The organism is Oceanobacillus sp. FSL K6-3682 (genome assembly GCF_037976165.1).
Lineage (GTDB): Bacteria > Bacillota > Bacilli > Bacillales > Amphibacillaceae > Oceanobacillus > Oceanobacillus sojae.
Genome location: NZ_CP150263.1, coordinates 3,976,868 through 4,092,210 on the forward strand (window position 1 = coordinate 3,976,868; position 115,343 = coordinate 4,092,210).

Consider the following 115,343-nt stretch of genomic DNA (forward strand, 5'->3'; position numbering starts at 1 on the left):
ATCTGCTATGGTCATAATGAAACGCAAGCTTTTTATTCAAAAGATACGGGCGCAGGTAAGCAACCGTACTGCATAACGGTAAAACATTTTCGCTTAGATTGATTCCAAGTATCTCTTTTATATACTTTTGCCTTTTAATGATTCTTTCCCAAAGTGCTGGATATTCGTCTCTAATCTCCTGCTTTAACGACTCATCAGCTAGAGCTACGGTGCTTTCAACCGAGACCCCGTCATATCCCGCAACACGAGGGATAATATCTGTCTGAAAAATCATTCCGCTTTTGATTAATTCATCTGAATTCTTATATATAGGTGATGATAGCCATTCTTCATCTGCTGTCAAATGCCCCGGGCATAATCCCCAATGATATTCTTCCTGCGGCAATACCTGATTAACCAAATTATACAATTCTCCACCTGTCATCCCAACTTGAATATTCTCCAGCCAGGCTGTAATTGCGGTATAATATGGCGCTGCCAAATCTTCCACATAATCTTTTTTGCTATCTGGCAATTCAGAGCTATCCATTACAGCATATCCAGATCTGCTCGATAATCCGCCTTTGTATCCTACTGTTAAAGAGATTGCATCTCCTAACTTTACCTTTTCTGGAGTTGGATATAGATTACCGTTTTCGAATCTTTCACCTGTTGATGCGATCGTTACGACATTATTTCTTTGACCGTAAGCATGGAGCTCATTTCCTAATTGCATCTCAGAAATACCAAGCTCCAGTTTGTCCATTGTTCGTAAAACACAATCTGAGGCCAGCGATGCTCCAAATTCATAATGCGCAATTTCATTAGCACTATTCACCCTTCGCACGCCACGTTCCCCGGCAATGAATATATCTGTTTTATTAGTAATGGAACCTTCCTTTTCAATAATTTCCCTTACAGCATCTACGATAAAAGAAGGTATATCAAATAGAGTTTGGTTATCCTCGACGCTGCTGGTAAAATGCTTCCAGCCTGCCATTCCAATTTTCATTGCCTTCTTCATTCCAGCTTCCTGAAGAGCACTTGAAATGGTATTGTGAGGTTCCATAGGCTGGTTAGGCAAGGAAAAGTGTGGACAGTGAATTCCCTGCGCCGAAATTCTTGAATATTGTACTTTATTATAATTTTCATTTCCCAAAATCAGAAAAGCATCTCCGTTAGAATGAAGGACCAGTAAAGCCTCTTCAAATCTGGGAATAAAACCAACTAAATATTCAAAATTTCCGCCATGTTCCACATCTGCATAAATCAGTAATGCATCCAAATCATTCCGCTGCATCTCTTGTAAAACCTTTTCTCTTCGCAGTTGCATCGTTTTATCATCTATCATTATCGGTGTTTCTGTGCAATCAGGAGCGGGGGCATCCATTTCTATCAATTGCGCATTTTTATAATTATATTGCTGTGTCATATTCCTTCCCTCCAATTTATATGTGTTTCCAATTATTCTACTTGATAATTGGAGAAATAGACACTTATTCTGTTAATCTTTTAAAAACGGTGATTATCTTATTCCTTAACAACATATTCAGTTTTTCCTAAATATTATATAGGACGCATCACATACACCTGAAACAAGTAGAGTTTTCAAAACAATGAACTTCAACAATACCCTCCCTCCATAGTTTCAGTCATTACTTTTACCGAGTATTTATAACCTTTGTCATTCATTTACTTTTGTTGAATGACAAATCAGCTAATAATCGTTATCTTCCCAATAACATGACAGCCCATTGTTCTATTAATTTAAGAAAATTTTACAAAAACATTACTAATATGTTACATTATTTATAATAGTTACTATTTAATAAAAAATTTTATAAAGTAAGTATTGCTTTATAAACGAATGCTTTTTTAATACATATTAAAAAGAGAGGAAGTGAAAAGAAAGCGTTTAACATACAACTGTTGCTTTGTTCCTTTTATTTTGGTAAAACTCTATTGATTTTACCGCAGATGCCCTGAAAGAAATAACATATCATGCTACATCTATTTTTGGATTAGTGCGTAAGCAACAGCTGCACTTACAAGTATAAATTAATCGATAAATACTGTTGCGCCGTAAACTAATTGCTGATTGTCATAATATTACATATTAAATACACTGGACTTTTAATGGAGGTATAACTATGGATACTCTACTCGTATTATCAATGATTTTTATATTATCAAGCTTAGCCATCTATACTTTATCGCATCCATCATCCAAAGGGAAAATGAAGAAAAAGCTTCTCCCCGTATTAGCGTTTGCTATGCTTCTCACTGTTTTAAGCGGGTGCGGTACTGAAGGTACTGATAATGCTGCGGACTTAGATAAAGAAATAGAAAAGAATGAGGAATTAACTGCTGAAATTGAAGAATTAGAAAATGCTAATTCCACCCTTCAAGAAGAATATGATGATTTACAAAGTCAGGTTGGCGAATTAAAAGAGGAAAATGAAAAGTTAGAAGATTATGAGGAAATTAAAGAAGAAAATGAATCGCTGTCTGAGGAAATTACTGCACTCAAAGAAGAAAACGAAAAATTAGAAGATTATGAGGCAATTAAGGAAGAAAATGAATCACTATCTGAGGAAATCGCTGCATTAAAAGAAAGCAATAGTGAATTACAACAGCAGCTGGAAGCAAGCCAAGAAGCTGGCAGTTCCAGTAATTCCACTGCAGACGCTTCAGAGACCTCTGAAGAAGACTCTGCTGATGACAGTACATCGCAGGCAGTTGAAGGTGATTGTAACATTAAAGGAAGTAAATCCGGAATCTACCATACGCCTGGCAGCACCTACTATGATCGAACAACAAATGTCGTTGAATGGTTTTGTTCAGAATCAGAAGCTCAAGATGCTGGATATAGAGCGCCAAAAAATTAAATTGAATAAGAAAAACCTGCAATATAAGAACATCTAAATAATTGATTTAATGGTCACATCAGGTAAAAAGACACCTCTCCTATTTGGTATAAATGATTTATCTGGAGTCAAAACCAAAACAGAAGAGGTGTCTTTTTATGGAAGCGGGTGATGGTTTAAATATAAATAATCACTATCTACATTCTTACACCATCAATTCAATACATATCCCGCATCCACATATAAATTCTGCCCTGTAACATTTTTTGCATAATCGGAACAAAAAAATATGCAGGATTTTGCCACATCATCGTCTATTGGAAAGCGGCGGAGAGCCATTTTATCTTTCACTGGTTTTGTTACTTCCTCCAGAGTGAGATCATATTGATCTGCCTGTGCCTGAAAGGCCGATTCCAATACTGGACCCCATTTAAATCCCAGTGCAACATTATTTACTCTTATCCCTAAAGGCCCCAGCTCTTTAGATAAATAATGCGTTGCTGTTTTCAATGCTCCTTTTCCAATACCATAACTCAGTTGTAAAAAATCCTCGCTTGGGATGGCAGCAGAAGCAGAACCGATAAACACTACTGCCCCACCCTCATCTTTTTTCAAATAAGGAACAGCTTCCTGTACTAAATGTAATGTACCTTTGATATTTATTTCCGATACTTTATCCCAATCCTCTAAATTGTTATCCAATAATCCGCCCATTGTATTATCATAAGCAGCAACCTAGATTACTCCATCAAGGCGGTTAAATTTTTCATAACCAGCTTTTATTAAATCTGCGTTACTCTGCTTATCTGCTAAATTAAGATGCTGTGCAAAGGTTCGCTTTCCTGATGGATCAATTGCTGTATTTCCAGCAATTGATCCTCTATTAAATCTCCCATAATAACAGATCCGCCCTCATCAAGAATATTTCTGGCGACATCCCTCCCCAATCCACGGCCCCACACCAGCAACTAAAATTACTTTATTATTTAGCAGTCCCATTACTATCCCACTTTTTTAAATGTATTATTATAGATTCGTTTATACATCAATCTATAAATGATAATGTTTCATAGCAATTTCACTCAGCCCCGCATCTTCAAGTGCTGACAGCGGTGCTAAAAATGTAACTGTCACAACCCCAGGATTGCGCCCAATATCAATAGACCCTGTAACAGTCGCGCGGTTCATAACTTCTGGAACACTCATCCCAAGTACGGAAGCTGCGCGCGTTAAACCATTATCCGTCGCTTCATTTAAATCTGCGCCAGTTCCAATAAATGATACAGGAGCAGTCTCCTCAATTTCTTCAAAACCATATGCTTTAGCAACCTTTAAAGCTTCAGACTTTTCCCGTTCAGATAACGGCTTTGCATTATATGGAAGATCCTCCTCAACCGGCAGTAAAATAGGCCCGTCAATCTTAATTCCTTTTAGCAATTTTATCTTTAACGTAGCAATTCCAGAAACATCCGTTGTATGCCCGGCAATTTCACCATTTCCCTGCATCGCATGCATATCTCCAAGATAAATACCGCCGCCTTCCGTTTTTACAGGACAAATTAAAACTGCCCCTTCCCGAACCCGATTAATATCCATGTGTCCATCTGTACGCTCTTCCAGCTGTTCCTTCGTTATACCGTAATCATGGGGAGCATCCAGTAAAAATTGACCAAAGTCTCCTGCATTATGAGAATCCGGCATAGCCCTGGCCGGTGTTGTTCCAATTTGTCCTAAAAAAGGACGTACCCTGGCGACCATGCCTACAATGTCATGAGGAGCCACAGATACGATTGGATTTTGCACAGAATGCTCAGGTGTGCACATGTTTTTACGTCCGTCTTTTCCTGCTGCTTCAGCTGCTTCTTTTGGCAGAGTAACTCCTATTGTTCTATCATCATCAAAAGCAATGCTGTATCCGTTCGTGAACTGAAAAGGAGTAACTGCTGCTCCACAATTTGAACATCGTACTGCTTCTGATCCGACATCTTCTATAACCGTATCCGGGTTCACGATCCCACATTCAGGGCACTTCGCGTCCACAAATGGATCGGAAATAAAATGACCTTCTACAGTGCGGTCATTACCGGAAGCAGTAACCATAGATGTTACTTGAATAGAAGAAATATGAATAGCAACTGCATCCCCAACCTCTGCTCCTTCAACATAAACCGGCTGTGTCACTTCATGCCCGCCTTGAAGAGATGGCGTAATCATCGGACCCCAGCATCCAGGTGCTGTATTAGCAATAATATATCCGCCGTCCTTTACAGGCCCAAGCATTGCTTTTTCTGGATCCAGAATTCCATCCGTAAACGTATTCACATAGACAATCTGCTTTGCTGGCTCATTTTTCATTTTGATCTCCTCCTTAATTATATTGTAAGCATTTTCATAAAATTGCACAAAGGAATAACTTCATATTACTATAACTCAGTTAACTATATTGTATAATAAATTCGTAATCGGGTTTGTTAAAGTCTCTGCTTCTTTATCTTCCCTCCATTCCTTCCTCTTTAAGTAACTCATTTCCTCTACCTAACGGAAAAAGACTCCCTGTGCACCTTTAGATTCGTTAACTAAAATAAAATTAGGGGGATACAAAATGTCCTTACACTTAACTTTAAGAATGGCAGAAATAATTAAGATACTCTCTTCAGCAAATGAGTTTATCACAAGTGATACGCTCGCATTGAAATTGGGGGTGACATCAAGAACGATACGTGAAGATATCAAAACAATAAATTATAAAATGAAAGAATTCAAAACAGAAATTGTATCCAAAAAGAGTAAAGGCTATAAAATAACTGCCGAATCTGAAGACCAGCTTAAAAAATTACTTTATGAAGTCGAAGCAGAAAATGCTCTATTTAATAATACGTCCGTTACTGTCACACCTGAGGATAGAGTACAATTCATTATCAAAAGACTTTTATATTCTAATAAAAGCATAAAAATTGAATCATTTATGGATGAGTTGTATGTAAGTGAATCAACGATTAAGAATGATTTGAAGAGAATAAAACAGGTTTTAAACAGCTATAACATTAAAATAGTTAAAGACCATCAGGGAATTAAAGCAGATGGAAATGAAGTTAATAAACGATTCTGCATTTCTGATTACTTTATACACAGTGAAGAATTTGATAACCGTTTGATTCTTAAACTCATCAATAGCTTTGGTTATTACTTCTTTGAGGATGATATAGATAAAATTAAAAAAATAATCCTCGATGAATTAAATAGAAATGATATGGAGGTCATGGATGATACCTTAAATAAAATCGTCATCCATATCATGATTGCTATCGGCAGAATTAAAAGCGGCCAGCATATCAGCTCTATCAACCATATAGAATTTCTCAAAAAGGAGAATGAATACAGAATAGCTGAAAAGATTAATAAATCTATTGAAACACTTTATGATATCCAGAATCCTGAACAGGAAATTGAGTATGTTGCTTTACATTTAGTTGGCAATAGATTAGGTAAAAAAGGAGAAATATCTTTTCCAAATCTGAAATTATATTTAGGCAAAGAAATCTTCCAATTAACGATGGAGATCATGGAACAAACGAAAATTGGCTTGAAGAGCCTGCATATCGACGAGGATGAAGAATTATTTTATAGTCTCGGTCTGCACTTGAAGCAATTAGTAACAAGACTCACTTTTAATATGAATATCAGAAATCCGATGATTGATGAAATTAAAATTAAATATCCTCTTGCGTTTGAAACAGGTGTTATTGCAGCACATTGTGTAGAAAAAGCTACAGGTTTCCAGGTAAATCAAAATGAAATCGGTTTTTTAGCTTTACATTTGGGGGCTGCTATTGAAAGACAACGGATAAAATATGTTTCCAAGAAGAAAATCGCGTTAGTATGTGCTTCAGGGATGGCAACGTCAGAGCTGCTTCTAACAAAGCTGTCTCACGTTTTGGGTAACAGCTATAACCTTACCGGCGTATATGCTCTGCATCAATTGGATGAACTTCTGAAGCAAAAACCCGACTTTATTTTGACGACTGTTCCCATTGAAAGGCATCTGGAAATACCGGTTGTACATGTACCGTCTATTTTGGATGATAAGGATATTATAAAAGTACAGAATACATTAAAGGAAATACATAACAAAAATAAAGTCATCCAACCATTTTTTCGCAGAGAACTATTTTTCCAGAATTTAAAACCAGAAACAAAAATGGAGATGCTGGAAACAATGACAGAAGCGATGATTCACCAGGGTTATATAGAAAAAGAAACCCGGGATTCTATTATGGAACGTGAACGAATATCTCCAACCTCCATTGGAAATATGGTCGCCATTCCCCACCCGCTGCATATGCTTTCCAGCCAATCATTTATCTGCACTGCAGTATTGGAGAAACCATTAAAATGGTCAGAGGCAGAGGAAGTCCAATTAGTGATGATTATCGTTTTGGAAAAAAGACTCCAGACAAAATTTCAGGAGATATTCGAATCTTTGTATGAAATTATTCAGTCACCTGATAATGTAAAAAAACTATGTTTATCTAAAAATTATGACGCATTCTTAGACATTATTGAGTCTATTTAGTTAGGAGAATCATCTATGAATAAATCAGAATTAATAAATGACAGTTTAATTGAGCTTAATGTCGAAGCACAATCAAAAGAAGAAGCTTTGAAAAAAGTTGCCGATCTTGTTTTGAAAGCCGGATGCGTAAAAAGTGCAGCAGCTTATTACCATGGAATGATGGAAAGAGAAAAAAACTCCACAACCGGGTTTGGCAGCGGAATTGCAATCCCTCATGCAAAAATGGAAGAGGTGGTCCAGCCCGCTATCTGCGTAATAACACTAAAAGATGCTATTGATTGGAAAGCAATGGATGATAAACCAGTACAGCTATTGATAGCATTAGCTGTTCCAACCGAACATGAAGGAAGCTTTCACTTGAAATTATTAGCAACGTTATCAGAGAACTTGATGGAGGACCATTTCGTCCAGTCATTGCTTTCAGCAAGAACAAAACATGAAATTCTTACAACCATTACGGGTATTTTCACAGACAAAGGAGAGGTTTAATAATGAATATTTTAGCAGTAACTGCATGTCCAGCCGGGGTTGCGCATACGTATATGGCAAAAAAAGGATTAGAAAAAGCAGCCAAAAAGCTGGGTCACAAAATAAAAGTAGAAACGCAAGGCTCCATGGGAATTGAAAATGAAATCAAGGAAAAAGATATAGAAAAAGCTGATTTAGTCATTTGGGCAATTGATACAAAGATCGAAAAAGCAAATAGATTTGATGGCAAAAGCATTCACGAAGTCCCTGTTGCAGCAGCAGTTAAAAATGCTGCAAAGGTCATTGATGACGCAATAGCCAAACAATAAAAACAGGAGTGAGACCTATGTGGAACACAGCTAAAAAACATCTGATGACCGGGGTTTCTTATATGATTCCTATTGTCGTCGCTGGCGGTATATTACTTTCATTAGGAGTAATCATTGGTGAAGAAACAATGATAGGCGAAAAGTTAGCTGACTATGGAGTATGGGTTTTAGGTTTAATGGTTCCAATGATTGCAGGTTATATTTCCTATTCCATTGCGGACAGGCCCGGGATTGCAGTTGGTTTAGCGAGTGGTGTATTTGCAGCTGAGCTTGGTACCGGATATATCGGCGGTATTTTAGTCGGATTCTTTGCAGGGTGGATTACCAACCAGTTAAAGAAAATACCGTTGCATCCAAACATAGCAGTAATCAAGCCGATTATGATTATCCCCGTACTTGGTATTGGCGCATCAGCCATTTTTATGACAATTATTTCGTTACCTTTAGCTCCAGCAATGACTGGCTTGGAAAACTGGCTAAATTCTATGGAAGGCAATAATCTATTAATCTTAGGATTTATAATTGCAGCAATGATGGCATTTGATATGGGCGGTCCAGTTAATAAAATTGCTCTGGCATTCTGTTACGCTACACTGGCTGAAGGGATTTACGCCCCTATGGCAGCATGCTGGATTGGCATTATGGGGGCGCCGCTCGGTTTATCTTTAGCAACACTGCTCTTCCCTAATAAGTTCTCAAAATCTGAGAAAACCAACGCTATTCCAGCCGCATTGATGGGAACATTAGGAATTACAGAAGGAGCAATTCCCTATGCAGTAGCTACACCTTTAAAAGTAATCCCTGTCATTACTATTGGTTCTGGTATCGGCGGCGGTATTGCATTAATACTTGGAGCACAATCTCCAATTCCTGCAGCAATCGGGATCTGGGGGCTGCCATTTGTTAATGGTCCATTTATGTTATTAATCGGTCTGTTTATTGCCGTAATCATTATTGCATTAGCAGTAGGATTTTTGCGTAAGGAGAGCGATGTAGAAGAATCAGAAGATACAGAGCTATCATTTTAATTATCCAGGAGGTGCTTTTTTGACTATTCCATTTGATAAGGTCATTAATCGAAAAGGAACCTATAGCACACAATGGGATTTCGCCAAAGATCGTTTCGGTAAAAGTGATGTACTCCCTTTTTCCATATCAGATATGGATTTTCAAAGTCCGCCTGAGATTTTACAGGCAATAGAAGAATATGCAGCACATGGGATATTTGGCTATACAAGGTGGAATCACAATGCATATAAATCAGCCGTCACCTATTGGTTCAAATCTCGTTTTACTGCGGATATTCCTGCTGATTGGATTGTTTATAGCCCAAGTGTTATTTATTCTATTTCCAAATTAATTGGAATTCTAACAGAGGAAGACGATCAAATCATCCTGCAGACTCCCGGATACGATGCTTTTTTCAAACAGGTATCTGCTTCTAATAGGGAATTTGTCAAGAATCCGCTGCTTTATAGAGATGGCTCGTACTCTATCGATTTTGATTTGTTAGAAAAGCAGCTCTCCAGTCCCAAGGTAAAAGTGCTGCTTTTCTGTAATCCGCATAATCCTACCGGGAGAGCCTGGAATCATAATGAACTGCAGCATATTATCAAACTTTGCGAAAAACACCAGGTAAAAATTATTTCCGATGATATTCATATGGACATTGTTTATCAAAATCACAGTTATGTACCTATCACCAGTATAGCGAGGAATCCGGACAATGTATTTATCTGCACCTCTGCCAGTAAGACATTTAATACGCCAAGCTTAGGCGGCTCATATGCATTCATCCCGGATGAAAAAGTAAGAGAACAATTTTTGACGATCATGAAGGAGCGCGATGGCTTATCAAGTGCATCTATATTCGGCCTGCTTTCTATTATTAAAGGATATAATCATTCTGCATATTGGGTTGATAATCTGGTGGACTACCTGTATGAAAATATGAACCTTGTATCTTCTTTTATCCAAAGCCAGCTTCCGGAGATAACATTTAAGATCCCGGAATCCACATACCTTGCATGGATGGACTGCTCAAACCTGCAAGCATCCGATGATGAAATTCAGCATGCTTTAGTAAATACCGGTAATGTAGGAATTATGTCCGGCAGCGTCTACCATGTAAACAAAGGAAAGTTCCTGCGGATGAATGTTGGGTGTCCACGCAGCAAGCTGGTAGATGGATTGGAAAGATTGGAGAAAGCTATTAAAATAGTTAACTAGGTTAGAAATGTTACATTGTGTTTGCTTCAGTAGGATTGGTTAAATAAAATATAAAAGTCATGAGCTTCTTCCTTAACTGACAGCTCATGACTTTTATTATTTTAAGAACTATTTCAGAGACTATTGCAAGCATATCTATTAGCTGTTTCGAGTTACGAACACTATAATCAACAAAAATATACCGAAACAGCAAATCCCTCGTAGACTCCCCTTCAATTTCAGGATTAGTTAAAAAATATTCCACAATTTCCTCTTTTGTAATGCCAATCTCTTTTAAACCACGGGAAATCATAGATAAATAGGATTGAGGCGGGGCGGTAAATTCATACGTTCCCATTACATCTGGACTTGTAAATGTAAACATTGGCGCCCCATTTACTTTCTTCCTTAATTATATCGTGAACCCTTTCATTAGCTCGTACAAAGGAAATAATCTTTCTTTTATAATTATACTTAAAACAATAATTGCATAAAGTTTCATTAAAATTAAAACAAATATTGAAATTAAATTTCATAAATGCTATTCTATTATTAATAAAAATTCAAAAAGGAGGAGAAAAATTGGAACAGCTTTTAACAGAAAGGCGTAATAACCGGACGAAAAATCTCGATCAATGCAGTACGATTGAAATTATTCAATTAATGAATGAAGAAGAAAAGACAGTCGATCTTGCAATTAAAAACCAAGAAAAGAATATCGAAACTGTAATTACTGAAATTACGAAATGCCTTGAGCAAAAAGGCCGGTTAATTTATGTAGGCGCTGGAACGAGCGGCCGTCTTGGCGTTTTAGACGCGGCTGAATGTATTCCAACCTTTGGTGTATCTAAAGATCAGGTAATTGGCGTTTTAGCTGGAGGAAATAAAGCATTTGTCGAAGCAATAGAAGGAGTTGAAGATGACTTTGATCAAGGAAGCATCGATTTGGAAGCGCTTAAAATATTCAACAAGGATATTGTTGTAGGAATTGCTGCAAGCGGACGAACACCTTATGTTTTAGGAGCTTTAAATTATGCGAAAGAAAAGAATGCACAAACTGTAGCATTAGCATGTAATAAAGACTCAGAAATAGGAAGATGCGCTCAACTGAAAATTGAATTAGATGTCGGACCGGAAGTACTTTCTGGTTCTACAAGATTAAAATCGGGCACAGCTCAGAAAAAAGTTTTAAATATGCTGTCTACTATTTCAATGATTCGTATTGGAAAAGTATATGAAAACTTGATGGTTGATGTAAAGGCAACCAATAAAAAATTAAAAAGAAGAGCTGAACGTATTTTGAGTACAGTTGGAGAAATCTCCCTGGAAGAAGCACAGCAAATTTTATCAAGAACAGATTATCAGTTGAAGCTGGCTATCATTATGGTTAAGAAAAATCTAGGAATGACAGAAGCAGAACAGTTGCTTGCTTCTGCAAATGGATTTCTTAGAACAGCATTGGAGGACTAAATATGAGGCAGATTATTTTAGCAGGACATGGGGATGGATGTTTAGGAATGAAACAATCCACAGAAATGATCTTAGGAGAACAAACTCATTTACATGCCGTAAATCTGAGTTCATCTGAAAATGCACAAGATTATCATAAACGACTTCATTCACTGATAGAGAAAGGTAGAGAGAATGGCATTAATGAATTTTGGATATTAACAGATATTAAAGGAGGTACACCAGGAAACGTAGCAACTCTGATAGGAAAACAAGAGGAAGGAATTACAGTAATTTCAGGTTATCACCTGGCTATGATTATTACAGCATGCACAGACAGTCATATCACCGCTAATCATTTAATTGAAGAATCCAATAAAATGATTCAAAAAATAATTTAATATAAGATATTCAAAATCTTCTTTTTTTGAACATCTATAGAATAAGGAGGAGCTCGAATGAGTATTGCAGTAACTAGAATAGATGAGAGATTAATCCATGGACAGGTAGCTTATTCATGGTCGGTAGCGTATCAAGTAGAAGAAATTGTCGTAGTAGATGATGTACTGGTGCATGATGAAATGCAAAGAATGTTATTGGAAATGGCTGTTCCAGAGGGAAAGAAGTTTCAATTACTTTCTGTAGAAGAAGCAAGTAATTATTTTAAATCAGAAAATAAATTAAATACATTCTTAGTAGTGAAAGGGCCCCAGACTATCTTGGATTTAGTAAATCAAGGGGTTCATTTTAAGGAAATTAATGTAGGCGGAATGTATTTTAAAGAAGAAAAAGAAGAAATCACGAAAACAGTCTATCTGAATGAAGAAGAAAAAAATATTTTTCGAGATTTAGCTTCAAAGAATATTTATTTGGATGTACGTACAGCTCCCAGTGATAAGTCAATTGACTTAATAAGCAGAATTTAATGGAAGGAGAAGTTTAAATGACATTGATAGCAGCTCTATTGTTGAGTGTTTTAGTAGCCCTTCTCATTACAGAAAATTACGGTTATGGTTATTGGATGATTAGCCGCCCTATTTTTGCTGGTCCATTAATTGGTTTAATTCTTGGAGATTTGCAAACCGGCTTAATTGTCGGTGCAAGTGTCGAGTTAATGTTTATGGGGGTCCTCCCGATTGGCGGATCTGTTCCCCCGAATGCACAAATTGCAGGAATTATCGGTACAATTTATGCTATTCAAGCTGAATCCACAGCTTTAGGAATTACTCTTGCCCTGCCGATTGGAATCTTAGCACAGTTTTTAATCATGTTAGCTTGGAATTTAAATATTTATTTAGTTCATAAATCAGATAAAGCAATTGTCGATGGGAATACAAGAAAGATGGAACTCCTCCACCTGTCCGGGATACTTGTTTTCTTTAGTGTATTTTTTGTATCTTCTTTTCTAGCAATTTACTTTGGCAGCGATTTCGTTAGTCGTATAAATGATGCGTTGCCCGGATGGGTTTCCGGAGGTCTGGAAATTGCCGCAGGTTTACTCCCGGCAATTGGGATGGCTATGCTATTGAAAATGATGGATCTTAAAAAGTTTTGGCCCTTCTTTTTAATTGGTTTTATATTATCTGTTTATTTAGATTTAAATGTTTTAGCTGTATCTTTATTAGGTTTAGGGATAGCAGCTGGTATATCAGTAATCAGTAAATCGAAAGAAAATACGGAAACCTTTACAGCTGCGGATTCAACCTCACAAAATGAGCAAAGCCTTTTGAAGAAAAAAGATCTATGGCGTGTTTTTGTAAGATCATTTTTCAGTATGGCAAGTATCAATTATGAAAGATATATTAGTTTAGGTTTTGGCTATGCGATGGTTCCGGCCCTCAAACGCTTATATTCTGACGAGAGCGAATATAAGTCAGCTTTAAAAAGGCATAATGAATTTTTTAATTGTCATCCATATACTGCAAACGTTGTATTAGGTGTTGCTGCAGCTTTAGAAGAACAGAAAGCACAACAAGGTGTTATTACCGATGAAACAATTGCATCTACGAAAACTGCTTTAATGGGGCCTTTATCTGGTATTGGAGATTCCGTATTTAAAGCAACATTTATGACTATTTTTGCTGCGATAGGTGCTGGATTAGCACTTAACGGAAATATACTAGGTCCAATTCTTTTCATTGTTCCTAATATATTATTAAATGTCTTAACCCGTTATTTTGGCGTTTTTTGGGGATATAAATTCGGTGTCCAGCTCATTGCCAAAATGAAAAGTTCCGATGTAATTCAGAAATTTGTTCAAGGAGCAACAATCGTTGGGATGATGGTTACCGGAGCCATGATTGTGAACTTTGTAAAGATTGAATTAACTGCGGAATGGACGAGTGCCGGAAAAGAAATAATGCTTCAGGAATTGCTTGATCAAATTTTTCCGAGCCTGCTTCCGCTGGTGATTACATTACTATTTTATTTCGCTCTAATTAAAAATAAGAAAGCGATTTATTGGCTGATGCTAATTTGCTTTGCGATTGGTTTAATTGGAAGACTTTTAAACATTATATAATGGAGGAATTGGTTTATGGAGAAAGAAGAGCTATTAAATGCTATCAGAGGCGGCCTGGTGGTTTCCTGCCAGGCACGCCAAGGATGGCCAATGTATGGCACAGACATCATGGTTGCATTTGCTAAAGCTGCCAAACAAGGAGGAGCTGTAGGAATTCGCGCAACAGAGCCTCAAAATATCTCTGCTATAAAAAAAGCAGTGGATTTACCTATTATCGGGATTTACAAACAATGGTTTGAAGGCTTTGATGTCTATATTACACCTACGTATGAAAGTGCAGCTGCTGTTATCGAAGCAGGCGCAGAAATAGTTGCTTTGGATGGAACAAAACGAATCAGACCAAACGGAGAGAATTTAAAAGAAATTATTGCACGTATTCATGATAATTATCCCGATATTTTAGTCATGTCTGATTGTGATAATTTAGAGAGTGCATTATATGCAGAAGAATGTGGGACAGATATTGTTTCTACAACGCTATCGGGGTATACTGAAGAAACAAAGGATCAAAACAGTTTTAACTATGAATTCGTCAGCGCGTTAAAAAATCATGTGAAAGTTCCAATTATAGCCGAAGGTCATATTTCTACACCTGAAGAATTGGTGTCGGCATATAAAAGTGGAGCGGATTCAGTTGTTGTCGGTTCTGCTATTACCAGACCGGAGATTATCACAAAAAGATTTGTTGATAACCTTGAACAATTAAAAAAGAAAACCATCTAGGAGGGAGCCAGTGTGTCCTTGATTGAAAGCTTAAAATCTCAAGAGAATTTTACAAAGATTGAAATGAAAATTGCGAATTATACCTTGAATAATTTAGGCAAGATTTCCAGAATGACCATAAAGGAATATGCCCTTGCTGCTAAAGTTAGTGAAGCAAGTGTTGTCCGCTTTTGTAAGCAGCTGGGAATTAAAGGGTTTCGTGATTTTAAGTTAGAGCTTAATCAGGAACTGACTCTGAAAGAAAATAAAATTGGTTTTAATATTGTTCAAAAAGAACATGCTGATAAGTTATCCATGCGTGACATCTTCTTTAATACGCTGGAGTTGGATAGGCAAGCAGTTGAGCAATTACTTAATACATTGGATTTAAAAAATATTGAGTCCACTGTTTCTGCCATCCAAAAGAGTCATACAGTTGTTACTTATGGTGCGGGTGCATCTGCGATGGTTGCAGAGGATTTAACGCATAAGTTTACTAAGCTTGGAATTAAAGTTTTTTTTAATCGAGATTTCCATTATATGCTCTCTTTAGTTTTAAACATGCAGCCTGGAGATGTATTTATTGCTATTTCCACTACTGGCGAAACACAGGAAATTCTTGAACTTGTTGAACTGGCAAAAGAAAAGGGAGCAATTATTGTTGCTGTTACCACATTGCAGAAATCAACATTAGCTCGTAAAGCTCTGATTCCACTCTATACACCGATGCTGGAAGAATATTTTCGTGTTGCTAATATGGCAACACGAATTTCTCAGCTTGTAGTTGTAGATACATTATATATGAGTCTTTATGTAGAACTGGGAGATCAGATTATTGATCGATTCTATGAACTGAGAGATTCTGTTAATCGTTTTCGCCGTTAAGCAGCAAAAGAAACAAGAATCTTTGAAACATCCCTTCTTAGGTGAAGCATGTTAATCATAGTTATTTATGATGTAAGTACTTCAAGTTCCGGCGGCCAAAAACGACTTTGCAAGGTAGCAAAACTTTGCCAAAGCTATGGTCAGCGCGTGCAAAATTCTGTTTTTGAATGTATTATTAACAGCACACAATATACTATCCTAAAAAATAAACTTCTTGGTATAATTGATATAGATAGAGATAGCATTAGACTTTATCGTTTAGGTGATAACCATCATTCTAAAGTGGAATATTTTAGTATTAAAGACTCTTTAGATTTGGAAGGACCTTTGGTTTTCTGAATATATTAATTAACTTGGTGCTAACCCTAAGCGAACATAAATTACTAGGGAGGTTAGCACCAGTTGATTTAACAGGGTTTTAGCTAATTTTGGTATAGATTCATCCAAATTTCGGAATCAATATTTTAGGTTAGCACTTTTACAGTTATAAACCCTTGCTGTACCTAGGCGTATATTATGCGCTTTCGCACTCTATATGGGTGCGTGGATTGAAATCTCTTTTAGCAAGAGAAGACTTCAACCTGTATTCTTCGCACTCTATATGGGTGCGTGGATTGAAATCAGTAGTTATTGAATCAGCAACAATGCCCTCATTTCGCACTCTATATGGGTGCGTGGATTGAAATTTGCTCAAATACAGCGTGAATCAGGCGGTAATCTTCGCACTCTATATGGGTGCGTGGATTGAAATGAAGCCTACAAAAGTAGTATTACCGGGTTGGAAATTCGCACTCTATATGGGTGCGTGGATTGAAATATAATATTTACCACTTGACTTACATTCGATTACGTTCGCACTCTATATGGGTGCGTGGATTGAAATTAAATAAAAGATTAGCATCAACTGCAAACGCCTTTTCGCACTCTATATGGGTGCGTGGATTGAAATTTCCAAATCAGTTTATCATACATTGCATAATCTATTCGCACTCTATATGGGTGCGTGGATTGAAATAAAAGATTATATTTTAGAAGATTTTGGAGGTCTATTCGCACTCTATATGGGTGCGTGGATTGAAATCATTCTCTCATTTGTAACATCTCCTTTTAGTTTTTTCGCACTCTATATGGGTGCGTGGATTGAAATTAGAATCCTATCCAACTTTGTTTCAATTCTATCCTTCGCACTCTATATGGGTGCGTGGATTGAAATATAAATATATTGTTAACAGAAGACCTGTATTTGTTTCGCACTCTATTTGGGTGCGTGGATTGAAATACGTAGCTTCCATTACTCTTGTAAAATCTGCAACTTCGCACTCTATTTGGGTGCGTGGATTGAAATTTCTCACGTAGAAAATCATATGAGCCTTGGTATGTTCGCACTCTATTTGGGTGCGTGGATTGAAATAGAGGAATATGTGGTACTGGATTCTGTTCCAGTTTCGCACTCTATTTGGGTGCGTGGATTGAAATTAAAGTTTTATATCTGTTATAAACGTATGCGGATTTCGCACTCTATTTGGGTGCGTGGATTGAAATATCATCTACGGAATCAAAGTCAATGAGTAAATTAATTCGCACTCTATTTGGGTGCGTGGATTGAAATCACCATGGTTTGACAATGAAGATGATTACAGTAATTCGCACTCTATTTGGGTGCGTGGATTGAAATATACTACTGGAAGAATGATCTTTAAAAAAGCGATTTCGCACTCTATTTGGGTGCGTGGATTGAAATTTTATATAATGACTAATGTTAATGTAGTTAATATTTCGCACTCTATACGGTGGCGGGATTCCCCCGCCACTTCACCTCTACTATTAACCTAATCCACCACCAAATTAATTCTCCAACTTAAACATTCGCTTTAAGTATGATTACTTAAAGATTGGAATAAAAGCATTTGTCGTCTAAAACTCTAAAGTTCAACTATGCCCCTCCAAATCTAAACCAGACCCCAAATCTAGATAAAGCAGCTGTTAAGAATATATATTATGTTGATTTAAGCTATGAAAAATTATACTCAGCCAAAAATATACCCAAAAAGTGAATCCTCCATAAACTCTCCTTCAATTCCAGGTTTAGATAAGAAATATTCCACAATATCCTCTTCTGTAAGGCCAATTTCTTTTAATCCACGGGAAATCATAGATAAATAGGATTGAGGAGGAGTGCTAAACCCATGTGTTCCCATTACATCTGGACTTGTAAATGTAAACATTGGCGCCCCATCCTCTTTCCCCAAGTAAATAACCCTTCCATACCAGCCTTCTTCCAGGTCAACATAGCCTTTATCCATAACATCCTGCACATTGATATGTAAGGCACCAACATTATTTTCCTGTTCCACAACTTCCCCGAATTGTTCATCCGTAATCAAATATTTTCTTGCATATGTCCTTGTGTCTTTATCCGGTTCATGACCGATAAAGGCAACTCCACCCTTGCCCCATTTGCTCTCTTCCTTCATAAAATAGAGCGGATAAGGGAGTATGGCTTTTGTTGTTTTCTTTGGCGGAGTGGTATTTTTACAGCCTCTTTCCTCTTTTTCGGAGCCTTCAGGAATACCGCCTTCGATATAACAGGCAAAGCGATCCTTACTAATGTTGGAGCCATAGCTCACATACCATACGTCCATGATAACACCTCCTTGCTTCACGTCATTTTGAAAGTGAAAGATATAATAATTTTTGATTTTATAATAACATAAAAAGAAACCAGTAACTTTTGCTCAAGGCTGAAAGTAATCAGATTGCTTTTGAAAATAAACCTTTCAATTTTATGAAGGCAACCTTCAAAAATGAGAACTCGAATAAAGCGGGTGAAGCCATTCATCAATGACCTTACCCGCTAACTCTCGCAAACTATGTTTCTACTAAAGATCTAATTAGTTATCTCTATTTAATCCGGAATACATTTCCAAGAAGTGATAAAAAGCAAACCTATATATAACCCTCATGTTTTCCTGAATGCTGGATCTTCATCCGCAAAGCATCCTTCCCCCAAGTGTAAAAAATATGGCTGACGAATAAAAACAATGTAAATCCAAAAGCAAGGGAAGTAAGCACTTCAAGTGTTTCGCCAGCAATTATTCCATAAGAATAAGCCCATGAATCCACAAGATTGGGCTCCTATGAAAATTAGCAGACCCGCTCTTATCGATTTCATGAACTTAATTACAACGAAATAATCATTTCTTAATGACAGCTTTTGCTCCTTCACAACAGTACAATATCGTTTTTATCAGCACTGTCACCCTTCCCTCTGAACTCTCTCCTCTTCACTTTTACCTAGACTGGATGCTCCTCCACGCATAGAGATATAAGCTGTGCCGATTGAAAATAATACAATAATCCCCGCAACGATTGCATTGTAGTTAACAGTTGATTGTTCAATAACAATCCCGCCGACAAACGACCCAAATGCAATTCCAAAATGAAGGGCAGAATTATTTATACTCTGCTGAATATCTGACGATTCCGGAGCTGTCTCAATCAGATAGCTTTGCATAGGCGGTGACATGGCCCAGCTCATCGCGCCCCATATCACCATAACAGCTGCAAATAAAATGAAGGAGAATGTCGTATAGGGAATGCTAAATATTGCACAGCTAAATACGATTGCTACAATAAAAATGCTTTTTCTTGTTCCAATCCGATCCCCCATTATTCCGCCTAGTCCTCCGCCGGCAACAGCTGCAATTCCAAATATCAGATAAGCAACACTTACCATTGATTCCCCGAACCCTGCAACATCCTTTAAAAATGGCGTAAAGTAAGCATATAATACAGTATGCCCGCCCAAGAACAGAAATGTTGTTGTCTGAGCAAAGAATATCTTTCTATTCTTTAATGTTTTTAATTGCTTGCCAAGTGGAAGAAACGGCTTTGGCTCAACCTTCTTCATAAAAAAGTGTACCCCGGCCAGCGATAGTACTGTCAAAAAGATAATCAGGAAAAATGGCGCTCTCCAGCCAAAATTATTACCCAATAATAGCCCTATAGGCAATCCTAATACAATGGACCCGCTGATTCCCATTGAGACAATTCCCAATGCCCTGCCGCGGTATTTAACCTCCACAATACTTGGGGCAAGAACCAGGCACAAATTAATAAGAAGTGATGCACTGACAGCAGATATAATTCTTCCTAAAAGAAGAATCATGTACGAGGAAGAAATAGCAGTTACAATATTTCCTATCAAAAACAGAAATAAAAATAATAACGTCAATTTCTTCCGTTCCATTTTTGCAGTTAAAACCAGTAGAACCGGACCTAAAATTCCTAAGATCAACGAATAAATCGTTATCAAAAAGCCGACTTTTCCAAGACTGACCTGTAAGTCCACCGCAATTAAATCAATTATCCCGCCAATAATAAGTTCCACTAATCCCACCACAAATGAAACGACCACTAAAATATATATACGTTTATCCATAAATTACACCTTTCTTCATAAGTCCCAATCTATTTCATAGCTGCGAGTACTTGCCGATGAACAGAATTAGTCCAAATGAGCAGCTTCTGTTTCTTCATTTAAACTCATGTAATGCATCTCTTTATCTGTTCTCTACATAATCAATCATAACTTCAGTGAGCTCACGCAGTGAAATAATTATTTGCCTATCTGATTAGGAAAAGGATGAAGCATTGGTATAAATTATCAGACAAAAAACAAGGCCAGAGTTAAACCGCTCATAAAGCAGCTTCACTCTGGCCCTGTCTTTTGAAAGGTTACAGTGTTAATTCTAACGAAAAGAGAGTTATCATTGTAAATATATTTAGTGTACTTTTCTTATTTACTAAAAGCTTCTTTAGACCCGAAAAGTTATAATAATATATCCCATAAATTTCCACGAAGCAATTAACGTCCTTTTCCCCCAGACTCCTGCACCACATTTGTTAATAGATTTGCCAGCTCGACAATGTCAAAATCATTCGCCTTTTGTACAGTCTCATATAAAGATGCAAATTTTTCATTGTCTAAATCCACGAATGCTCCAACCATAGATCCCACAATAGCGGCAATCGTGTCTGTATCATATCCTATGTTCACCGCATCGATTACTGCCTGCAGAGGATTTTCCTTGTTCAAAGCAATAATTCCAAATGCGCTGGGAACAGCCTCCGAAATGTGTAAACCACTTCCCACTACCTGTGACAGCTTTCGCAGCTTCTCTTCTTTTGTGCCATGACCGTCTGCTATACTATAAGCCAGCTTGATTCGCTCTACAACACTCGGTCCTGCTACTTCGCGAGAAACTATTTTTGCTTTTGTTTCACCGCGAATAGCTCCATAAAATCCTGCACTCAACGCCTCATCCACCGTAGCATGAGGTGCCAAAGATGCACTTACTGCTGCTGATACGGCACATGCTCCTGAAATTGCCAGTGAATTATCGTGTGTTACTTGTGTAACGATAATGGCAGCATCAATAGCTCCCTCCAAGTCATTCGGATTCAAAATCCCTGCTGGAGCAATTTTCATTGCTGAACCATTCGTTGCTTTTGATGCATAGTCTACTGTCACAGCGCCGGGTAAAGGTGCTGGTTCCGACTCTTTTGAGTCCTTATACATCTTTATTGCCCCTCGAGTTGTAGGTCCTGCGAAACGGTCAAAATACCACGGAACATTGGACCAAGCTAAAATGGCTTTTTTAACAGTTTCCTTGTCTATAACACCGTCATTTCCCAAAATCGCCTTGCTGAGAAAATATATTTGAGAAAAATCATCTGTTACTTGTCCAGCTTCATTTCCTAGTGCAAATGCCGTCTTATCAGGCTTTTTAAACTCACTCACTGGCTGTCCAAAATGTGTGCGTATTTGATCGAATGACAGGTTTTCTGTGGCTGCTCCCATGGCATCGCCTATTGCTGCCATTCCTAAGATTCCTTGTATTTTTGTATTTAAACTCATTCAATCAGCTCCCTTTTTGTATTTAATTCTTTTTATACATTTCTGCTTCTGGATCCTTAATTCCGAACAGTAAGGTCAATACCATACCTCCGAAAAAAGCTATTGCCAGACCGACTATATAAGCCCATAAAGTTGGTCCCGCAAACGCAGGAATAGTTGTCAGCCCTCCGAAAACGAATGCATTTCCAACAACGTTAAACGCTCCCATAAATGCTCCACCAAGAGCAGCGCCTAAACATCCTGCTACTAATGGAGTTTTGAATCTGATTCCCAAACCATAGATAGCAGGTTCCACAATTCCTGATAAGAAAACAGAGACCATTGCAGTTCCTGATAACCCTTTCAATTCCATGTTACGAGTGCGCAAAAATACAGCAAATGCCGCGCCTGCCATGCCAAGATTAGCGGTTGCCCCGTAAGCAATAAGTGCAGAGGTTCCCGTCTCAGCAATTTCAGGTATAATCACCATTGTGTTTGGAGCCCAATGTACACCAAACATAATTAAAATATTCCATATCCCGCCTATGAAAGCTCCTGTAATAATTTGATTAATACCAGTTAACCACCCTACAGCATTAGCAATTCCAATACTTGCATAATTTCCTATTGGTCCTACTATACCAATAGTAACCGGCACCAATATAAACAGTAAGACAGTCGGAATTACAATCATATGCAAGCTGTGTGGAAGCTTTCTTTTCATGAAATGCTCCATCAATGATTGTATCCAAACAATTATAATTGCCGGAATCACCTGGCTTGTGTAATCAAAAACAGGCATTGGTATGCCCATAAAGCTTATTAAATTACCACCCTCGTCATTTTGCACCAATTCCATAAATGACGGCATAATCAATGCACCAAGAATCGCAACAGCAATGTAAGGGCTTGTATTAAATCGTTTAGCTGCAGTCATAGCAACTAGAAGCGGCAGGAAATAAAAGACTGCTGTTGCTGCATTCTCCAGAATCAAATTCGTCGTGCTCTCGGTCGATAGCCACCCCAGCTGATTTGCCAAAATCGTAAATCCTCGTAAAAGGCCTGCTCCAGCTAATAATGGTAATAATGGTGAAAAGATACTTACAACTAACGCAATAAATTGATTAAACAAATCGCGTTTCTTTCCGCTAGTTTGCGTAGAACTGCCTTCTCCATCTCCGGTATTCTCTGATGTCTTCCATGCCTTCATGAAAGCATCATAAACATCTCCAACATTAGTACCAATAACTATTTGTAATGTGTCATCTCTTTCAACAACACCCGGGACATCATCCAGAGCCTCAATATCCTCTTTTTTGGCCAATGTACGGTCTCTCAAGGAGACCCGCAATCGGGTAGCGCAATATGTTACGAAGCTTATATTCCCGTCGCCCCCCATTAAGACTAACAGCTTCTTTGCTAATTGCTCTGTGGTGTCCATAAACACACCTTCCTTTTAGATTTAATAATTTCGAAGTCTTTCGATATGAAGGGAGATATAACCTACTTCTTCTTCAGGCAATTGAATCCCGTGTGCATCACACAAATGCTTACTCACCCGTTTTGCACAATTAAAAGCAGTTTTGAATTTGTGCTGGATCATAGTTAGCATTTCATTATCCATTACGTGTACATCGTAACGATTGGGTCTGTTCAAGGCGAACCGCAAATGCATAATCAACCGTTCATAGGCCAGATCATCCTCTTTCATGGAAATGTCGAGAGTCGTTTTGATAACTTCTACCATATTGCGAATAATGGTTGTTTCTCGTATCGTTTCGCGCAAATCACCTCCTTCAAGTTTCATTGTGTGGAGATGCAGCGCAATAAAGGCTGCTTCATCAATCGGCATTTCGAGACCAAGCTTGTCTTTGATATGACGAATCGCCCATAATCCAACCTTAAACTCATCCCGGTATAAAATTTTGATTTCCTGAATCAGCTTATTTTTTAAATGAATCCCTTGCTCTTCCCGTTCAATCGCAAAGGATAAATGATCAGATAAGCCCAGAAGAATATGACTGCTCATTTTGGTCTGCAATTGCTCTTCAGCATAGGCAATGATTTCTTCACAAAGGATAAAATGTTCTTCCGGAATGCGGAGAAGCAATCTTTCCAGTTTTTCATTGCCTTCCAGCACGAACAGTTTCTCTATTTTAGCTGGATTAATGATATCGTTTTTGTTTTTATTAAAGGCTACACCGCCGCCAATTGCTATTTTTTCCTGTCCTTGATCATTGATGATAACGGCATTATTGTTGAGAATTTTCGTTGCTTTCATTGTCAAGCCTCACCTTCTACATGCTGGTGTTATTTGCTAGTGATGGTAAGTAGAACGGTTTCACCTGCACTTGCTTCTTTTTCCTCTGTTAATTGGATTTCCTTCTCACTATTCACACTATTAGTGATAACGATAGGAGTCACAAGGTCTTTCGCATTTTCTCGAAGGAATTCCAGATCGAGTTCGATTAGCGGCTGGCCAACTGAAACTGAATCACCAATTTTGACTTTTGTAGTGAATCCTTCTCCTGCTAAATCAACCGTGTCCAGCCCAATATGAATTAAGACTTCATTGCCTTTTTTGTCCTTGATACCAACTGCGTGTTTTGTTTCGGGAATTTGCACGATTTCTCCATCAAACGGAGCAAAAATCACTTCATCCGTTGGTGTAATCGCAATTCCTTCACCCATCATTTTTTCACTGAATACGGGGTCGGGAACTTCCTCTAACGAGACCACTTTTCCGTTTACAGGAGCATAAAGCTTAGCTTTTTGTTCCTTTTTTAGTTTGTTAAACATGTAAAATCGTCCTTTCCTGTTTTATCATGTAATCTTGTATTCCTTGAATTACGAAATAGTCTCATGTTATAGAGCATCAAAAAAAGGCATGGAGGTATAGATAGGACATCTGTCCTATTTAAAATACCACCATGCCTAATCAAGTTAGTAACATGTGACCTATATTCGAATTTATCCGTATAATAGCATACATCCAAATACACGTCAATATGAAAGGGCTTTATTTTTGGGTCAAATGCTTGCAGACCTTTTATTAATGCCTTATTTCATATATATTAAATCCTTGCTTTGACAGTGTTTTCGGTTTTATATATTTTTGATACGTATATGGATGTTTGTATGTAAGCAGGAAATAATTGGCCCCAATCTATAAAAAAACTACCTCCCATTACTTGAATTTTAACAAGTAATTAGAAGATAGTTTTTTATAAAGGAAAACACGACTGTTCCCGTAACGATTCCAACAGCCTTGATAATTTACTTCTAAATATCTCGTACATTTAAACAGAACTTCGTACAACTAATTCTGTATTTAATTTATATAAATGATTAATCTTTTCTCCTCTAAGCAACTGGAAGATTAATTGTATGGCTAATGAACCTGTTTCATATTTAGGCTGTTTGATCGTTGTTAAAGGCGGATCCACATATTCTGATATCTCAATATCATCATAACCTATAATGGAAATATCTCCCGGAACCTTTATACCATTTTCAGTAAAAGCCTGTAAACCGCCAATCGCCATCTCATCATTTGCATAAAAAATAGAATCCGGTAAATTATTTTGCACAATAATTGTTTTGGTGGCTTTATAACCACTTTCACGTGTGAAATTACCTGGAACCTTCCAAACAGGCTGAAAATTTATCTGATAATCTTTTAAAGCTTTTAAATAACCTTCAAATCTTAACTGGTTATCAAGTGAGTTGTTAGGGCCGCTGACAAAGGTAATTTCTTTATGTCCCTGATTTATCAAATACTCTGTAGCCAGATACCCTCCATGTACATTATCTACTAATACACTTTGTATGTTTGTATGCTTCATTTCTCTATCCAGAACTACAAGTGGAAAACCGTCTCTAGCCGCTTCTAAAATGACATCATCGCTAATATTTTGCGCAAGAATAATAGCCCCGTCTACTCTTTTCTCTCTTAAAAACTTTACCGCTGTGGATTGAGAGCCGCCAATCGCACTACAAGCGATTAACCCATAATTATTAGCAGAACAGCCACTTTGAACGCCTTGGATAAGTTCAGAATAATATGGTCCTGATAAATCTCCCAAAATCAAAGCAATTGTGTTTGTTTTTGCCATTTTCAAATCTGCTGCGATACCATTCTTCTGGTAGTTTAGTTCCTTTGCAGCATCTAATACTTTCATACGAGTATGATCGCTGACTTTGTTACTGTTATTTAGAGCATAGGAAGCCGTTGATACCGCTACACCTGCTAATTTAGCTACATCTTTTATTGTTGCCATACTATTCCCCCATGAATCTAATCAATAAAATATCTCGTTTCCTACGCTAAAATAATTATAGCTCATTCAATAATAATTATCACTTTATTCCTGACATTGTAAAACCTTCTACAATATATTTTTGGAAAAAACCAAAAATAATCATAATCGGAACAACCATAAATGCTGCACCAGCCATTTGCAATGCGAAATTATTAGCATATTGACCTTTTAATAAGGATAAACCAACAGATAAAGTATACAGACTTTCATCATTTGCAATAATTAATGGCCATAGGAAGCTGTTCCACGCTGCAATAAACATCAAAACAGCCTGAACAGCAAATATCGGTTTTGCGACTGGAATAATTAAACGGAAGAAAATATAAAACTCCCCTGCACCATCTAGACGAGCTGCTTCAATTAAACTCGTTGGAATGGTTGCCATGAACTGTCTAAATAAAAATATATTAAACGCAGCTACCAATCCCGGTAATATAATACCGCTCATTGTGTTAGTTAATCCCATCTCATTTAATAAAAGATACACTGGAATCATCGTTACTTGGCCCGGAATCATCATCGTCGCCAGTACTAAATAAAAGAGTTTTTCTTTTCCTTTAAAGTCAAACTTAGCAAATCCGTACCCTGCCATTCCATTAAATAATAAGCCGACGGATGAAACTGCTACAATAATGAGTGTGTTCTTCAGATATACTAAGAAATTCATTTCTGTAAATAACTTTATAAAATTATCAAATGTAGGGTTCTCCGGGAATATTGTAGGAGGAATTGCCAATATTTCATTCTCTGGCTTAAATGCACTTGAGATCATCCATAGAAATGGAATAGAAACTAATATTCCACCTAACATCATGATTATAGTCATCACTATCTTTTCCGTTTTTTTACGTTTAGCAGTTGTTAACACAAAATTTCACCCCAGACTTATTAATATTCCGTATCAGATTTTCTTAGTTTAAATTGAATTAGTGTAGCTATAATAATAATTATAAATAGAATAAATGATCCTGCAGCTGCATAGCCAAATTCATTGAATTGAAAACCTTCCTGATAAATAAATAACGCTATAGACAACGTTCCATCTAAAGGTCCCCCTTGCGTCATAATAAACGGCTCTTCGAAAAACTGAATCCAGCCAATCAATGTAGTTACAGTTACAAAGAATGTAGCAAATCGCAAGAGAGGCAATGTAATGTACAGCATTTTTTGAAAGCCATTTGCTCCATCTATTTCTGCTGCTTCATAATAATCTTTTGGAATTCCTTGTAATGCAGCTAAAAAGATAATCATATTTAAACCAAGACTCTTCCAAACAGCAACGATAATTAAAGAAATTTTCGCTAAAGTAGGTTCATTCAACCATGGAATATTATCCACCGATAGAAAAGAAAGAATATAGTTAATTAAGCCGTACTCTGTATTGTATAAAAAGCCCCAAATTACAGCAATTGCCACTATATTAGTAATTGATGGCATATAATACACCGATCTAAAAAAAGTAAAAAGTTTACTAGTACCGTAATTAAGTAAAAGTGCAATACTTAATGATAAAAGCACAACTAGAGGTACCCCAATTAAAACATAGAAAACAGTATTTAATATCGCTTTAATAAACCGGTCATCCGTTAATAATGCTTTATAATTCTCTAAGCCTATAAAGCTTACACTGGAAAAATCCACTAATCCTTTTAAATCCAGATTAGTAAAGCTAATGAAAAAGGCAATAGTAATTGGAATGATGCTAAATAGTGTTAACAGGATAAGTGACGGTGCAATAAACATATATGGATGCCGATTATTTAATATTTTCTTCATAAAACTCATATTTTAACCACCTATCAAAGAGGTATATTCATAATAGAGGCAGGGTAAATATATGCTGAAGCCGCTTTTATTTACCCTGTGTATCACTTTATTATTCTAATAATTGTTGTGCTGTTTGATTAAATGTTTCCATTTCAGCTTCTAAATCAGCGCCGCCAACATTTACTCTTTCTAATGCATTTAACAATTCCTGTGCAATCCGTTCAAATTCTTCTACCTGAATTCCAGGAATAGCATCATTTAGCTGTTCACCAAACACACTATACTTTTCATCCTCACTTAATGCAGGATCATCCCAAGCTTCCACTCGTGCAGGAAGTGCATTGGACATTTCCATCCATTCAATCTGTGTTTCTGTTTCATTCATATAGGAAATAAATTTCATTGCATTATCCACATTATCGGAAGTATGGAATACAGAAAATACAGAGCCGCCTAAGCTAGATGTATTTGATGTATTACCCGGCATCGTTGCAACCGACCAGTCCCCTTCGATATCAGGTACTTGATCATTTAATTGATTGATCATCCACGGACCGCTAAAGAACATTGCTTTAGAACCGTCTGCGAAAGCTTGTATAATATCCAGCCCTTCATTTTGCTGACTATATCCGTTTTCAAAGAAGCTTGTATAATATTCCATTGCGCCTAAGAATTCTGGAGAATCTAAATTTAAATCATTATTTTCAATATCAGCTTGATACCCGTTCTGCCATGCAAAGATAAACGGAGTAATTTGGTCTTTTTGGTCAATATCAATTCCCCATTGTCCGTCACCGCGATCAGCCAGCTTTTGAGCTGCATCTTCCAGCTCTTCCCAATTTTTTGGTGCTTCATCGTAACCAACTTCAGCCAATATATCTGTTCGATAATACAGAACGCGCGTATCTACATACCAGGGAATACCCACAGTCTCATCATTATATTCCATTAAAGTTTGAGCACCATCAAAATAATTTACCTTTGCAAATTCTGGATTATCTGTTACATAATCACTTAAATCAAGCAATGCACCTGCTTCTGCAAATTCCGGAATCCAGGTTGCTCCTAATTGCAAAACGTCTGGGCCATTTCCAGAAGCAACAGCTGTGAGGAGTTTATCGTGTGCGTTTTCCCAAGGCAATGCTTGTACCTCAACAGTTAATCCTTCATTTTCTTCCTCAAATCCTTTTGCCATTTCTTTTAATAATTTACCTTCTTCCCCCATCGCCCAGACAGTAATTGTATCACTGTTGCCGCCAGAGCCTTCTCCTCCCTTATCATCATTGCCGCAAGCACTAAGGAAGGCAACCAATAATATGACAACTAAAAATCCTCCAAAAAACTTTTTCATCGTATTCACTCCTACTTTTATATTGTGAATTAATTATCGAAACGTTTCGATATATTTATTTTATTATAGAATGAATTCGTTTTCAAGATATTTTTTAATAATTCACTCCTTCTCCAAAACTTAAATTAAAGTGCATTATAAAGTGAATTATTATTTGACTTCATACATTTAGGAAATTATAATTAGTGATGAATTGTTTTGAAACGTTTCGATTTAGGCTTTAAACTAAATAATTTGTTTCGTGGACAAATTATAATATGAGGAGTGTTTTTTTGAACAAACAGCATTTAGAAGACTTATTAAAACAAATGACGATTGATGAAAAAATCGGTCAACTATCACAACTCGCTACTCCTTTTTTTAAAGGTTCTACTGAAAGCGGTAAAATAACTGGTCCATTAGAACAACTAAATATTTCTGATGATCTAGTAAAAAACACTGGTTCTGTGCTAGGCGCTTCTGGAGCAAAGGAAATTCGAAATATCCAGGAACAACATTTAAAAAACCACCGACTAAGTATTCCTTTATTATTTATGTCCGATATCATCCATGGCTATGAAACTATTTTTCCCGTCCCTCTGGGAATAGGATCATCATGGGATATAGAACTAGCAGAAAAAAGTGCAGAAATTGCAGCAAAAGAAAGTGCAGTTTCGGGTATTCATGTGACATTTGCTCCGATGGTCGATCTAGTTAGAGACCCGCGCTGGGGGCGTGTAATGGAATCTACAGGGGAAGATTCCTATTTAAATAGTGAGTTTGCTAAAGCTCAGGTTAGAGGCTTTCAAGGCGAAGATTTAACGAAGGATCTTAATCGCTTGGCTACATGTGTAAAACATTTTGCCGCATATGGGGCTGCGGAAGCTGGACGAGATTATAATACAGTGAACATGTCTGAACGGCAATTAAGAGAAACTTATTTACCAGCATTCCAAGCTGCACTAGATGCTGGCAGTAAACTCGTAATGACCTCCTTTAATACAGTTGATGGAATTCCTGCAACCGGTAATAAAAAACTGATGCGTGATATTCTGCGTGATGAATGGGGCTTTGATGGAGTGACCATTACTGACTGGGGCGCGCTTAAAGAACTCCTTCCTCATGGGGTTGCAGAGGATGAGAGAGAAGCTGCATATAAAGCCATTCAGGCGGGTGTAGATATTGAAATGATGACAACCTGCTATCCTGATCACTTGAAAAATCTTATCGAAAACAAGGAAGTCGACGAAGAACTTCTTAATGAGGCAGTCCGCCGAATCTTACAATTAAAAAATGAATTAGGGTTATTTGAAAATCCATATCGTGGTTTAAACGAGGAAAATGAAGAAAAAGTTATCCTAAATGAAGAGCATCGTAAAGTTGCAAGAGAACTTGCAGCTAAATCATGCGTATTATTACAAAACAACAATAACACCTTGCCAATTAACCGTTCACAAAAAGTTGCCATAATTGGTCCCTTCGCTGAAAACAATGACATTCTCGGTCCTTGGTCTTGGAAAGGCAATAAGGATATAGCTGTCACCTTAGCTAAGGGATTTGAAAAAAGAATAAATAACAGAGATCAATTCGTTGTGGCAAAAGGCTCTAAAGTAGAATCTATTACAAAAGAACAGCTGCAAAAGGCAGTTTCAGCTGCTGAACAATCTGATGTTATCGTATTAGCATTAGGGGAACATTCTGAAATGAGTGGTGAGGCTGGTTCACGTTCGAATATTAAATTACCAGATGCTCAACTGCAATTAGTTGATGAAATTTATCAATTGGGTAAACCGACTGTTGCTGTTTTATTTAATGGCAGACCCCTTGATTTACATGGTGTATTTGATAAAACAGATGCTGTATTAGAAGCTTGGTTCCCTGGAACAGAGGGAGGGGCAGCTATTACTGAAATTTTATATGGTGATGTGAATCCATCCGGGAAATTATCGATGTCCTTTCCTTATTCTGTTGGTCAAGTACCGGTTTATTATAATCATTATAATACCGGCCGGCCACAAGGTGCACCAGATGCGCAAGTACGGTATGTATCACAATTTTTAGACATACCAAACGAGCCTTTATTCCCCTTTGGCTATGGTTTAAGCTATACAACATATTCTTATCAGAATATGAGACTTTCCGCTCCTAGTATCACACCTGACGATACGCTGAAAGTAACAATTACTGTTAAAAACACTGGAAAAATTGCTGGGGAAGAAACCGTTCAATTATACGTTCGTGATATGGTTGGCGAGGTTGTCCGGCCATTAAAAGAATTAAAAGGCTTTAAAAAAATTCATCTCCAACCACAAGAAGAAAAGGATGTTACTTTTGAATTAACGGAAAAACAATTACGTTATTATCATTCTGATTTAAATTTCGACAGTGATAAAGGTAAATTTGAAGTTTATGTTGGACCAAACAGCAAAGAAGTACACACACTTTCTTTCACATTAATAAAATAACAAAAGCAGGTGAACATGAATGACATGGAAAGATACATTAATCACATTAAAAGCAAATGATCTCCATTTTACCTTTCATCAGAGCGGAGATATTTATGAAATCACACACGGGAATACGCTAATCAATCAATGGATGTCCAATCCAATTGATGGCGCATTAAATAATATTTATTTACGTATTCATAATCCAGATGATATACAATACTATCCACTGCTCGGAACCCATTCGAGCAGTGAAGTTTTTGTTCATGAATCCCAAATGAAATGGACTGGAGAAATTAAAGGAGTTCAATATCAGGTTATCTTTACATTGAATGAAAAAGGAATTTGGTTCTGGGATGTAAAACTGGAAGGTCAAAACCAAGAGGTTGACATTATTTATGGACAAGATTTGGGGCTGGGTGATAAAGGCGGCGTTCGTTCCAATGAAGCTTATATGTCACAATACATCGACCACAATGTCTTTCAGGATGAGGAAAAAGGATTTATTATATGCTCGAGGCAAAATCAGACTCAGAGTTCAGGTAACCCTTATATCCAGCAAGGATCTCTGAATAAAACCATTGGCTATGCTACAGACGGGTTCCAATTTTTTGGATTAGATTATAAAGCAAGCAATAAAATAAAAGCTCTGCAGGAAGCTTCTCTACCTAATGAAATTTATCAATATGAATTTGCTTACACTGCTCTTCAATCAGAGAAGATCATACTAAATGGGAAAAGTCAGATTGTATTTTATGGGTTATTCAAAGCCAATCATCCGGAAGCAATCAACAAGCTCGAATTTAACGAAGACATTTACCATGCATGGAAACAACTAAAAAATAATGAAATAAAATCAACTCAATCTATTGAAAAAGTGACCTTATCTGAAAAGCTTGATTCAACACTTGAGACCTTTCATTTTACGGAACAAGAATTAGATGAACTTTACCCTAAGCGGATCTTAGAAGAGACGAATGAGAAGGGATTGTTATCCTTTTTCACCGAACAATATGAGCATATTGTTTTAAAAGAAAAGGAAAAGCTTGTGGAGCGTCCTCATGGTCACATTGTAATGAGTGGACAAAATCACCAGATAAAGGATGATACAATCGCGTCCACTTCATATATGTACGGCATTTTTAATGCGCAAGTAGCCATTGGCAACACAAATATGAATAAAATGATGACTAATGTCAGGAATAGCTTAAATATTATAAAAACATCCGGCCAGCGCATTTATATTGAAATCAATGAGAAATATCATTTATTGGCACTTCCATCGATTTATGAATTAGGATTTAATTATGCGCGCTGGTATTACAAAACAAAGGACGATGTGATCATTGTTACGAATTATACGGTTGTAGATTCACCAATAATCAATACAAGTGTCATCTCAAAGCAAGGGAAGCCCTATAAATTTTTAGTTACAAACCAAATTACAATGCAGAATAATGAATATGAAGTTCCTTTTCATTATCATGTAACTGACAACAGCACTGTCCGTTTTACAGCTGATGAAAAGTCTGACAGTGCAAAGACCTACCCTAATCTGGCTTATCAAATAGAAGTTATGGGTGCAGATTTCGAAGTTAGTGATGAGCAGAAATTGGCTCATAATATTAGCTCAGGTTCAGCTTCTCTCGTTGTATTAGATATTTCTTCTACCAATACATTTGAAATGAGAATCCAAGGGTCCTTAAATGGTGAAATAGGTACATCATCTGACCGTTGTTTTGAGGAAGAAGTGAGACACTATCGCCAATATTATAACAAACTATTACGTGGCTTTAACTTATCATTATCTGGTGAAAATAAACTTGATAACTTTAACGCAATAGCGCATTGGTATACGCATAACATGCTCGTCCATTTCTCTGTTCCGCATGGTTTGGAACAATACAGTGGAGCAGCCTGGGGAACAAGAGATGTTTGCCAAGGCCCTTCCGAATACTTTTTAGCAACCCAGCATTTTCAAACTGTTCGGCAAATCATAAGAACAGTATATTCCCATCAATACGAGGATACAGGAAACTGGCCACAATGGTTTATGTTTGATAAATATGAAAGTATACAACAAGAAGACAGCCATGGTGACATCATTGTTTGGCCACTAAAGTTAATTGCAGATTATATCAATATCTCAGGAGATTACCAAATACTAGAGGAAAAAGTACCTTATACCAGTCGCAAGACATTTGAATTCACAAAAAATACTGCGACCATTCTGGAACATATTCAAAAGGAAATCTCATATATCAAAGATCATTTCTTACATGACACGCACTTATCTGCTTATGGTGGCGGAGATTGGGATGATACACTGCAACCAGCAAGTAATCAATTAAAGAAATATATGTCAAGCAGCTGGACAGTTGCCTTAACTTATCAAACCTTTAAAGCATTCTCAGAAATTTTAGGAAAAGTTCATCCAAAAGAAGCGGAGTCAATACAACAATTAGCTTGCGGCATCCGCCGGGACTTTAACAAATATATATTAAAAGACGATGTGATTCCAGGTTTCGTCTATATGGAGAATTCAGATCATGTTGAATATATGTTACATCCTGCAGACAAAAAAACCGGTATTCACTATCGTTTGCTGCCAATGCAGGAAAGCATTATTGCAGAATTATTCGATTTGGAACAAGCGCAGCATCATTATGAAATTATTAAAGAGCATTTACAATTTCCAGATGGCGTACGATTAATGGACCGACCTGCCACCTATACAGGCGGGGTAAGCACCAATTTCCAACGAGCAGAACAAGCGTCTAACTTTGGTCGAGAAATTGGTCTCCAATATGTTCACGCTCATATACGTTTTATCGAGGCTATGGCAAAATTAGGTAACGCTGATGAAGTATGGAATAGTTTAGCCGTTATTAATCCTATTCAAATAAAAAATGTTGTCCCTAATGCTGAAATTCGTCAAAGCAATACCTACTTTAGCAGTTCTGATGGCAAATTCAAAACACGATATGAAGCGCAAGAAAACTTTACCGCATTAAAAAATGGATTAGTTCCAGTCAAGGGCGGCTGGCGTATTTATTCTAGCGGCCCTGGAATCTATTTAAATCAATTAATATCCAATGCTTTAGGAATTCGCCAAAACAATCAAGATTTAATTATAGATCCTGTTATATCTTCAGATATGGATGGTTTGCACTTTGACTTTATGATTATGGACAAAGAAGTAACATTTATATATCATCTAAATCAGCAGGAAAAGCATGTTTCTATTAACGGAAATATAGTTGATTCAGCAGGAGTTGTTAACCCTTATCGAAGTAGTGGATTTATTGTTAAACGAAATGTTTTGGAAGAATGGTTAACAGAGAAGAATAATATAATTGATATTTACTTATAGAGTGCTATTCGTTTTGTAGACTCAAATCTAGAAATTAAATAAAAAATCATGGTATCTTTATCGAACATGTAACCCTTCCTGATAAATTACTTTATAAGTTATCATATGATTTTCTGTTGGAGTATCCTTATGCTTAAAGACGTTTTCAATACAAAACTAATAATTATACATGTATAAGCCCCCAAAAATTTTTGGGGGCTATTTTCATTATAAATCATTCGACTTCATCACCATTTTGATAGCTATCCTTCTCTTAAAATCTAAACTCCACTTACCGCACCTTTAGCCCGCTTTACCTCATCCATAAAAATCTTCGCACGCTTAGGGTCTATTGGATTCTTCATATCTCCATTCTTAATCCAGGTTGCTACACATACACCATCATAATGCTGCAGCAATTCATAGACGTTTTCTCCTGTTGCGCCTCCGCCTAAGAATATTGGTGTGTCTTCTACTTTTGTCCTTGCCTTTTTTACTAACTCTAAACTCTCACTTGGATTTTTCCCTGCAATAAATAAACCGTCCGCAAATGCCTCATGTACAGATTCCCATGCTGCATCCTGAATTGGCTTTGCTCCTAAAGGTACACCATGTACCTCATATACATCTGCAAATACTGGGACATCGCTTTTTATTCTTTTTCTAAGCTCGTTTATTTCTACACATTGCGCTTCCAGTAATCCTGCACTTGTTACTTCTACACCGGTAAACAGGTGTTCCACTCTTACAAAATCTGCGCCAATTGCATCTGCTACTGATAAGCCTGCTACTCCATCCCAGTTCATCAGCACACCTAATATCTGATCAGGGAACTCCCTTTTTATCGCATCTCCTATTTGAGTCATATAAGCGATAGCTTCCGGCGAAGCAATTTGTTTAATTGGCATATCATTCATATTTTGGAGGACGATTCCGTCAAAACCATTTTCCAGCACCATTTCGGTTTCTTTTAAGGAATGATCGATAATCTCCGTTATTTTTTTATTAGTATGTCTATAGCTCCCCGGTAATGGATCAGGCTGAACCATGGACAACGCTAGACCTTTGGTATTTATCTTACTCACTAGTTATTCCCCCTTCAAGCTATCATGAAATTTTTTACTATTGTTAAATAATTGATTAGCAGGAATGATTCCTTCTTCAGTAATTATTGCGGTTATATATTTTGACTCAACGCCAAGCAATTCCGGACAATTAAAATCGATCTTGCTTTTTACATTTGAATCCCAATTAGAGGCTAATTCCTCTGTTAAATCATTTATTTTCAGCTGTTTTTTATAGCCATATATCGCTCTTATATCAACTTTTATCATTGGTGTCAGCACGTATAGTGGAATATTGAATTCTTTACATACTAATCCAACGATATCTGAACCTGTTGTATTAAAGGTTGTACCATCTGGATAAAAGGTTTCCGCACCGAAAAATGCACCATCACATTCCTTTAAATAGTACATAATGGCTGCGTCCGGGATAAATTTAATCTGATGACCAGCTTCTCTGCAAGCTTCTATAAAGGGATAACCACCATTAATTATTCTGCTTTCCGGGATAACGATAGTATAATTTTTATTTTCATTATTTAAGTTTTGCAGCCATTTATTTACCGTACTAGAGTAATCAAAAACCATGATTGTTTTCATTGATGAAGCAGCTTCAACCCCGTACTCCACTACTTTATTTATTGCTTTCTCTGATTGAATCAGATAATTATTCTTTTTTTGGATGATAAGTTTCGACGCTTCTTCCGCATCTAAGTTTCTTACTTCATCAATATTTTTTATCATAATATTAATGGCATTACTAATTGCCTGACTCGCTGCACCTCTTGTTTCAATGAAGTATTGGGAAAGGGTTTTGATTTTATCTACTACACTATGTACGGAAGAATGATTCTTTTCTCCGATTAACGCAATAGATTCAATCATATCGCCTATCATACTAATATGCTTGCTGGCTCCTAACACCCTTTGATAAACGATATCATCAAATGCTTGTATACTTTGTTCATCATCTAATGTTTGTCTGGCATCTTCTACTTCTATCATACTTACACCCATTCCTTTCACTTCGATTCAAATACAAAATAGCCTACAATAATTTTGTATCTATTTCTCTTATCGTTGTTTCCAATACCATAACTATTTTTTCTCCGTCTTTTTTAAAGTGACAGCTTTTTATTTAGAAATATTTAGTTGATGAAAATCAAATTCTTCTTTATCAATAAATTGCTCATACTCTGCTAAAGAAGGTAAGGATGTAATAGCTCCTTGTTTCGTAACGGAAAGCGCTGCAACATTTACTGCATTTTTTACCGATATATCCAAATCACCACTTCTAATCCAAAAAAAAGATACAGCACCTACAAAACAATCTCCAGCTCCTGTTGTGTCTACCACATTTACTTTAGAGGCAGGGTAATGTTTGATTATATCTCCCGTCTTAAAGACCGCTCCTTCCCCACCTAAAGTGATGACAATATTATCGATACCTATTTGAGAAATGATTTCTACTGCCTCTTTAGCTGAATCAACAGAATTCACATCCATACCTGATAAAAATGAGGATTCGGGTTCATTGACAATTAATAAATCAACTAATTTCAAAACTTCGGAATCAATATCTACAATTGGAGCTAAATTTAAGATGATTTTTTTACCTAAATCAGAGGCCATTTGAATCGTATATTCTCCCACTTGTTTATCCATCTCCAGCTGAAGAACTACTCCTTCCGCCCGCTTCAATTTATCTAACGAATGCGTAACATCCTCTTCTGTTAAAATAGCATTCGCACCTTTATAGGTAACAATTGAATTATTACCAGATTGATCTACACTTACCATCGCAATACCGGTTTGAATCCCTGGTGAAATCAATACATTCTCATCATCAACGCCAGCCTGAGCTAATTCATTTTTCATCACTGTTCCAATGTGATCATCACCAACGCGGCCAACCATTGCGGTTGTTGCAGTTAATTTAGCTGCTGTAATTACCTGATTTGCTGCTTTCCCGCCAGGTCCTATACTAAAAGAATTGGAAGCAACAGTCTCACCAGGCTCCGGCAATTTATCTACATAACCAACATAATCCATATTTAAGCTTCCATAAACAATCAAGTCATATTTATTTTCCACTTTTTTCATTCCCTTTGAATATAGTTTTTTTGCTATCATGCTGCATTCATTAGAGAAACCCGCTATAATCGAGTAAGATAATCCAGTAACTCATGCCTAAATAAAATCTTATTATCGCCCCCTATATCTTCTGCTAATTCTCCTATTTGCGGTTTGCTAATATTTGATTCTGCTACAATATCATTATTCCAAAATATATTTCTTGCAGAATCATCCGCTATAATACGTTTATTGGCCATTGCAATCACTCTTGAAAAATTGTCCGCAACAAATTCCATATCATGAGTAATGGTGATTACGCTCCTGCCTTCCCCCTGTAAGATATCCATCAATTCGGCAAGCCGATTAATTCCATTAATATCTTGTCCGGCGGTTGGTTCGTCTAAAATCAAGTAAGGAGTATCCAGTGCAACAAAAACAGCAATAGTAACAAATTTTCTAATCGAGTAAGGAATATCGAAAGGTTTCATATCCATATATTGCTGAATACCTGTCAGTTCAGCCGCCCGTTCTACTCGTCTATTAATTTCCTCATCGGTCAGTTTAGAATGTTTAAAAGAATATTCCAGTTCAGCCTTCACCGTATTGTTAAAAATTTGATCGTCTGGATTCTGAAACACATAGCCTACATATTGGGAAATTTGAGCAACAGTTTTATCTTTGGTATTTGTACCGTCTACTAATACATCTCCTTGGGTAGGCTTATGCAATCCATTCAATAACTTTACCGCTGTTGTTTTGCCGGCACCATTTTGTCCGACAATCGCAACCCTCTCGCCTTTTTCAATAGTAAAATGAAGGTTTTCATTTGCTACATATCCATTTGGATAAGCAAAAGAGACATCTTTAACTTCTAATGACATATCTTTTCACTACCTTTTTTCAGAATTTGCTCTCTTGCTTGAGATCTTGTAATAGCAAAGGTGTCGAAAGGTTTGCCTTGTTCCTTCATATCATTACTCAGCAAGGCAATTTGTGGAATATTCACACCTTCATTTAATAAATTCACGTTGGAAAATACGTCACTGGTTTTTCCATTCGTAATTAACTCTCCTTGTTTAATAACTAAAACCTCATCCGCATATTCAGCTATTAAATCAATTTTATGTTCCACAAGGAGAATCGTTTTGCCCTGCTCTTTTAATAAATGAATAATTTCAAATATATCGGATGTACCCTTCGGATCTAACTGTGAAGTTGGTTCATCGATTACAAGAATGTCTGTTTCCATCGCAATAATGGAGGCAAAAGCAACTCGTTGCCGCTGTCCGCCAGAAAGTTTATTTGGATTGTTTTTAACTAAATGTTCTATTTTTAGTTGTCTAACAACATTAGTGACTCTATCAATAATTTCTTCTCTTTCCACACCTAAATTCTCTAATCCTAATGCAATTTCTTCAAAAACCGTTTCTTTGATACCACTGATTTGGGTGAAAGGGTTCTGAAATATATATCCAATCGTTGAAGCTAATGCACTGCTTTCCCACTCGCGGATTTCTTTTCCTTTAATAAAAACCTCTCCTGTCAAATCCCCTCCATAAAAACTGGGGATCAGACCTTTTATTAAATCGCAAAAAGTTGTTTTTCCTCCGCCATTTTCACCGATAATGCCATAGAGCTTACCTTCTTCAAAAGCATAATTAATATTTTTCAAAGCATCTGCTTCAGCCAGCGGGTATCTATAAGATACATTTTTCAATTCAATATAACTCATAATACAACCCCCAAAATGATCAGACCTAAAATAAGAATGTCTACTAATATCACCAATATTTTTTCCAAAGCTGGTGTAGGACGGAGAAAACGCAAATGCGTATTAGGATTGGCAGATGAGAATGCTCTAGCATCCATGGCAATTGTTTTTTCCTCCGCCCCAGAAATTGCTCCCAAGAATAGTGGACTTAGAACAGGGACAAATGCTTTGATTCGGACAAACACATTCCCCTCTGTCTCGATTCCTCTGGACCTTTGTGAATCCATAATGACTTTTGTTTTATCCTTTAAATCAATAATCAACTGTAACGATGACAAAATCATGAAACTAACATTGTGTGGCACGCCGATTTTTTCTAAGGAATAGGTTAAATCCTCTGCTTTTATCGTCACCGTACAAAGGACAAGAATTCCACAAACGACTAACATGATCGTCGCGTATTGAATACCTAAGTCAATTCCTTCCTGTGTGATATTAATAATCCCATAATTAAATATCATATTTTCACCCGGCCAAAAGATAGCACGCACAATGAAAAAGAAAGGGCCAATAACCAAACCAAGTTTCAGAAATGGACCGATAAAACTTTTGAAACGACCAGCTGCAACCGCTAACAAAATAAACACCAAGGTTATCACAACGTTCACTTGCCAATGCTGAAAGAATAACGTAATTAATCCTAAAGCTATATAGATATTAATTTTGTTCAAAGGATTCAAATTTAAAAGCCAATTCTTACTTAATTGTGGACTACGATAAGAATTTATAAATGTCTCGTCCATCATACACTCCTCCTGAACAATCAGTTTATTTTTTATATGCGTCCAAAAAGACATTACCATTTGGCAGCTTAACAAGTGTTTTTTGCGGTATATTTCTAATAATTAAGTAAGCTACCAATGCTGTCGGAACCTTATCAATAATATCCACCGACATATTAGATATAAAAGCACTAGCCCATACCGGTACTCCAGACCCCATTAATATTCCCCCAAGTACACCTGTTCCACTAACACCAAATCCGTTAAATAGGAAGTAAGAAATCAGACTTCCTGATATCCCGACAATCAGTCCCATAATTGCACCAGCTCCAATTGTTTTCGGAACAGTAGTAAAAAACCCTTTTTTAGCCAAGTATCCCGCTAATAATCCCATCAGCATGAAATTAATGACATAGAATAACGATTGAGGATTTGTAATCGAAATACTTAAACAGGTAAGTAAACCAACAAGGATACCTGCAAATGGTCCAGCAATTGCTCCAATAGTAAATGTCCCGATAGTATCTAAAAATAAAGGCTACTTCAATAAAACAGCAATTTGACCACCAACAAAATTAACCGCAACACCAATAGGTATTAAAAAGATTAATAAACCCATGTTTCTATTTTTCATAACCCTTATTTCTCCTTTAATAACAAATTTTTTCTATCAACATTCAACATTATAAAAACGAAAGAAAGATTCCCTCATTCTCATTAAAATTTCATTTCAACTTTTCCCCCATTAATAAAAGGCACCCAAGGATTCACCATTTCATCACCAAATTTATCTGGTTTCTTTTCAATTGCAAAAAGATACGTAGAATCTTCATTAACCGGATAAGCAGGACTATGCCAAACTCCTTTATTGATTACTATGCCCTGGCCAGGTTTAATCCGAAAACATTGCACAGTCAAGATATCCGGCTGTTCATCTGGATCATCTATATCAGAACAAAGTGCTACAGGCTGAATGATTTCTTTATCTAAAGCGATTAACAACTCTTCTCTGCTGACATGACGTTCCATTGCATCTACTACAAGCTCTCTTTGTTTTGTGTTTACTAGCCCCATTCCTATCGGCTCTGAGACATCTAACATAGCAATGTAATTCCAACAATCCCAGCCCTCTCCTACTTTCGGAGGCGGTGTATTGGGAATCTCAATTACCTTGCCGAATTTTTCAAATTCAGCAGCATTAATATCTTTCACTGTTGTGTACTTAGACATGTTCGTCACTCCTTAAAAATAATATTCTCTTACTTATATTTAATAATTAAAACGCTTTCTTTAAATTTCAAAAACAAAGCTAGATTATTTTTCTAGCAGCACTTTATAGCATAATTGTAATAAATTCCTATAATACGTTGTATTGTGCTAAAGGTTATTTAGCCATTGATAAGAATATCTATAAATCCAGCCTCCTTTTCAAAAAATTATATATATTTGATAATCAATATAGTATATTACGTTATCGTTTGTGTCAACATTTTATTTTTTAAACAAACATAATATAACATAAACAAACATAATTGTTGTTAATAGCCATATAAATAGCTATAATGATCTTAACGATAGTATTCTAGGAGGAAACTTAATGTTACGAGAAGAGAGACTAAAGGAAATAGAAAGAATATTGCGTGAAAGAGGACGTGTGGAGGTAGGTAATTTATCTAGAATATTTAATGTCACTGAAATGACTGTGCGAAGAGATTTAGATGAGCTGGCTACCCAGCAAATAGCTGTTCGATCACATGGAGGAGCAATCATTCATTCTGATAGGTTACTAGCTGAACGGCCTTATGAGTTAAGAATTTTAATGAACAGAGAAGAAAAAGAAAAGATTGCTGAAGCAGGTCTCTCTTTTATTAATGACGGGGATAAGATATTTATTGATTCCAGTACTACGGGATATTGCCTTGCCCATTCCATTCCTAATGAAAAAAGACTGTTAATTGTTACTGGAACCTTATCAACAGCAGTTGAATTAAACAATCGTCCCAACTTGCAAGTTGTATTTATTGGTGGTGATTTAGAAAAAGAAACTGGTTCCAGCAAAGGACATTTTGCTGAATTAATGATTAACTCTATGAATTTTGACATAGCTTTTATAGGCGTTCCCAAAATAACTCCAGCAGGCATACTCACTACCTCCAGTATTGATGAGCTAATGACTAAAAAAGCGGTCATTAAAAAAGCTAAAAAGGTTATAGTGTTAGTAGATAGTTCAAAAATTGGTGAACCGGACTTTTTAGAGTTGTGTCATATAAGTAAGATTGATACGATTATTACCAATAAAGGTATTGATGAAGGATTTTTACAGACTTGTGAGGAAGAAGGAGTAGAAGTTGTATTGACGGATGTGTGAAGGTCGGGATGAACAAACTCTTTTAATATTCATTTACCCCTAAAAATGATTTACGCTTACTGTTATTGCTTTACAAGCCTTGGCAATATTGTACTTTATCAATGACTTAGGATAACTCTACACGTAAAGATACTAAATATATACCCTTAAGATATATATTCTTCTTGATATACTATTCTCATAGCAGCTTCTTTCAAGTAAGAACTTGCAGTCTTTAGTATTATTTTGAAACTATTAGAACCTGCTCCTTAGATTTTCATATAAACAGTAGCATCATCCTTTTGTATATAAATGTTATGATATCTATAAAGGCTACTTGTATACTAGTTGGTAGTAGCCTATGAAACTATTTTTCACTAATGAAAAAAATTAAGAAATAGATTTCGATATATTACTCGGTATCTTGATTGATTAAGAAGAATCTCGAGGAAAAAGTTATAAAATTAATCGGCTTCTTAAACAGGCGGCAATTAGATTCTAGACGGAAGAAATATTATCTTTAAAGGCCTGTTTGGTCCGGAAAATCGTGGTTGGTTATTAGAGATATAGAGGTTTTGGAGACGATTTATCATACCGAGAAAAATGCTCAAACCATATGAGGTTTGGGCATTTTTTATGTTCGGTGATTAGGTGGGTACTTTGATTTACCCAAACAGAAACTGACAACGTTAAGATGAGCGGTATACTATTCTAAAAATGTACTTCTTGCTATAATTGATATAAGCAGAAATTGTATTTTACTTTATTGTTTCAGTAATAATTATCATTCGAAAGTGGTACATTTCTTTAGTGAGAAATCTCCAGGTTTAGAAGAAAGATCGTTTTTCTAAGTGAATTCATTATCCATGTGCTAACCTTAGGCGAACATTAATTACTAGGGAGGTTAGCACCTATTGATTTAACAATGTTTTAAGCTATTTCATGTACAGATTCATTGAAATTTAAGAATCCATATTTCAGGTTAGCACTTTTACAGGTATAAAACCTTGTCGTATCAGGGATGAAAGTATGCGCTTTCGCACTCTATATGGGTGCGTGGATTGAAATTGTTATAATGCCTAATAATCACTCTTAAATTATTTTCGCACTCTATATGGGTGCGTGGATTGAAATCTGAAGGTTCCACTCTTACATTTGATGTTTCAAACTTCGCACTCTATATGGGTGCGTGGATTGAAATGATTGCCTACGGAAATAGCCAGCCGTGTAGCGATTTCGCACTCTATATGGGTGCGTGGATTGAAATCGGCTTACCATGATAGTCCCGGTACTCTTTCTTTTCGCACTCTATATGGGTGCGTGGATTGAAATTATTGGAGAAATGGAATCCATGCTATTAACTATCTTCGCACTCTATATGGGTGCGTGGATTGAAATAACTTCACCTTTTTTAACCTGTACAATCCGATCATTCGCACTCTATATGGGTGCGTGGATTGAAATTTCGGTCCACAAATCGAGGATATGGCAAGATCTTTTCGCACTCTATATGGGTGTGTGGATTGAAATAACTGTTTAGATTGTGTCTGGATAACAGGTTGTTTTCGCATTCTATTTGGGTGCGTGAATCTAAATTTGGTTAACAGTTCTTGTACCTCTGCCAAGCTTACTTCGCACCCTATATGAGCGCATAGATTAAAATAAATTTGTACATTCGTTAACAATATTGCCAGTTTCCTAAAACATAACTAGATTGTCTATAAAACTATACTAGCATCACCATAATTCCCTCCCCTCAATGTTATTCTAAGAATACTTATCCTCTAATCTTTTAATCACTCTATCAGTATAAAGTAAAGATATGTAGTAGCTTAATGCTGCCAGAGTATAAATAAATAGACTCCCCCAATCAAAACTTTGAGTGTATGAGTAACTCCTAAATTCAAGCACTGCTCCTATTATTAGTCCTGCAATTGCATAATTTAATACGCTCCATCCTTTCAATTTATCCAATATAATAGACAATGGAGCACCAAGTAAAAAGAAAAATAGAAAAGAAACGATATAAATAAATATTAATATTATTATAGACGCATTTGAAATTTGATTGAAAGCAGCAACAGGATCTATTACTAATGCGATGATAACCACTAAAACAAGAAGCACTATCGGCGCTAGTAAAGACGCAAAAATTCTACTCATAAATTAAATCCTCCTATCCAAAAAATAACATAATCATTTTCAAATTAAAATAATTCATCTTTTACTACCCTGCCGCTCTATATACAATTAAAATTGATTCTAGAACAGTACCATCCTTACATGATGCTATATTCAAGAATAAATCATCCTTTGGCCTCCTCTCCCTGCACATACAACTCCAGATTTTTCTGATAATAAATCATAAAAAATCATGTATAATAGCCTCATACTTATTTACATACAACTTTATAATCCAAGAGAACATTCTAGAGTACGCTTGTTGCAGACAGTGAATTTGTCCTGCTTGTTGCTTAAAAAGATGAAGCGTCATGATATAAATTTATTGAAGAATGAAAACAATCGAAGAAAAGTGGGGCTAATATGACATATGTAGCTGTTTTTGATATCGGAACAACAGCAGTAAAAGGAATTTTGGTTGATAAAGACGTACAGATTACGGAAGAGCATTCAGTGGAGTTAGCAACCTTTCTATCAGAGGAAGGAATGATCGAACAACAACCAGAGGATTGGTGGAAAGCGGTCATCCATATTGCATCGCTTTGGTGGGAAAATGGTATTTCTCCTGACTCTATTCGAGCAATAACCTTTTCAGGTCAAATGGAAGATGTTATTTCCATTAGTGAGGCGAATACGTATCACGCTATTTTATATTCGGATACCAGAGCTGGAAAAGAAGCGGAATGGATTAATATGCAGTGTCCTGAAATTCGCAGTTATACCGGGAATAATGTAAGTGCCTCCACCCCACTTGCAAAAATGAAATGGTTAGAAAATCATTCCCCTGATCAGTATGCAAATACAAAGAAATTTGTATTTAGTTCAAAGGACTATGTTATTTATAAACTGACGAATGAAGCAGTCACTGATCCAATCACTGCTGCAACTACTGGAATAATGGATCTTAAAAATCGTTCATGGAACGAGGCAATCTCTCAAACTTGCAGAATAGATGAAGAAAAATTACCTAAATTACTAGAAGCAGATAGTGTCATAGGAACAATCACAGAAAAGGCTGGTAAACGAACCGGGTTTTCGACATCTACCATTGTCATGAATGGAACTGGTGATGCGGGAGCAACCACACTCGGCGCTGGTGCAGTCCATGAAAATGATTGTTATTTTTATATGGGTACCACAGGTTGGCTGGCAATGGTAGAAAGAAATGAAGGACAGTTAGACTCCTTATCAGAAAGTCATTTTAATCTGGCTTTTGTAGAAAAATCACATCGTATATCCGTTGCGCCATTACTTAATGTTGGAAATGTCCACAAATGGGCGGTTCAATTGTATACGGATCAAAATACTGCACATAAATATGAAACGTTTGAAGCTTTAATTGAAAAAACGGAGCCTGGCAGTGGCGGTGTATTATTTTTACCTTATTTGAACGGGGAAAGGAACCCAATGATTGACCCGCAAGCAAAAGGTGCCTATTGGGGAATGACACCACAAACAGAGCGGAAGGACCTGGCGCGCGCTGTCTTGGAGGGTGTAACTTTCTCCTTAAAACAAACACTAGAAATGTATGATTTAGATGACCAGCGTACAATTACATTAATTGGCGGAGGGTCAAAGAGCAGTAATTGGTGTCAAATGGTATCAGATATTATGAACCATCCAATTAGAGTTCCGTTAAATAGCGAGTATTTACCATCTATCGGGGTTGCGTCTACGGCTTTTATTGAACTGGGATGGTGTGAATCTTATCAAGAATTTGTTAATACCTTTGTAAGAAGCATCCCGAGTAAAAACTATATGCCGGATCAAAAAAGAGCAGAGGTTTATGCAGCACAATATGAGACTTTTAAAAGGTTATATCCTGCTCTGCAGTCAGTGTATAAGTGAGTTTGCTTTGGGGCTATTTAATGTTTGTTTAGGTCCATTTTTCTCCATCAGATAATGGATAAGATTATTTGGTGTGGGCTATTACAAAAAAGAACAAATAGAGAAATGTAATAATTGTTTTATGGATTAATAACAAGAATCTCATCTTTTTTTCTCCAATAAGTGTACTATAATTCAGATTGCTTATAATTTTTTCTTAGATACTGAGATTTCTAAAGGGAGGAAGATAATAATGTGTAGAAAATTATTTAAGAATGTTATCCAATATATTGATAACGAGATTCCAAGATCTATACTTATATCGATTATAACCTTATTAAGCACTACTATAGCTTACATTTATGGACAATTATTTATTATGCATTATTTTTTTAAAGGTAATTTTACATTTTTGGATATTATTATAAATCCTCTACCAATAGCATATGGGCATATATTATTTATTGGAGGTATTTTAATAGTAGGTTGTATTTGTCTGATTGCAATACTCACTACTATTTTAGTAAAGTGGAAACATCGCTATTCCCATTTAATTCTCATGATAATATGCTTTATTTTCTTAAATTATATAATTGTTATGATTTTTACTAACGGCAATCAACTAATAAACACAGCAATTTTTTGTATTTACATTTTAACTATTTTCGGCGCTATTTATTTCTTTATAGACTTTATGACAAATTTTAAGTTTGGTTTATCAGTATTTGCAATATGATTTATTACTGTTCTTATAATTGATATATTTAGCTTAAGTGACTGGCATCATTTTATAGAAACATTCCGAAACATTCTTACCATTCCTTTTTTCAGTTTTTTTATTATATATACCATTTCTAGATGTATAGTTTGGAAAATTGGAAAACCGAAACTTAAAAACTTTGAATACATTTATAAAGAAGTAAATTCAGTTTTTAAAGACCTATCTTTTAAATTAAAAGGAGTAATCATAAGTATGGTCTCAATCGGTTTGGTAATTTTAGCATTCACAATATTTATTGGTCTGTTATCTCTAATAAATGATTGGACAATATCAGATAGAGATTTTGATCAAATCAGTGTCAATGGCAATACCTTAAAAGGAATTTATATTGGTGTAAAAGAAGGTACACATTATTATATTAATGAAGAAAATAAGCTGATACAGACCAATTCTGAGATTATAGTTTCACCAATTGATAATGATTAATTTTTTATAAATTTCTTACCAAATTATACAAATAAGTCTTTTTTAGCTCACTTAACTATTTACAAACTAGAGATGTACCTACATTTAATTTGCTCCGCTTATAGTAGACATAGGTTTTTTATTATTTCTCTGTTTACTATAAGCCGAGCATTTACTATGTTGGATTAAGCATAAGCTAGTTGAACAGATTCAAGCGATACAGTATTAATTAGCAAATGGGAAATCCATAAAAGCTGTAACTAAAGAACATGAAATAAATGAACCTACGCTCAAAGCACAGGTCCGTAAGCTTTTTCTTTAATATAGATGCTAGTTCTTCTCTATGCCCGTATTTATGGATCTTAATACATGCTTTTACTTATCTACTCCCCTTCATTATGCCCTGTGCTTTATTCATTTTTACAGAAGCCAATACAGGATATTATAAATATGGTTAAATTCATAAGGATATGATTAGTTGATAACTAAACTACAAAAAATTATATTGAAAATATGGAACTAAATATATCTATATACTTACCAATCCTATTTATTTTAGTTCAAGAGCTGATTATTTAGCTCATGGTTGAATACTCTATAAAATCGATAACAATGTCCTTTTCCCATTCTTCATACACTACATGCGCAGTTTCATTAACAAATAATACCCTTACTTTTTAAAATCATATTATTTCCAGCCATAATTACCTCTTTTAATCAAAATTCGACAATATGGAGGAATTTTCTTCATTAAAAAATTATCCTATAAAAAACTTTAATGTAAAATCTTTAACTTTCTATGTAAACAGAAAAGCACCCTCTCCATGTTGATGTAGGTGCTGTCTCTATTCTTCTATCCGTGTGTTAAAATCCAAACTAGCTTTTTCTAAAGTCCTTAATTTTTCCCTGGATGTTTATAAACATATTCAGGAAAATCGGTAATGATACCATCTACGTTACGTTCAAATAAGTTATCTGCTTGTTCCTGCGTTCGTACTGTATAAGAATATACCTTCATCCCGGAATTATGAACACGGTCAACAAGCTCATCGGTAACGATATTCATATTCGGATTAAAGAAATCAGCATAAGTTGCAAATTGTGCCAACTGTTCATCAGTAACATTTGCCCAAGCTGTACCAGCAAGGACACCGTGAGGGATATTCTGCAGGAGTGCCTTTGATTGTTGCACAGATTCATGATTAAAAGACTGGATAATAATTTTTTCGTTATTAGGTTTATGCATATTACGCTCTATTAAGGCTTCAGCGACTTTTTCTTCCATACCCGGATACAATTCAGGAGATTTTAATTCTATTAATAATCCAATCTTCCCTCGATATGCATCGATTATTTCCTCAAAAGTAGGAATTCGTTCACCGGAAAATTCTGGACCAAACCAGCTTCCCGCATCCAATTGCTGAATTTCTTCAAGTGTGTAATCCCCTACAGATCCTGTCCCATTTGTTGTTGTGAGCGTCAAGTAGAAATGAACACTTTTTGCTAATTAAATTTGGACACTTTCTTCCATGAAAATGGAAGAACGGTGTTTCATTCGATAACTATCATCATCATGAAAATGAATAACTTCAGCTCGATGTAAAATTCTATCTAGGATAGCCGTTGTAATCCCTGGATCACCTAGTAATTCTCCCCATTCATTCGGTCCTTTATTAGAAGTTAATATAATTGAAGCCTTATCATAAAGGTCGTTAATAAGATGGAAAAATAAATTCGCTTCACGTGTATCCATTGCCATAAACATTAAATCATCAATAATCACTAAATGAGAGGAACGAATTCGTTTCATTCTCGTTTGTGATTTTCTGGTAACTTCTTCTGTTTTTAATGTTTGAATCAGCTGCCCCATGGAAATAAAAGAGACTTTATATCCTTTTTGTATAGCTTCTATGCCCAGCCCTGTGGCTAAATGTGTTTTACCTACACCTGGCGGTCCTAAAACGATTAAATTATAGAGTTGATCTAGCCAGTTAAACTCCTTTAATTGATTTACTTGTCTTTTGCTGAGTGATTGCTGCTCATCTAAATGAAACTCGTCCAACGTCTTATAGGAAGGGAATGCAGCCCATTTTAATCGTTTTTCGATTAATTTTTCATCCCTACGTTTTAATTCATATCCAGTCAATTGTTTCAAAAGTACTTGATATGTCCAATCTTCTGACTCTGCTTGTTGAATCAGAGATGGCAAATAATTTGCCGTCTCTGTGAGTCTCAACGATCGAAACTGTTGTTGTATTTCTTCTATTGAATGACTCATACCGTTGCTCCTTTCAATAACTCTATATAAGAATCCAATTCTCTTGTTTTTGGCTTGATTTGAAGCAGCGTATCATCCATACCATGCAATGTTTTGATAGCTTCTATTTGCGGAGGCCTTTGATGAGAATCCGTTTGTCTTTGGATAAACTCTACGACATCTCTAAACTCTGTTGCACTATATATTTTGCGTGCGACACATTCTTCTAAAGCTTGGTTCCTTCGTTCTCTTGCTACTGTTTTTGATACCTTTAAAATAAGAGATAATTGATCTCGTATATAACGAGGATATCTTTGGTGAATTTCCTGAAGGAAATCAGAAGCCATTTCCTTATCATCAAAGTACGTCGATACCGTTTCTATATAGGCAGCTATTCCTTTAGAACGGTCTCTGGTATGTTGAGAATCTTGAATCAATTTCCCTTTCTCTAAACTTAATGTGTGTTTGGCAATGATTGCTCCATTCGATTCTTCACGTATTATTAATTCGTTTTGATCGCTTATTTCAATAAAAACTTCTTTATCTTTTTTATATGTACCAAGTGGTACCGAATACCGATTCGATTGATAGATAATAGTATTGTCCTTACGAACATTTCTTGTTATACTATTATCGATATTTGAAATTGAAATTTTTTTGTTGACTGGTCTTAAGTGTTGTTTTTCTAGGGCAAACACTTCGACTGGTCTTTTTTTTGTTGTATTATGCACTTTTCCGTTTCCCGTTCGAATCAGCCATGCTAAACAGGATTCATTCCATTTATCTATATGGTGAAATACGCGGTTCTTCGCAAAATTCTTCTTCACAAATCCTACGACATTTTCAATCTTCCCTTTACTTTCTGGATCAGCTTTTCTACATACAAAGAGCTTTAATTTTCTTGCTTCCCTGTATGCTTGAAATTCACTGGTAAGGATGAGATCACCTTCATTTTCACTTACTACGATAAGGGAATCTTGATCATAAGCTAACTCATATGGAATTCCTCCAAAATACTGAAAAGCATCTTCGTGAGCTTGAATCATATCTTTTGTTGTAAAAGGACGGGAGAGCCACACAACGTATTTATAACGAGAGTGCGAAAGCACGAAACTAATAAAATATAATTTCTTTTCCTTTCCCTGGGATGTTTTCTGTATCGTCTGACCAAAATCTACTTGGGCTTGCTGCCCCATTGGTGGATCTGGAATAGCTTGATAGACACGCTTCATCTCTGTTTTTGGAATATGATATTTTTCCCGGAGTGCTTTGACATAACCACGAACGGTACTTTCTCCAACACGTAGAGTTGGAAACCTTTCTTTTAACCAATCATGAACTTGAGCACTAGAAAGATCTGGATGTTCTGTTAGCCAAGTATGAATAAGTAATTCGTAGGCATCTAATTTCTTCTTTCTTGTCTGTGTGGAAGCTACCCACTCCGCCATTTCCTGAGGAGACTTTTCAAGGTATTTATATACTGTTGTTCTTGATATACCTAGTTTTCTAGCTATTCTCCGTATTTTAAATCCTTCTTGTTTTAGTTGATAGATTTCCATATACACTTTCCATGTTTCCACCTTTCTTACTCCTCCCATTTCTGTATCGTACAAACATGTATTATACAGTAAATGAAAGATTGCAATAGTTAGTTGGTACCTGACGGAACGGCGAGCATGTAACAGGCTGCCGCCCCTACGGGGCAACAGCCTGTTACATGCCTATCCCCCAAGAAAAGTGTTCATTCTTATCAAGCAATAATGGTCTACTTTAGTTTAGCAGTTACAGTTGTACGATCGACGGTTGTATCGTGAATGGCTATCAGCTCTCCATCCTTAGTCATTTGTACATCAATCTCAATATAATCGGCTTTCATTTCAAAGGCTTTTTCAAAAGCAGCCATTGTATTTTCCGGAGCATGACCTGACGCCCCCCGATGTGCAATATTAACCATTTTTTTCTGTTGTTGAACTGTCTGATTACCACCATTGGATGCAAATGCAGGAACTGTGAATACGGACGTGATGATCATTACTGCTAATGATAAAATAGTAACCTTTCGTATCATAATCTTAATCTCTCCCTTTTTCTGTATTTACTTTTTATTATAGAAGTAATCTATTAAGTGAATGTAAACTGTAAGATAAAGAAATGTAAGATAAACTAAGAGATTCGTAGTGGTTCAAAAGATTTGCCAGAGAAGAACGGACAACTGCTGAACTTATTATTTGTTGTTAATTTTTAAAATTCATATATTCACCTCCATTTTTATTGTTAAATTAACTATAGTCATTATTCTTATTGACATTTTAAGCCATACATAGTTATTTCTACATACTTCGTTAATATCCTTTAAAAATTTATAAAAAATTCAAAATATATAATAATTAATAAAGAATGGATAACAAGTGCAAATGGTATTTTTTCCTTTTAATATAATTAGTTACAACCAATAACCTAAAAAAATTAAACCGTGTCAGCATTTAACCTGGCATCCGATTTTAAATTATTTCCATCTGCCATTAAATACCTCAAGCTCTTTTACTTCATTCATTTTCCCTCCCTCTTAATCAAATTCGATAAAAGGGAGGAATTTTCTTCATTAAAAAAACTATCCTATAAAAAGGCTAGGATATAACTAGCCTCTTCAATATTTACTATCAAGTGGAGAGAATCCTTCTATTTCCATATTTTATAACGCACAGTCCGATACACCCCCTCATCTACACTCAAAACAGAACCATAATTCAACTCAACCTTCCGCTGCTCAAAATACCCCATAGACGTTACAAAAAACAAATACATCATACCCATACCATACCTCATAATTTCCTGATCACTTAAAGGAGCATCAAGCCCACTGCTTAGTTGCCTTGGCTGAACAATTTCTGTTATATAAGAAAGTGTATAAGGGGTATGCGGATTGCTTTTATCCCTCATATACCTCCTAGCCAGGCCTCTTAATAATTGATTATATCCGTCCCATTTAACCACAGATTGATTAGCATATCTTTCTAAAGAATTTGCAAACAAGTTTCTAATTTTATCTGTTTCATATTGACCGTTTCCTACAATTAAGTTTAGTCCATTGCTGCCGTCCATTCCCCTGCCAAACAAATGAATGTCTAAAAACGCAAATGGGCTGACTCTATCCATAACTGCCTTTACATTTCTGGATTCAGCCTGGGAGAAATCATTAAAATCTCTGTTCAAATCTATTCCATTAACATTATATCTGCCAATATTATTGCCTTCAGCATGAGATGTCCTGTCATACCCATAAGGGTTTACCACAGGGATATAAACGATATGGAAATTCCGTAACAGCTTCGCTCGAAATGCTTTATCTCTAAATGTGTTATCCCTCAATTGCTCCATAAATCTTATGCTGTATAAAGCCCCCATCCACTCTGTTCCATGCATACTGGATATTACAAGAATAGTTGGTTTATTGAGATTCCCCATTTCGATCATATACATATCATAATTTCCACTCTCATCTTTACCGATATTACTAACATTATTAAATTGCATTATCCTTTGAACCATCTGAGAATAGGAAGGAAGATTGAGGTTACCAGAGAAGTCATATGGTATTCTAATCATATAAATCCCTCCTATACTTCTCGATAAATTACTTTATAAGTCACCGTATGATTTTCTGTCGGAGTGCCATTATGCTTAAAGGCAAGTCTCGATCCTCCTGGAAGAATCATAGGTGTTTTAAGATTTAGCTTGAATTCTCCATTGCTGGAATCATAAGCTACCACTTCAAAGTTCGCATGCCCATCATTGGAAATTCTTAAGGGTGTAGCAACCCATCTTGTCCCATTCGGATTCACAGTTTGAAATAATTGTCCATCATAATTATAATTAGGTCTAGATTGATCAATATTCAGGATTGGGAAAATATTTTGGCTTGAAGTTGAGTACTCTATAAAATCAATAACAATGTCTTTTTCCCACTCCTCATACACTACATGTGTAGTTTCATTAACAAAAGAAACCCTTGATTCATTTCTTAAAATTATATTGTTTCCAACCATAATTAACTCTCCTTTTTAGTCGTTTAATTAGCTTTAATCATTGGATTTTTACATATCGATATTCTTATTAGGTTACTTCTCCACTTGAAATACAGGTATATTTCAAGTGGAGAAGTTAACTCCCTGACTATCTAACACACTGTTCATGGCAGTCCCAAACTATTTTGTAACGTGCTCAAGATAGCATGTCCAGACAATCTATCAGTCAAAAATAGATTCTACTTTTTTATCGAGTGTAATACCTCACATACTGCGTACTAGCAGTAATATACAACCCACTCTTAAGCTGATACATATAACCATTCCCAACCTGGAACCTGTCTCCAACCACAGTAAATACTTCTCCTTGACTCACAATAACAGCACGATCATCCCAATTCGGAGTGTTGTAAGTCCACAAGGATGGTGTAATAACTTCCACATAACCCTGACCGCTACCACCACCAGATTTCCGGCTTAACCCAAGCGCCTGAGCAATACCATTCGCATGTCCTAAAGCAATGCGATTTAGATAAGCATCAGATTTCAGTTTATTCGCATCTGCAACGGTATCAATGAAGCCATTCTCTGTTAAAACTGCCGGCATGCTTGATTCACGTAAGACATGAAAGTTAGCCCGTTTTTTACCTCGATTGTTAAAGTCCACCTGCTTCATAATTTCTGCATGAAGCTTGTCACGATAAGTTACCGTGTTACTCGACACACTTCCATTAAAGATATAATCTTCATAACCAGTGCCGCCGCCAGCATTGATGTGAATAGATACAAAGTAATCAGCACCCCAGCTGTTTGCATCATTTGTACGCTGTGCAAGACTTCGGGTTGTGTCGCTTGTCCTGCTCATACGAATGGTGTGCCCTTCATAGTCACGATTTAGAATGTCTCTAGTTTTTAGCGCAAGAGATAATGTTACATTTTTCTCTTGCAATCCGTTTGCAGATGCACCTGGATCTGTTCCGCCGTGTCCTGGATCTAAATAAATTTTTGCCATAATAAAATTCCTCCTTAAAATTTAAACATAAAAAATACGCCCTCAATGGCGCTTGCTTTTCTGACACTCTGTATTCAGTATAATTTTTGAATGATGCCAGTGATGCGATACTTCTGTTTTTCCAACCATTAATACCCTTGAGTGACAAGGTCGTAGCTAATGAAAAACTATCGCTTATCTAATTCAAACGCCTCACCCCCTTTAAAAAGTGTTATACAATAAAATAATCAGCGTAATAAGTGCAAAAAACCATCCGCCCCAATTACGGATGATTTCTAATGTGGAGCTTTTCCCTGCTCCACTGGCTTCCATGATGATAATTTTCCTTTGCAGTTTGCCAATTTCCTCACGCAGACCATTGTATTTTCGTATGGTTTCTCTTGTCTGTTTCATTTCAGTTCGTAGTTCTGTAAAATCTCTGCTTATGTTCATAATGAGCTTGTGCAGTTCCTTATTGGTGTATCCTTTTTCAGCCATATTCTGCCCCCTAGCTGACACCATAAGAAAAGCACCCTTAATGGATGCTTTTCTTATTTACGATTGAATTTTAATCAATAGCTACAACAAATCTGAGCCATCATTTAAACCGGCAACGCCTTTTGTATCTAATCCGGCAAAATTATTACCTGCTCTAACTATATTAGAGCCGCTCGAAATATTTAATGCTATGCTGGCCTTGTAATCTGTTCCCAAATTTCTGCAATTGTTGCCGGTGATGCTGACACGTTTCACGTTAGTAGTTAATCTTAAATGGGAATAGATTTCATCGTTCTTATCTCCATTTACTCCTCCAATAGTGTTTCCAGTTATTGTACATGTATCAACTGCTGTAGCATAGATACCATTTTTTCCTGTTCTTTTCACATTATTATTTGCAATTGTTACATAAGCTGATGAGCCTGAAACTCCAATTCCCTGATCTCCAACTGTATCAATAACATTCGCATCTACTGTGACACTCCAAGCATTTCTGCAAGCTATTCCTGTCTTTTTCGCTCCATAAATTCTATTCCCGATAACCGAACTATCCTCTGTATAATTTAGCAAAATAGCATCACTAATAGACTTAGAACGATCAAGGGTAAGAATATTACCTGATACGTTAATTCCCTTTGCTTTTCCAGTAGACTCTCCATATATTTCTATGGCTCTCCCCGCATCCATTCCTCCAGCGATAACATTCCCAGAGATAAAAGCATTCTCCGCTATTTGGGAACGGCCTGTCTGATTACCCTGCGCATCTTCTGTATGACTATTTAGAGGGTCACCAATCATATTTGTTCGCCAATTGATGCCTGCTTTACAATTTACTAATTTATTATTAGTTATCGAAACATTTTTCCAAGAGTACGCTCTGATAGCAAAGCTTCCAGCGTTTTCAATTACATTGTTATCGATATTTATATTCTCATGGTAAACTCCTATCGTTGCACTGTGAGAGCCTATTGCTCTGGGAATATGAGTTGTTCCTGCTGTCCCGCTGTCTCCAAAATAACATCCACTAATCCAAACATTTTTACATGGAGTACTGTCATCTTTTCCTAAAAGTGTCGCGCCAAGTTTACTTAGGTCCAACTGAATAGCTTCATTTAATGTATCCGTTCCAACATAACCCAGGAGCTTGCAATTAGTAACATGGACATCTCTTGAAGAGTTAAATTCGATATGATGCGATCTTGAAACATTTAAAAAAGTAGCCTCTTCTATTTTTAAATCATGACTATGTCCGAAACGGAATATCGCTGCTTTTCCAGTCTGATTGACTCCATTTCCATCCCATACTCCTCCTTGAATTTTTATATTTCCGTAGCCGTTATACTCAGTAAATTCGGATGGAGGATACGTGGTTTGATTGTTTTTATAACCATTAATCAGTAAATATCCAGGGTGATCCCTGACGATTCTTGTATTCTGTTCTGTTTGTATAATAGTATTACTAAAGATAATTAATTCCTTTGTCATTCTGTACACTCCATTTGGAATATACATTTTTACACCCTGCTCGTTGTCAGCAAAATTTAATATATCTTGAAATACTTGTGTATCATCTGTCACTCCGTCTCCTGCTGCACCCATATCTTTCACATTAAACACCGGTAATCCTGTTAAATCATTAGTTGTTACCATAATAAACACCCTCTCTGAAAATATAAATTTTAGTCTGCTAATAGTTCCTAAAGAATTTGCTTTATCAGCTACTCCAGTTTTGTTAAATTAACAACATGCTACAAAACACAATAAATCCAATCATATACAATGTATTATTGGGCATATGCCATACTCTTGCCAGAGAAGAACCAGATGTACCATAATCATCCCATCCATTAATTAAATATGGCTTTAATCTCTCATGATTCCCTGGATGATATTCATACTCTGATAATTCATCTGAACGTAATTTATTGATGACCCCTAATGGTTTCAAAGCTTCATTAACGGATGGTTCAATTTGATCTGGATCAGGGCCAACAAAGAGAAAATCAAGCATTTCTCTTTCTGTTTTTCCTCTATCGTCAGAAAATCTATTTACCGTGGTGCCATGATAAACTGTCTGAGCGCTCCCGCCTCCATCCAGCATATAGGCAAATTGCATATCCATATCTAAGAATATCCTTAAAACATCCCGCACTGTCATTCCTCTTTCAGCTGCCCTGCGACCCTCGCAGGTTAAAAAGTAAATATCGCCAGAGCTGTCTTGAGCAATAGCTTGTCTAGGATGACGCTCATTAAACATATCTCTTGAATCCAATATAGAATCACTTACTTTAGAGCCATCTTCTATCATTGGAATGAATGCAGTTAAGGCATTATTAAAACCATCATTCAGTATAGTTTGTGCATCTGTTGATGGAGGATATGATTTCAATGTGTTATCATCACCAATTGCCAGAATATGATTGTAAGGCTGCTTATTTAGTTCTTGTTGAATTTCTCCATTATAAATACTGGTTCCTACTACCCGATAGGTGTTTGTACTGTAGGTCGAACAATTAGTAACTAAGGTTGAAGCATTTCTTGCTGCAAAAGACCTTGGAGATTCTAATTCTTCACTTCCATAACTATCTTTACTAAAACCCCTTTTCAGCTTTATCAAATTCCCATCAGAATCTTCTTTAGGAATTTTTGCAATAAAATACGTATTGTTCGTCTCGTTATCCTTTAGTCTTTCTACTGTCACGTCATTGTAGAATACATCAGATTGTATAGCCGCCATAATAAAACTCCTCCTTAAAAAATGGCATATTATTTTGTATTAAAAAAGCAGCTCATCCATTTAGACCAGCTACTTATTTAATCAATCGATTTTGTTGTAAAACCTGTTTTTGCTGCTTACCTTTCCAGGTAATATAGTTGTTCTTAAACCATGTCCAAATACTTACAACAGTGGTTAAGCCTAAAGCAATGGCTTCCTCGCTAAAGACAGGGATAGCGTTTAAACCAGCCTTCTCCAGCCAGACATTTATCCAAACGATTACTAAGGCTATTGTTCTTACGATTGTTCCTTTGTCCATTTATTAAATCACCCTCCCAAAATATTAGCCACAGCCACACCAATTACACCAGCGACCACAGCTGTCACTAATGCTGTAATAAAAGCGCCCGTTATTTTACGCCTTATCCAATTTGTATCATCCTGAATAGCAGATAATGTTTTTTGTACATTCTCAATTTGACTATCCTGTCTGATATCGTTACGTTGTAGACCTTCCACGTCTTTTTTCATCAAATGGTAATTGCTTTTTAATTCATTAACATCTTGCTGCACTCTATCTTTCCATGCGTTCATATCTCTTATTTCCTCTTGTCGTGGCATAATCAACCCCCTACTAGATCAGACATAAAAAAGGCTAGCAATAGCGCTAGCCTCATAAAAATAGCCTCATAGGCTAGAAAATTGAGTACCGCAATCTTTCGGTTCAATACATGAAAATAAAACCAACAAATCAGCTTAAAATATCGCTACTAGAGCTATAATAAAGGCATACCTTTTCTTTTCCATCATCGATTCAAAATGAACTTTAAATATTTTAAATCCAATAAGGATAAAATTGAAAGGGGTTGAGATAAAAGCATTTCAATCTAGTAAATTCCGAACATGAATTGTGCAAATATCCGTTTAAAAAATATACTTCGATTCCCATTTACTAATTCTCCCCCCACCCTATTCCTACATTGACATGACAAGAGGAAAATTAAAGCATAAAAAATAACGCCTACTCAGCGTTTTCTTCTTCCCCTTCTGATTCTTGTTCTCTAGCTGTCAGTTGTTCGATAACTTTATCTTTAATAAGTGCAGGAATGCGGTTGTCCACGCCTGCCATAAAATAATCCATTAACGGGATATCAACCCGGCCGTCGACATTTAAATATTCATTATCGATCCCATCTCTAGGTCCAGAACCTCGAAATGTTACCAGCCTTACTTGTTCGCCATACCGTTCAACATTTTTTGAACTTTGCTCCGTAAAAGTATAATTATTCATCACTGTCAATCTCCTCCTCTTTGTTTTCTTCATTAGCAATTTCGAAAGCTTCTGCGAAAATAAAATGTGCTTCTGCCTGCTGTCCGGATAATTCCTTGTCAAAATCATTAACTAACTTTTCAACGGTTTTAAGCGCTGATTCAAGATTTTTATCATCAAGTACAAAATATTCTTCAAATAATGCTTTATGGGCTTCATTAAACTCTTTCTTTTCTTTAATTATCGGCTGTCCGTTATCAAGGAAGATAATCTCACCTTGATCATCCAATTTTGCATAATCTTTTAAGAGGCTCACCTCTTCTTCCCGGACTTCTTTATCCTTTTCAGCTAACGTTTTAACAATGCGCATACGATGTACATTTTTCTTTCCTTTTACTGACACTGTATTCTGTAAAAAGTCTGCTACATTTCGTAAGTCCTTGTTTTGTAATGTGATCATGCTACCAGCTCCTCTAATTCTTTTACTCTATTTTCTAATTTGGTTACTTTATTTTTCAGCACTTGATACTCAATGCGCTGCCAATTGATTTCTTCGTTTAGTTTTGCGTCAATTTCCTGCACGCTTTTTATCAACGGAATAGTGAACTGCTCATACTTAACTCCAAAATATCCATCTTCATCCAGCGTTAAGATAGAGTGTTTAGTGTGCTCTATGCCGGATGATTCCAGAGCAGGAAGCAATTGTTGGGCTATTACGCCTAATTGTATAGGTTTATACCCTAAATCGTTACTAGCCTGTTTAAAATTGAACGTTTTAGTCTCTACCCGATTTATAAAGTCTAGACCTAAAGGATTGTCTGAAATATTCTCTTTAAGCCTCTCATCAGAACTGACGTTTGGCGAGTTAGAAAGGTAAAGCTGTTGAAATCTCCAACTAGGCCTACCTAAAGCGTGATTTTCCGCTGAATGTGTACCTCGAAAATGCATAAGACCATTTGTATAGGTCAGCTCAGCAGTGAATCCTCTTGAGCTGTATCCCGAAACAGCGCTACGCAGCACGATACTTCCTGTAGAATAGATAGAATTTACATATAATCTTTGGAAGTGCTGTCCAGTTGCCCCTAAGTCGTAGTTATAAGTGCCGGAACTTATGCCTCTTAACACTTTTCGATCTCCTCGTATGTCAAACATAAATCCCCACTCAAAAGCTGTCGCACTATTCCTTACATCGAACCGATGCCCCACAACTGAGTTACCAATGCCATCTTCATGGTATCTTTGCATTCTATTAGCGATAAATCCGGAAAAGTTATCCTGATCTCTTGGGTTTACGGCGTCATTTGTGCTTGCAGTACCCAAAAAAGCAAAAGGTAAGGTATCGTTAATCGACCTACCTACACCTAATCCCGCAGTACCTCTCAAATTACCAGAATAATAAATCCTGTTACCGAAATGAGTAAACTCTATATCTGCTCCGTTGCCAAGCTTGAAGTTAGCGTTTTGCATCGTAAGACTACCAGTGTTTAAATTAAGATCCATATTGTTATTACTACTATTTAATCTACCAGCTGTTACTGTTCCTAGATTTGCTGATATAGCTGCCAAGTTAGCTGCGTTAATTTTGTCTGCATTTACGCTGGCTATCTTCACATTGGTAATAGCCGCATTTTCGATTTGAGCCGTGCCGATGATCGCTGTTCCAAGTTTCGCTCGTGTGATAGCACCATTTGCGATATGAGCGTTTTGGATAATAGCATCATCAATCAAAGTTAAGCCATCCAGATGGATAAGGTTACCACTTATGCGGATTCCTTCTTTTTTAAGGTTGATTTCAGACACAATCCCGTCAACGTCTACCTTAACTTCAAGTTCGTCGGCTAATTGAGTGATAGAAGATTCAGCTATACTCATTCTTTTATTTAATTCATCTTGCGAAACTCTGTAATCACTTGGTATGGTACCGAACTCCAACTGAACATGCTCAACTTCCAACCTACCAGTTGACGTTAATTCAAATACAAAATTATTGTTACCATTTTTAGTTACTTTAAAATACTTCGTTTCAAAATTACTCCCAAATGTTTCAGATGAAGAATTTACGCCAGTACCAAACCTAGTCCTCATTGTCCCAGTTCCCGATACTGTTCTAGCTTTTACTTGAGCTACCAAATTTCTATTATTATCTATCCCCTCACCTATGCCTATCTTAAGAAATGAAGGATTAGAATTTGATGACTTTTCAATTATTAAATTACCATTCTCTTGAGTTACTGTATTCCCTGCACTTACTCCGTTTTGAAAGTTCCATTCAGTTAATCCTTTACTAAAATCACTGTTAGTTAGCAGGTTAACCGAACCAATCTCAATGGTACTAACAGTCTGCTCTATACCCTCTGCAAAATTACGAACATCAGCAAGAGACTGCCTTATATTGCCAGTTTCTTGGTTGTATATTGTTTTAGTGACACGCTCGTTAATTTCTTCAGACATGACGTTAATACGTGCTTGAGCACTAGTAATATCACCTTCAATATCGATAATTGACTCGGCTTGTATTCTGACTTCCCGGCTGTTTTGCTCTATTAGTGTGCTATGGTGTTCTTGGACAAATAGGATGTCTTCGGGAGCTGGTTGCCAACCAGTCTTTTTATTTCCTTCCTCCAGCTGTAAATCCCATACTTCAATTACAAAAGGTTCACTATAACTCGGACGATTAGGCTGTAAATAAAATGGATGATTGTTATTTTCAACAGCATTGATACTGGTTGTAAAATAAATTACATATTCATGCTCGTCAGCACTATTATTATAATTTGTGTCACCATTGTTCCAGCCACTAAGAGTATCAAGAAGCACACCGTCTTTATAAACTTTTTCAATACTTGATTGCGCATTTCTATGACCAGCAATAGTGTATACTGTCCCACTGACTTTTTTAACTTTAAAAGAAACAACGTATTCAGTACTGTTTTTAAACTGTGTTCTATCAATATATAATCCAGCATTTGTACTGCCGCTAGCGTTGGCGAGAGTGTATTTATAACCATCCCGAGTCATTGAGCCAACAGACCACTTTTTCACCGCGTTTATAGACGCTAAATTCCTGCTGCTAATCTCAATCCCTTCAATAGCATCTCTTACAAAGGTTTCACTAACCTTACTCTGCAAACCTTCATCCAGTATTTCTAGCCATGTTTCATGACCTCTTATTTCGCCATCAATACGATTGATTTCAGTGCTATCAGCTTTAAATTCAAGACCTCGTTCAGTCTCATCAATACGGACACTATACTCTCGTAAAATATCTTCCGTTTCGTCAGCGCGGCTGATTAAGTCGGCAGCTCTCTGATTAAGATCTGTAACCCTGTCATCGAGTAAATCTGTACGGATATCTAACTCCCCCATGATTCCATCCCGTGCAGACTGTATTTCTTCATCTGTATAAATTCGAGCTTGTTGATGGATCAAGTCTTTGGCCTCTTGAGATATCTGGTCAAAATCAATACCATTCTCGCCTATAATATCACTTATTCGATGGAGTTCACGCATTCTTTCTGCGATTTCTGGCCCCCAAAGTATATCCTCATCCATAATCCGTTGAGTAGCCGCTCGAACCTGTACACTCCAATCAGACGATCTTCCATGATAGTTAACTGCTCTCACTCGGTAATACCATACCTCATCTGTACCGACAGTATGTGCAAATGCACTTACATCACCACGCCATAAAAGGTGTTGGGTATCCGGTACAAAATCCTCTGTACGACTTCCATATACCTCATAATGTTTAATAAACATTTCATCAGCATACTGCCAGTACAGCTGGATAACTTCAAATCCTCCATATGCTTCCAGATTTACTGGTGTGCTAGGCTTTCGGTCAGGGTAGCTGTTTTCATCAATTCTGGCGCTTGGAGGACGGCTTTTTATCCCTTCAACTTCACGTTCCAAGCTATCAAGACGGTTATCTCCAAGATCTAGGAATTGCCCCATCTCTACGATCATCGTACCTTCAATATCCAGCAGGTCATATTCCATCGCTATTACTCTAGCCTGGATCTCTATCGGTCTGGTAAACTTACGATCAATCGCCTGGCATGTATCTCCTAAGCTGACCTTTTCATCGAACAGCTCAATAGATAGACGATAATTTACTTCTGGCATCTTCGCTTTTTGCAGCGACTCCCATGTCGCATTTAACAGCTCTGAAGGGTCTTCATAATCCTGGTTACTATAAGTGCCATCACGATGTCTTTTTTCACCGTCTTCTAAAATTCCATACTTATCAAGTGCATCAGAGTCTCCTACCCATTTTTGGCCCAGTGGCTTATCAACCGGATCTCCTCGATTTGTCCGCCACTCCACATCACCAAAATCAATATACCTGGTAGTATCGTCATTTTCCGTTTCCAGACTGGCCCCTTGCCCATACAATGCCGTCTTTGGATAAGAAAGAACTGTTCTTCCTATTTCAGTAGTATTGTGGTCAATTTCAAATCGTTGCCCATTTTCTGCCCCTAAGCGTTGAATAATCTTGACATAACAACCAGTGATTGTGTTTGTTGCCTCGTCAAAATTCACGATATCCTTAAACTCACCGCCCCAAACCTCAATGGTTTTCCAAATAGCTTCCGTACTGGATATATAGTAAAAGCTAGTGGTTGCTCTACCTAATTCAACCTCAACGCTTGCTTGCCAACGAGTACCTTCTACAGCAGCAGCTAATACAGCGTCTGCTGTCTGGTCAACGAATCGTCGATCTACTACAATATGCTCGTTTAATTCAGCTAAAAAAGCTGGCTCACATGTCGCTATAGTTACTGGGCCATCCATATCATTACTATCATCTACTTCTTTAATATTCATTAAACGCCAGTCGCCTTCATGGTCTTTAAACACTACTTTGTTTTCTTCTTTGACATGCTCAGCAACCCTTTGGTCAGATTCAACGGTAAAAGAAAAGGGCTCTGTCGGAATGCTGTTTACCTCAATTCGGTAAGGCGCTTCGACAAGCCCTGTATCTTCAGATATGATTGTTAAAAGTTGTTCATCTTGAGAAAACACGAATAATTCCATAGGTTCACTCCTTTCTAGCAGGATATTCACTTTTCTGTATCAAGTCTAATAATTTAGAGCTGTAATATAATATGAGTAAAATTAACTTATGAAAAGCCAAATAATTTCTGAAAATACGTAATCGAATTTCACTAAAAATACCTTTCATCATACTTCAAGGTACAGTTATGACTTGCTCTTACCCGCAAATTCCCCGGACTCAAAAGCTCATAATTTGTTTTAAGCCTAATGGCATGTCTTAAATCTCTGTCATTCAGCCATACTTCTCTGCCCTCGTATTTGATAGTCAGACGATCACCTTCAATAAATTCATAACCAAGCAGAAGATAAAGTCCCTGATTTGTAATCAGCTCAAATTCATTTGTATTACCAGTAAATACTGTTTCAACAGTCCACGGTGCTTTGTCTTGACCAGTAATTGTATGATTTATATTTGATGAATTTATATTAATCGTTTTTTCTTCTCCAATCCGACGTCCATCAGGAAGATAAAAATTAATTTCACCGGTAGCACTATATGGACGTTCATCCAGCTCCATTGATTCATAATAGGCCAGATAATAACGATTTGGAATGTCTTTAAAACCTAATTTTTTGGGCTCTTCGTGAATAAGCCAATCGGATAATTCTTCTTTTAATTCTTCAATACGTTTATCTGGACTAATTATTTTTACAGGTACAGTGAATGTAAATCCTGTAAATCGTTTCTTTACAACTCGGCTCCCGCCTGTCGAATAATCAATTGTATCAAATTCAATAGGGGGAGAAGGAGGACGGAATAACTCCCGCCTCACCCGAATATAGCTTTTACTCTCTCCATTGAAAATCATGCCATGCCCCCTCTCGGTCTGTATTGCTTACGGTTATTTTGTCTCGCCTGTAAATGCGTGATATCATCAACTATTTCTCTGGCAATTTTCTTCGTTCCAACATAAATATCCATAATAACCGGCTGCTTACTTTCCTCCTCGTTATTCTTAACGAGCCACTTTCTATTCTCATCAATTACTTGTGTAGTTGATGCTTGAGTGGATAGATTACCAAGGGATACAGACGCTCCCCTCAACCGGTTCGTGATCTCAGGATTCATTTCATCAGCCAATTCCTCTGTTAAAGAACGCATTTCTTTTAACGGCTTACCGCTTCCCCGCTTAATATTTTTAGCAAGCGAATTAGTAACCAGGATACATAATATCCTTTAATGGTCCCTCTTTAGCAGGAGAGAATGGAAGGAAATCACGTATTTTTTGTACTACACCGCTGATTGCTCCTGTTACTTTACTAATGGCTCCTTTAATACCATTAGCAATTGATGTGACAATATTTCTTCCTGCATTAAAGAAATCACTAATCTTTCCAACAACTGCTCTATATGCATTCCCTATTCCTGTCGTTACGGCACTCGTTACACTTGAAAATGCGTTTCTAACAATTCCAGACAACGAACTAAAAATACTTGAAATCGTGCTGCGTATACCATTTACAACGGTTGAAATAGTTGATCTGATAGAGTTCCACACACTTGAAATAACAGATCGTATGGAAGACATGATTAAATTAATTGTACTTCCGATAGAGTTAAAAACATTAGATATAGTGTTTCCTACACCATTTACCACCGTAGTAATCACGTTGGTAATTGCATTCCAAACCGTTGATATAATGTTCCTAACAGTCATCATTACATTGGAAATAGTACTACGAATTAAATTAAACCCTGCAGATACTAGGTTTCTGGCATAATTTATACCAGCTTCGAATAGACTTTTCACTGTATTCCAAATGTTCGTTACGATGCCTCTCAGACCAGTAAATAACGATGTACCAAGCTTCAATATCTTACCGACAAACCATAGGTTAATTAAGCCCCATGCTGCCTGGACAGCACCTGATACGATTTGTTTAATACTATCCCATAAGGCTGACCAATTCCCTGTAAATAAAGCTGAGAAAAATTGGATAATCCCCGTTATCACATCAATAGCACCTTGAATGGTGTTTTTTATTGCATTCCAAGTGTCTATAATTAATGCCCGAATAATTGGCCATAATACCTGCATAATATTCCAAATTACATCCATTGCAACTTGAATAATATTTTGGATTACCGGAAATGCCATTTGGATAAAGTCCCATATTGCGGTAACAGCTCCTATAATAATTGCTTGAACAATACTCCATACATTTTGTGCAGCTTGTAAAATCATTTCTCCATGTTCATTCCAGAACGCTACTAATTGCGCCCATATCTCCATAACAAATTCAACAATTGCCGATACTGCAGTAATTATATTTTCGTATATGAATTCCCACACTTCAATAATTGTAACTAAAAGCACTCCATTTATTTCGGACCACCATTCTACTAAAGCTCCCCAAATGGTCATTACGAAATCTACAACAGACTGTATAATTGGTTGGATAAACTCAACGATGGTGGACCAGATATTTTGAAGCGTATCAAATATGGCCTGGTTATTGACCTCCCACCACTCTACAAACAATCCCCATAAGTTCATAACAAAATCCACTATTGCTTGTACAATAGGTATGATAAATTCTTGAATTGCTGACCATACGGATTGCATTGCATTACGTACAGTCTCGTTTGTTTGGTATAAATAAATCAAGGCCGCGATTAGTCCAACTATCAAAGAAGTCACTATAACAAATGGACTTTTAAACATGGTTGTATTTAATAATTCCATCACTTTATTGACTGCTATTATCGCTAATTGGACTTGAACCAGCGTGCCTACAATGGTTAAATAAGTGCCAAAAGCTGCTGCAATTCCAATGATAAGTGGAGCAAGCGGCTCTAAGAAAAGAGCAAAGCTTATTAATAAACCAATTACAGGAGTCATGACATCAGCCGCTATCTTAAATGCACTTTCGAATAGCCCACCTATGCCTTCTATAATTTGCCCGATAGATGGCAAACCATTGTCAGATAATAAACTATTTATAGAATTAATTATTGCAGCTATACCACTAGCCACTGCTGTTCTAGCACTATCAATACCCGTACCAATACCATCTGTGGCATCTAGAGCAATTTGTTGAAGGGCTGCTAAACCTCCGCCACCTTCTTCATTCAATTTGATTAGTCCATCTTGAAACGCTTCTACCGATATCGTTCCTTCTGATAAGCCTGATTCAAGTTCACCCATGGTATAACCCATATCCTTTGCTAATGCTTGCAAGGCCGGGCTCATACCATTGGCTATCATATTATTCCATGCGCCGCCATCTACCTTACTATTAGCAAACGCTTGTGATAGCTGCTGTACTGTTCCTTTTACTTGTTCAGAAGAGCCGCCAAAGCCAATAATTGCATTATTCATCGCTGAATAGAGTTGTTGCGAGCCTTCTAAGTCCCCGGTAGTTAAAGCTAACATCTGAACACCCTGTACAGCTTCTTCTAATGGAGTTGATAACCCCGTGATACTACCTACAAGATTGTCCAGCATGCTAGCAGAAGCACTCGCCGAAAAACCCATGTTTTGAAATACTTTATTAGCATTATTTAAAGTGTCTACTTGTTTGACAGCAGAAGATATTGAACCTTCGAACAAATTAAATACATCAACAGATTTAGCAATGCCATGAATACTTTTTAACATTTGTCCTAAGCTAACATTAGCTTGATTACCACTCTTGCTCACACGATCTAATTGCTTATCAATAACAATTTTTCCATCTGCCATTTATAAATTCACCTCCATACATATATATTTCATTGCACAGGAGCTCTACGGCTCTCTAACAATCTAATATCTTATTGACTGTTGCGCATTTAGGGCATTTTATTTCAGCAATACCCTTTATTTTTCCTAGTAATCTGTTACATTTTTTGCAGCGTATTTCTTTTAATTTCAATCTCTCACCGCCTTAAAAGGCATAAAAAATAGCCACCCGATTGAGTAGCTTAAGATAATAATTCTTTTTTCTTTTTATTAAATTCTTCTTCTGTAATTATGCCATCATCAAGTAGGGATTTAAATTTGCGTATTAAATCATCCCATTTTTCGGTCACAAACAATGCACAATGCTTTTAAAGCAAAGAATCCCACTTAATCATCCTCCGATACTCTTTATATTAACAGTATAAAAGAAATAACAAAGAGCAGAACATTATTCCAGTTTTAATTTATAAGCTTCTTTTGCTTTTTTTACTTCTTCCCGATGCTTTGCTGATCCTTTGCCTTTTGGAAGCTCCATAGTACGTATTTCAATAACTTCTTTAAACTTCGTATCTTGGCGTAATCCAGCAAGCAGAGCTTGAAATTTATACCAATGAAGTTCTCCCTGCGCCTCGATTAAGTCTATTCCATAATCTTGATAAAAAGAAGCATAAATGTAAGCCGCATCCTGCTTAATAGAATAGACCTTCTTTTTATCATCTTGACTACTTTCCATTGAAGGCATTGGATTCCCTTCAATATCTACTAACTTACTATCTTCTGTATCTTGTCCAACAGTAGATTTAAATATCTTATAGAAGATTTCTTCTTGTTCGTCCAAGCTCTTTTCTAGAGGCTCACCTAAAAACATTTCCAAACCTATGGTAATTTGATCTGCATCCGTAAGCTCATTATCATTAAGCATATCAAACAATCTTAACACGTTGTCAAAAGCAAGATTCACCTCATATATTTCTTCATTAATAACCACTGTATCATCAATGGAATAGGCTAGATTTAACATAGAGCATCACTACTTTTTATTCTTTTTCTTCACATACTTTTGCGCTTTTTCCTGCGGTGTTTCGACCACTCCCATCTCTTTTAACTCCTGGGTAATTCCTTCTGAAATTTTTATAAAATATTTTAAACACATGACTGTTGAGGGCGTTTGCTCAAAAATTTTATCGAATGCATTTTCATCATTCAAAAATAATTTAAAGCCTTCTTTCATCAATTCTTTCTTTAACTGCTCTTCATGCGCATCATTCTCAGGCTTTATATCTGCGTATTTCTTTTGTAACTTTGGTGCATCTACCCTTACTTTTTTAATCGATTCATCATCAACAGGAAACTCAAACTTTAAGTCTCCAATTTCAACAGGTATAAGCGGTTTTTCCGTTTGAATTTTAATAGCCATTACAGTTCATCACCTTTCGTATTATAAAATACTAGAGAGCAGCTTATTTGCTACTCTCTTCCTCTTCTTATGGATTGTCAGACCCATTCTCTTCCTCACTTGGCGGATTTCCAGGTTCGTCTCCCCCGCTGTCTTCTTCCGGGGGCTCATTAGGGAGTATCTTCTTCACTTGTCTTCTCTGGACGACGATCCCAACTGATAGAGCACTCAAATGCCGCATATTCCTGGGCTTCTCCACCAGTTACCTTTGGATCAATCACTGTAGCCCGTCCTTCAAGGGCATCTCCGTTTGTACGGACTTGTTTAAACATGATTTTACGATTTTCCCCAGTCTCGAATTCCAGCCCGGCAATAAACTTCATTGCCTCAATCTCATCATCATACATACCTTCAAAGGCATATGTCTTCTTCACACTGATAACATCATCCTCTGGCGTACCATCACCATCGTAAAAAGCCATGTCTTCTACTTCTTCTTCCGTATCATCTGTTACACTGGAAATCCATTTTGCCAGACGCAGCCATTCCACTTCCTCTGTACCATCCTCCGGAACAGCACCTACATAGTATTCTGTTTTCGCGTTCTTTTCCCGGCCAAAAAATTGAATGTTTAATTTTAATAATTCGCTCATAATATTCCATCTCCTTAGTAAATTGTAATTTTAGCAGTAATAGATAATTCATAAATAAAAAATCCCTGCTCATCATATAGAACTAATGCAGGGAAATCATTTATATTTATACTTTGAAATTTATAACTATTATTTTCGCTTGGTAAATCATCTAAGCTTTCCAGCCCCTTATAAATCCTGGTTAAGCTCTCCAAGCACTCTTGTCGATCTTTGCTTTTAGCTGTGACTTGTACATTGTAATTTTTATCTCTCGTACCGTCGAAATAAACTGTTTCATCGGCACTAGGTATAGAAGTGATTGCAATAAAGTCTTCATCATTCGATACTCCAATAACACTTCTGCTAAACAGATCCAAACTATTGATTTGACGGTTTAATTGTTGCATAAAGTCTGCTTTCATTTAGATCATCGTCCTTTTGATGATTTATTCCTTGACTCTGTTGTAAATTAAATTTGCTGTAACACCTCATCTTATTTAAGAACAGTAATGAATAATTCTGTTCTTAAATGTAGTTAAACGCTGCTTTATATGAGTTCTTTGTCAGCAGCTTCAATACGCATGGTTCCAACTATATCAATCCTCCCTTCAAAATATATTTTTTATTTTATAAAACGCGGCATCACCTCCTTAACGGCATATAGAATCTAGATATATAAAAATTAATGCTAATGAAAGAAAAAAGACACCCATAAATGGATGCCTCGTGTTCACAAGCTCATTTTCAAATAATGATGCTGTGATTTATTAAACTTTTCTATACTATCATACTAGCACCTTCATAATGACATAATCAAGACAGCTTTACGACAGGATGATTTTTCAAAGCTTATGGCTGATGCTCTTAAAAAATGAGTAAATCTAGCAGTTAACACCTGCCAAAAATAGTATTAACCAATCGCTGCGTCATATGCCAAGGACTAGAATCAGCAAGGTACATCTTTTGAACATTAAAGAACCACCAAAATGGCTATTCTTACATCATTTCTGTGGTTTTTGCTGTTAAGCGTAAGTTTATATTTTTCTATACTAGCATACTAACACCTTTATAATGACACTATCAAGACAGCTTTGCGACATGATCATTTTTCAAAGCCTATGGCTGATAAACTAAAAAGATAACTAATCAACCAAGAATGTAACACTCGTAATTAAAAACTGCGTACTCCTAGACATCAAAAAAAACCACGGAAGCAACTGTTATTACAGTATCTCTGTGGTTTTTACCATCAAACTTAATACTATGTTGTTGAATACCTTTATATTTTTCTACACTATCATACTAGCACCTTTATAATGACACTATCAAGACAATTTTACGACAATATCAATTTGCAAAGCTTATAGCTGCTACACCGAAAAAGATGACAGGTAAATCTTCTATAGCCTTTTTTAAATAGCGATGCACCGTACGTTCATCAATATTCTCTAATTCCGCGATTTGCGATATTGTATATTTTTGACTTGATAGATATCGTTTTTCTAACACTTGATAATATTTTAATTCATTTTCGTTGCATGAGCGTTTGTAAGCTTCCATTTTCCCCTGGATAAAGTAAACCATAGAAATTGATTTTCTTTTACTGCGTTTAATAGATTCTATAGACTCGACACTAATCGTTTCTATATCTAACTCTTGAATAGACGTTTCATTGAACTCCTCTAGGTCATCCATCAATTCTTCGCAGTGAAGTACCAGAGCTCTATAATTTTTCAAAAGCAGCTTAATATTATATAACCGGTAATCCTGTTTAATGACTTCACGCTTCTTCTCATCTTCTTTATACGTTTTAATTGCCTGTTCAGAAGCAACTTCAGTGATTAATTTTAATTGTTGATCGGTTAAATTCATTATTATCTTCCTCCTCAATCAGTTCGTTATATTTGATAAAAGTTTTAGGGATAGAAAACCTAGGTCCCTAATCTTTCTTTTTAATTCGGCTAAAATTACTGCGCAAGTTCTATAGGATTTGCTAAACATTCCAAGCAGGTAAAATATCAAAGCATCCAGCAGCCTCTTTTAAAACATATGGCGCCTCACATCTTCATTTATAGCTAATGTTCTTTGTCGATTCATTTTCTTTTGATTAAGCATTTTAAGATTCTCAAATGCATGATTAAGCTGATCTAAAATAGTATTTTTCAGCTCCCATTGACCACTTCCAGCAATTCTTAAAGCTTTTTCATTGATGCTTAGAATCCGATTGACTTCTTCCATTACATCATTATAGTCCTCTTCCAAGAAATGATCTTTAAGCATGTTTTCATCTCCTTTTCAGCGTAAATTGTTTATATAGCAACCTTTTGTTCAATTTTTTTGAACTTCATAATTAAAAAAATATCGTGGAATTTCACTACTGTCAATTTCAAGCAGTTCTATAGTTTTTGCAATTTCTACCTGTTTCCATCCAGCTTTTCCATTTAATTTTTGAGAAAGTAATTTTTCTGATAGACCCATTGCTTTTGCAAAGCTGTATTGGCTCCCATATTTCTCAACAATTTTGCTGTATAAACTAGAATAATTGAAATTCATCCTATCATTCTCCCTTTGTTCAATATTTTTGAACTTTAGTAAATCCTACCATTTAAATTATTTTCCGTCAACAACAAAGTTCAAAAAAATTGAATTTTTTCATTGAATAAAGTATCTACATTGTATATACTTAAATTATTCTACCAAATCATTTTTTCTTTCTATATGGTTGCGTCAGTTTTTAATGTTTATTATTTTACATAATCATAATACATCTCTGTACACTTTAAATAGAATTTGTATTATATAACAGGCATAAGCGGAAAATTTTGTAAGGGAGATTTTAATTATGAAATTAAGTACAGGTGAGCGATTAAAACAAATCATGAAAGAAAGAAATTTAAAACAAATAGATATACTTAATTTAACTAAAAAATACGCTCGTGATACTATAAAAATATCTAAAACAGATCTTAGCCAATATGTGAATGGTAAGACAGAGCCCAGGCAGGATAAATTATATATATTAGCTGAGGCTCTAAATGTAAACGAAGCCTGGTTAATGGGCTATGATACACATAAAGAAAGAATTCCTGCTGACAGAAGAGAAGTAGACGAAGATAAAATAGACACGATTGCTGCTCATCATGATGGAGAAGATTGGACAGAAGAAGAATTAAAAGAAATCGAGCGGTTTAAGGCTTATATACGTTCTAGAAGAAATGAGGAATAGTATGTATGAAAAATTATTAAAACATGCCAGTAAATATAATGTTGAGGTTTATGAGAAGCCTATGGTTAAAAATGTAAAGGGATTATATGCAGATAATATCATATGGATAAACAAAAACTATTTAAAAACCTCTGCAGACAAAGGCTCTATTTTAGCAGAAGAATTAGGTCACTACCATACTACAGTTGGGGATATCATAGACCAATCTAAGATTGCCAATCGAAAACAAGAGTTACGCGCCAGGACCTGGGCCTATGAAAAGACTATTCCTATATCAAAAATTATAGAAGCACATCGATTAAACTTGAGAAACAAATACGAATTAGCTAATCACTTAGAGGTTACCGAGTCGTTTTTAGAAGCTGCTTTGCAAAGATATAAAGAGAAATATGGTTTATCTGTTTATTATGATAACTATACGATTTGCTTTGATCCTTTGGGGGTAATTGAGTGGTTTGATCATAAAAATTTTTAACTGAAGAAGAGCAAACATTCTCTTTTGTTAATATATTAATTAAATGCAGTAAATAAAGATAGACTTAAAAAGAAATCTCTGTATGCTTGGAAAATAAATTGTGGTTATAATGTGGATGCTAAAAAATTGTTCTTATGGATGAACATTTATTCTAACGATGCACTTACTTCAGTAATAGAATGAGGAAAAGCGAGAATACAAGTATTCAACAACCAATCAAAAATTTCGTTTGAATAAACCGACGATTAAAACGGAAACAGAACTCATTAAATTTCGACTGAAAATACTTGGAACCAAATCGAGGATAGATGCCTTGAATATAAGCTTTCGCATTCTCAATAATGTTGTACAACATTATGTTTTAAGATTTCTAGATATACGAAGCTGGAGGAGTCGTAAATCAAATAATCTCCTGGATGATGATGGTTTGTTTCTGAGATATTGAAAAAACCAACGACATTGCTTTGGGTATAAATGGTATATCGTATTCCTGCTTGAACAGCAGGAATAACGACAATATCACGAACGATTAAAATATTCACTAAAAAAACTATATATTCTTCTTAATCAAACGTTTGAACAAACCATTCTCACTTTTGATAAGCAACTTTTCCTCTACAAATGGTATACACAATATTCATCTCATCATTTAATAGTACAAAATCCGCATCCTTACCAGCATCAATACTGCCCTTTCTATCAAAGATACCTACCTGTTTCGCCGGGTTCTCTGCAGTCATCTTTACAATATCCTCAATTTCAACCCCATCTAACTTAAGCATAATTTTCACTGCATCAATCATTTTCAGAATGCTCCCTGCTAAAGAGCCATTATCCAATGTAGCCTGACCGTTTTTCACTTTAACAGGCTGTCCGCCCAGTTCATAATCTCCGTCTTCCAATCCTTTTGCCCGCATAGAATCTGTTATCATAATGATTCGATCAGATCCAACATTATCAAAAATCAGCTGCAACATCTCTGGTACAACATGGATGCCATCTGAAATCAATTCTGCGCGTAAATCCTTCAATTGGAATGCTGCTCCAACTGCTCCTATATCACGATGATGAATCCCATTCATTGCATTACATAAATGTGTCAGCTGTCTAACTCCTAATTTTACAGCATCTTTTACCTGTCCAAAAGAAGCATTTGTATGACCGGCAGATACATTAACACCTGATTTATATAGTGTTTTTATGAATTCACCAGTTTTATCATGTTCTGGAGCCATTGTAATTGTCCGAATTTGTCTATTTGCATCCTCTTGCCATGTCATAAATTTATCTAAATCCGGTTCTGTAATATGTTTCTTTGGCTGTGCCCCCGCTTTAGATACTTCTACAAATGGCCCTTCTAAATGGACTCCAACTAAATCGGCACCTTTCTTTTGTTCACCCGCTGTCCAGGCAGCAACATTTTTCAATGCATTTGAGATTTCTTCATCTGATTGTGTGATTGTAGTAGCGAGATAGCTTGTTGTCCCTTCTGATGGCAGTTTATCTGCAAGTGTTTGCAAGGCTTCTGGTGTGGCATCCATTACATCGACACCATATCCTCCATGAATATGTGCATCAATAAATCCTGGAAGCAATATTAATTCGTTCTTTGCATCAATAACTTTTCCATCAAATGAAAAGTCGCTTAACTCTTCTTGCTTAAAAATGCGTGTTATTTTCCCGTTCTCTGTAATAATGGATACGTTTTTTACAACTCCTTGTTGCAGATAGGCTTCCTTTATATTTTTTATAAGTAATGTTGATTGTCCCATAATATATTTCCTCCGTTCTTTATTTAATGATTTATGTAATGCTTTTATTATAACGCTATCTGCTAAATAAATGAATTTTTTGTTGTTATTTCCCGGGAAATGAAATGATTTATCGGAAATTAGAAAGTATTGCTCTTCTATTATATAAACGAATAAACGAGCAGAGAGGATGTATTTTATATAGAAAGAATATAATCAAAATAGAAAATAATGTATTCTTGTTAAGCAGGTTTACTAATCAAAGTATTTTTCTATACCTTTACCAGATTAAACATTATTAAATTTTTTCACCATTTTCTAGATATAATCTGTAAAGCTTTCCAATACAAAAATGACTTCATATATACTTCTCTATTACTATCTTTTTTCATCAACAACAGAACTATTGACCTAATTTAACTTTCCATCATTTTATAACATTCTTTTAAAATAGTTCTATGTGCCTTGTTTCAGAAACATTACAAACATGTTACAAATTAGTATATCATCTACCATAATTATCTATAAAACGATATACTTTTATAAAGATGTATTTACTGGAATTATTTTTATAGACAGATTACTTTTTTGTATTGTGTCTGTAATTAAATAAACTAGTAATACCTCATTATAAAACTATTAAACCACACTCTAACATTACAATTGATATTCATCTGTGGGTAAAATACATCTTGTTGTCCTATGTCGAATATGCAATTTGTTCCTGTACCAAGATTGTTACGTATGTATTTAAAGATTTTCTTCTTCATTTAATCGTACGGGCAAGGCTTCAGAAGATAGTAATGTAACTATTATTATTTTCTTTAGAGCATTCCTCTTTGGTCTCCATACAAATCATATTCAACACACATCTAACAACACCCCGAACACTAAAATCTAAGGAGGAAATGCACAAATGACAAACAAGAAAATACTTTTATCTGTTACTGCATCTGCAGCAATCGCATCTGCTTTTATAGCTACAGATAGTGCTGATGCAGCATCTTACAAAGTAAAAAGCGGCGACAATCTATGGAAGATTGCACAAAATCAAGGAACAACCGTTTCCAAATTAAAATCTCTTAACAACCTTTCTTCGGATATGATTTTTCCGAATCAGGTTTTAAAAACATCAGGATCTGCGAGCTCTAATTCAAGTTCTAGCTCCAACAGTTCCAGTTCTAATTCCGGATCAAGCAGTTCTGGCGGAAGTACATATACAGTGAAATCTGGCGATACATTAAGCGGTATTGCGCATAAACACGGTATTTCTTTAAACAACTTAATGAGTTGGAACAATTTATCTACTACATTAATTTATCCAGGAAATAAATTAAGCGTCAGCAGTGGCGGTTCCAGCAGTTCTGGCTCAAGTTCTAATTCAAGCTCTGGATCTAATTCTTCCAGCTCTAGTTCAAGCTCTTCTTCTGGTACTTATACTGTAAAATCTGGTGACAGTCTTTCTAAAATCGCGAGTCAGCAAGGTACTACTGTATCTAACTTAAAATCTATCAACAATTTATCATCTGATTTAATTATTGTTGGCCAGAAATTAAAAGTGAATGGCCCCGGCAGCTCCAGCTCTAATAAGAGCTCAAGCAGCAGTTCTAGTTCCAGCAGCAATAGCTCTTCCAGCAATTCATCATCCAGTGCAGGTTATGATGTAAATACACTTATTTCAACTGCACAAGCTCAGACTGGAAAGCCTTACGTATGGGGCGGACAAACTCCAAGCGCCGGTTTTGATTGCAGTGGTTTCATCTATTATGCATATAACCAGGCTGGAAAAAGCATAAGCCGTACAAGTGTTGCTGGGTTCTATGACAGATCTTATACCGTCAGCAGTCCGCAAGTGGGAGATTTAGTATTCTTCTCTGGAACATATAAATCCGGTCCTTCCCATATGGGTATCTATGTTGGAAATAATCAGTTCATCCATGCAGGTTCATCTACCGGTGTGACAACAACATCTCTGGATAACTCTTACTGGAGCTCACATTTCGATAGCTTTAAACGTTTTTATTAATCTCATATAATAATAGAATAAAAAGTCTGTACCTGTCGAAAAATAGTTGGTACAGACTTTTTGTTATTTATAAAATGGATATTCTATCACTGAAAGTTTTACAGTTTATTCATCTTCTTCTATACAAAAGGCAAGGCTTTCCGAATCAATTCCCCTGAATACTTTCAAGAGAAAAATATTATGAATAATACAAAATATATAATTTATAATGTAAGCTTGAAATTTTATAGTGGTTGAAAAAAAGCAAATTTTTTGTCGCTCTCATTTATTCTTTTAACTTCTCTTATGTTACTATTATTTTAATAAGCTTTTAGGAGGTGGAAATAGTACGTACTATTATCACTTATGGAACTTTTGATTTATTATATGTAAGCCATGTAAATTTATTAAAGCTTGCAACAAAAATAGGAGATTATCTTATTGTAGGATTATCCACCGATTATTTTAATATACTTGAATATAAGAAGTTTTTTTATTCCAATGACAATTGAAACATCATCCGTGAATCGATACGTCTGTTATTAGGAATAATTGGAAAGAAAAATTTGATGATTTGTGTTCATTTTACGAAGTCATCTACCTCCTCGGACAGACAGTATCTCCTCCACAATTTTCAAAGAAAATTCAAGAGATGACAGCTAGGTATTTGGACATATCGACAAAAAAGGACATGTAATGTAATTGTAAATTTACTAATCGATTATTTCATAGTAAAATTAAATGTGGTTTATCAAGAAATGAGTCCATATTTCTTGTAAAAAAGGAGATTTGTAATGTCAAAACATAAAAAGGTGCAGAGTCGCAGAGTGATGCGAAAAAAGCGCAAACTTAGAAAAGGTATTTTAATTCCCTTAGTTGTTGTGGGCTTAGCTCTGCTGGCTGTTGTTGGTTATGGAAGTTATTTATATGTCAAAGCAAATAATGCTGTCAGTAATTCTTATGAAGATGACGGCCGTGATAAATCGGATTTAAGGGATTTTGAAGTTGACCCGAATATTGATAATGTTTCTGTCCTTATTATTGGCGTTGATGAAAATGAAAAACGTAATAATGCAGAAACCTCCCGTTCGGATACCCTTATGTTAGCAACCTTTAACAAGGATGAGAAAAGTGTTAAATTAGTTAGTATCCCTCGTGATACACTTGTATACGTGCCAGAAGTGGGACGCGAGGATAAAATCACACATGCCCATGCCTATGGCGGTCCAAAGGCAACGATTGAAACTATTGAAAATTTAATGAATATTCCAGTTGATTACTATGTACGTGTTAATTTCCACGCTTTTGTAGATGTCGTGGATTCAATTGGCGGCATAGATATCGATGTGCCATTTGAGTTTACAGAGCAGGATTCTTCGGATACAGCAGGAGCTATCCATCTTTATCCTGGAGAACAGAAGCTTGATGGTGAAGAAGCATTAGCATTCGCACGAACTCGTAAATTGGATAATGATATTGAACGTGGAAAACGGCAAATGGAAGTTGTTAATGCCGTAGCAGATAAAGCAACCTCTATCGGATCGGTTTTAAATTTTGATGATCTTATTGCAGCAGTTGGCAGCAATATGAATACAAATATGTCATTCAAAGAGATGATGACCTTTATAACTTTCGGAACTGGTGGGCTAGACATCGAAAGCTTTACCTTAGAAGGAAGTGATTACCAGCCGGGTTCTACTTATTATTGGCTGCTTGATGAAATAGCTTTAGAACAGACAAGAGCTATGCTTCAAGACCACTTGGAGATTTCTAGTTCTCTTGCTGAAGATGAAGAACAAACAACTAACGAAGCAGAAGGACAGCAGGATGAACCTGGTCAAGGAGAAGGTGAAACATACCAGGATCCTAATGGAGAATCAAATACGGAAGAGGGAATCTATCAAGAGGATGACTCTTATCAAGACCAAGGAGAGACTTACCAGGAAGAAGGCACTGATCAAGAACAGGGCGAAACCTATCAAGAAGAAGAACCATATGAGGAAACAGACGAATATAATTCAGATGGAAGTCCTTATTAATAAAAAAATCCTTTCCAGAAACAGCTGGAAAGGATTTTTTTGGTATATATTGATACTTATCATTTCATAATTCAATTCTTGAAATAGTCAAGAATTGAATCTGCTATTCTACGTGACGCCTCACCATCCCCATAAGGATTCGAAGCCTTTGCCATCTGATCATATTTTTGCTGGTCACTTAATAATTCATTTGCCATATTAAATATCGTATCCTCATCAGTCCCAGCTAGTTTTAATGTCCCCGCGTCAATTCCCTCAGGACGCTCTGTCGTATCTCTCAATACTAGTACAGGAACACCTAATGATGGAGCTTCTTCTTGTACACCACCAGAATCTGTTAGTATTAAATGTGCATGAGCGGCAAAGTTATGGAAATCGACGACATCAAGTGGAGAAATCAATTTAATACGATTATTATTTCCCAAGACTTCATTTGCTATTTCCTGAACTGCTGGATTTAAATGTACAGGATAGATAACTTGAATATCATTATGTTCCTCTACTAACCGTCTAATCGCCCTGAACATCTGCTTCATATTATTACCCAGATTTTCTCTACGATGTGCTGTCATCAAAACAAGACGCTTATCACCCAGCTCATCAAGAATCTTACTGGAATACGTTTTATTAACTGTCGTTTTCAAAGCATCAATGGCCGTATTTCCTGTCACAATTATTTGTTCCGCAGGTTTATTCTCATCCATCAAGTTTTTCTTTGATTTTTCTGTAGGTGCAAAATGTAAATCAGCTATTACACTGGTCAGCTGTCGGTTCATTTCTTCAGGAAATGGAGAATATTTATTCCATGTACGCAACCCTGCTTCTACATGCCCTACTGCAATTTGATTGTAATAAGCTGCAACAGAAGCTGCAAAGGTGGTACTGGTATCGCCATGAACTAGTACAATATCTGGCTGTACCTTCTTCATCACTCCATCCAAACCTTCTAAAGCTCGCGTTGTAATTTGTGTAAGTGATTGCTGCTTTTTCATGATATTCAAATCAAAGTCTGGAGTTATCCCGAATATATTCATCACCTGATCTAACATTTCTCTATGTTGAGCCGTCACTGTTACAATAGACTCGAACTCCTCTGTACGTTTGTTTAATTCAAGCACAAGCGGTGCCATTTTAATCGCTTCAGGTCTCGTCCCAAAAATAGTCATTACTTTAATACGCTTTGTCAAAGCTATCACTCCAAGTACATACATTAATTGTAAAGAATAGTTATCCTTCTCATTTAATATTTCTAACATCATTATAGCAATCTTTTATTGATTATAAAAATCCTAACCATTACAACACCTGCAATTAAATGTACCAAGGTAAGCCTGAGCTAATTAAGCAGGAGACATAGACCGCTCTACAATCAGATTTTCGAACATTAACAACCATCCCCCATTAATTTTGAGTAGAATCATCCTATATCGTTAATGTGATTGACTGTAGCGGATTAAACGGCTTTTAAATTCTTCTGCAATTTCGGTTTCACGCTGTTCTTTCCTATTATTGTCTGTCCCAATCCATATTACGTAGTTTACGCTTTGCACTTTTCGCCCAGCTTTTTACTGCTTCTAAGCTTACTTGTTCCTTCTCAGCAATTTCCCGATTGGATAAGCCTTCTACAATAGCATAGCTGAACCAAATCTTTTGTTTTTCACTCAGTACAGCTGTTAATTCAGAGAAACCGTTTTCATTTATTTGAGCTATAGTTTCTTGTGGATTAGATTCTCCTTCCTTTTCGGAAGGTATTTTATTCCCGTCCATATAGTTTCCAGTTTGTGTCTCACTCTTAAACTGAATACCCAGCTGTTCAAAATACTTTCTTTCCACAATTGATTGGCGGAGCACATCAACTAAGCGGTTACGAATTTGAAAATTCATGTATGTAGTTAATGGCCCTTTATCCGGATTATAATTTTCATAAGCTCTCCACATTGCTACAAGCCCTTCTTGAAAGTAATCTCCCTCCTTTGCATCAATTTGCAGCCTTGCCATTTGGTAGTATACTCTACGCTGATTCTGTTCAATAAAATCCTCCAGCTCCCACTTTTTCTTTGTCATTGTTCATTCCCCTTTCCGTTAAGATATTTTTAATCTAGCAGGATACACATATTTTGTCACATTACCTTTTTACCATATTTCTCCGTACAAAACGGCTTTTTGGTGAATAAAAACGTTATTTTAACCCTTAAAAACCCCATTTTTTATACTTTCCAGGTCTCAAAACCGGGATTTGATCTTTTTGCCAACTTTTTTATCGACAATTTTCGACTTTCTTATTTGTTCAGCATACTATTCCCCTTTTATATAGTTGCTTTGCAGGCATTTCATCTTATCTTTCCGAATGATTTTTTAGAAAAAGCAAAGATTTTTTCGAAGCATGCCCCTTTTTTTGAACGAGAAACGACTATAGGGGTGAGAGGAGGTGAGGAACAATGGCAGTTGCTCAATTAACTGAATCTGTTTTGCAGCTTACTTTAAATGAAGGTTTCGATCCAATTTCTGGAGAGTTTATCCTGAAGCAAAAAAGATTCAATAATGTAAAACCAGAGGCCACTGCTGAACAGCTCGTTGAAACGGCAAGCGCATTCGCATCTGTTCAGCAGCATGAGCTCTATGGTGTAAGTCGCCGTGATGTTTCAGAAATTCGCGAAGACGAAGCCTAAGCTCTGAATTTACCCAGGAAAGGAGGTGAGGAAAACATGAGAAAGCTCGAACTGAAGTTTTTGAATGAAGAGGGGAAGGTTGTAACCTATTCGTTAGATCATCCGGCAGAACCGGCCAATCCGGAAACCATTCAGGAGGCAATGGATGCTATTCTTCGTGAAAATGCTCTTTACTCCACTGGCGGGGAACTAACTGAAATACACAGTGCCCGCATTGTTGAACGTATTGTAGAAGAGATTGAATTATAATCCTTCTCATGTTTAAAAGACCCTTGCCCGTGAGGAAGCTCTCCTCACGGCATTGTCTTTTATAGAAAAAAAGAACACCTTCATCGTGTATCAGCTTGCTCTTGGAAATGAATTAAATAAAAGGTGGTGAATGATATGGAAGCATGGATTTCTCTTTTAACCGATATTGGATTCCCTGCTGCGGTAACCTTCTACTTGTTACACCGGGTTGAGGGAAAGCTTAATCAATTAATTGAGTCCATCTACTCGATTTCAATTCCTAAGAAAATAAACTAAAAAGAGGATTTTCCCATTTTATTTCATCTGGGAAAATCCTCTTCTCTGTTATTTATTGAAATACAAGCTTTCTAACGACCAAATTTCACCCGTATCTTAAAAAGTTATGATTAACGCAAAAGAACGTTCCCATCACCTTTTTCTATCCTTTATAATATCCCACATAAATTCAAAAAGCTTCAGTGTACGTTTCATTCTTGTCCTTGGTTGCTGTGTCAGACGATAAAACCACTCCAGGTTTAATTTAACCCATATTTCAGGAGCCCGCTTTACTTCCCCGGCAAGTATATCAAACGTTCCTCCAACCCCCATAAACAATCCATGATTAAACAAGTCTTTATATGCAGCGATCCATTTTTCCTGTTTTGGAAACCCGGCAGCTACCAAAATAATATCAGGAACTGCTGCTGCTATTTCTTCTACAAGATCGCGGTCATCAAACTCAAAATATCCATTATGCCTTCCTGCAATGTGAATATTTGGATAGTCTGACTGCACTTTTTTTACAGCTTTTTCATTGACGTCCTCTTTCGCCCCTAAAAAATAACAGCTTAATCCATTTTCATCAGCATAATTTAATAAATCCAACGTCAAATCAAACCCGGCAATCCTCTCTTGTAATGGTGTTTTAAGCAGTTTGGCAGCCAGGATAATACCAATACCATCCGGAACTGTATAATCTGCTTCTTGAATCACTTTTTTATAAGCACTGTCTTCCTGCGCCTTCATTACTATCTCTGGATTAGCCGTCACGATAAACTTTTTTTCTTTACGTTGTAAGCCAGGGAAAATATCCTCTACTAAAAATTGATATTGTGTTTTATTAACAAAGTCAATATCCATCACTTTTACACTTCGACGGTCTTTCTGCATGTTTTTATATCCTTCCCCACTGTTCATTTCTTATTTATAAAGTTTTTCTATATCATGCTCTTGTCACTTTTTCCAATATCTATATTGAGATGACCGTTTAAAAAAATTACTTAACGGCTTAAATTTACTATTAATCATTTCTAACGTATCAACAAGCATAAGCAGAACGAACAGCATAACAGTTAGAATCAGTATTGACCCCCATAAGGTTGTCATTGTAAATAGGATAGCTGCTACACTGAACAATGCACTCAACATGTAAATAAAAAGTACCGTCTGTTTATGCGAAAAACCGAATTGCATCAACCGATGATGCAGGTGGGCACTATCCGGGCTGGACATCGGGCGTTTGTCTATTTTCCTGCGTATCATCGCAATTAGCGTATCAGATATAGGCACCCCCAGGATAAAGATTGGAATAATGAAAGATACAACGGTGACATTCTTAAATCCAAGCAAGGATAATACAGCAATCATAAATCCCAAAAATAGAGCTCCTGTATCCCCCATAAAAATCTTCGCTGGATAAAAGTTATATTTTAAAAACCCAAGCACACTAAATAACAATATTAACGCCATCGTTGTAACATACACATCTCCCATCATCATCGCCATGCCAATAATAGGAATCAATGCAATACCAGAAACGCCGGCCGCAAGACCATCCAATCCATCAATTAAGTTAATTGCATTTGTAATTCCAACAATCCAAAGAATTGTAAACAGCTCACTAAATAAACCAAACTCTAACTCGCCACCAAACGGCAAGTTAATAAATTCTACTTGCAGTCCTCCCCAAAAGACTACCATACAGGCAACAATAACTTGAATAATAAATTTAAATTTTGCCGATAAATCATATATATCATCAAAAATTCCTAAAAGTAATATAACTGCGGCTCCACAAAGTATAGATAAATGAAAGTCGCTTGTTGGTTGAAGAACAATCAATCCGATCATAAAACTGATTGCAATCGCTATCCCGCCAAGGGTTGGGATAGGTTCTTGGTGAACCTTTCGGGCATTCGGTTTGTCTGTAATGTGCAGTTTTTTGGAATACTTGATGACAATTGGCGTCACAATTAATCCAACAACTAAACTGACCATTGACAAAAGGACAATTTGCACCATTTGCTACACCCCTATCTCCCCTTATTATGTATTTATATTATACAACTATACTATACCCATGTCGATTCATGTTAAGTAAATGTAAATTTTTATATTATTCCGTTTGCGAAAGAAGATAAAAGGGAAGCACTAAATAGATGAAACATGCTCGGTACATAGCCATATAATAAGATGTATCTGAACTGTATGATGTACTTTTATTCAGACGAAGGAGGAATTCTTTTGGTACTTAATTTTGCACATCGAGGCTCTTTAACAGAAGCTCCAGAAAATACATTACCTGCTTTTGAAAAGGCATTGGTTCACCGCCCTAAAGGGATGGAATTAGATGTACAGATGACCAAAGATGAGGAATTAGTTGTTTGTCATGATGCAAAATTAACTCGATTTAATAAAAATAGCAAAAAATTTATTCAGGAACTCACTTGGGAAGAAATTCAACAGATTGATATTGGCTCCAGTTTTAGTGAGGAATATAAAGAGTTAAATCTGACACGTCTAGAGGACGTTCTTTCTATCACACCAGTTGAAGTGCTGTTAAATGTAGAAATAAAGAATATCCCTGTTATTTATCCAGGTATCGAGAAAAAACTGTTAGATTGTCTGGAAAAATATAATCGACTGGATAATGTCATTATCTCTTCGTTCGATCATGTTGCCTTGCAAAATATTTGCAAACTTCATTCTACATTACGTTTAGGAATGCTTCTTCATTATCGTCTTTTAGATACTTGGAAATATGCCCAGGATAGTGGATTGCCTATTTATAGTATTCATCCGAATCATGTTTATGTTGATCAAACGTTTGTCCAAGGATGTAAAAATGCAGGATTCGGTGTTTACCCGTATACGGTGAATGATTGGGAACGTTATAAAGAGCTTGTTGATTATGGAGTGAATGGTGTGTTTAGTAATCAGCCGGAGATATTTGGAAATAAGTAAAAGCTTTCAACAGAATAAAATAAAAAGAATGTCATAAAACAACTTATAACGCTATTAAATGTTTTGATATCAATTTCATTTACATTTATTTTCTGATATATAGATTTTTTTAAGCGAAAGCCAGATAGAAAGCCATAGCTAGAAAATAAAATGTAGATCATTTTATTTTCTAATAACTTCATAACTCTAATTACCAGAATAAAACCTTTGTATTAAAAAAATGATTTGGGATAGAGCTCTATCCCAAATCATTTTTTATATTCACAGCTTTTTCCTTCTCTGACCATAAATAAAAGCTCTGCTTTGCAATTGTTTCATGTTCTCGGCAATTTTATCGTTACGATATTTTTTCCGCTCTTTATTACTCATCTTTTTCCATTGTTTTAAGAATTGCTCATACTTCGGTATAACTTCATCTGTTGTACCATAATCTTTGACTGCCCCATACTCTAACCAAAGAATTTTTTCACAGAACTCTTTCATCTGTCCAAGAGAATGGCTGACAAAAATCATTGTTTTTCCGCGCATTTTAAATTCTCGCATTTTTTCTAAGCTTTTTTCGGCAAATGCTTTATCTCCAACGGATAAAGCTTCATCTATGATTAAAATATCTGGGTCAATATTTACCGATATGGCAAAACCTAAACGTGATTTCATGCCACTTGAATAGGATTTTACAGGTTGATCAATAAATGTTTCCAACTCTGCAAATTCAATAATCTCCGGCTCGAGCTTTTCGATTTCATTCTTATTAAATCCAAGCATCAATAACTTCAACTCAATATTATCTCTTCCCGTTAAATCACCTTTCAGCCCAGATGCCACAGCAATAAGTGATGCTTCCCCGTTTAACGTTACAGAGCCGTTCGTTTCCGGTAAAATGCCGGCAATAATATTGGACAATGTTGATTTTCCAGATCCATTGATTCCAATAAACCCGACAATATCGCCCTTCTCTGCCTCAAAATTCACATTGGTGAGTGCATAGAAATCTTTCCCGTAACTTTTAGGGGTAACTAAATCGAGAAATCTTTCTTTATTACCATTATATAATTTATACTTTTTCGATACATTTTTTACTTCTATTGCTTTTTCCATTTTCAACACATACCTTTTATAAGAAGTCGATAAAATGCTTTCTAAATCGAACATGCATGCTTGCACCTATTATTAATAATAAAATAACAACAACCCAGAAATAAATGGTCAGTTGCCAATTAGTTATGAAGAACCATTCCGTTCCAAAAAAAGCAGCACGATAGCCTTGAATCAAGTAATACAACGGGTTTAACTGCATTATATTTAACAACCATGAGAGCTGGAGTTCCTCTAACTTACTTAATGGCCATAGCACACCTGAAATATAAAGAAACATCCGTAATGTCGAACTTAATAGCATGTGAAAATCTCGAATAATCGTTGAAATTGTCGATGTTATTAGAGAGATAGCAAATAAGAGACAAAACGCTGCAAATACACAGTAGATTAATTGTAAATAGTAAATATTAATATAGTACCCCATAATCTGATAAATAATAATCGCTATACTTATCATTACCAAGTGTACATAAAACTGTGAAAAAATAACATAACTAGGAATGATACTCATAGGAAAATTCATTTTAGAGAGCATGCGTAAACGGGAATATATTGATTTAGACCCTTGTACCATTGATTGGTAAAAAAATGTCCATACAAAGAATCCCCCAATCAACCATAAAATAAATGGGACAGGTTCTCCCCCCATTGCCACATCGTCACGAGATAATAGTAAACCGAAAACAAACCAATATATCATAATTTGAATAGATGGGTTTATTAACTCCCAAGCCATTCCAAGATAATTATTTTTATTTTTATTTTTTAATTCATATAAAGACAATCTTCTAATAAGATAAAAATGATCAATCTGTTCTTTAATAACTTTCCATGCGGATTTCATTAGCTTTTCCTTTCAACAAAAAGAATTAAATTTTCTCATGCTATTAAATTATACAAGTTCTCTTTGGAAAACACAATCATAAGAAAACTGAAAATGGCCTGATAAATTATTGAGAATTACTTAATAATCACTCTCAAATATATCAAAAAAGTCTATTACGTATAAAACCGTATGAATTAAAATATATTGAATTCATACGGCTCCTATCATTTTATTTATTATTATTTTTTTGTCTCATCAGACGCAGCGGCCTCGTTAATTTCCAAGATCTTGAATTCTCTATATTTTGAAGTTTAAGCATCAACTTTTTATTTTGCTTCTTTTTATTCTTTAACTCGTCTGCCTTTTTCTCTATTTCTAATCTTAACTCTGAAATAACTTTTTCATCTTTTTTAATTATACTTTCTTTTTTATTAACCGTCTTTTTAAGGTCAGAAATCGTCTTGTTCTTCTCTTTAACTTTACTTGTTTGCTTATTTTTTTCCTTTTCTTGCTTCGACACCATTATTTCAAAACTTTTTTGCAATCTTTCTTTCATTTCATAGGAACCACAAGAGGTTATTGGAATAACTGGGTTCTTAAGGTTAATTTTTTCAAGTTTAGTTTCCAAAGGCAATTGTAATCCTTGAGAATTATAATTATAAACGTGTTCAATATCATTTTTTTCTAGGAAACCGATAAAATTATCGTAATTTTTTTGGTGACTTTTTTCAACAGAATGTAAATCAACCTTGTCTAATAAATCTTCAAGTTTAGTATCATCATTGATTTCTCCAATAGAAACCCGAGGAAAATTATGATATTCGGATAATTCTCTCATTCTCGCATCAATCGGAATAGTTATACTAGGTGTTCCTGCAAGTGTAGGTGCAACATTTCCATGTAGCCTTGTTCCAATACTTAAGTCAACATTTCTCATATGTTCAATCCATGAAGGGGCTGACAAGAAGAATTTAACTTGATTATTCATGTAAACATCTGACGTTAAACTATTGGGATAGTTGTCTACTTTAGTATTAACAGCTCCACCTAGCAATGGTATGCCGGAATAGGTTAATATCATTTCATCCATATCTTGTGGTATAAAATCCAAATTTTTATATTGATCAGAAAGACCATTTAAAAACCTTAGAGCCTGTTGTTCTGCCTTAGGGGTCATATTGACACATAGTGAAGAATTATCATTTAATTCAATATCTCGAATTTTAATATTTTCACCATAAGTGTACATTGATGGACACCCAATAACTTGATGATCTCTGCCTTCTTTGAAACCTAGATAAGAGAGATAATCTGATGTGATTTGTCCCCTTAATCCAAGTATACTTGATTTCTCTAACACAGCACTTACAAAACGTCTGACGTCATCATCAAACGGTCTTTTGGAATCAATATTAGGTTCATATGGAAATGCCATCCCCATCCCAATTACATATACAGGAATCTTAAGCTTTTCAATTAGTTCTGTATATTTCTTGAGAGTAGGTATAAAACCAGGTCTAATTGCATTCGCTAATGGAATTGCATATGCATTATAGGTTTCGTTTATCATATCTGCATCTGCAGGATTTGTTCTATAGTAGTCGGAAACTAACTCTACATTTTCTGTAGTCAGGTTTCTAAAAACACTGTAGGCATACATTAAATTGCCAACATTATTTCCAATTGCATTTCTTTTAATTATTTCATCCGCGCTAAAAGTATCTAATGGAGACATTCCAGATCTTACAAGTATTTTTTTCATGTTTTAAGTACTCCTATTTTAAGCTAGTTTATGCATATTTTATCACAGTAATTAGTTATTAAAAAGTTTTATCTTAATTTATATCGTCTTATAATTACTAATTCATAATCTATATTTTGCACTAATTACTTTCTCTCAGTATTTTATTTGTAATCCAATATGACTCTTTATAGTATTATCTCATACAGGTTGCTTATAACTTTATTACAGAACGCGAGATATATTGAAGTGGTTAATGTTTCCAAAATACCTTATCAACAACACGTTTGGTGGCATTTCCATCCTCAAGATAACAAAATTGCTCATAAAAATCATTAAATGTTTGACTCGGCTGAAACCCATTTTCTTCAACAGCTTTGATTTCTCTAATAATTTCTTCTGTTGTTTTTGCTAATGGCCCGGGTGCCTTATTTTCAAAATCTAAGTAAAATCCCCGTAAATTGTCTCTGTACTCTTCTAAATCATAAACGAAAAATAAAATAGGCCGCTTCAAGTTCGCATAGTCAAAGAACACAGAAGAATAGTCAGTAATAAGCATATCTGAAATAAGGTAAATTTCCCGAATATCTTCATGCTTTGAGAAATCCATAACAAAGTTTTCATAGCCACGAAGGTCAAGGTTTTCCGCAACTAAATAGTGCATACGCAAAATAACCGTATGCGTATCACCAAACTCTTCTTTGAGTCTCTGAAGGTTCAATTCCAAATTGAATTTGTATTTCCCTTTCTCGTAAAATTGGTTATCCCGCCAAGTTGGGGCGTACAAAACAACTCTTTTATCAACTGGAAGTCCAAAATGTTTCTTCAATTTTTGAATTTCTTCAACACTGTTTTCATTAATCAAATAATCATTTCGAGGATACCCTGTTTCTAATACATTCTTTTTAAATTGAAAAGCTTGTTTGAATATATCTGTAGAATATCTGTTCGGCGAAACTAGATAGTCCCATTTACTTGCTTCAAAAACAAAGTTTTTCTTATACTTTTCCGTATCAGTCCCTGGCATTTGCACGTCATCAATATCTATGCCCAACTTCTTCAATGGCGTACCATGCCATGTTTGTAAATAGATTGTTTTTTTGGGCTTCTTGATCCATAATGGCAATCTGGCATTTATGACCCAGTATTTTGCACGGCCCATTAGAAGTATCCATTTTAAAGATAATCGCTTTACATGTGGCAAATTATTATCTTGAAAGATGTGAAGATGGCGACGGTCTGCCGCCCAATAGAGCTTATATTCGGGATAAGATTCCTTGATATATTCATAAATAGCTCGCGGGTTATCACTGTACTGTTTTCCATGAAAACTCTCGAAAATAATAAGTTTATTTTTTTTAGGTAACTTGGAAGTAGCTGAAAAAACAATTTGATATAATTTCTGTACAAGCTTGCCTCTTCTTATGCTGACAATTAATTGTTTCAATTTACTCATTTCTAAATCCTTTCATTTTCCTTATTCAATTTAGATAATACTGCTTGATAAATTCTCTGGCAATTGTGATGGTCTTGATATTTAATAATACTATCTACGTCAATATCAAAATTCTTAAAATGGTTTTCTATACTTTCCTCAATCATATCAACAAGATCTGCTTCATTTCGAGCTATCTTCCCTAAAAAAGTTTCTTCTACTGGTCTGAGAATTCCTCTTTTGAAAAATCGATTTACATCAAAATGATAATAGATAACAGGCTTATTCATTAATGTGAAATCAAAACTGACACTGCTAAAATCCGTAATAAGCAAAGCATGGTCTATTAATAACTGTTGAACGGTTTTAGAACCTAAGCGGATAAACTTAGTTCGGCTGCTCTCCCCATTAATATCCTGCGCAAAGAAATCCTGCGCTCTGTAATGTGGATAGAAGTTTAAATTAACATTATACTCTTCTAATATTTCCTGTAACCGTTCGTTATTAATCAAGTTATTGTAATAATTATAGTATTGACTTTTAAGAAACTGTTCATCTGTATGGATCCAGTCTCTCCAAGTCGGCATTAATAAAATATCCCTGGAATTATTTTCTTTCGGCAAATTATCAAACCGGGCCAGGCCTGTAACTGCCACTTCCTCTTCATTATAACCCATTTTATTCATGACGACATCATACTTCTCCGGGTCACTGCTGACAATAAACAAATCAAAAGGAAGCTCATAATTCTTTCGGTCGTATTCTACCGGTTTCCGTCCTAATACACCGTGCTGCAGAAATACTTTGATTGTATCTTCGTAGTTAAAGAAGCCTTGAGCCGGTTTATATGGCAATAAATTTTCTAAATCGTGCGTCCCCAGTAAAACTTTTGCACGACTGGCTATTTCAAAATGTTCTTTACTTCCAAAATGAAGGACATGCTCTTTATCCTCCAGCATCCGGTAATCTTCCGCATCTTCTTCAATGACATAATAAGCATCGACACTGGTATTTTTTCTTAACCACCGAAATAATGCAATTCCATTATCTTGAGCTGTATTATAACGTTCTCCAATCAACCAAATAGCTGGATCCTTTTCAGCAGTATTACTTAACATGTCTACATCATTTGGAATGGTGAACGTTTCTATTTTTAGATTGGCAAAAGGAGTAGTCGTAACCAGAAAATAATGCATATTCCCTTCCGTATCTTTTTCTTTTATTGATTCATAAAAATTGTCTTTACGATAATCAGCCAACTCATATTTTATTTTGTCTTTACGGATTGTATTCCCTTCCACGTCTTTGACAGTAATAAAGAAATCTAATATACTTTTTTCTTTTCCTTTGACCTTAATTAAATCTTTTGCTGATATTGGAATATCAAAGTTTTCTTCTTTCAGTGGAAACTCAATCATATCAAATGTATTACGGTCTTCCACTGCCAAATAAAAGGTGCAATCTTTGAAAACATGTAAATTTCCTATAGAACCCGAAAAATTAAAGTCCTTTACAGACTTAATTAATCGTCTCAATTTTGGTCTGTGAACAATAATGCTTCCCATTGATTTATCTTTTCTGCGATAAATTCGAAATACATATTCCTGCGAATTATAAATGACCTTAAAACTTCTTCTTTTGAAAATTTTTACAGTTTCAATAAAGAACTGATATTTAAAGAGCTTTCCTTCTTTGTCCTTCCGCAAAAGGAAAAAGCGTTTAATAGTAGAGCCTTCCAATATATTCTCATATAATATCTCTACTTTAAATCCATTATTCGTACGTTCAATTGGATGAACGGATTCTTTATCCAGTTTTGTATCTTGTACCAGAAATGTGTATTGATACTTATCTGGTTGAATATCTGCAGCAACTTCTAATTGAATTGAGCTCTCTTTTATGTCCAAATCCACAGCTTCTGTACCTAAATAATAATTATCCAATGATAAATAGAAGGATTTATTAATATGCTGCAAAGTTCCTTGATGATTCGTTGTTAGTAGAGAACTCTCTTCATTCGTTTTTGATTGCAGAAAATAAGCTATATCATCAATGGCAATAATCAAACGCCAATCTCCTTGAGACAGGTGATTAAAATCTAAAACCTCAAAGGTAGAAGTTTTCTTGTTCACTTCTATTTCTAGCGGCTTCATATCTCCATGTTTTAACGCGAACATTTTCACATGACTGCCTAGATTTAAACCCGCATTTTCCAGTACAGCAGTTAAGTTATTATAGGAGGTATACAGCTTTTTAATTATTTTCAATTCATTGGAGAACCTGAAATCTGGCAATAAATTTTTAACCAATACCTTTTTATTGATGGATAACCTAAATAACTTGTTCCCTACAGCGTGATAGAATACTTTTTCTTTTATATGCTCATCTAATTTTAACCAAAACTTTTGTTTAGTATTTGATAATACTACATAGTTATTAACATCATCTGATAAGTGGTTGATTGGAATCGAAATCGTCAATTTTTTTTTCACACGTCGATATGGAAGTTCAATTGTTTCCATTCCGTTAGTTAGGACAGCACTAATTCCAGCATAAGATATGAAATGCTTTAAACTTACGTCTACTTCTATGCTTGTATCCGCTACTACTCTCGATTGAACTACGACTGCTCTTTTTACTAAATAACTTTTACATTTTTTTATTAACTTTTTGATGTTCAACACTTCTACCAGCACTCCTAATAAAACTTATTTAGATATACTCTAATAATATATAGCATTTGGCAAACATTTATTATTTATGACGGTATTTATTTTTTGTGTAATATTCAAAACTTTAAAATATTATATAGTATTTAAAAAGCCACATGAATGTTTCATGTGGCTTTTTAATCTCTCTTTAAATATTTATTATTTATAAGACGACAACAAGCGGAGAACTACATTAATTTTAAATCTTGATTCTGTTCTTTAAGCTTGTCCGCTAATTCAATCAAATACTTTGTAAGCGGCTCTTGTAGATCCTTACGCTCTAGTGCCATTTCTAACGTTGTCTCTATAAAACCTAACTTCTCTCCAACGTCAAAACGATCTCCATCCACTTCATAGGAATAAACACTTTGCTCTTTATTTAACGCTTGGATAGCATCGGTTAATTGAATTTCACCGCCGGCACCAATCTTTTGTTCATCCAAGAATTTGAAAATCTCCGGGGTAAGGACATAACGTCCGATAATTGCCATATTCGAAGGTGCTGTCCCTTGTGCAGGTTTTTCTACAAAATCTTTTACGAGATATCTTTTTCCTTCTTTTTTTGTGTAATCAATTACACCATAACGGTGTGTCTCACTGGAAGGAACTTTTTTCACGGCAATTACAGACGATTGTACTTCGTTATACTCGTTGATTAATTGTTGTAATCCTGGCTCTTCATTGGAACGGATAATATCATCGCCAAGCAATACAGCAAATGGTTCATCTCCAATAAATTTCCGCGCGCACCAGACTGCATGTCCTAATCCTCTTGGTTCTTTTTGACGGATATAGTGAATTTCTACCTTAGCTGATTCTTTAATTCTTTCTAATAAGTCATACTTTTCTTTTTGCAAGAGATTCTCTTCGAGCTCTAGGGAGTAATCAAAATGATCCTCAATTGCTCTTTTTCCTTTTCCAGTTACTATAATAATATCTTCAATTCCTGAACGAACTGCTTCTTCAACAATATATTCGATAGTTGGGCGATCTACAATCGGCAGCATTTCTTTCGGCATAGCTTTTGTTGCAGGTAAGAAACGAGTTCCTAACCCTGCTGCCGGGATAATGGCTTTTCTTACTTTTTTCATGGATATTCCTCCTGTAAAATAATTTCACTATTACATTTATAAAGTTGATTTAATTATTTATTGGGCTTTTCTTTCAAAATAATTCTAAGTACTACATTATAGTAACATATTATTCATCACATACATAGGCAGTTTATAACTCCCTGTTTCAAGTAAACAATTCGTTAACTTAAATATATATATTACTTTAACTTTATAATTATGTTTATAGCTTTTCACAACTTATATTATAGATTATAATATAAGTTGTTGTAATACATCAAACTTATGGAAACCTAAGTAAAAAATTTTCATAAATAATATAACCTACTATATCTTTAATATATTACAATTTACAACTAAAGAAAAATTAATTTTTGTAAGGAGCGGAATTCATGACTATACTAGTATCAGGCGGAGCAGGGTATATTGGCAGCCACACCGTATTATACCTTCAACAGCAAAATGAAGATGTAATTGTATTAGATAACTTATCTAAAGGACACCGTGGTGCCCTTCATGACGTGAAATTTTATGAAGGGGATTTAGCAAATACAGTACTTTTAGATAAAGTATTTCAAGAAAATAAAATCGATGCGATTATCCATTTTGCAGCAAGCTCACTAGTAGGAGAAAGTATGGAAAAACCATTAGATTATTACGAGAATAATGTTTTAGGTACCTTCCAACTTATAAAAAAAGCAGTAGAGTATAAGGTAAATAATATTGTATTCTCATCAACAGCAGCAACATATGGGGAACCAAAAAATATTCCCATTCTTGAAACGGATTCTACGATACCAACAAATCCTTATGGTGAAACAAAATTGGCAATTGAAAAGATGTTGAAATGGTCCCATGATGCATATGGATTAAACTCCATTTGTTTACGTTACTTCAATGCTGCCGGCGCTGACCCAGAGGGAAGAATTGGAGAAGACCATACACCAGAATCTCACCTTATTCCAATTGTACTGGAAGCTGCACTCGGTCAAAGAGATGGCGTGAAAATTTTTGGAGATGATTATCCAACTGCAGATGGCACGTGTATTCGAGATTATATTCACGTCCTCGACTTAGCTCAAGCCCATTATCTTGCAGTTCAAAAGTTAATCAATGATGGTGGCTGTGATATATTTAATCTAGGAAACGGTCAAGGATTCTCTGTTAAAGAAGTCATTGAAACATGTCGAAAAGTAACTCAGAAAGATATCAAAGCAGATGTTTCTCCAAGACGCGAAGGCGATCCGGCACAGTTAATTGCTTCATCAGATAAAGCAAAAAGTAAATTAGGATGGAAACCGCAATACGATCAGCTAGAAACAATGGTGCAGCATGCTTGGAACTGGCATTCTACTCATGTGAACGGCTATAAAAGTAAATAATCATTTTAAGTAACCTCTTGCGATTAATTTTACCTGAGTAGTTTATTATTAAACTTTTTATTTTTATCGTAAGAGGTTTTTTATATAATCTTACTTTAATCCATCATGTGTCTTTCTGATCTTTATAAACCAATAGTTTATTACTAACTCTTTTACTATAATGATTGGAAAAAATGATTAGCAGTTATTCTAAGAAGCTGGGGGAAATTTAACAAGAAAGGAGTAAGCACTTAATGAACTGCACCCAGTCAAGTAGACAGGTAAAAAAATAAATTTTTGTACGCATATGTTAAACGCATATGCGTATTTTTTATGCCGGGATACTTAATCCCATATTTAAAGTCACTCGTTTTTCATTAAAAAATTGGATATCCTGCTTTAAATCTTCAACCGTTTGATAGGTGTTTAACTTAAATCGTTCCGATTTAATGATCCCCCAGACATTTTCCATCGGTCCGTTATCGATACATTTTCCCGGTCGGGACATACTGTGAATGAGACCATTGGTCTTCACATATTGATTAAACACATGTGATGTATACTGGCTGCCTCGGTCACTGTAGATGAGGGTTTTATCCCGAATTATCTTTGAAGTGATGGTTTTAAACGTTCGGTTGACCAGTGATTGTTCACAATGTGTATCCATTTGGTGGGCAATAATCTTTTTAGTATGTAGATCATAGATGGCACTTAAATATACCTTTTGACCATTGGTAAGTTTAAACTCTGTAATATCCGTCAACAACTTTTCCATGGCCTGTTGAGTATCAAACTGGCGTTTTAATTTGTTGTCTTGAGCATAATCCGGACGCATCTGCTTTCGGTGTACTTTCTTCACCCTGATTACAGCTTTCAATCTGAGTACTTTCATCAAGTGTTAGACCCGTTTATGATTGACCCTTGCCTGCTTAAAATGATTTAAATAAATCGTCATGCGACGATAACCATAAATTCCTTTGACAGATGTATAGACTTCCACAATCCAATCCATCAGCTGCTGATCCCTGTTTTCAAATATTGATTTTGTGCTTTTAACGCATCATTTTCTGCACGAAGCCGTGCATCTTCACTCTCTGGCTCACTCTGTTTTTTCTTCCCACGACCGTCTTGGAGTCCTTCAGGTCCGTGTGTTTTATATTTATTGACCCATTGGTAAACGTTATTGTATCTCACATTAAATTGTTCTGCCGCTTTCTTATAAGACAACTGATGATCAATGACGACATATTGTACAATCTCTAATCGCTCTTCAAATGTTATTTTTTTGGATTCCATCGTGTAGACCTCCGAACTTGGAGAATAGGTTGCATTCTCTTTTCCTTCAGTATACTTTAAAATCCAATTTCTTACTGTCGTTTCGGAGGGAATATTATATTTTATAGCCAGTGCACCTTTTCCAATCTGACCGTTTAAATATTCTTGAACAACAGTTTGTTTAAAATCTGCTGAATATGAATGGTTTGTTTTTCTTTGTTGGAGCCCCTTCAAACCATGCAGCATATATTTCTGATGGCACCTTCTAAATTTATTATTACTTAAAAGTAACCCATGTGTCCGCTTTAATTCATCGTAAGAACATCCCGCATTAAATAACTGAATATAATTCAATAATTCATCTGTCGTATGGACAGTATTTGATTTCAATAAAATACTCCCCCTTAAGTATTCACTTTTTTAAGTGTCTATTTAAGGGGGAGCATATCATAATCAAATGCTGTAACTGCTAAACTAAAGTAGACCATTATTGCTTGATAAGAATGAACACTTTTCTTGGGGGATAGGCATGTAACAGGCTGTTGCCCCGTAGGGGCGGCAGCCTGTTACATGCTCGCCGTTCCGTCAGGTACCAACTAACTATTGCAATCTTTCATTTACTGTATAATACATGTTTGTACGATACAGAAATGGGAGGAGTAAGAAAGGTGGAAACATGGAAAGTGTATATGGAAATCTATCAACTAAAACAAGAAGGATTTAAAATACGGAGAATAGCTAGAAAACTAGGTATATCAAGAACAACAGTATATAAATACCTTGAAAAGTCTCCTCAGGAAATGGCGGAGTGGGTAGCTTCCACACAGACAAGAAAGAAGAAATTAGATGCCTACGAATTACTTATTCATACTTGGCTAACAGAACATCCAGATCTTTCTAGTGCTCAAGTTCATGATTGGTTAAAAGAAAGGTTTCCAACTCTACGTGTTGGAGAAAGTACCGTTCGTGGTTATGTCAAAGCACTCCGGGAAAAATATCATATTCCAAAAACAGAGATGAAGCGTGTCTATCAAGCTATTCCAGATCCACCAATGGGGCAGCAAGCCCAAGTAGATTTTGGTCAGACGATACAGAAAACATCCCAGGGAAAGGAAAAGAAATTATATTTTATTAGTTTCGTGCTTTCGCACTCTCGTTATAAATACGTTGTGTGGCTCTCCCGTCCTTTTACAACAAAAGATATGATTCAAGCTCACGAAGATGCTTTTCAGTATTTTGGAGGAATTCCATATGAGTTAGCTTATGATCAAGATTCCCTTATCGTAGTAAGTGAAAATGAAGGTGATCTCATCCTTACCAGTGAATTTCAAGCATACAGGGAAGCAAGAAAATTAAAGCTCTTTGTATGTAGAAAAGCTGATCCAGAAAGTAAAGGGAAGATTGAAAATGTCGTAGGATTTGTGAAGAAGAATTTTGCGAAGAACCGCGTATTTCACCATATAGATAAATGGAATGAATCCTGTTTAGCATGGCTGATTCGAACGGGAAACGGAAAAGTGCATAATACAACAAAAAAAAGACCAGTCGAAGTGTTTGCCCTAGAAAAACAACACTTAAGACCAGTCAACAAAAAAATTTCAATTTCAAATATCGATAATAGTATAACAAGAAATGTTCGTAAGGACAATACTATTATCTATCAATCGAATCGGTATTCGGTACCACTTGGTACATATAAAAAAGATAAAGAAGTTTTTATTGAAATAAGCGATCAAAACGAATTAATAATACGTGAAGAATCGAATGGAGCAATCATTGCCAAACACACATTAAGTTTAGAGAAAGGGAAATTGATTCAAGATTCTCAACATACCAGAGACCGTTCTAAAGGAATAGCTGCCTATATAGAAACGGTATCGACGTACTTTGATGATAAGGAAATGGCTTCTGATTTCCTTCAGGAAATTCACCAAAGATATCCTCGTTATATACGAGATCAATTATCTCTTATTTTAAAGGTAGCAAGAGAACGAAGGAACCAAGCTTTAGAAGAATGTGTCGCACGCAAAATATATAGTGCAACAGAGTTTAGAGATGTCGTAGAGTTTATCCAAAGACAAACGGATTCTCATCAAAGGCCTCCGCAAATAGAAGCTATCAAAACATTGCATGGTATGGATGATACGCTGCTTCAAATCAAGCCAAAAACAAGAGAATTGGATTCTTATATAGAGTTATTGAAAGGAGCAACGGTATGAGTCATTCAATAGAAGAAATACAACAACAGTTTCGATCGTTGAGACTCACAGAGACGGCAAATTATTTGCCATCTCTGATTCAACAAGCAGAGTCAGAAGATTGGACATATCAAGTACTTTTGAAACAATTGACTGGATATGAATTAAAACGTAGGGATGAAAAATTAATCGAAAAACGATTAAAATGGGCTGCATTCCCTTCCTATAAGACGTTGGACGAGTTTCATTTAGATGAGCAGCAATCACTCAGCAAAAGACAAGTAAATCAATTAAAGGAGTTTAACTGGCTAGATCAACTCTATAATTTAATCGTTTTAGGACCGCCAGGTGTAGGTAAAACACATTTAGCCACAGGGCTGGGCATAGAAGCTATACAAAAAGGATATAAAGTCTCTTTTATTTCCATGGGGCAGCTGATTCAAACATTAAAAACAGAAGAAGTTACCAGAAAATCACAAACGAGAATGAAACGAATTCGTTCCTCTCATTTAGTGATTATTGATGATTTAATGTTTATGGCAATGGATACACGTGAAGCGAATTTATTTTTCCATCTTATTAACGACCTTTATGATAAGGCTTCAATTATATTAACTTCTAATAAAGGACCGAATGAATGGGGAGAATTACTAGGTGATCCAGGGATTACAACGGCTATCCTAGATAGAATTTTACATCGAGCTGAAGTTATTCATTTTCATGATGATGATAGTTATCGAATGAAACACCGTTCTTCCATTTTCATGGAAGAAAGTGTCCAAATTTAATTAGCAAAAAGTGTTCATTTCTACTTGACGCTCACAAATGCTTACTCCTTTTACAATTTACTTCACATAAGCCTCATGTATAAATACTCGTTGACCATCTAACGTCCCACGATACCACACATTGTTCCCTACTCGTTCTGTTTTGTTTACTTTAAATTCTGTATCAGCATAAGACGATAAGTTAAAAACTAGATTTCCATCTCTACCCCATGCTTTCGTATACGCACTTCCGTTTCCATTTAATGAAAATGTTTTTGCTTGAGTATCTATTCCTGTATGTGCGCGCGTTCTTAAATCGCTTGCTTTCATCCAGCCTATTACTCCATTCGTGGCACTCGCTTGTTCACTTATCAAGTAATAGCGCTCACTTCCTAAGTCAGCTTGTTTTTTAATATAGTATACTTCGTTCAAATGTTTTTCATCTACTGGCTGTACTGTATTCTCATTTCCTATTTCTTGATAAATTATAGCATCTACATTTTGAACATGCCCTAATCGGCTGGTAGAACTTTCTTTAACTTCATCTACATAAGTTTCATGTATGAATACTTGCTGTCCATCTAACTGTCCGCGATACCATGTATTATTGCCTACTTTTTCTGTTTTGTTTACTTTAAATTCTTGTCCTGCGTACGAGGATAGATTATAAACTAAATTTTGCGGGCCTCCCCACGCTTTAGAATAAGCATTTCCGTCTCCATTGACGATAAATGACTTCGTTTGAGTGTCTCCCCCTATATGTGCATGCGTTTTTAAATCGCTTGCTTTCACCCAGCCCACTGTTCCATTCGTGGCACTTGCTTGTTCACTAATTAAATAATAGCGTTCACTTCCTAAGTCAGCTTGCTTTTTAATATAATATACTTGGTTCACATGGTTGTCGGTTGCTGATTGTGCCGATTTTTCATCACCAATCTTCTCATAAATCTTAGTACTGTTATTTTTTAAGTGACCCAATTGACTGGTAGAACTTTCACTATATTCATCTACATAGGCTTCGTGGATAAATACTTGCTGCCCATCTAACTGTCCGCGATACCATGTATTACTGCCTACTTTTTCTGTTTTGTTTACTTTAAATTCTTGTCCTGGATAATCTTTCAAATCGTATATTTGATCAGAAGAACCGCCCCATGCATGTGTGAAAGCTTTACCTTTTCCATTTGTAATAAATGTTTTTGAAATAGAATCAACACCATTATGTGCGTGCGTTCTTAAATCACTTGCTTTCACCCAGCCTACTGCTCCGTTCGTAGCACTTGCCCTTTCACTTATCAAATAATAGCGTTCACTCCCGAAATCAGCTTGCTTTTTAATATAATACACTCGATTCAATTGACTCTCGTTCACTGGTTGTGCCGAATTTTCATCGCCGATTCTTTCATGTATTCTAGCTGTACTCTGCAGATGACCTAACTGGCTAGTGGAGCTTTCTGTTACCTCATCTACATAAGCTTCATGAATAAAGACTTGCTGAGCATCCAATGTTCCTCTATACCATGTATTGTTACCTACTTTTTCTGTTTTATTTACTTTGAATTCTTCTCCCGCATAATCGCTTAGATTATACACAAGATCAGCAGAGCCTCCCCAGGCTTTGGAGTAAGCATTTCCTTTTCCATTCACAACTAGCGTTTTCGATTCATTATCAACGCCAATATGATTATGAACTTTTACATCTTTTGCTTCTATCCAACCCACTACGCCATTTGTTGAGCTTGCTTGGTTACTAATTAAATAATATTGCTTATTATCTATTACTGCCTCAGCTTTAATATAGAAAACTTTGTTTGTATCTTCTCCACTTATACTAGAAGCACCACTTTGAGAAACAGGATCATCATACTTCGTTACATTATTTGAATTTAGTTGTCCCAGCTTACTTGTATTTGCTTTCTTGCTAACCGCTATAGAATTATATTTATCTGTCACAAGTGATGTAAACTCATTCCAATTGTAACCGTATCTAGAAAAATAGCCATGCGGGTCAACATGATTGGTACCTCCAAGATGGTCAGTCACTGCTTTATGTGACCACAAAGTTCCTTCTCCGGAATTTTCTGCGCTTGAAACACCTAAATTATAGTCATATAAAATATTCGCTATATATTCTGCATAATTATTTATCGATTTTGCGAACTGGTCGAAATTATTTACTCGCACAAGTTCTACATGAACAAAGCGTTCGTTTGCAAATCTGCCAGCCCCCCAAGAACCATAATCAGGCGAATGTATCTCTACAACATTATCATAGTCTACAAATGCATGAACAAATGCACTTGTATGATTTCGCTCCATATAGGAGATTTCGCCCCAAATCGTAGAATTATCATTTGCGGTTTCATGCGCTACTACGCCCTCTACTTCTCCTACTCCATTACGATATGGGAATTTAGTAAACATATCTTTGTGCTGATAGCTTGTTTCTACCGGGGATATATTTTTAATATAGGAGTTTACATCAGGGTAATTGTTATGCGGTGTAATAAGTTCTTCTTCCTCTCCCTCATGATCATGCTCCGGATTAAAATTCCCTTCACGCCAATCTTTTGGGATATACTGTAATTCCTCTTCACTCAGTTCGTTTATATATTCTCCATAAATGATAATACCATCGTCTGTTATCTCAAAATCTTTGCTTTCTTCCTCTTCCTCAGCAGTAACCAATAGCGGAAATCCACCTATAGTGAGTAATACAGAAAGACTTACTAAAAAATTTTTCATTCTAAAATCATCCTTTCTTAAAAATAAAAACAGCATCCTATTTTCATACTTTCATAGAATGCTGTTTTCAAATTACTTATATTTTGGCACTTTAAATCTAAGTACAGGGTTATCTAACTTCTCATACATATTTTTAATGGTTGACACTTGCTTAACAGCCCACCCAATATCTGTAGCGTACTGTGGGTAACCTGGACTAGCTGGGTTCCAACGCATTTTATACAGTGTATCTTGGTTATACTGATTATGGATATAACTATCTCCAATAAATTTCGCCCCACCAGTAATTGCTTTTTCTGGCGTATTCCAACCTTCACGATATGCACGTACTGCCCCTGCTCGATGAGCATCACCGTCAATAGCTCCGATTCCAAACATATTATACACCGTTTGAATATTCTTTAAGCTGCTTCGATTGCTAGACGTTACAAGAACCGGATTACCAGAGCTGTTCGTTCCTACTTCGACACCTCGGGCTAATGCCGAACTCCCATTTCCTGTTTCTAGCAAAGCATGTGAAATCAAGTAGGCTTCATTGACTTGATGCTGTTTTGCCCCATCGATAAAGGCCTGGCCTTTACCAGATAAGATTCCTCTCCCTATTAATAAGTTATTCAATGAACTTGCATCGACTCCTACACTATCAGATAGAGAAAGATGCTGAAAGATATCATTATTAGACGGGTCTAAATACTGTAAAACGTCTTGTCTTGTTGGATTTCTCCAAACCTGATAATTAATTTGATAGAAACTGTTCTGACTGCTTAAGATAGACACAACACTACCTTTATTAAGCACCCCATAAATATGACTGCTTGTATTTGCTGCTGCTCTAACATTTACGTTTGCAGTTGTTCTATTACTTGCATTGACATAATCTTGGTGTATAAAGGCAGGGCTGTTTCGATATTTATCTGTTTGCTGCATTTGCCCCATTTGCGTGTTTAAAGCGCTATTTAACGTTACATTAAAGTTTTCATAAACCATTCGGTTATCTGTTAAATAAGCTTCGTGGATAAATACTTGCTTGCCATTTAACATGCCTCTATACCATGTATTGTTTCCCACACGTTCTGTTTTGTTAATTTGAAATGGTTGATCTTTGTAATTAGAGAGATTATATACTTGATCGTTTCCACCTCCCCAGGCTTTTGAGAAAGCCTGACCATTTCCGTTGATGAAAAACGTCTTTAATCTAGTGTCAACACCTTTATGATCACGTGTATTCATTTGCGAATCTTTCACCCAGCCGATTGTTCCTTTTGTACTGCTTGCTTGTGTACTTATTAAATAATACTGCTGTCCATTAATTGTAGCTTGCGTTTTTATATAATATACAGTATTTAAATATTTTTTGTTATCTATCTTTGAATTGGGATCGCCTAATTGTTTGTAAATTTCTGTATTATTTCTAAGATGACCTAACTTACTAATACTTGTTTGTTTGACTTCACTAACAAATGACTCATGAATAAACACTTGCTTGCCATTTAAGTGACCGCGATACCATACATTATTTCCTACACGCTCTGTTTTATTAACGACGAATGCTTGGTCCTTGTAATTAGAGAGGTTATATACTTGGTCCTTTCCACCTCCCCAGGCTTTGCTAAAGGCTTGACCTTTACCATCTACCGTAAATACTTTTGTTTGTGTATTAACTCCCTTATGATCGCGTATATTCATCTGAGTACTTTTCACCCAGCCAATTGTTCCTTCTGTACTGCTTGCTTGTGTACTTATTAAATAATATTCTTCGTTACCTATAGTTGCTTGTTTTTTTATGTAGTACACTGCATTCAAGTAGCTAGAATTATTAATTTTTGTTCTTGAATCACCTAATTGCGTAAAAATCTCGGCCTCTCTTTTAAGGTGACCTAGTTTACTAGTATTTATTTCTTCCACTTCATCTACAAAAGCTTCATGGACGAAGATTTGCTTCCCGTTCAAGTAACCGCGATACCATGTATTATTTCCCACACGCTCTGTTTTGTTAACGACAAAAGCTTGTTTTTTGTAAGTAGACAAATTAAATACTTGGTCTTTACTTCCTCCCCAGGCTTTGCTAAACGCTTGCCCTTTACCGTTAATTGTAAACACTTTTGCTTGTGTATTAACACCTTTGTGATCCCTTTGGTTTATTTGAGAGCTTTTTACCCAACCGATTGTGCCCTGAGAATCACTTGGTTGAGTACTGATTAAATAATACTGTTCTCCACCAGCTGTTGCTTGTTTCTTGATATAATACACTCCATTTAAATAGCTGGAATTATTGATTTTTGTACTCGAATCACCCAGCTCTTTATAAATTTCTGCATTATTTTTAAGATGCCCTAACTTACTCGTTCCTGATTCTGTGGCTTCCTCAACATATGCTTCGTGGATAAATACCTGTCTGCCATTCAAATGGCCGCGGTACCATGTGTTATTTCCTACACGCTCCGTTTTATTAATTATGAATGCTTCACCTTTGTATGAAGATAAATTGTAAACAAGATCTTTATTTCCTCCCCAAGCCTTGGTAAACGCTTGCCCGTTTCCTTTAATAAAACGTATTTTCTTTTGAGTATCCACACCTTTATGTTCACGTGTATTTATTTGCGAACTTTTAACCCAGCCTATTGTTCCGTTAGAATTACTTGGTTGAGTACTAATAAGATAGTATTGTTGACCATCTAAAGTTGCTTGTTGCTTTATATAATATACTCCATTTAAATAGCTGGAATTATTGATTTCCGAATTTACATCTCCTAGTTTCTTGAAAATTTCCGCATTATTTTTAAGGTGACCTAGTCTGCTTGTACTACTCTCTTTTAGACTGAACGTAGTAATTTCCATTGAATCTTCTTCTGGTTCTTCTGGTTCTTCAGCTTCTTTATCTTCTTTATCTTCTTTATCTTCTTTATCTTCTTTATCTTCTTTATCTTCTTCATTATTCTCTAAAGACTCTTCCGGTTCTTCTATAACTTTATCTTCTTCAGACTCAATTGACTTATCCTCGTTTTCTTCAGATTCAGTAGAGTTCTCACTGTCACTCTCATCGTTCTCCCTATTCTCATCAGTTGTTTCACTGGACTCTTCATCCGTAATCTCATTGTCTTCTATTTCCTCATCTTCTTCTATTCCTACATCATCATTGTTATCTTCATTAATTGTATCTTCTGAGGAGGGCTGTTCTTCATTATCATCTTGCTCTTCTACACCCCTTTTATCTGACTCATCTTCATTTAAATTATCCTCGACATCATTCGTCGCTAAAACAATATTCAATGGGGATAGTAAGTTAAACGTGAGTATAAAAATAAAAATAATTGATATTTTTTTCATATTAAATTCCTCTCACAACCATTATCTTAACACCTTATAGCTAGCTTTTATTTTAATTCTAAAGTTGTAAACTTCCTTTAAAAACCCTTTAATCTAAAAAGAGTTTGTAGCGTGGGTTCCACGAAAAGTGAAAACATTCTTAGTTATGCTGCATTATTGTAGAGTTTAATTGAAGTTTAAATATTTCACATATAAATTCTAACAATCTAGTAATAAATATATATTCTAATTCTCTAGTCAAATCACCACCTTTTATTACTAGCTATGAAGATAATTTAAACTACACTTATAATATCTTCATAGCTTTTTTCTAATCATCCGTTTATATAGATGTAATACTTAAGCATTTAATAATAAGTCATAAAATTTATCATCTATTAAAATATTTACGTAGTAAAATTCTTTTTCATTAGAAACCCCGAGTCCAAGAACTATTTTATTTTTCTTTAATTCATTAAAAACACTTTGGTTGACTTCAAACACACCTTCTAACCATTCTTTATTATCTATAGTTTTAATTTTTTCTAATTCTATAAACCTGTTCTCTATTTCATCCAAATTGTAGTAATTCTTAATGTACAGATAGTACTTTTCATTTTTTATTCCTGATGATAGTGTGTTTTCAATATCAAACTTTAATGCAATATTAGGCTCATTCTTCTCCACGGATATTTTTTGTAATTCTGACAACAGAACCTTCTGTCTTAAAACATCATTGTTATCTTTTTGTTTTTCAACGTCTTCTATTAGCTCTAACCACTTTTGCTTTAATATTTCCGGTTTATACTCTTCTATTTTCTGTTTTGCATTTTTTGATAACTTCTTAAGCAACTTTCTATCTTTTTGAACTTCTATTATTGAGTTTGCCAATTCTTTTACATTGCCATTTTCAACAATCATCCCATTTTCTCCATGATCTATCAACTCTCTTGGACCATAATTGTAATCATAAGCGATAACTGGAGTCTGGTTGCTTAAACTCTCCAATATAGTCATTCCAAATCCTTCATTAATTGAGGTGATAATAGATAATCCACCAGAATAGAAAGTCTCGTTGGGGTTATTTGTGTATCCTTTAAGTTCAATAACTTTATCTAATTTATTATCATCTATAAATTTTTGGTATAGTTCTTTTTCTTCTCCATCACCCCATATTTCCAATTTTACTGTTGGCAATTCCGCATTTACTAATTTAAATGCTTCTAAAATATCCATAATTCTTTTTAAAGGAATAAATCTGGATATCACCACCACTTTATTATAATCTTTCTTTTTAAAAAGACTAACTTTCTTTTTTGTTGCATAATGTGGAATTCTATACAGATTTTTATGAATACCAAATTGATTTACAACGTGTTTTAATTGTTCCTTGGTCAATAATACAACAGCCGAAAATTTGGATATATCGTTTAATAACATTTTTCCATTATAATTTCTTAATTTAGATCCAAATGTATATGGTTCTTTTAAATGTGTGCTATGCACAGCTGCAACAGATTTAATATTTCCTTTTTCATACTTATTATCAATAAGAGTATTATCTAATTTTCTATGCTCTGAAAAGAAAATACTATTTTCAAAAGTTTGATTAAGAGAAGCTACCCAGAATTGATTCATCTCTGTTTCATTTTTGAATTTGTATTTAATCTTTTGTTCTCTATCAAAAACCAAACAACGAATAGTTTCACCAGTCGATTTATTATAATCTATGCTTAAATACAAACAAGAGTCCCTTGTATAAAAATCTTGACGGAGAAGATTTTTGGTTCTCATATCGAAATAAGATACTTTGATAATATTTCCTAGGTTATCATAAATTTCTCTTTTTTCTTTTCTATTTTGAGAATCAAAGAAGTCTTGGTAAACAACAGTGTCATCTTCATCTAATTGAATATAAGAAATTTGTTTGCCGTTATCCAACACTCTATACGCGTTCTTTTTTTTATCATACTGATATGATAATTTCAGGGATTTCTCAAAAGTTTTTTTTCCATGATGACTATTCAAATAGACATCTTCTCCTGCAAAAAATTCATAAATATTTATAAATTCAATGGTATCTGGGATATTTCTTTTTTCTTTCACAAACTCAACTATTTTTCCATAGTCTACCTTGAAATTATTGGTAAGAATAAAAGATTTTTTTGCATGGTCAGCTAACAATTTTGCTCTATTAATCGTTGCTTGGGTTCTTCCGCCTGAATTTTCGCTAAATGAATCCAACATGTAAAAAAAATGTCTATTTTTTCTTTTCATAAGAGCCTCCTATGGCTGGCATTTTGAAATATTTAATTTGGCTGTTCTCTGTCCAGTGTTAGCTACTAACCTAAAAGATAGAATTTATTGCCAGTTTGAAGCGCATCCTCTGCAGACATAATAGATGAGCCAATGCGCAAATATTATGGGACATGACTCTTGCCTCTAATGCTCTCATGTCCCTCGCTTCTTATAAAACTATCTAAACTATTTTTAACTTCCCAGATTAAGGAGCAAAGAGATTTAAATTTATTTCAAAATGCTATTCTTGATGTCTAATATTTTCCTTCTTACGCTATAAGGTATAAGATGACTTAATTTAAACTTTGGTATTTTTAGCGAATCACTAATTAACCAATCTTTATTTTCTTCAATAGCTTCATAAATTCGTTCAGAATTGTGGTTGTCCATAAAAGTAAAGTATTCGTTTCTCATTTCTGCATATTCGTTCTTTTCTTCAAATCCATTTTGAATATAATTTTCAATGATACTGATTAAATCTGGAGTCTTGTATGCAACATCTCCAAATAAATCTGTATCAAAATCCATATAAGCCCCTTCATACTCTAAATATTTTTCTTTATCAAAGTGAAAGAATACACATGGCTTTTTCAAATAAAACATTTCCCAAATAACACTGGAATAGTCTGAAATCATCAGGGAGCTTTTCATAATCATTTCATCCATCGGAACTTCTAAAAATCCAAATTTTTCTATGTTCGAGGATTTACTGTCAAATAAATCAATATACTCTCGGAACTTAGGATGTAAAAAGAACTTGATTTTTACATTATGCTCTTCCAGTAATGCATGAAGCTTCTCTGAAGAAAGAAATTCATTATATTTTTTAAAGTATTCACTTTCCTTAAACTTATCCTTTTCCATACCATCCATCCAGGTTCTCCATGTCGGCATTAAGAAAATTTGTTTATATGGGATTTCCTCTGTTCTATCAACTAAACCATCCCATCTTGCCAAACCTGTAGCAGCCACTTCCGATTCGTCATAACCCCAGTCATTGACTATCATTTGCTTTTCAAATTCTGATGGCGCGATAACTAAATCAAAAACGTCCCTATTCTTATGAAAGTCGGGGACCCTTTTTAAACCGTTCACTCCATGCTGGAGGTAAACAAGTTTTTTGTTTGTTAATGTTTTAGCAAGCTTACTCTTCTTCAGTTTTAGATTATAGCTATTTCGCTTTGTATCTGACGAAATTAACAATTTAGATGCAAACATATAAACAAAATATTTAAATGACATAAAGTAAATGACTTTATCCTTTTTATCAGCAAGATTTTTCATTTCTGGAGAGTTTTTTTGGATAATATAATAAAATTCATCATGTTTTTGATTTTTATACACATAATCAAAGAAATAATATCCACTATCATGAGCGGAAATAGCAAGCTTTTCAAAAGCTAACCAAATATTTTTCTTTGCATAATGTTTATAAAAAAGCTGCACATACAAATAAGCTAAGTTTTCCTTTAATAAGTAATATCTATTCTCAAAAAACTCTTTTTCACGGTAAGTAAATGAAAGATCATTAGATATTGTTATATATGGGTATATAATGTCTTTATCATCAATACTATACTGATATTTAGAAATCGTTTGATTAATGTCCCATGCAATTTTTTTTGCTACAGAAGTTATTTTTACATAATATTTTTTTTCATTACTTATTATACCAATATATAAATCCCAATAAAGTGGATACAAATTGGATTCTTTCAAATTGATTGTACTGTTTACAACAGTTTTTCCATTAAACGTATCTGCTTCTGTAATAGAGAAGCTTCTCTGATCTAGAGTATCTTTATTCCTTTGAATGAGATGCAGTGAATTTAGCTGCAGATCTTTAATAAAGGGAGACATTACACTTATTTGCAAATCTACCATATCTTTCTTCATCTTAAATCCAATAACTTGCGCTTTCAATTTAAATTCTTCTTTTATTAAATTGGAAAGATTATTCCTTACCATAGCGAGTTCATTGTTTACTGTAATGTAAATTCTTGTTCTTTGTTTATATGTGGAATCATTTTCGAAATTTTGTTTAAAAGGCTCAAAAAATCTTTCGGGCTTTTCTAAAATAGATTCCTCAAACATTCCAAGCTGATAACTGATTGTGCTTTTGGGATTGTTTATTAAATAGAAGTCCCACCTTGCACCATTTTTAGTCGCTAATGTATCTAACAAATAATAAAAGTTAAAGTAGAAACAATCGGACTTTCTCTCACCATGAATATAGTGTATTTTTCCACTATTCCTTTGTTTTATTAATAAGAATGGTGTTTCACTAATATTATCCGTGTCATAACCGTTATTTAAGGAAAAACGTAACGCTGTACCTGAAATTCGTATATCCTTAACAGATAAAGGGAGAGCATTTTTAAAATGGCTTTTATCAAAGTTATATCTCGTCAAATCAACATAAGCTGGCACATAAGATTGCTCTTGTAAAATTTCATCTTTTAAATTCTTGGTATAGAAACCTTCTTCTGCATGCAATAATAAGTAGGCAGATTTAATATTGCCTGAAATTTTATTGCTTACAGTTATTGTTTCTGCTTTATCATCCCATTGCAGCTCTTCAAATATATTATCTGTTAATAAAAAAGCTTTATGAATATCAGATACAGAACTAGTGTTAAATATTAGTTCATTATCTTCAGCACCTTGGTATTTTACTTTGTCACTCAAATCGCCTAAGTACTTTGTTCGTTGCTTTATTAACGATACATACTTCTCTTTATTGTGGGTACTTTCTGATATACGAAAAGCATGTTCATTTTTTAGAATAATTACCGTGACGTCAAATAGCCCGGTTAAATACTCACTGGAAAGAATAATTTCATCTTTTTCAAAATGTAAGGGGACAATATGGTTAATTGAAGAATCCCTTTGGGTAGCAATTGCCAACAAATTAGAGCTATCCTTTACTGCTTCCCTCTTCAATCTGTCCCCATCAGATGCAAAAAGGTTTTCTATTTGTAAAATAGGTGCATTTTTTACTTGAGCAAATAAGGAATTTAAATGCAGGAATTTCATTTTTATTTTTTTATTTTCAACCTTTAAAATACCTTGAACTTCACCAAAGAAAGGAATGACTCCTTCCATTGATAAGTGTAAATCAATATTTTGATTTTCTTTATCAATAAACTCCAAGTCATAAAAGACATCTGTCGGGAAAACTTCGTTAAGTACAATCAAAATTTCTGCATTAGCTTCATCCAATGCATGTTTAACGAATTGGATGCTTTTATCACCAATTTGTATAAATTCAATTTGTTCAGCCATTTGCCGCGGCATCACAAATTTATTATCCCCATTTTGAAATTCTATCTTAATATAATTCATTTTTTCACCCTACTTTAAGTGTTTAATAACGTCAAATATTCTTTGTGAATTATTGTGATCCACATATTTAAAGTATTCTCCATGTAACTTTTCATAATGTGGTTTTAATTGGAATTCATTTTCTGCATATTCTTGTACTAATTGAACAAGTTCCTCCTTATTCAACGCACGTTCTCCAAACAATTCTGTTTCCATGTCAATATAGCTTCCTTCGTACTCTTCATATTTTTCATAGTCAAACTGATAGAACAGTACAGGTTTTTTCATGTAGAACATATCCCATGTAACAGAAGAATAATCACTAATCATCAGAGAGGCTTCCATAATTTCTTCGTTCACTTTGATATTTTGAAATTCTTTTAAGGAAATATGAGCACTATCTAATTGAAATTCAGAGATATATTGCTTGAATTTAGGATGTAAAAAGAAGACCAATTCTAAATTATATTTTTCTAAAACTATTTCTAATTCCTTGGAATTCAGGAAATTAACATAGTTATCATAGTAATCTGTCCGCTTGAAATCTTCTTTCGGCATATCTTCCATCCAGGTTCTCCATGTAGGCATAACAAAGATTTTTCTTCGCTCTGTCTTCTGTGATTTATCAAACAACTTATCCCACCTGGAAAATCCAGTTACAGCAATTTCATTTAACTCGTATTTCCAATTTTGATGAATTATTTCTTCCTCTAAATCCGAAGTTGCAATAACTAAGCTGAAGTTTCCTCTACCCTTTGCTTTTTTGAAAACACTTGATTGCTTCAGCGCTGTTACGCCATGCTGTAAGAAAATACTTTTTTTACTATCAATTTTTTTCGGAACAATCCCTGAACGGACGCGTAAATTATATACATGACGTTTATTCTCTGAAGACACTAATAAGTCGCTTGCATATAAAAGTAATAAATATTTAAATGACATAAACGGAACTACTTTGTTACTTTCTTTACGGACTTCTTCATAGTCAGATGAATGTTTATCTAAAATAAAATAGAAATTATCATGCAGTTTATTCTTATCTACATATTGGAAAAATGCATAGCCATTATCCTGAGCTGTGGATGAGAATTTCTCGAATCCAATCCAGATTTCTTTATTTCTATAATAAAATGGCTTCATTAATAAATATGTCAAATAAGCCAATTTTTCTTTTAGTTTTGTTCCTTTGCTTTCATAATATTCCTTTTCCCGCATCATAAATGCAATATCTTTTTTTAGAGTTACATATGGATAAAGAATTTTATCTTCTGTGTAAATTGCATTTGTGAAATAGTCTTTATTTATTTGCTTCTTCAATTTATTTGTAGCACCGGTCACCTTAATACGTTCTTCATTACCGTCTTCATCTACCGCTGTAACAAAAACATCCCAATATAATGGAAAAAAGTCTTTACCCCAGTTCATTTGAAATGATCCTCGAACTGAATGATTTTGATTTTGTAATAACTCTATTTCAGTATCTTCTGTTGCAATAAGCTTAATTGTATCTTGCGAACGAAGCTTCAAAAGAATATTCTTAATGTCTACTCTTTCATCTTTTTTCACTTGAACTGTCATAGTAAAGCCAGTATTATCTTTTTTGGAAATATCCTTCATTTTTGTCTTGATTTTATATTTTTCTTTAAATACAACAGACCCTGAAGACTTTAAAATGGCAATATAATTATTCATTGTCGTATAAACCATCATCGTGTAATCTTCAATAGAATAATTTAGATAAATTAGTTTTTCATTATCTTCTCTTACAACTTGCAGCCTTCCAGCTATTGATTTTTCATCATTAACAAAAAGGCCCTCCAAATCCCATCGATTATTATTAACTTCTTCCAGTGCTTCAGGAGTTAACGGAATAACAATCTTACCATTTGTTTGTTTTATAGAAGGGATTCTTACACGCTCTTTATTTTTTCTAGAAACAAACATAATTTCTTTGAGTTTACTAGATGCAAGTTGTTCATCAACAATGCGTAATTCTATACTTTTTTCGGCCAAATCATGTACTACTACCTGTTCAACCAAGATATCTTCTCTTTCATTCACTGGAATTTCTTTAAAGAAGTCTTCAATTTGATAAGAATTAATCGTTAATTTCTTTTCTTTAAAATAAACCCCAACATGGTTACCTGAATTTTCTCCAATATAACCAATAAAAAATGATTTATTAAGATAGTTTGGATCGCCTTCAACAATGGTATCCATTAAATAGTATTGATTAAATTTGTAAAGAATTTTCAATTTCCAAAATCCTTGTGTAAAGGGTTCAGATAGATTAACCAAAAAAGTATCGTTGACAAGCGAAAAACGAAGTACCTTGAATTCTTCTGTTTCTTCATTCACAGCTAAAAAACCAAGAATATTTGATTTAGATACTGTCTCATCAGGTGTATTTAATAAAATATTACCGTCTTGAAACATCACCTTTTGTATTGGCATATCACCCTCTAATACACGTTCAACATCAAGTGAAGATATATTTTCTATTTTCCCTCTAAAAGCTATAGAGTTCAAATCCCCTTCTATGATTAAACGATTTGCTCCTGCAAAAATAGCATCCGGGCTGCCTGCTTTTTTATCATTTATATACAATAAATAGACGCCCTCTTCCTTTAATTGTTGAGCTGGATTCTTTATTGTAATTTCATCTGAGTCAAATGTGAATTCTATATCGACTTTATTATTCTCTTCATCTAAAAGGTAAATATCCCAAACTGACAAATCCCTTGATTTCTCAAATACAATATACTCTTC

At 35.4% G+C, this 115,343-nt stretch carries 98 protein-coding genes, 2 pseudogenes and 2 CRISPR repeat arrays (2 of these 102 running past the window's edge); of the genes and pseudogenes, 30 read left to right on the forward strand and 70 right to left on the reverse strand.

Features of this window, described 5'->3' with window-relative positions; all coding sequences use genetic code 11:
- Window positions 1–1,411, reverse strand: the 5' portion of a protein-coding gene (locus MHH51_RS19435) for an aminopeptidase P family protein (protein WP_339283085.1). The gene continues 2 nt to the left of window position 1, outside the view; only the first 1,411 of its 1,413 coding nucleotides appear in the window; it begins with the start codon at window positions 1,409–1,411; the stop codon is cut by the window's left edge — 1 of its three bases falls inside, at window position 1.
- Between the two features lie 718 nt (window positions 1,412–2,129).
- Between MHH51_RS19435 and MHH51_RS19440 the strand changes: the two genes are divergently transcribed.
- Window positions 2,130–2,867 carry a hypothetical protein gene (locus MHH51_RS19440; RefSeq protein ID WP_339283087.1) on the forward strand — a complete coding sequence of 246 codons (738 nt, stop codon included), beginning with the start codon at window positions 2,130–2,132 and terminating at the stop codon, window positions 2,865–2,867.
- A gap of 192 nt (window positions 2,868–3,059) precedes the next feature.
- On the opposite strand, the pseudogene MHH51_RS19445 reads toward MHH51_RS19440, so the two are convergent.
- The 3 genes and pseudogenes from MHH51_RS19445 to MHH51_RS19455 form a co-directional block, all read right to left on the reverse strand.
- Window positions 3,060–3,566 (reverse strand): annotated as a pseudogene (locus tag MHH51_RS19445) (SDR family oxidoreductase); the annotation flags it as partial.
- An 89-nt stretch (window positions 3,567–3,655) separates the two neighbouring features.
- The gene (locus MHH51_RS19450; protein ID WP_246145098.1) at window positions 3,656–3,793 is read right to left on the reverse strand and encodes a hypothetical protein; all 138 of its coding nucleotides are present in this window, start codon (window positions 3,791–3,793) and stop codon (window positions 3,656–3,658) included.
- 103 nt (window positions 3,794–3,896) lie between these two features.
- Complete coding sequence (locus tag MHH51_RS19455; protein ID WP_339283088.1) at window positions 3,897–5,201, reverse strand: acetamidase/formamidase family protein; 1,305 nt, start codon at window positions 5,199–5,201, stop codon at window positions 3,897–3,899.
- A gap of 247 nt (window positions 5,202–5,448) precedes the next feature.
- Here MHH51_RS19455 and MHH51_RS19460 point away from each other — a divergent pair, with 247 nt between their 5' ends.
- Genes MHH51_RS19460 through MHH51_RS19480 form a run of 5 tightly spaced genes read left to right on the forward strand, consistent with a single transcriptional unit; the run spans window position 5,449 to window position 10,445 of the window.
- Complete coding sequence (locus tag MHH51_RS19460) at window positions 5,449–7,419, forward strand: BglG family transcription antiterminator (protein WP_339283090.1); 1,971 nt, start codon at window positions 5,449–5,451, stop codon at window positions 7,417–7,419.
- Window positions 7,420–7,434: 15 nt separating this feature from the next.
- Window positions 7,435–7,908 carry a PTS sugar transporter subunit IIA gene (locus MHH51_RS19465; protein WP_147210012.1) on the forward strand — a complete coding sequence of 158 codons (474 nt, stop codon included), beginning with the start codon at window positions 7,435–7,437 and terminating at the stop codon, window positions 7,906–7,908.
- Between the two features lie 2 nt (window positions 7,909–7,910).
- Window positions 7,911–8,216 (forward strand): PTS fructose transporter subunit IIB, encoded by a 306-nt coding sequence (locus MHH51_RS19470; protein WP_147210011.1) that lies wholly within the window; start codon window positions 7,911–7,913, stop codon window positions 8,214–8,216.
- 17 nt (window positions 8,217–8,233) lie between these two features.
- Window positions 8,234–9,244: a PTS fructose transporter subunit IIC gene (locus MHH51_RS19475; RefSeq protein ID WP_339283092.1), complete on the forward strand. Its 1,011-nt coding sequence runs from the start codon at window positions 8,234–8,236 to the stop codon at window positions 9,242–9,244.
- 19 nt (window positions 9,245–9,263) lie between these two features.
- Complete coding sequence (locus MHH51_RS19480) at window positions 9,264–10,445, forward strand: MalY/PatB family protein (RefSeq protein ID WP_339283094.1); 1,182 nt, start codon at window positions 9,264–9,266, stop codon at window positions 10,443–10,445.
- A gap of 10 nt (window positions 10,446–10,455) precedes the next feature.
- Here MHH51_RS19480 and MHH51_RS19485 read toward each other — a convergent pair whose 3' ends face one another.
- Complete coding sequence (locus MHH51_RS19485) at window positions 10,456–10,809, reverse strand: hypothetical protein (RefSeq protein WP_339283096.1); 354 nt, start codon at window positions 10,807–10,809, stop codon at window positions 10,456–10,458.
- Window positions 10,810–11,006: 197 nt separating this feature from the next.
- Between MHH51_RS19485 and murQ the strand changes: the two genes are divergently transcribed.
- The 7 genes from murQ to cas2 are packed head-to-tail and all read left to right on the forward strand — an operon-like array spanning window position 11,007 to window position 16,320.
- The gene (gene murQ, locus MHH51_RS19490; protein ID WP_339283098.1) at window positions 11,007–11,894 is read left to right on the forward strand and encodes an N-acetylmuramic acid 6-phosphate etherase; all 888 of its coding nucleotides are present in this window, start codon (window positions 11,007–11,009) and stop codon (window positions 11,892–11,894) included.
- 2 nt (window positions 11,895–11,896) lie between these two features.
- Window positions 11,897–12,274 (forward strand): PTS fructose transporter subunit IIA, encoded by a 378-nt coding sequence (locus MHH51_RS19495; protein WP_339283100.1) that lies wholly within the window; start codon window positions 11,897–11,899, stop codon window positions 12,272–12,274.
- 57 nt (window positions 12,275–12,331) lie between these two features.
- Window positions 12,332–12,799, forward strand: coding sequence for a PTS sugar transporter subunit IIB (locus tag MHH51_RS19500; RefSeq protein ID WP_147210006.1), 468 nt, complete (start codon window positions 12,332–12,334; stop codon window positions 12,797–12,799).
- Window positions 12,800–12,816: 17 nt separating this feature from the next.
- Window positions 12,817–14,394, forward strand: coding sequence for a PTS system mannose/fructose/sorbose family transporter subunit IID (locus MHH51_RS19505; RefSeq protein ID WP_156985057.1), 1,578 nt, complete (start codon window positions 12,817–12,819; stop codon window positions 14,392–14,394).
- Window positions 14,395–14,409: 15 nt separating this feature from the next.
- Window positions 14,410–15,117 carry an N-acetylmannosamine-6-phosphate 2-epimerase gene (locus MHH51_RS19510; RefSeq protein ID WP_147210004.1) on the forward strand — a complete coding sequence of 236 codons (708 nt, stop codon included), beginning with the start codon at window positions 14,410–14,412 and terminating at the stop codon, window positions 15,115–15,117.
- Window positions 15,118–15,129: 12 nt separating this feature from the next.
- On the forward strand, window positions 15,130–15,981 hold the full coding sequence (locus MHH51_RS19515; protein ID WP_339283103.1) for a MurR/RpiR family transcriptional regulator: 852 nt from the start codon (window positions 15,130–15,132) through the stop codon (window positions 15,979–15,981).
- A gap of 48 nt (window positions 15,982–16,029) precedes the next feature.
- Window positions 16,030–16,320, forward strand: a complete 291-nt coding sequence (gene cas2 / locus MHH51_RS19520) for a CRISPR-associated endonuclease Cas2 (protein ID WP_339283104.1) — start codon at window positions 16,030–16,032, stop codon at window positions 16,318–16,320.
- 184 nt (window positions 16,321–16,504) lie between these two features.
- Window positions 16,505–17,722: a CRISPR direct-repeat array (repeat unit 32 nt; unit sequence TTCGCACTCTATATGGGTGCGTGGATTGAAAT).
- A gap of 286 nt (window positions 17,723–18,008) precedes the next feature.
- On the opposite strand, the gene MHH51_RS19525 is transcribed toward cas2, so the two are convergent.
- The 11 genes from MHH51_RS19525 to MHH51_RS19575 form a co-directional block, all read right to left on the reverse strand.
- A complete protein-coding gene (locus tag MHH51_RS19525; RefSeq protein WP_339283105.1) occupies window positions 18,009–18,623 on the reverse strand; it encodes a hypothetical protein in 615 nt (204 codons plus the stop codon).
- A 304-nt stretch (window positions 18,624–18,927) separates the two neighbouring features.
- Window positions 18,928–19,104, reverse strand: coding sequence for a hypothetical protein (locus tag MHH51_RS19530; protein ID WP_156985068.1), 177 nt, complete (start codon window positions 19,102–19,104; stop codon window positions 18,928–18,930).
- A gap of 133 nt (window positions 19,105–19,237) precedes the next feature.
- Window positions 19,238–20,422 carry an MFS transporter gene (locus MHH51_RS19535; protein WP_339283108.1) on the reverse strand — a complete coding sequence of 395 codons (1,185 nt, stop codon included), beginning with the start codon at window positions 20,420–20,422 and terminating at the stop codon, window positions 19,238–19,240.
- 426 nt (window positions 20,423–20,848) lie between these two features.
- Window positions 20,849–21,901, reverse strand: coding sequence for an ADP-ribosylglycohydrolase family protein (locus tag MHH51_RS19540; RefSeq protein WP_156985069.1), 1,053 nt, complete (start codon window positions 21,899–21,901; stop codon window positions 20,849–20,851).
- A 22-nt stretch (window positions 21,902–21,923) separates the two neighbouring features.
- Window positions 21,924–23,321 carry a PTS transporter subunit EIIC gene (locus MHH51_RS19545; RefSeq protein ID WP_339283110.1) on the reverse strand — a complete coding sequence of 466 codons (1,398 nt, stop codon included), beginning with the start codon at window positions 23,319–23,321 and terminating at the stop codon, window positions 21,924–21,926.
- Between the two features lie 21 nt (window positions 23,322–23,342).
- Window positions 23,343–24,161 carry a PRD domain-containing protein gene (locus MHH51_RS19550; RefSeq protein WP_339283111.1) on the reverse strand — a complete coding sequence of 273 codons (819 nt, stop codon included), beginning with the start codon at window positions 24,159–24,161 and terminating at the stop codon, window positions 23,343–23,345.
- Window positions 24,162–24,190: 29 nt separating this feature from the next.
- Window positions 24,191–24,679 (reverse strand): PTS glucose transporter subunit IIA, encoded by a 489-nt coding sequence (locus tag MHH51_RS19555; RefSeq protein WP_147209997.1) that lies wholly within the window; start codon window positions 24,677–24,679, stop codon window positions 24,191–24,193.
- Window positions 24,680–25,179: 500 nt separating this feature from the next.
- A complete protein-coding gene (locus MHH51_RS19560) occupies window positions 25,180–26,160 on the reverse strand; it encodes a LacI family DNA-binding transcriptional regulator (protein ID WP_339283113.1) in 981 nt (326 codons plus the stop codon).
- A 79-nt stretch (window positions 26,161–26,239) separates the two neighbouring features.
- Window positions 26,240–27,028 (reverse strand): carbohydrate ABC transporter permease, encoded by a 789-nt coding sequence (locus MHH51_RS19565; protein ID WP_339286327.1) that lies wholly within the window; start codon window positions 27,026–27,028, stop codon window positions 26,240–26,242.
- 62 nt (window positions 27,029–27,090) lie between these two features.
- Window positions 27,091–27,978, reverse strand: a complete 888-nt coding sequence (locus tag MHH51_RS19570; RefSeq protein WP_339286328.1) for a sugar ABC transporter permease — start codon at window positions 27,976–27,978, stop codon at window positions 27,091–27,093.
- A 100-nt stretch (window positions 27,979–28,078) separates the two neighbouring features.
- Window positions 28,079–29,320 carry a sugar ABC transporter substrate-binding protein gene (locus MHH51_RS19575; protein WP_339283114.1) on the reverse strand — a complete coding sequence of 414 codons (1,242 nt, stop codon included), beginning with the start codon at window positions 29,318–29,320 and terminating at the stop codon, window positions 28,079–28,081.
- 257 nt (window positions 29,321–29,577) lie between these two features.
- Between MHH51_RS19575 and MHH51_RS19580 the strand changes: the two genes are divergently transcribed.
- The gene (locus tag MHH51_RS19580; RefSeq protein WP_339283115.1) at window positions 29,578–31,764 is read left to right on the forward strand and encodes a glycoside hydrolase family 3 N-terminal domain-containing protein; all 2,187 of its coding nucleotides are present in this window, start codon (window positions 29,578–29,580) and stop codon (window positions 31,762–31,764) included.
- A 19-nt stretch (window positions 31,765–31,783) separates the two neighbouring features.
- Entirely contained in the window at window positions 31,784–35,119 is a 3,336-nt protein-coding gene (locus MHH51_RS19585) for a cellobiose phosphorylase (protein ID WP_339283117.1), read from the forward strand.
- A 260-nt stretch (window positions 35,120–35,379) separates the two neighbouring features.
- Here the strand turns inward: MHH51_RS19585 and MHH51_RS19590 are convergent, their stop codons facing one another.
- From MHH51_RS19590 to MHH51_RS19625, 8 genes are all read right to left on the reverse strand, one after another.
- Entirely contained in the window at window positions 35,380–36,183 is an 804-nt protein-coding gene (locus tag MHH51_RS19590; RefSeq protein WP_339283119.1) for a BtpA/SgcQ family protein, read from the reverse strand.
- 3 nt (window positions 36,184–36,186) lie between these two features.
- On the reverse strand, window positions 36,187–37,167 hold the full coding sequence (locus MHH51_RS19595) for a hypothetical protein (protein WP_339283120.1): 981 nt from the start codon (window positions 37,165–37,167) through the stop codon (window positions 36,187–36,189).
- A 129-nt stretch (window positions 37,168–37,296) separates the two neighbouring features.
- Complete coding sequence (locus MHH51_RS19600; protein ID WP_339283122.1) at window positions 37,297–38,256, reverse strand: ribokinase; 960 nt, start codon at window positions 38,254–38,256, stop codon at window positions 37,297–37,299.
- Window positions 38,257–38,318: 62 nt separating this feature from the next.
- On the reverse strand, window positions 38,319–39,119 hold the full coding sequence (locus MHH51_RS19605) for an ABC transporter ATP-binding protein (protein ID WP_339283123.1): 801 nt from the start codon (window positions 39,117–39,119) through the stop codon (window positions 38,319–38,321).
- Entirely contained in the window at window positions 39,110–39,970 is an 861-nt protein-coding gene (locus tag MHH51_RS19610) for an ABC transporter ATP-binding protein (RefSeq protein ID WP_339283125.1), read from the reverse strand. The genes MHH51_RS19605 and MHH51_RS19610 overlap by 10 nt, the downstream gene beginning before the upstream one ends.
- Window positions 39,967–40,752, reverse strand: a complete 786-nt coding sequence (locus tag MHH51_RS19615; RefSeq protein ID WP_339283126.1) for an energy-coupling factor transporter transmembrane component T — start codon at window positions 40,750–40,752, stop codon at window positions 39,967–39,969. Before MHH51_RS19615 ends, MHH51_RS19610 begins: the two co-directional genes overlap by 4 nt.
- Window positions 40,753–40,777: 25 nt before the next feature.
- A complete protein-coding gene (locus MHH51_RS19620; protein WP_339283128.1) occupies window positions 40,778–41,104 on the reverse strand; it encodes a hypothetical protein in 327 nt (108 codons plus the stop codon).
- 344 nt (window positions 41,105–41,448) lie between these two features.
- On the reverse strand, window positions 41,449–41,961 hold the full coding sequence (locus MHH51_RS19625) for an ureidoglycolate lyase (protein WP_339283130.1): 513 nt from the start codon (window positions 41,959–41,961) through the stop codon (window positions 41,449–41,451).
- A 367-nt stretch (window positions 41,962–42,328) separates the two neighbouring features.
- On the opposite strand from MHH51_RS19625, the gene MHH51_RS19630 reads away from it, so the two are divergent.
- On the forward strand, window positions 42,329–43,099 hold the full coding sequence (locus MHH51_RS19630) for a DeoR/GlpR family DNA-binding transcription regulator (protein WP_339283132.1): 771 nt from the start codon (window positions 42,329–42,331) through the stop codon (window positions 43,097–43,099).
- A gap of 1,015 nt (window positions 43,100–44,114) precedes the next feature.
- A CRISPR array of direct repeats spans window positions 44,115–44,674; the repeat unit is 32 nt; unit sequence TTCGCACTCTATATGGGTGCGTGGATTGAAAT.
- 171 nt (window positions 44,675–44,845) lie between these two features.
- On the opposite strand, the gene MHH51_RS19635 is transcribed toward MHH51_RS19630, so the two are convergent.
- A complete protein-coding gene (locus MHH51_RS19635; RefSeq protein ID WP_339283134.1) occupies window positions 44,846–45,241 on the reverse strand; it encodes a hypothetical protein in 396 nt (131 codons plus the stop codon).
- Window positions 45,242–45,622: 381 nt separating this feature from the next.
- Here MHH51_RS19635 and MHH51_RS19640 point away from each other — a divergent pair, with 381 nt between their 5' ends.
- Both MHH51_RS19640 and MHH51_RS19645 read left to right on the forward strand, forming a co-directional pair.
- Window positions 45,623–47,107 carry an FGGY family carbohydrate kinase gene (locus tag MHH51_RS19640; RefSeq protein WP_339283136.1) on the forward strand — a complete coding sequence of 495 codons (1,485 nt, stop codon included), beginning with the start codon at window positions 45,623–45,625 and terminating at the stop codon, window positions 47,105–47,107.
- Window positions 47,108–48,059: 952 nt separating this feature from the next.
- The gene (locus MHH51_RS19645; RefSeq protein WP_339283138.1) at window positions 48,060–48,293 is read left to right on the forward strand and encodes a hypothetical protein; all 234 of its coding nucleotides are present in this window, start codon (window positions 48,060–48,062) and stop codon (window positions 48,291–48,293) included.
- An 874-nt stretch (window positions 48,294–49,167) separates the two neighbouring features.
- On the opposite strand, the gene MHH51_RS19650 is transcribed toward MHH51_RS19645, so the two are convergent.
- The 26 genes and pseudogenes from MHH51_RS19650 to MHH51_RS19775 form a co-directional block, all read right to left on the reverse strand.
- Window positions 49,168–49,755, reverse strand: a complete 588-nt coding sequence (locus MHH51_RS19650; protein ID WP_339283140.1) for a glycerophosphodiester phosphodiesterase family protein — start codon at window positions 49,753–49,755, stop codon at window positions 49,168–49,170.
- Between the two features lie 24 nt (window positions 49,756–49,779).
- Window positions 49,780–50,550: an IS21-like element helper ATPase IstB gene (gene istB / locus MHH51_RS19655; RefSeq protein WP_042533127.1), complete on the reverse strand. Its 771-nt coding sequence runs from the start codon at window positions 50,548–50,550 to the stop codon at window positions 49,780–49,782.
- Entirely contained in the window at window positions 50,547–52,127 is a 1,581-nt protein-coding gene (istA, locus tag MHH51_RS19660) for an IS21 family transposase (RefSeq protein ID WP_042533131.1), read from the reverse strand. Before istA (MHH51_RS19660) ends, istB (MHH51_RS19655) begins: the two co-directional genes overlap by 4 nt.
- 188 nt (window positions 52,128–52,315) lie before the next feature.
- Window positions 52,316–52,597 (reverse strand): annotated as a pseudogene (locus tag MHH51_RS19665) (glycerophosphodiester phosphodiesterase family protein); the annotation flags it as partial.
- A 611-nt stretch (window positions 52,598–53,208) separates the two neighbouring features.
- On the reverse strand, window positions 53,209–54,135 hold the full coding sequence (locus MHH51_RS19670) for a DUF2817 domain-containing protein (protein ID WP_339283142.1): 927 nt from the start codon (window positions 54,133–54,135) through the stop codon (window positions 53,209–53,211).
- Between the two features lie 11 nt (window positions 54,136–54,146).
- Window positions 54,147–54,575, reverse strand: a complete 429-nt coding sequence (locus MHH51_RS19675) for a hypothetical protein (protein WP_339283144.1) — start codon at window positions 54,573–54,575, stop codon at window positions 54,147–54,149.
- Between the two features lie 226 nt (window positions 54,576–54,801).
- Window positions 54,802–55,566: an N-acetylmuramoyl-L-alanine amidase gene (locus MHH51_RS19680; protein ID WP_339283145.1), complete on the reverse strand. Its 765-nt coding sequence runs from the start codon at window positions 55,564–55,566 to the stop codon at window positions 54,802–54,804.
- Between the two features lie 201 nt (window positions 55,567–55,767).
- Entirely contained in the window at window positions 55,768–56,043 is a 276-nt protein-coding gene (locus MHH51_RS19685; RefSeq protein ID WP_339283147.1) for a hypothetical protein, read from the reverse strand.
- Between the two features lie 81 nt (window positions 56,044–56,124).
- Window positions 56,125–57,693, reverse strand: coding sequence for a right-handed parallel beta-helix repeat-containing protein (locus MHH51_RS19690; RefSeq protein ID WP_339283148.1), 1,569 nt, complete (start codon window positions 57,691–57,693; stop codon window positions 56,125–56,127).
- Window positions 57,694–57,775: 82 nt separating this feature from the next.
- The gene (locus MHH51_RS19695) at window positions 57,776–58,780 is read right to left on the reverse strand and encodes a phosphodiester glycosidase family protein (protein ID WP_339283150.1); all 1,005 of its coding nucleotides are present in this window, start codon (window positions 58,778–58,780) and stop codon (window positions 57,776–57,778) included.
- Window positions 58,781–58,853: 73 nt separating this feature from the next.
- A complete protein-coding gene (locus tag MHH51_RS19700; protein ID WP_339283151.1) occupies window positions 58,854–59,078 on the reverse strand; it encodes a phage holin in 225 nt (74 codons plus the stop codon).
- An 8-nt stretch (window positions 59,079–59,086) separates the two neighbouring features.
- The gene (locus MHH51_RS19705; protein WP_339283153.1) at window positions 59,087–59,380 is read right to left on the reverse strand and encodes a hemolysin XhlA family protein; all 294 of its coding nucleotides are present in this window, start codon (window positions 59,378–59,380) and stop codon (window positions 59,087–59,089) included.
- A 400-nt stretch (window positions 59,381–59,780) separates the two neighbouring features.
- On the reverse strand, window positions 59,781–60,053 hold the full coding sequence (locus tag MHH51_RS19710; RefSeq protein WP_339283155.1) for a hypothetical protein: 273 nt from the start codon (window positions 60,051–60,053) through the stop codon (window positions 59,781–59,783).
- Window positions 60,043–60,489: a hypothetical protein gene (locus MHH51_RS19715; RefSeq protein WP_339283156.1), complete on the reverse strand. Its 447-nt coding sequence runs from the start codon at window positions 60,487–60,489 to the stop codon at window positions 60,043–60,045. Before MHH51_RS19715 ends, MHH51_RS19710 begins: the two co-directional genes overlap by 11 nt.
- Entirely contained in the window at window positions 60,486–65,066 is a 4,581-nt protein-coding gene (locus tag MHH51_RS19720) for a phage tail spike protein (protein WP_339283158.1), read from the reverse strand. The genes MHH51_RS19715 and MHH51_RS19720 overlap by 4 nt, the downstream gene beginning before the upstream one ends.
- A gap of 131 nt (window positions 65,067–65,197) precedes the next feature.
- On the reverse strand, window positions 65,198–65,896 hold the full coding sequence (locus MHH51_RS19725) for a distal tail protein Dit (protein ID WP_339283160.1): 699 nt from the start codon (window positions 65,894–65,896) through the stop codon (window positions 65,198–65,200).
- A complete protein-coding gene (locus tag MHH51_RS19730) occupies window positions 65,893–66,189 on the reverse strand; it encodes a hypothetical protein (RefSeq protein ID WP_339283162.1) in 297 nt (98 codons plus the stop codon). Before MHH51_RS19730 ends, MHH51_RS19725 begins: the two co-directional genes overlap by 4 nt.
- 49 nt (window positions 66,190–66,238) lie before the next feature.
- Window positions 66,239–68,773 (reverse strand): tape measure protein, encoded by a 2,535-nt coding sequence (locus tag MHH51_RS19735; protein ID WP_339283163.1) that lies wholly within the window; start codon window positions 68,771–68,773, stop codon window positions 66,239–66,241.
- Window positions 68,774–68,994: 221 nt separating this feature from the next.
- The gene (locus MHH51_RS19740; protein ID WP_339283165.1) at window positions 68,995–69,102 is read right to left on the reverse strand and encodes an SHOCT domain-containing protein; all 108 of its coding nucleotides are present in this window, start codon (window positions 69,100–69,102) and stop codon (window positions 68,995–68,997) included.
- Window positions 69,103–69,200: 98 nt separating this feature from the next.
- Window positions 69,201–69,773: a bacteriophage Gp15 family protein gene (locus tag MHH51_RS19745; protein ID WP_339283167.1), complete on the reverse strand. Its 573-nt coding sequence runs from the start codon at window positions 69,771–69,773 to the stop codon at window positions 69,201–69,203.
- 9 nt (window positions 69,774–69,782) lie between these two features.
- Complete coding sequence (locus MHH51_RS19750; RefSeq protein WP_339283169.1) at window positions 69,783–70,169, reverse strand: hypothetical protein; 387 nt, start codon at window positions 70,167–70,169, stop codon at window positions 69,783–69,785.
- 149 nt (window positions 70,170–70,318) lie between these two features.
- Window positions 70,319–70,801, reverse strand: a complete 483-nt coding sequence (locus MHH51_RS19755; protein ID WP_339283171.1) for a phage tail protein — start codon at window positions 70,799–70,801, stop codon at window positions 70,319–70,321.
- Window positions 70,802–70,815: 14 nt separating this feature from the next.
- Window positions 70,816–71,202 carry a minor capsid protein gene (locus MHH51_RS19760; RefSeq protein ID WP_339283173.1) on the reverse strand — a complete coding sequence of 129 codons (387 nt, stop codon included), beginning with the start codon at window positions 71,200–71,202 and terminating at the stop codon, window positions 70,816–70,818.
- Window positions 71,203–72,127: 925 nt separating this feature from the next.
- A complete protein-coding gene (locus tag MHH51_RS19765) occupies window positions 72,128–72,652 on the reverse strand; it encodes a hypothetical protein (RefSeq protein WP_339283174.1) in 525 nt (174 codons plus the stop codon).
- A 168-nt stretch (window positions 72,653–72,820) separates the two neighbouring features.
- Window positions 72,821–73,060, reverse strand: a complete 240-nt coding sequence (locus MHH51_RS19770) for a hypothetical protein (RefSeq protein ID WP_339283176.1) — start codon at window positions 73,058–73,060, stop codon at window positions 72,821–72,823.
- 48 nt (window positions 73,061–73,108) lie between these two features.
- Window positions 73,109–73,333 carry a DUF739 family protein gene (locus tag MHH51_RS19775; protein ID WP_339283177.1) on the reverse strand — a complete coding sequence of 75 codons (225 nt, stop codon included), beginning with the start codon at window positions 73,331–73,333 and terminating at the stop codon, window positions 73,109–73,111.
- Between the two features lie 289 nt (window positions 73,334–73,622).
- Between MHH51_RS19775 and MHH51_RS19780 the strand changes: the two genes are divergently transcribed.
- Together MHH51_RS19780 and MHH51_RS19785 are read left to right on the forward strand one after the other, a co-directional pair.
- On the forward strand, window positions 73,623–74,006 hold the full coding sequence (locus MHH51_RS19780) for a helix-turn-helix domain-containing protein (RefSeq protein WP_339283178.1): 384 nt from the start codon (window positions 73,623–73,625) through the stop codon (window positions 74,004–74,006).
- 1 nt (window position 74,007) lies between these two features.
- The gene (locus tag MHH51_RS19785; RefSeq protein ID WP_339283179.1) at window positions 74,008–74,481 is read left to right on the forward strand and encodes an ImmA/IrrE family metallo-endopeptidase; all 474 of its coding nucleotides are present in this window, start codon (window positions 74,008–74,010) and stop codon (window positions 74,479–74,481) included.
- Between the two features lie 590 nt (window positions 74,482–75,071).
- Here the strand turns inward: MHH51_RS19785 and nagA are convergent.
- Entirely contained in the window at window positions 75,072–76,253 is a 1,182-nt protein-coding gene (gene nagA / locus MHH51_RS19790) for an N-acetylglucosamine-6-phosphate deacetylase (RefSeq protein WP_339283180.1), read from the reverse strand.
- Between the two features lie 895 nt (window positions 76,254–77,148).
- Between nagA and MHH51_RS19795 the strand changes: the two genes are divergently transcribed.
- The 3 genes from MHH51_RS19795 (at window position 77,149) to MHH51_RS19805 (ending at window position 80,276) form a co-directional block, all read left to right on the forward strand.
- A complete protein-coding gene (locus MHH51_RS19795; protein ID WP_339283181.1) occupies window positions 77,149–78,258 on the forward strand; it encodes a LysM peptidoglycan-binding domain-containing protein in 1,110 nt (369 codons plus the stop codon).
- A gap of 317 nt (window positions 78,259–78,575) precedes the next feature.
- Window positions 78,576–78,749, forward strand: a complete 174-nt coding sequence (locus tag MHH51_RS19800) for an adenylyltransferase/cytidyltransferase family protein (RefSeq protein ID WP_339283183.1) — start codon at window positions 78,576–78,578, stop codon at window positions 78,747–78,749.
- A gap of 282 nt (window positions 78,750–79,031) precedes the next feature.
- Complete coding sequence (locus MHH51_RS19805) at window positions 79,032–80,276, forward strand: LCP family protein (protein ID WP_339283184.1); 1,245 nt, start codon at window positions 79,032–79,034, stop codon at window positions 80,274–80,276.
- A 71-nt stretch (window positions 80,277–80,347) separates the two neighbouring features.
- On the opposite strand, the gene wecB is transcribed toward MHH51_RS19805, so the two are convergent.
- Both wecB and MHH51_RS19815 read right to left on the reverse strand, forming a co-directional pair.
- Window positions 80,348–81,463: a UDP-N-acetylglucosamine 2-epimerase (non-hydrolyzing) gene (gene wecB / locus MHH51_RS19810; RefSeq protein WP_339286329.1), complete on the reverse strand. Its 1,116-nt coding sequence runs from the start codon at window positions 81,461–81,463 to the stop codon at window positions 80,348–80,350.
- A 319-nt stretch (window positions 81,464–81,782) separates the two neighbouring features.
- Window positions 81,783–82,340, reverse strand: coding sequence for a sigma-70 family RNA polymerase sigma factor (locus MHH51_RS19815; protein ID WP_339283186.1), 558 nt, complete (start codon window positions 82,338–82,340; stop codon window positions 81,783–81,785).
- Window positions 82,341–82,714: 374 nt separating this feature from the next.
- Here MHH51_RS19815 and MHH51_RS19820 point away from each other — a divergent pair, with 374 nt between their 5' ends.
- From MHH51_RS19820 to MHH51_RS19830, 3 genes are all read left to right on the forward strand, one after another.
- Window positions 82,715–82,945, forward strand: coding sequence for a DUF1659 domain-containing protein (locus tag MHH51_RS19820; RefSeq protein ID WP_339283188.1), 231 nt, complete (start codon window positions 82,715–82,717; stop codon window positions 82,943–82,945).
- 36 nt (window positions 82,946–82,981) lie between these two features.
- A complete protein-coding gene (locus tag MHH51_RS19825; protein WP_339283190.1) occupies window positions 82,982–83,194 on the forward strand; it encodes a DUF2922 domain-containing protein in 213 nt (70 codons plus the stop codon).
- A 135-nt stretch (window positions 83,195–83,329) separates the two neighbouring features.
- On the forward strand, window positions 83,330–83,470 hold the full coding sequence (locus MHH51_RS19830) for a YvrJ family protein (protein ID WP_339283192.1): 141 nt from the start codon (window positions 83,330–83,332) through the stop codon (window positions 83,468–83,470).
- A gap of 132 nt (window positions 83,471–83,602) precedes the next feature.
- Here the strand turns inward: MHH51_RS19830 and MHH51_RS19835 are convergent, their stop codons facing one another.
- Both MHH51_RS19835 and MHH51_RS19840 read right to left on the reverse strand, forming a co-directional pair.
- Window positions 83,603–84,343 carry a WecB/TagA/CpsF family glycosyltransferase gene (locus tag MHH51_RS19835; protein ID WP_339283194.1) on the reverse strand — a complete coding sequence of 247 codons (741 nt, stop codon included), beginning with the start codon at window positions 84,341–84,343 and terminating at the stop codon, window positions 83,603–83,605.
- Window positions 84,344–84,406: 63 nt separating this feature from the next.
- Complete coding sequence (locus MHH51_RS19840; RefSeq protein ID WP_339283196.1) at window positions 84,407–85,474, reverse strand: MraY family glycosyltransferase; 1,068 nt, start codon at window positions 85,472–85,474, stop codon at window positions 84,407–84,409.
- 222 nt (window positions 85,475–85,696) lie between these two features.
- Here MHH51_RS19840 and MHH51_RS19845 point away from each other — a divergent pair, with 222 nt between their 5' ends.
- Window positions 85,697–86,416: a glycerophosphodiester phosphodiesterase family protein gene (locus tag MHH51_RS19845; protein WP_339283198.1), complete on the forward strand. Its 720-nt coding sequence runs from the start codon at window positions 85,697–85,699 to the stop codon at window positions 86,414–86,416.
- Window positions 86,417–86,677: 261 nt separating this feature from the next.
- Here the strand turns inward: MHH51_RS19845 and tagH are convergent, their stop codons facing one another.
- From tagH to galU, 6 genes are all read right to left on the reverse strand, one after another.
- On the reverse strand, window positions 86,678–87,514 hold the full coding sequence (gene tagH, locus MHH51_RS19850; RefSeq protein WP_339286330.1) for a teichoic acids export ABC transporter ATP-binding subunit TagH: 837 nt from the start codon (window positions 87,512–87,514) through the stop codon (window positions 86,678–86,680).
- Between the two features lie 16 nt (window positions 87,515–87,530).
- Window positions 87,531–88,358, reverse strand: coding sequence for an ABC transporter permease (locus MHH51_RS19855; RefSeq protein WP_339283200.1), 828 nt, complete (start codon window positions 88,356–88,358; stop codon window positions 87,531–87,533).
- 211 nt (window positions 88,359–88,569) lie between these two features.
- On the reverse strand, window positions 88,570–90,102 hold the full coding sequence (locus tag MHH51_RS19860) for a polysaccharide pyruvyl transferase family protein (protein ID WP_339283202.1): 1,533 nt from the start codon (window positions 90,100–90,102) through the stop codon (window positions 88,570–88,572).
- Window positions 90,103–90,334: 232 nt separating this feature from the next.
- Window positions 90,335–91,537 carry a CDP-glycerol glycerophosphotransferase family protein gene (locus tag MHH51_RS19865; RefSeq protein WP_339283204.1) on the reverse strand — a complete coding sequence of 401 codons (1,203 nt, stop codon included), beginning with the start codon at window positions 91,535–91,537 and terminating at the stop codon, window positions 90,335–90,337.
- A 2-nt stretch (window positions 91,538–91,539) separates the two neighbouring features.
- Window positions 91,540–94,200 carry a CDP-glycerol glycerophosphotransferase family protein gene (locus MHH51_RS19870; RefSeq protein ID WP_339283206.1) on the reverse strand — a complete coding sequence of 887 codons (2,661 nt, stop codon included), beginning with the start codon at window positions 94,198–94,200 and terminating at the stop codon, window positions 91,540–91,542.
- Window positions 94,201–94,415: 215 nt separating this feature from the next.
- The gene (gene galU / locus MHH51_RS19875) at window positions 94,416–95,318 is read right to left on the reverse strand and encodes a UTP--glucose-1-phosphate uridylyltransferase GalU (RefSeq protein ID WP_339283208.1); all 903 of its coding nucleotides are present in this window, start codon (window positions 95,316–95,318) and stop codon (window positions 94,416–94,418) included.
- Between the two features lie 374 nt (window positions 95,319–95,692).
- Here galU and galE point away from each other — a divergent pair, with 374 nt between their 5' ends.
- Window positions 95,693–96,682 (forward strand): UDP-glucose 4-epimerase GalE, encoded by a 990-nt coding sequence (gene galE, locus MHH51_RS19880; protein ID WP_339283209.1) that lies wholly within the window; start codon window positions 95,693–95,695, stop codon window positions 96,680–96,682.
- 310 nt (window positions 96,683–96,992) lie between these two features.
- Here galE and MHH51_RS19885 read toward each other — a convergent pair whose 3' ends face one another.
- Genes MHH51_RS19885 through MHH51_RS19895 form a run of 3 tightly spaced genes read right to left on the reverse strand, consistent with a single transcriptional unit; the run spans window position 96,993 to window position 98,326 of the window.
- Window positions 96,993–97,553, reverse strand: coding sequence for an IS3 family transposase (locus MHH51_RS19885; RefSeq protein ID WP_339283211.1), 561 nt, complete (start codon window positions 97,551–97,553; stop codon window positions 96,993–96,995).
- Window positions 97,554–97,559: 6 nt separating this feature from the next.
- Window positions 97,560–97,673, reverse strand: a complete 114-nt coding sequence (locus MHH51_RS19890) for a transposase (RefSeq protein WP_339283212.1) — start codon at window positions 97,671–97,673, stop codon at window positions 97,560–97,562.
- A complete protein-coding gene (locus MHH51_RS19895) occupies window positions 97,673–98,326 on the reverse strand; it encodes a transposase (protein ID WP_339283213.1) in 654 nt (217 codons plus the stop codon). Before MHH51_RS19895 ends, MHH51_RS19890 begins: the two co-directional genes overlap by 1 nt.
- A 260-nt stretch (window positions 98,327–98,586) precedes the next feature.
- Between MHH51_RS19895 and istA (MHH51_RS19900) the strand changes: the two genes are divergently transcribed.
- Together istA (MHH51_RS19900) and istB (MHH51_RS19905) are read left to right on the forward strand one after the other, a co-directional pair.
- On the forward strand, window positions 98,587–100,155 hold the full coding sequence (gene istA, locus MHH51_RS19900) for an IS21 family transposase (protein WP_339283214.1): 1,569 nt from the start codon (window positions 98,587–98,589) through the stop codon (window positions 100,153–100,155).
- Entirely contained in the window at window positions 100,152–100,922 is a 771-nt protein-coding gene (gene istB / locus MHH51_RS19905; RefSeq protein WP_042533127.1) for an IS21-like element helper ATPase IstB, read from the forward strand. Before istA (MHH51_RS19900) ends, istB (MHH51_RS19905) begins: the two co-directional genes overlap by 4 nt.
- Before the next feature lie 57 nt (window positions 100,923–100,979).
- Here the strand turns inward: istB (MHH51_RS19905) and MHH51_RS19910 are convergent, their stop codons facing one another.
- The 5 genes from MHH51_RS19910 to MHH51_RS19930 form a co-directional block, all read right to left on the reverse strand.
- Complete coding sequence (locus tag MHH51_RS19910) at window positions 100,980–103,646, reverse strand: GW dipeptide domain-containing protein (RefSeq protein WP_339283215.1); 2,667 nt, start codon at window positions 103,644–103,646, stop codon at window positions 100,980–100,982.
- 72 nt (window positions 103,647–103,718) lie between these two features.
- A complete protein-coding gene (locus tag MHH51_RS19915) occupies window positions 103,719–106,973 on the reverse strand; it encodes a GW dipeptide domain-containing protein (RefSeq protein WP_339283217.1) in 3,255 nt (1,084 codons plus the stop codon).
- A 339-nt stretch (window positions 106,974–107,312) separates the two neighbouring features.
- Window positions 107,313–109,229, reverse strand: a complete 1,917-nt coding sequence (locus tag MHH51_RS19920; RefSeq protein WP_339283218.1) for a glycosyltransferase — start codon at window positions 109,227–109,229, stop codon at window positions 107,313–107,315.
- A gap of 249 nt (window positions 109,230–109,478) precedes the next feature.
- Complete coding sequence (locus tag MHH51_RS19925; protein WP_339283220.1) at window positions 109,479–112,403, reverse strand: CDP-glycerol glycerophosphotransferase family protein; 2,925 nt, start codon at window positions 112,401–112,403, stop codon at window positions 109,479–109,481.
- Between the two features lie 201 nt (window positions 112,404–112,604).
- Window positions 112,605–115,343 carry the 3' portion of a CDP-glycerol glycerophosphotransferase family protein gene (locus tag MHH51_RS19930; RefSeq protein WP_339283222.1) on the reverse strand. 33 nt of this gene lie beyond the right edge of the window, so only the last 2,739 of its 2,772 coding nucleotides appear in the window; its start codon lies beyond the right edge, outside the window; the stop codon is at window positions 112,605–112,607.

Bases quoted from the DNA above. Each gene is read 5' to 3' on its own strand.
- MHH51_RS19440 (WP_339283087.1), top strand. From the start codon at position 2,130: ATGGATACTCTACTCGTATTATCAATGATTTTTATATTATCAAGCTTA.
- MHH51_RS19455 (WP_339283088.1), bottom strand. From the start codon at position 5,201: ATGAAAAATGAGCCAGCAAAGCAGATTGTCTATGTGAATACGTTTACG.
- MHH51_RS19460 (WP_339283090.1), top strand. From the start codon at position 5,449: ATGTCCTTACACTTAACTTTAAGAATGGCAGAAATAATTAAGATACTC.
- MHH51_RS19465 (WP_147210012.1), top strand. From the start codon at position 7,435: ATGAATAAATCAGAATTAATAAATGACAGTTTAATTGAGCTTAATGTC.
- MHH51_RS19470 (WP_147210011.1), top strand. From the start codon at position 7,911: ATGAATATTTTAGCAGTAACTGCATGTCCAGCCGGGGTTGCGCATACG.
- MHH51_RS19475 (WP_339283092.1), top strand. From the start codon at position 8,234: ATGTGGAACACAGCTAAAAAACATCTGATGACCGGGGTTTCTTATATG.
- MHH51_RS19485 (WP_339283096.1), bottom strand. From the start codon at position 10,809: ATGTTTACATTTACAAGTCCAGATGTAATGGGAACGTATGAATTTACC.
- MHH51_RS19495 (WP_339283100.1), top strand. From the start codon at position 11,897: ATGAGGCAGATTATTTTAGCAGGACATGGGGATGGATGTTTAGGAATG.
- MHH51_RS19500 (WP_147210006.1), top strand. From the start codon at position 12,332: ATGAGTATTGCAGTAACTAGAATAGATGAGAGATTAATCCATGGACAG.
- MHH51_RS19505 (WP_156985057.1), top strand. From the start codon at position 12,817: ATGACATTGATAGCAGCTCTATTGTTGAGTGTTTTAGTAGCCCTTCTC.
- MHH51_RS19510 (WP_147210004.1), top strand. From the start codon at position 14,410: ATGGAGAAAGAAGAGCTATTAAATGCTATCAGAGGCGGCCTGGTGGTT.
- cas2 (WP_339283104.1), top strand. From the start codon at position 16,030: ATGTTAATCATAGTTATTTATGATGTAAGTACTTCAAGTTCCGGCGGC.
- MHH51_RS19525 (WP_339283105.1), bottom strand. From the start codon at position 18,623: ATGGACGTATGGTATGTGAGCTATGGCTCCAACATTAGTAAGGATCGC.
- MHH51_RS19535 (WP_339283108.1), bottom strand. From the start codon at position 20,422: ATGGATAAACGTATATATATTTTAGTGGTCGTTTCATTTGTGGTGGGA.
- MHH51_RS19540 (WP_156985069.1), bottom strand. From the start codon at position 21,901: ATGAGTTTAAATACAAAAATACAAGGAATCTTAGGAATGGCAGCAATA.
- MHH51_RS19545 (WP_339283110.1), bottom strand. From the start codon at position 23,321: ATGGACACCACAGAGCAATTAGCAAAGAAGCTGTTAGTCTTAATGGGG.
- MHH51_RS19550 (WP_339283111.1), bottom strand. From the start codon at position 24,161: ATGAAAGCAACGAAAATTCTCAACAATAATGCCGTTATCATCAATGAT.
- MHH51_RS19555 (WP_147209997.1), bottom strand. From the start codon at position 24,679: ATGTTTAACAAACTAAAAAAGGAACAAAAAGCTAAGCTTTATGCTCCT.
- MHH51_RS19560 (WP_339283113.1), bottom strand. From the start codon at position 26,160: ATGGCAACAATAAAAGATGTAGCTAAATTAGCAGGTGTAGCGGTATCA.
- MHH51_RS19565 (WP_339286327.1), bottom strand. From the start codon at position 27,028: ATGACTATAATCATGATGTTAGGTGGAATATTAGTTTCTATTCCATTT.
- MHH51_RS19570 (WP_339286328.1), bottom strand. From the start codon at position 27,978: ATGAAGAAAATATTAAATAATCGGCATCCATATATGTTTATTGCACCG.
- MHH51_RS19575 (WP_339283114.1), bottom strand. From the start codon at position 29,320: ATGAAAAAGTTTTTTGGAGGATTTTTAGTTGTCATATTATTGGTTGCC.
- MHH51_RS19580 (WP_339283115.1), top strand. From the start codon at position 29,578: ATGAGGAGTGTTTTTTTGAACAAACAGCATTTAGAAGACTTATTAAAA.
- MHH51_RS19585 (WP_339283117.1), top strand. From the start codon at position 31,784: ATGACATGGAAAGATACATTAATCACATTAAAAGCAAATGATCTCCAT.
- MHH51_RS19595 (WP_339283120.1), bottom strand. From the start codon at position 37,167: ATGATAGAAGTAGAAGATGCCAGACAAACATTAGATGATGAACAAAGT.
- MHH51_RS19605 (WP_339283123.1), bottom strand. From the start codon at position 39,119: ATGTCATTAGAAGTTAAAGATGTCTCTTTTGCTTATCCAAATGGATAT.
- MHH51_RS19610 (WP_339283125.1), bottom strand. From the start codon at position 39,970: ATGAGTTATATTGAATTGAAAAATGTATCTTATAGATACCCGCTGGCT.
- MHH51_RS19615 (WP_339283126.1), bottom strand. From the start codon at position 40,752: ATGGACGAGACATTTATAAATTCTTATCGTAGTCCACAATTAAGTAAG.
- MHH51_RS19625 (WP_339283130.1), bottom strand. From the start codon at position 41,961: ATGTCTAAGTACACAACAGTGAAAGATATTAATGCTGCTGAATTTGAA.
- MHH51_RS19630 (WP_339283132.1), top strand. From the start codon at position 42,329: ATGTTACGAGAAGAGAGACTAAAGGAAATAGAAAGAATATTGCGTGAA.
- MHH51_RS19635 (WP_339283134.1), bottom strand. From the start codon at position 45,241: ATGAGTAGAATTTTTGCGTCTTTACTAGCGCCGATAGTGCTTCTTGTT.
- MHH51_RS19640 (WP_339283136.1), top strand. From the start codon at position 45,623: ATGACATATGTAGCTGTTTTTGATATCGGAACAACAGCAGTAAAAGGA.
- MHH51_RS19645 (WP_339283138.1), top strand. From the start codon at position 48,060: ATGGTCTCAATCGGTTTGGTAATTTTAGCATTCACAATATTTATTGGT.
- istB (WP_042533127.1), bottom strand. From the start codon at position 50,550: ATGAGTCATTCAATAGAAGAAATACAACAACAGTTTCGATCGTTGAGA.
- istA (WP_042533131.1), bottom strand. From the start codon at position 52,127: ATGGGAGGAGTAAGAAAGGTGGAAACATGGAAAGTGTATATGGAAATC.
- MHH51_RS19670 (WP_339283142.1), bottom strand. From the start codon at position 54,135: ATGATTAGAATACCATATGACTTCTCTGGTAACCTCAATCTTCCTTCC.
- MHH51_RS19675 (WP_339283144.1), bottom strand. From the start codon at position 54,575: ATGGTTGGAAACAATATAATTTTAAGAAATGAATCAAGGGTTTCTTTT.
- MHH51_RS19680 (WP_339283145.1), bottom strand. From the start codon at position 55,566: ATGGCAAAAATTTATTTAGATCCAGGACACGGCGGAACAGATCCAGGT.
- MHH51_RS19685 (WP_339283147.1), bottom strand. From the start codon at position 56,043: ATGGCTGAAAAAGGATACACCAATAAGGAACTGCACAAGCTCATTATG.
- MHH51_RS19690 (WP_339283148.1), bottom strand. From the start codon at position 57,693: ATGGTAACAACTAATGATTTAACAGGATTACCGGTGTTTAATGTGAAA.
- MHH51_RS19695 (WP_339283150.1), bottom strand. From the start codon at position 58,780: ATGGCGGCTATACAATCTGATGTATTCTACAATGACGTGACAGTAGAA.
- MHH51_RS19700 (WP_339283151.1), bottom strand. From the start codon at position 59,078: ATGGACAAAGGAACAATCGTAAGAACAATAGCCTTAGTAATCGTTTGG.
- MHH51_RS19705 (WP_339283153.1), bottom strand. From the start codon at position 59,380: ATGCCACGACAAGAGGAAATAAGAGATATGAACGCATGGAAAGATAGA.
- MHH51_RS19715 (WP_339283156.1), bottom strand. From the start codon at position 60,489: ATGATCACATTACAAAACAAGGACTTACGAAATGTAGCAGACTTTTTA.
- MHH51_RS19720 (WP_339283158.1), bottom strand. From the start codon at position 65,066: ATGGAATTATTCGTGTTTTCTCAAGATGAACAACTTTTAACAATCATA.
- MHH51_RS19725 (WP_339283160.1), bottom strand. From the start codon at position 65,896: ATGATTTTCAATGGAGAGAGTAAAAGCTATATTCGGGTGAGGCGGGAG.
- MHH51_RS19730 (WP_339283162.1), bottom strand. From the start codon at position 66,189: ATGCGTTCTTTAACAGAGGAATTGGCTGATGAAATGAATCCTGAGATC.
- MHH51_RS19735 (WP_339283163.1), bottom strand. From the start codon at position 68,773: ATGGCAGATGGAAAAATTGTTATTGATAAGCAATTAGATCGTGTGAGC.
- MHH51_RS19745 (WP_339283167.1), bottom strand. From the start codon at position 69,773: ATGTTAAATCTAGCCTATTCCATTGATGATACAGTGGTTATTAATGAA.
- MHH51_RS19750 (WP_339283169.1), bottom strand. From the start codon at position 70,169: ATGGCTATTAAAATTCAAACGGAAAAACCGCTTATACCTGTTGAAATT.
- MHH51_RS19755 (WP_339283171.1), bottom strand. From the start codon at position 70,801: ATGAGCGAATTATTAAAATTAAACATTCAATTTTTTGGCCGGGAAAAG.
- MHH51_RS19760 (WP_339283173.1), bottom strand. From the start codon at position 71,202: ATGAAAGCAGACTTTATGCAACAATTAAACCGTCAAATCAATAGTTTG.
- MHH51_RS19765 (WP_339283174.1), bottom strand. From the start codon at position 72,652: ATGAATTTAACCGATCAACAATTAAAATTAATCACTGAAGTTGCTTCT.
- MHH51_RS19770 (WP_339283176.1), bottom strand. From the start codon at position 73,060: ATGCTTAAAGATCATTTCTTGGAAGAGGACTATAATGATGTAATGGAA.
- MHH51_RS19775 (WP_339283177.1), bottom strand. From the start codon at position 73,333: ATGAATTTCAATTATTCTAGTTTATACAGCAAAATTGTTGAGAAATAT.
- MHH51_RS19780 (WP_339283178.1), top strand. From the start codon at position 73,623: ATGAAATTAAGTACAGGTGAGCGATTAAAACAAATCATGAAAGAAAGA.
- MHH51_RS19785 (WP_339283179.1), top strand. From the start codon at position 74,008: ATGTATGAAAAATTATTAAAACATGCCAGTAAATATAATGTTGAGGTT.
- nagA (WP_339283180.1), bottom strand. From the start codon at position 76,253: ATGGGACAATCAACATTACTTATAAAAAATATAAAGGAAGCCTATCTG.
- MHH51_RS19795 (WP_339283181.1), top strand. From the start codon at position 77,149: ATGACAAACAAGAAAATACTTTTATCTGTTACTGCATCTGCAGCAATC.
- MHH51_RS19805 (WP_339283184.1), top strand. From the start codon at position 79,032: ATGTCAAAACATAAAAAGGTGCAGAGTCGCAGAGTGATGCGAAAAAAG.
- MHH51_RS19815 (WP_339283186.1), bottom strand. From the start codon at position 82,340: ATGACAAAGAAAAAGTGGGAGCTGGAGGATTTTATTGAACAGAATCAG.
- MHH51_RS19820 (WP_339283188.1), top strand. From the start codon at position 82,715: ATGGCAGTTGCTCAATTAACTGAATCTGTTTTGCAGCTTACTTTAAAT.
- MHH51_RS19825 (WP_339283190.1), top strand. From the start codon at position 82,982: ATGAGAAAGCTCGAACTGAAGTTTTTGAATGAAGAGGGGAAGGTTGTA.
- MHH51_RS19830 (WP_339283192.1), top strand. From the start codon at position 83,330: ATGGAAGCATGGATTTCTCTTTTAACCGATATTGGATTCCCTGCTGCG.
- MHH51_RS19835 (WP_339283194.1), bottom strand. From the start codon at position 84,343: ATGCAGAAAGACCGTCGAAGTGTAAAAGTGATGGATATTGACTTTGTT.
- MHH51_RS19840 (WP_339283196.1), bottom strand. From the start codon at position 85,474: ATGGTGCAAATTGTCCTTTTGTCAATGGTCAGTTTAGTTGTTGGATTA.
- tagH (WP_339286330.1), bottom strand. From the start codon at position 87,514: ATGGAAAAAGCAATAGAAGTAAAAAATGTATCGAAAAAGTATAAATTA.
- MHH51_RS19855 (WP_339283200.1), bottom strand. From the start codon at position 88,358: ATGAAATCCGCATGGAAAGTTATTAAAGAACAGATTGATCATTTTTAT.
- MHH51_RS19860 (WP_339283202.1), bottom strand. From the start codon at position 90,102: ATGAAAAAAATACTTGTAAGATCTGGAATGTCTCCATTAGATACTTTT.
- MHH51_RS19865 (WP_339283204.1), bottom strand. From the start codon at position 91,537: ATGAGTAAATTGAAACAATTAATTGTCAGCATAAGAAGAGGCAAGCTT.
- galU (WP_339283208.1), bottom strand. From the start codon at position 95,318: ATGAAAAAAGTAAGAAAAGCCATTATCCCGGCAGCAGGGTTAGGAACT.
- galE (WP_339283209.1), top strand. From the start codon at position 95,693: ATGACTATACTAGTATCAGGCGGAGCAGGGTATATTGGCAGCCACACC.
- MHH51_RS19885 (WP_339283211.1), bottom strand. From the start codon at position 97,553: ATGAAAGTACTCAGATTGAAAGCTGTAATCAGGGTGAAGAAAGTACAC.
- MHH51_RS19890 (WP_339283212.1), bottom strand. From the start codon at position 97,673: ATGGATTGGATTGTGGAAGTCTATACATCTGTCAAAGGAATTTATGGT.
- istA (WP_339283214.1), top strand. From the start codon at position 98,587: ATGGGAGGAGTAAGAAAGGTGGAAACATGGAAAGTGTATATGGAAATC.
- istB (WP_042533127.1), top strand. From the start codon at position 100,152: ATGAGTCATTCAATAGAAGAAATACAACAACAGTTTCGATCGTTGAGA.
- MHH51_RS19910 (WP_339283215.1), bottom strand. From the start codon at position 103,646: ATGAAAAATTTTTTAGTAAGTCTTTCTGTATTACTCACTATAGGTGGA.
- MHH51_RS19915 (WP_339283217.1), bottom strand. From the start codon at position 106,973: ATGAAAAAAATATCAATTATTTTTATTTTTATACTCACGTTTAACTTA.
- MHH51_RS19920 (WP_339283218.1), bottom strand. From the start codon at position 109,229: ATGAAAAGAAAAAATAGACATTTTTTTTACATGTTGGATTCATTTAGC.